Here is a 115,343-nt window from a genome sequence, read left to right on the forward strand (position 1 = left end):
CGGCCCCAGCTGCATCCGACGCAGGGCCTCGCGCAGCAGGCCGTAGCCGTCCCCCCTGAGCCGTTGGACACCCCACCGACCGCTGACGACGGTCTCGGTGTCACCGTCGCCTGGGACGACGACGACGTCCTCGTCCAGCGACCAGAGGTGCACCACCTGATGCTCACTCGTGTCGCTCAAGGAGGCCTTCCCGGCCGAAACTGATGTCGCCAAAAGTATGGCGCGGCCGGTCCACCGCAGACACCTCCGGAGTCACGGCGTCCGCATGAAGATTTCACACCGGGTACGTCCGAAGCGGCAGTTCAGGGGCCGGCGGCCGGCTGCGGCGGCCGTGGGGGAGCCGACGCAGCCGGAGGCCGGCCGCGACGGCCGCGGGGGGGACCGACGCGGCGGGCGGCCGGCCGCTGCGCCCGAGGCCTTCGCCGCCGTCGGGGGGCGGCGGCGAAGGCCTCGGCGATCAGGGGCCCCGGCGGTCAGGGCGCGACGGGGAGCGCCGGCTCCGGCACCGGCATCGGCTGCGGCACGACGCTGGTGATCCGTCGAGTGGTCTTGCGTTGGCCGGGCGCGGCCGGGACGGCCTTGTGCAGCACCGAGGTGTTGTCCCAGACCAGGACGTCCCCGATCGCCCAGCGGTGCCGGTACACGTTCGCCGGCCGGGTCACCGTGCCGTAGAGCTGCCCGAGCAACTGCCGACCGTCGGCCGCCGACCGGCCCGGGACGTCCCGCAGCCAGTGCTCGTTGAGGACGAGGACATCCCGCCCCGTGGCATGGTGAGTCGCCACCAGGGGCCGGACGAAGTCGGTCAGTTCGGCGAGCTTGCGCTGCCGCTCCTCCTCGGACAGCACGACGGTGCGCATGGCCGTCGCCCGCCGCATGTCCTGCTCGGCGATCTGCCGGCAGGGAAAGCCGCCGTTCAGGCCGGCGACCTCCGCCCGGAGCTCCTCGGGCAGGGCCGCGTACCCGGCGCGCAGATCGGCGAAGAGCGTCTCGCCCTCCGCCTGCGGGGCCTCGTCGCAGGTCAGCAGGGTGACGACGGAGCGAGTCGGCGCGAAGGACCCGTCCGCGTGCCAGTACTGCCCGCCCGCGTTGGCACCCAGCCCGCGGACGTTCGTCTGGAGGCGGACCTCCGGGCAGCCGGGCGCCCGGTGCTCGGCGGGGAAGACCGTCTCGGGCTCGCCGAACCAGCGCGCCAGCCCGGTGAACTCCGCGGCGTCGCGCGGGACCCCGGTCAGGTGCAGCACGCCGTACTCCCAAAGCAGGGAGCGCAGCATCCGCGGGCTGTGGGAGCCGGGCTCGAAGCCGTCGATCCGCAGCCCGAGGCCGAAGTCCGTCAGTTCCGCCGTCCTCATGACCGCTCCAGCGGGGGCACCCGGATCAGGGTCGTGTGGTAGCCGCGCGGGTACGGCTCGTCGACCGGCTCGCCGTCGACCTCCACCCAGGCGTGCGCCAGGAAGGGGACCACCCGCACGCCCGAGCACCAGGTGGGCCAGTGGCCGCGCAGCCGGCAGAGCAGGGCGGTGGCCAGCGAGCGCTGGACGCAGCCCTCGCCGGCACAGCTGACGCTCACCGCGACGACCGCGGCGCGGGCGCCGCTCGCCTCCCGGACGGTGGACGGCCGGGCACCCCGGCGCAGGAGCTCCAGGACGGTGCGGATCCGGGCCGGCGGCTGGTGCATCAGGACCCTGGCCACCACCGTCGCCAGCCACGGCAGCACGCGCCGGTGCGCGGCCAGCTGGGGGCGGTCGGTGATGGCGACGGGCGAACTCATGGCGTCACCAGCCCGGCCGCGCGCAGCTTGGCGAGGAGGGCGGCGGCGTCCTGTTCGGCCTGCTCGGGCGCCACCCGGGCACCGGCGGCCGCGTCGACGGCCGCCTCCCGGGCGTCGTGCCCGGCGAGCAGGCCCTGGAGGACGCGCGCGCCCGAACCGTTGAGCCGCCAGTAGCGGCCCGACCGCTCGTCGAGCAGCACCGCGCCGTCGTCGGTCTCGGCGATCGACACACCGTCAGCGAGGTTGAGGGACACGGTCGTCCTTCCCGTGGTTCGACTCGGTCGGTTCGGTTATGGAGGCGTCGGCTGGCGCCAGGTCCCACCGGGCCCGGGCGCGCAGCCAGTTCTCGACGGCCATTGTGGAGTCGAGGGCGCCCCAGGGCAGGCCGGGCGGGTAGGCGGACAGCGCCATGTGGCGCAGCGTCGCGGCGTCGACCAGGCCGAGCCCGGCCAGCAGCGGCTGCTCGAACAGTTCGGCGAGCTGGCCGCGGTGGCGCTGCTGGCCGCGGAAGAAGTCGTCGGAGAACTCGCCCTTGGTCGCCCGGTTCAGCGACCCCTCGGGCATCGTGCCCCGCATCGCCTCGACCATGAGCGGCTTGTACGTCCACGGGGAGCTGCGCTCCTCGGGGCGGACCGCCAGGCAGGCCTCCATCACCCGGTCGGCCAGGTAGGGGGCCTGGAGGACGGCGCCCTCCGCACCGGTGACGGTCTCCGCGAGCCGCACCGCCGCGCCGAGTTGGCGGGCCAGGTCGATGGTGGTGTGCGCGGACCGGGTCGGGGCGTAGGGCCGTGCCCCGTCGGCGCGCCGGCGCATCTCGTCGATCAGGCCGGACGCGGCGTCGGCGGTGACCCACGGCGGCAGGCGCAGCGGGTACTCCCAGCCGAACAGCGGCGCGTTGGCCGGCGGGAAGGGCTTGGTCAGGTCCTCGGCCTCGGCGGCCAGCCAGACGCCGTACGGGCGCCGGTCGGCGAGGGCCCGGACGGTGGCGGACGCGGACCAGCGGCGCATGGCGCGCATGCCGGCGAGGTGTTCGCGGGCCAGTCCGGGGCGGCGGCGGGTCAGGTCGTGCAGGTAGCTGGGCTTGACGGCGAGCACTTCGTCGCCGCCGTGTCCGGTGAGGTGCACGCGGGCGCCGACGGCGGCCAGCCGGCGGGCGGTCTCCTTGAGCCTGGCGACCGGGCGGATCCAGCGGGTGGGCTCGTCCAGGCCGGTGATCGGGCTGGCCACGTCCTCGAACATGTCGGGAAGTTCGCCGGGCCGGAAGACGGTGTGCGTGATGTGGTCGCCGTCGAGCGGGTCCTGCGCCTTGGCGGCCCAGATGTGGTCGTCGTGGGTGGGGTCCGCCACTCCGATGCGCACGGTGACGAGGCCGCCGGCAGCGCGGCCGGTGGCTTCGGCGGCCAGGAAGCTGAGGGGGGGTGGAGTCGAGGCCGCCCGACAGGTCGGAGCCGACCACGGCGCCGTCCCGGACCCGTACCGCGACCGCCTCGGCGAGGGCCTGGCGGAGGGCGGGCGCGCCCTGGGCGCGGTCCAGTTCCTGCGGCGGGGGCTGCCACCAGGGCCGGATCGTCGACCGGCCGTCCGCGGCGACCAGCAGGCAGCTGTCGGCGGGCACGAGGTCGACACCGGACCAGAGCGGCTCGGTGAGGGACGACGGGGTCATGGCCAGCAGCCGCGCGGTGAGGCGGACCGGGTCCAGCGGGGCGTCGGCCAGGGCGGCGAGCAGGTCGGCGCGGTCGGACGCGAGGGCGCAGCCGTCGACGGTGGCGGTGAAGACCCGGCGCACCCCGGTGGCGGTGCCCTGGACGCGGATCTCGCCGTCGATGCTCGCGACCAGGTGGGCGCTGCCGGCGAGGGAGCGGGCGAGGGCGTCGAGGTCGGCCGGGTGCCGTACGCGCCTGGCCCAGCCCTCCAGTTGATCGGCGGTCAGCGCGTGGGTGCCGGTCACCAGCAGCGTGGTGGTGCTGTGCCGGGCGTGGACGGCCGAGGCGACACCGGTGCTCCCGTCCGGGGCCTGTCCGACCACCCAGGGGCGGCCCGAGGCGTGGTTCAGGGTGAATCCGATGTGGCCGCCCAGTCGCCGGGTCACCGGGAGCGCGGACGCGCTGTCGGGCAGAGCGACGAACCAGGGACCAGGGGGATCCGGGTTCTCTTGCATGGTTCCTCCGCGATTCCGGGAGCAGCGGCAGGGCGGAATGCGGGGGGGATTCCCCCGCATTCCGCCGCCGTCTGGCACCGTTCAATTCATCCGATCAGCGACCGGCCGTTGTGAGGCTTAGTCGAAGTGGATGAAGAAGTCGGCCAGCGGGAAGCCGACGCCACGGGTCAGCTCGTCGTAGTCGCCGAGCTCGGAGAGCTCCGGGGCCTCGTAGACGAGACCGGTCTCGATTTCCTTCTCCATTGCTGACCTCCGGTTTGTGAGGGATGGATTCGTTCGAACGAACCGCTCGAACGAGAACCAACGTAGCCCCGGACCGACAACCCGGAAAAGGAAATCCGAGCGGGTTGACAGGAAAGGGTCAGCGGCGTTTGCCGCGCATTCCGGCGGCGGCGGGCCGCCGGTCCCGGCGGGCGCGCGGACCCTCCGGGTTTCCGCAGGACCGGCCCTGCGGAGAACACCACCGGACCGGACGGCAATCCTCATACCGCCACTGAGCAGCGCTTCCTAGGTTGGAGGGGCATCGGGGCGACCGCCCCGGCCGACCGACCCCCGCCGGCCTTGGAGACCACCATGCACCTCACGCTCCTGGCGCTGCCCCAGGAACCCGCGGACGGCATCGCGGGCTGGGCCGCCGACCTCGTCGACACGATGGGCGGCCCCGGGGCCGGCCTGGCGATCGCCCTGGAGAACCTCTTCCCGCCGCTGCCCAGCGAGGTGATCCTGCCGCTGACCGGCTTCGCCGCCGGCCAGGGGGTGATCAGCCTCGTGTCGGCCCTGTTCTGGACCACGCTGGGTTCGGTGGTCGGCGCGGTGGTCCTCTACTGGATCGGCCTGCTCTTCGGCCTTGAGCGGATGCACGCGATCTGGGCGCGGCTGCCGCTGGTGAAGGTCTCGGACCTGGAACGCACCGAACAGTGGTTCGCCAAGCACGGCACCAAGGCGGTCTTCTTCGGCAGGATGGTGCCGATCTTCCGCAGTCTGATCTCGGTGCCGGCCGGCGTCGAGCGCATGGCGTTGCCGCAGTTCATCATGCTCACCACCCTGGGCAGCCTGATCTGGAACAGCGTCCTGGTGCTGGCCGGCTACTGGCTGGGCGACCAGTGGGACACGGTGGAGACCTACGTCGGCGTCCTGTCCAAGGTCGTGCTGGCCGTGGTCGTGGTGGCCCTGGTCGGCTACCTGGCCGCCCGGCTGCGGGGCCGCAACCGGACGCGGCAGCGGCGCAGTTCATGACCGGGACCGTCCTGCCCGAGCGCACCGTCCGGGCCGCCACGGAGCCCTGGCGATCTTGCCTGGGGTGCGCCGCCGCACTAGGCTCGGGCCTCGTGCGAGGAGATTCAGCGGGCGCCGCATCCCACCACCCGACGGAGTTTCCGGACGGTCGGGACGTCGCCGAGGACGAGGCCGTCGCACCGGCCCCCTCCTGGCCGCGCCGCAGTCTGGGCGTGCTGATCGGCTGTCTGACCGCGATGCTCGGCGCGCTGCACTTCCTCGTCGTCGGCACCGCCCTCGGCCCCTTCCTGCTCTGGCCGCGCAGCCGGCCGAGCGCCCTGGAGGTGCTGATGGCCGGGGCGCGCCGACTGACGCTCCTGGAACGGACCCGACGCTCCGTCTTCTTCGGCGACCGCTTCCCCGAGCACTACAAGGCGTCCGACCAGAAGCTCCTGCGCTACCTGGCGGTCCGCTGCTACACCGGGCTGCTCTGCTCCGTCGTCATCGGGCTGCTGGCCTTCGGCGTCATCCTGGCCGGGCTGATGGTCAACGGGGCGACCCGGGGGACGCTCGACTGGGACCAACTCCTCACCCAGGCGCTGCTGGGCGGTGTCCTGCTCTTCCTCGACCTGCAGGGCCTGTACTCGCTGGCGGCCCTGGACACCCGGACCGCCCGCGAGTGCTTCGGCCCCTCGGAGCAGGAGCTGCTCCGGCGGAGGATCGACCAACTTGCCACCAGCCGGGCCGCGGTGGTCCAGGCCGTGGACGCCGAGCGCCGGCGCATCGAACGCGATCTGCACGACGGCGTCCAGCAGCGGCTGGTGGCGCTGGGCATGCTGCTGGGCCGGGCCCGCCGGGGCCGCAACCCCGAGCAGGCCGGCGCGCTGCTGCTGCAGGCCCACGAGGAGTCCCAGGGCGTGTTGACCGAACTCCGCGAGGTGGCCTGGCGGGTGTACCCCTCGGCGCTCGACAGCCTCGGTCTCGAAGAGGCGCTGGGCGGGGTGGCCGAGCGGTGCAGCATCCCGCTGCGGACGCGGTTCGAGGTCGGCGCGACACTGCCCAAGCCCGTGGAGACGGCCGCCTACTTCGTGGTGTCCGAATCCGTGACCAACGCCGCCAAGCACTCCTCGGCCTCGGCCATCTCGGTACGGCTGACGCTCAGCGGCACCCTGCTCACCGTCCGGGTCGAGGACAACGGGACGGGCCGCGCGGACCCGGCCGGCAGCGGCCTGACCGGGCTGCTTAGCCGGGTGGCCGCGCTGGACGGAGTCCTGCATGTCGACAGCCCCCCGGGGGGACCGACCACCATCACTGCGGAGATCCCATGCGCGTAATCCTCGCCGAGGACTCGACCCTGCTCAGGGAGGGCCTGGTACGGCTGCTCGTCGAGGAGGGCCACGAAGTGCTGGCCTCGTTCGGCGACGCCGTGACGCTCCTGCAGGAGGTCGAGGCGCGGAAGCCGGACGTCGTCGTCCTCGACATCCGGATGCCCCCGACCCACACCGACGAGGGGCTGCGGGCCGCCGTGGAGATCCGCGAGCGCTGGCCGGAGGTGAGCGTGCTGGTGCTCTCGCAGCACATCGAGCGCAACTACGCGGCCAAGCTGCTGGCGTCCAACGCGGAGCGGGTCGGCTACCTGCTCAAGGACCGGGTGGCCCAGGTCGAGGAGTTCCTCGACGCGTTGGAACGGATCCACGCGGGCGGGGCGGCGATCGACCCGGAGGTCGTCCGGCAACTGGTCATCCGCACCACGCACGGCGATCCGCTCGCCCGGCTCACCCCGCGCGAGCGCACCGTGCTGGAGGCGCTGGCCCAGGGGCACACCAACACGGCCATCGCGCAGAAGCTGCACATCTCGCTGAGTTCGGTGGAGAAGAACCTCAACACCGTATTCGACAAGCTGGAGTTGAGCCACACCACGGGCTACAGCCGGCGGATCCTGGCGGTCCTGCGGTACCTGGAGTCCTGAGGCCCGGCCGCCGCAGCCGGGGCCCGGGAAGCGGCCGACGGGGCACCGGGACGGGAAGCGGACACCGTAAGCGGGCTGTCCCCGTGCCGGGGTGCGGCACGGGGACAGCCCGCGTTCGGCGCCGTGGGGACCGCCGCTACGCGAAGGCGTAGGGGTTGAGCGCGTCCTCGGGCAGGTGCTCGATCTGGACGTGGTCGCCCAGCCCGGCCTCGGCGGCCAGCTCCAACAGCACGTCGAAGGCCACGTGGTCTTCCAGCGCGAAGCCGGTGGAGTCGAAGACGGTCAGGCCGTCCCGGTGCGCGGCGGCGAGGGCCGGGTCCGCGCACAGCTCCATCAGATCGGGCCCGAGGTCCCTCTCCGCCAGCTGCTGGCACTCGCCCTCGCGCAGTGCCTGACCGCGGTGATCGGCCGTGACGAAGGCCGAGCGGAGGACGTGCAGGGGCACCTCGAACTTGCCGATCAGGTCCGCCCCGATGGCGTTGACGTGCGCGTGCGGGAGCAGGTGCTCGCCGAGCAGCACCGGGCCGCCGCCGACCGCCACCGAGGTGACGGTGCAGATGATGTCGGCGGTGGCCTCGATCTCGGCGACCGGGGCCACCCGGACGTCCAGTCCGAGGAACTCCACGCGTTCGGCGAAGGACCGCGCGTGGGCCGGGTCGATGTCGTGGACGACGATCCGCTCCAGCGGGAAGACCCGGCTGAGGGCGTGGGCCTGGGTGACGGCCTGCGCGCCGGCCCCGACCAGGCCGAGCACCCGGCTGTCCGGGCGGGCCAGCAGCCGGCTAGCGATCGCCGAGGCGGCGCCGGTGCGGATGGCCGTGGGCAGGATCCCGTCGCAGACCGCCAGCAGACGGCCCGTCACGTCGTCGTACCGGGTCATGGACCCGATGATGGTGGGCAGCCGGTGCTCCTCCGGGTTGGACGGCGTGTAGCCCACGGTCTTGATGGTGACGGAGTCGCCGGGCCGATGGTGCGGCATCCATTCGATGATGGCGGTATCCCCCGGACCACGCAGGAATCCCTCCCGGGCCGGGGTCACGCCGCCGCGCCCGCCGGCCCTGAACGCCTCGCCCAGACTGGAGATCATCCGGTCCATGAAATGATCGAAGCCCTTTTCCTTGACGATCTTGGCAATATGCTGCCGGGTGAGGACCACAGTTTCCATTTTTCCCCTTGTCTAATGCCACGGAGTGACATCTTCCTGTCGACGGATTTACCGAGCCGTGCGATCCGAAAGGGCGAACCGGAAACTGAAGCTAGCCGCCGGATTCAGTCCGGTCAAGATTTCCGCCGGGCGCATTACGGGAAACCGCACCGCCCGCGCTACGGGAACCCGCAGGCCACGGACTGCGGAAAACTGGGGCCACCTCGGCGGTTTACCTCGTGTCCCGACCCGGCGCCCGGAACTAGCGTTTTCCCCATCGCCACAACGGCAGCCGCCCGAGCGGTTTCCGCAGCAATGGAAGGAAGCAGAACGTGCGAAAGAAGCCGGCAACGGTACGGGTCGCGCGGTGGAGTGCCACACATCCGTGGTCCGCCATCGGACTCTGGGTGGTCTTCGTCGCGGCCTGCCTCTTCCTGGGCGGGGCCGCCGGGAGCAACAAGATCAGCGACCAGGAGTCCGGGGTCGGCGAGTCCGGCCGCTCGGGCCGGATCGTCGCCTCCGGCCACTTCACCGAGAAGCCCGAGGAGAACGTCCTCATCACGGCGGAAGCCGGCGGGGCACTGGACGTCAAGGCGGCCCAGCAGGCGGCCCAGGAGCTGGCCGGCCGGATGAAGGCGCTGCCGGAGGTGGAGAGCGTCGGCCAGCCGGTCGCCTCGCCCAACGGCAAGGCCCTGCTGCTCCCGGTGACCATGAAGGGAGACACCGAGAACGCCGACCGGCGCATCCAGCCGCTGCTCGACGTCAGCGCGGCGGTCCAGAACGCCCACCAGGGCCTGCGGATTGACCAGGTCGGCACGGGTTCGACCGCGAAGGGGCTCACCGAGACCCTGGGCAAGGACTTCGAGAAGGCCGAGTTCATCAGCCTTCCGCTGACCATGCTGATCCTGCTGGTCGTCTTCGGCGCGATCATCGCCGCCGGCGTGCCCGTGGTCCTCGCCATCTCCTGCGTCGGCGCCGCCACCGGCCTGTCCGCACTGGCCTCGCACGTGCTGCCCGAGACCAGCGTGGTGAGCAGCGTCATCCTGCTCATGGGCATGGCCGTCGGCGTGGACTACTCGCTCTTCTACCTCAAGCGGGAACGCGAGGAACGCCAGAAGGGCGCCTCCCGGCTCGACGCCATCGAGATCGCCGCGGAGACCTCGGGCCACACCGTGCTGGTGTCCGGCGTCACCGTGATCGTGTCGATGGCGGGCCTCTACCTCGCCGAGGAGGCCACCTTCGCCTCGCTGGCCACGGGTTCCATCATCGTCGTGGCCGTCGCCGTCCTGGCGTCCCTGACCGTGCTGCCCGCGCTCCTCGCCAAGCTCGGCCGCTGGGTCGACCGGCCCAAGGTCCCGTTCCTGTGGCGCCTGACCATGCGCTCCGGCGAGTCCAAGCTGTGGCGGGCGCTGCTGAAGCCGGCCTTGGTCCGGCCCGCGCTCACGCTCGTGGTGTCCGTCGGCGCGCTCGTGGCGCTCGCCCTGCCCGCCCTCGACATGAGCCTGAAGCAGCCCGGCTCCGACGACCTGTCCCGCGACATCCCCGTCGTCCAGTCGCTGGACCGGCTCACCGAGGCCTTCCCGAGCAAGGGCACCGTGCACCAGGTGGCCGTCCGCGCCTCGGCCGACCAGGCCGACAAGGTGACGTCCGCCCTCACCACGCTGCTCACCCGCACCTCCGGCGACGCCCTCTTCGCCCACGACCAGACGCCCGAGATCCGCGAGTCGCAGGACCGGCGCGTCCACGTCGTGCAGGTCGGCACGCCGCACTCGCCCAAGAGCGACGGCGCCCGGCAGTCCCTCGAACTCCTGCGGTCCTGGGTGCCCGAGGCCGTCCAGGGCGTGCCCGGCGTCGAGAGCGGCGTGGGCGGCAAGGTGGCGCAGGGCATCGACTTCACGGCCCACCTGAAGGACCGGATGCCGTGGGTGGTCGGCTTCATCCTGCTGCTGACCTTCGTCACGATGACCTTCATCTTCCGCTCGCTCGCCGTGGCGCTCTCCGCGATCCTGCTGAACCTGCTGTCGGCCGCCGCCGCGTTCGGCGTGCTCGTCGCGGTCTTCCAGCACTCCTGGGCGGAGAAGCTGCTGGACTTCCACAGCACCGGAGCGGTGGTCTCCTGGCTGCCCCTGTTCCTCTTCGTGGTGCTGTTCGGCCTCTCGATGGACTACCACGTGTTCGTGGTGAGCCGGATCCGCGAGGCCGCCCTCACCGGCGTGAGCGTCAAGGAGGCCGTCCGCGACGGCATCACCCGCTCCGCCGGGGTCGTCACCAGCGCGGCGGTCGTCATGGTCGGGGTGTTCGCGATCTTCGGCACGCTGAGCATGGTCGAGTTCAAGCAGCTGGGCGTCGGCCTGGCGGCGGCGATCCTGCTGGACGCCGTGATCATCCGCATCTTCGTCCTGCCGGCCCTGATGGCGGCCCTGGGCTCGTGGAACTGGTGGCCGGGCGGCCTGCCCGGCGGCCGTCGCGGACAGCGCGCGGCGCTCGCCGGCCAAGGCCGCCGGGAGCCGGAGCTGGTCGAGGAGCCGCCCTTCGCGGAGCCGTACGTCCCCTACGCGGTACCGGACCGCGGTGCCACCGCCTCGAACGGCTACGGCACCCCGGCCCAGGCCTACCAGCCCGCCGAGCAGTCGTACGGGCCGGGTGGCGACGGCTACGGCCGCCAGCCCCACCTGACGCAGGCGTGGCCCCCGCCGCGGCCCCAGGGCCACGACGGCCGACCTGACTCCTACCAGCAGTAGGCAGGTCCCCAGAGCGAGGAGGGAGAGGCGCCCGGGCCCCCGTCGGGCACCTCTCCCTCCTCTCGTGCGTCGCACGGAAGAGCGTCCGGCCGGCCCCGGTTCTCCCCGGGTCGACCGGACCCCCGTGTGCGTTCGGCGGGCGCCCGCGACCGGGCGGCCGCGGGCGGTCAGCCGGTCCCGGCGTTCAGGAACTCCACCATGAGCTTGTTCACGGTGTCCGGGTCCTCCAGGTAACCGTAGTGGCCGCACCCCTCGACGAGTTCGAACACCGCACCCGGGACGGCGTTCGCGACCTCCCGGCCCAGGTGCGGCGGGGTGATCACGTCGTCCGCGAAGGCGATCACCTGGCAGGGAACGCGGATGTCCCGGTAGGCGTCGAGCCGGTCCTCCAGCCTGCTCACCTCCATCTGGGCCCGCAGGCCCGGGCCGACCGGCGGCGCCAGCTCGAACAGGTCCAGCCAGTCGGCCAGCGCGGCGTCGTCGTCGAGGGTGCGCGGCGACAGCGACTTCAGCGCGCGCAGCACGGCGGCGTAGCGAGGCGGCAGCGCCAGGCCGGAGTCGTGCAGCTCGATCTCGGCCCGGGTGAGGGCCGCCCGCAAGCTGTCGGTGCGGCCGCGGGTGGCCATCAGCACGACCCGGCTCACCAGTTCGGGCCGGGCCAGGGCGAGCTCCTGGGCGACGAAGGCGCCCATCGAGGTGCCGACCACCCGGACCGGGCCGAGCCCGAGCCGCTCCACGAGGCCGGCTACGTCGCCCACCAGGTCCTGGAGGGTGAAGCCCTCGGGGCATTCCGAGGTCGGCGGGATGCCCCGGTTGTCGAAGGTGATCGCGCGGAATCCGGCGGCGGTGAGCGCGGGCACCTGGTGCAGCTTCCACACGGTGGCGCCGCCGCCCGTCCCCTGGATGAGCACGACCGGCTCACCCCCTCCGGTGTCCTGGTAGTGAAGGCGTATTCCGTTGACCGGAACGACCGGCATCTGGCATTCCCCCTTGGTGTCGTCTGGAGCCGTTCGGTGTCGGACAGCCGTGTGGCCCGCCCCCGGGCGCTGAGGAGCGCTCGCGGACGGGCCACACGGGGGGATCAGGAGGCGTCGGCGCCTTCCATCGCCCGCACCAGGCTGGCGGGGCGCATGTCGGTCCAGTGGGTGTTGATGTAGTCGAGGGCCGTGTCGCGAGCGGTCGCCTCAAGGGCGGTGCTCCACCCCTCGGGCACCTCGATGAACGCCGGCCACAGGGAGTGCTGCCGCTCGTCGTTGACAAGGACGAGGTAGGTGCCCTCGGGGTCCTCGAAGGGGTTGCTGCTCATGCGATCGCTCCTTTTTCGAAGAATTCTTTTTCTTCCGATCGTTTCCATTCGCAGGTCACAGCCGCTCCGCGAGGAAACGCCCGATGCGGGCCGTGTGCCGGGCATCCGTCATCAGATTTCCATGAGTGGACTCTACCGGGCACACCTCGACCGAACCACCCACGAAGGGTTGCCACAAGCTGACATCCAACCGGCCCGAACGGTCGGCTTCCGACTTCTCCTCGGCGGAGACGAAAAGCAGGTCGCCGGTAAAGAATCCGGGCCGGAATCGCCGCATGAGCCGGACATTGTTCACATAGACGTCCTTCAGCGCCAGGATGTCCTGGGCCTCAAGGTGCCGGAGATTCTGGTTCCCGGTCTGCAGGAACTCGCGGAAACGCAGCAGGACCGCCTTCTCGTCTGCTATGAGCTCCTCCTGGTCGAAGGTGAAGCCCATCGCCCGGAGGTTGTGCGCGATGACCTCGTGCGGCACCGGGTCCTCGGTGACGGCGTCCGCGGCCTGCGGGTAGGCGTCCAGCAGGGCGAGGAGCGAGACCCGCTCGCCCTCCTCCTGCAGCCGGGTGGCGAGCGCGAAGGCGGTCAGGCCGCCGAAGGACCAGCCCGCCAGCCGGTACGGTCCGGCGGGTTGGACGGAGCGGATCAGGGCGAGGTAGTCCTCGGTCATCTCCTCCATCGTGGCGGGCAGGGCGCCCGAGCCGTCGAGCCCGCTGGCCTGGATGCCGTAGACCGGCACGTCGGGGCCGAGGTGGCGGACCAGGCCGGCGTAGCACCAGCCGAAGCCGCCGCCCGGGTGCAGGAAGAACACCGGCGCCGCCGTGCCACGGGCCCGCAGCGCCAGCAGCCCCCAGGTGGCCCGCCCGACCCCGGCGGCCTCCTCCCCCTGGCCCGCCGCGGCGCCGGCCAGGGCCCGGGCCACGCCCGCCGGGGTCGGGGCGTCGAAGACCGCGCGCACCGGCAGGTCCGCCGCGAGCTCCTCGCGGATCCGGCCGACCAGCCGGGCGGCGAGGAAGGAGTGGCCGCCGAGTTCGAAGAAGTCGTCCTCGGCACCCACCTGCGCCACCCCGAGGACCTCGGCGAACAGGGCGCACAGCGCGTGCTCCTCGGGCGTGGCCGGCGGCCGCGACCGCTCCTCGTTGCCCGGGTCGGGAGCCGGGAGCGCGGCCCGGTCGAGCTTGCCGTTGGGGGTCAGCGGCAGCGCCGCCAGGACGGTGAACGCGGCCGGGACCATGTGGTCGGGCAGCCGGCGCAGCAGGTGCTCCCGCAGCTCGCCCGGGTGCGGCCGGGCGCCGTCCGACCCGACCACGTACCCGGCCAGGCGACGGTCCCCGGGCCGGTCCTCCCGGACCACCACGGCCGCCTGGGCGACACCGGGGGCGGTGACGAGGGCGGCCTCGATCTCGCCGGGTTCGATCCGGAAGCCGCGGATCTTGACCTGGGTGTCGGCGCGTCCCAGGTAGACGAGCTGCCCGTCCGCCGTCCACCGGGCCAGGTCGCCGGTGCGGTACAGCCGGGTGCCGGCCGGGCCCCAGGGGTCGGCGACGAACCGCTCGGCGGTGCGGTCGGGACGGTGCGCGTAGCCGCGGGCCAGCGCGGCGCCCGCGATGTAGAGCTCCCCGGGAACGCCCGTCGGCACTGGGTTGAGCCGGCCGTCGAGCAGCCGGACGGCCGTGTTGTCGACCGGCGCGCCGATCGGCGGCGCGGTGGGCGACCAGTCGGCCGGGTCTTCGGGGAGCCGGACGGCGGTGACCACGTGCGTCTCGGCGGGGCCGTAGTGGTTGTGCAGGCGGCGGCCGGGCCGGGCCGCGCAGAAGGTCCGGATGGCGCCGTGCGGGGTGAGCGCCTCCCCTGCCTGCACGAGGTCGGTGAGCTCGGACAGCGGCAGCCGCAGGGCGGTCGCCGCCTCGCACACCGCGTCGAGGACCAGGTTGGGGGCGTACAGCTCGTGGACCCGCTGCTCCTGGAGCCAGCCGGCCAGCCGAGCCGGGTCGCGCCGGACGTCCTCCGGGCAGACCACCAGGGTCTTGCCGGCGAGGAGCGCGGAGAGCATCTCCTGCACGGACACGTCGAAGCTGACCGCGGTGAACTGGGCCACCCGGGTGCCGGGGCCGCCCGGGAGCTCCCGGTCGTGCCAGTCCAGCAGGTTGAGCAGGGCTCCGGCCGGCATGGTCACCCCCTTGGGGCGGCCGGTCGAGCCCGAGGTGTAGATGACGTAGGCGGGGTGGGCCGGGTGGTACGGGGCGGGGTGCCCGGCCGCGGCGGATTCGCCGTCGCCGTGGGCGGCGAGGGCGGCCAGGACCTCCGGGGAGTCGACCCGCAGCCTGGGCGGGTCGGCCCGGTCCGGGAGGACGCCGTCCAGGTCACCGGTGGTCAGGACACAGACCGGCCGGGCGTCGTCGAGCATGTACGCGATGCGGTCGGCCGGATAGGCCGGGTCCACCGGCAGGTAGCCAGCGCCCGCCTTGAGGACCGCGACCAGCGCGGTGACCAGGTCGACGGACCGGTGCATCGCGACGGCGACGAGTCTCTCGGGGCCCACGCCGCGGTCGCGGAGCAGCCGGGCGAGGCGGTCGGCCCGTTCGTCGAGCTCCCGGTAGCTCACCGCACCGGCGGCGTCCTGAACGGCCGTGGCGAGCGGGCTGCGGGCGGCCGCGGCCTCGAAGCCGGCGGCCGGCCCGGCGTGCCGGGTCCGGGGGTGGTCGGCGCCCGCCCCGCGGGCCAGCATCCGGTCCTGCTCGGGCCCGGTGAGCAGCCGCAGTTCGCCGAGGCGGCGCTGCGGGTCGGCCGTCACCTCGTCGAGCAGCCGCAGCAGCCGGTCGACCAGGGCGCGCGCCGTACCGGGGTCGAACAGGTCGGTGCTGAACTCCAGTCCGGCGCCGAGGCCGTCGGGGGAGCCGTCCGGGCCGTGCCGTTCGGCGAAGGAGAGCAGCAGGTCGAACTTGGCCGAGCCGGTGCCGGACGACAGGGGTTCGGCGGTGAGGCCGGGCAGCCGCAGGCCGCCGTCGGCCGCCGCGCCACGCTGGTCGGTGTTGTTGAAGGTGAGCATGGTCTGGAACAGGGGGTGGCGGGACTGCGCCCGCTTCGGGTTGACCGCCTCCACCAGCCGTTCGAAGGGCAGGTCCTGGTGCGCGTAGGCCGCCAGGTCCGTCTCCCGGACGCGGGCGATCAGCTCCCTGAATGTCGGGTCGCCGGAGGTGTCGGTGCGCAGCACCAGGGTGTTGACGAAGAATCCGACCAAGTCGTCGAGGGCGTCGTCGGTGCGGCCGGCGATCGGGGTGCCGAGGGGGATGTCCTCGCCCGCGCCGAGCCGGGTGAGCAGGGCGGCGACGGCGGCCTGGAGCACCATGAACGGGCTGGACTGGGTGGACCGGGCGAGGCCGCGGATCCGCCCGTACAACGCTTCCGGGACGTCGTAGAGGACGCGGTCCCCGCGGTGGCTCGCGACCGCTGGCCTGGGCCGGTCGACCGGCAGCGCCAGCTCTTCCGGGATGCCGGCCAACACCTGCTTCCAGTAGGCGAGTTGGCGGGAGGCCGGACTGTCCCCGGCGTCCTCGGCGCCGAGGACGGCGCGCTGCCAGAGGCTGTAGTCGGCGTACTGGACGGGCAGCGGACGCCAGGCGGGGGCGGCGCCGCCGTGCCGGGCGGCGTAGGCGGTGACCAGGTCCCTGGCGAGCAGCGGGGCGGACCAGCCGTCGCCGGCGATGTGGTGCACCAGCAGCAGCACGTGCTCCTCCGCGCCGGTGCCGAACAGCCAAGCCCGGAGCGGGAGTTCACGGTCCAGCGCGAAGCCGTGCCCGGCCGCCGCGGCGAGTTCCGCGTCGAGGCTTCCGGCCGGCACGCCGGGGACGTACGTCAGCTCCGGGCGGCCGTCCGCGCCCTCGCAGACGATCTGGTACGGGCCTTCGGCGTCCTCGGCGAAGACGGTGCGCAGCGACTCGTGGCGCTCGGCGACGTCGGCGAGGGCGGTCCGCAGCGCCTCCCGGTCCAGGTCGCCGGTGAGCCGCAGCGCGAAGGGGATGTTGTAGGTCGCACTGGGCCCCTCGAAGGTGTGCAGGAACCAGAGCCGGCGCTGGGCGAACGAGGCCGGGACGCGCTCCGGCCGGGGCGTGGCCCGCTCCAGGGCGGGCCGGGCGTCGCCGGCCGCGTCCAGGGCCCGGGCGAGGGCCGCCGGCGTGGGGTGCTCGAAGAGCTGGCGGACGGCGAGTTCGGCGCCGAGGACCGAGCGGACCCGGCCGACCAGCCGGGTGGCGAGCAGTGAATGGCCGCCCAGGTCGAAGAAGTCGTCGTCGATGCCGACCTGCGGCACGCCGAGGAGTTCGGCGAACAGCCCGCACAGGATGGACTCCTGCGGGGTGCGCGGCGCGCGCCGGTCCGCCGTGGCGGGCTGCGTCGGGTCCACCGTCGGCAGCGCCCGCCGGTCGACCTTGCCGTTGCCGGTGAGCGGCAGCGCGTCGAGCAGGAGGAACGCGCCGGGCACCATGTAGTCGGGCAGTTCGGCGGCGACGTGGGCGCGCAGCACGGCCGGGGACGGGTCGGTGCCCCGTTCGGCGACGAGGCAGGCGACCAGCCGCTTGTCGCCGGGGCGCGGTTCCTGGACGGTGACGACGGCCTGGGCGATGTCGGGGTGGCGGCCCAGGACGGCCTCGATCTCGCCCGGTTCGATCCGGAAGCCGCGCAGCTTGACCTGCTCGTCGGCGCGCCCGAGGTAGTCCAGGGTGCCTTCGGGGGTCCACCGCACGAGGTCTCCGGTGCGGTACATCCGGGAGCCGGCCGGCCCGTACGGGTCGGCGACGAAGCGTTCCGCGTTGAGCCCGGGGCGCCGCCAGTAGCCGCGGGCGAGGCCCGCCCCGGCGATGTGCAGTTCGCCGGCCGTGCCGGGCGGGACAGGCCTCAGCCCCGGATCCAGGACCAGCAGCCGGGTGTTGTCCAGCGGGGTGCCGATCGGGACGGCGTCCGGGACGGGGCCGCCGGCGGGCAGCCGGTGCCGGACCGCGAACGTGGTGGTCTCGGTGGGACCGTAGCCGTCGACGACGGCCGTCCCGGGGCAGGCGGCCATCACCCGGCGGACCGACGCGGCGGGCACCACGTCACCGCCGGTCCAGACCTCCCGCACGCCGGCGAGGGCGTCGGGGGCCTCGTCCGCGACGAGCTGGAAGAGGCCGGAGGTCAGCCAGAGCCCGGTCACGCCGTGCTCGGCGACCAGCTTGCCGAGCACCTCGGTGTCGAGGTCGCCGGGTGGGGCGACCACCGCGGTGCCGCCGGAGAGCAGCGGCACCCACAGCTCGTAGGTCGAGGCGTCGAAGGCGTGCGGTGAGTGGACCAGGACGCGCCGGTGGGCGTCGCCCGCGAACGACCGGTCGTGGGCGAGTTCGAGCACGTCGCGGTGAGTGACGGCGACGCCCTTGGGCGTGCCGGTCGAGCCGGAGGTGTGCATCAGGTAGGCGAGCCGCTCCCCCGGGACCTGCCGGGGCAGCTCCGCCCCGGCGGCGGACGGCCCCGGGCCGTCGTCGTCGACGGTGACCACCGGGCCGGTGCCGAGCTCCGCCGCCCGGCCGGTGTTCTCCTGGTCGGTCAGCACGAGGCCGGTCCCGGCCAGCGAGGCGACCTGCCGCAGCCGGTCCACCGGATCGCCCTGGCGCAGCGGCACGTAGGCCCCGCCGGCCTTGAGGACGGCGAGCACCGCCACCACCAGCTCAGCGGAGCGCTCCATGAGCAGTGCCACCGGCGTCTCGGCCGTCACGCCGAGGCCGACCAACCGCCGCGCCAGCGCGTCCGAGCGGGCGTCCAGCGCGGCGTAGTCGTACGCGGCCGTCCCGCACCGTACGGCGACGACGTCCGGGGTCCGGCGGGCCTGGGCCCGGAACGCCTCGGGCAGGCCGCCCCCGGGCACCGGGGTGTCCGCACCGCGGCCGAGGACCAGGGCGGCCCGGCGTTCGGCGTCGGAGAGCAGGTCCAGCCGGCCCAGCGGCAGGCCGGGGTCGGCGGCGACCGAGCGCAGCACCCGGACCAGCCGGTCCAGCACGGCGCGGGCGGTCCCTGCGGGGACCAGGTCGGGCTGGTGGTCCAGGCGCAGCCGCAGTCCGCCGCGGCCGACCGCCACCAGGGCGAGCGGGTAGTGGGTGGCGTCCCGGTTGCGGCTGCCGGTGACGGTGACCCCGCGGATGCCGCCGGGCCGGTCGTTCTCCGCCCCGATGTCCACCGGGTAGTTCTCGAACACCATGGTGGTGTCGAAGAGTTCACCGGCGCCGGCCAGCCGCTGCACCTCAGCCAGGCCGGTGTGCTGGTAGGGCTGGAGCCGGGTCTGCTCGTCCTGCACCCGGCGGACGGTGTCCACCAGGGACTCGTCGGAGCGCAGGACGACGCGCACCGGCAGGGTGTTGATGAACAGCCCCACCATGGTCTCGATCCCGGGGACCTCCGGCGGGCGGCCGGAGACGGTGCTGCCGAAGACCACGTCGTCCCGGCCGGTCAGCCCGCTCAGGACGACCGCCCAGGCGCCCTGGACCAGCGAGTTGAGGGTGAGGGCCCGCTCGCGGGCGAGGGCGGTGAGCGCCTCGTGGGTGGCCCGGTCCAGCTCCGTCTCCAGCCGGCCCGGTACGACCGGGGCCCGCTCGCCGGCGTGCGGCGCGACCAGCGTGGGACCGTCGAGCCCGGCCAGGGCCTCGCGCCAGGCGCCGAGCGCCGACGCCTTGTCCTGGCCGGCCAGCCACTGCAGGTAGTCGCGGAACGGCCGGACCCGGGGCAGCGCGCTGTCGTCGCCCGCGGTGGCGTACAGCACCAGCAGCTCGCGCACTAGCATCGGCCGCGACCAGCCGTCGAGCAGGATGTGGTGGTTGGTCAGCACGAACCGGTGCCGCCGCTCGCCGAGCCGCATCAGGGTGAACCGCATCAGGGGCGGACGGCCGAGGTCGAACCGGCGGGTCCGGTCCTCCTCCACGGCCCGGTCCGCTGCGGCCGTGCGCTCCCCCTCGGGGAGCCCGGTCAGGTCCAGCTCCTCCCAGGGCAGCCGCACCTCGTACGGGATGAGCTGCACCGGGCGCTGCACACCCGTGTAGCGGAAGGCCGCGCGCAGGTTGCCGTGCCGCCGCAGCAGGGTCCGGCAGGCCGCCCGCAGCGCCTCGGTGTCGAGCGCGCCCTCCAGGTCGATGGCCTGCTGCACGAGGTACACGTCCGGTGCCGCCTCGTCGTACACGCTGTGGAACAGCAGGCCTTCCTGGAGCGGGGCCAACGGCAGGATGTCCTGCAGTCCGGACTGCGTCGCCATTACCAGGTCCTCCACACGTCTTCCAGCGATTCGATCTCGTCCTGGCTCAGCAGGCTCAGGGACACGTCCGAGACGGTCAGCCCGCCCGCGTCGGAGCGTTCGGCGTGCTCGGTCAGCGCCCGGAGCGCCTGGAACCACAGGTCGGCCAGTTCCTCGACGTCGGTCCGGCCGAGGATGTCCCGCGCCCAGGTCCAGGTGGCGGCCAGCTCGGGCCCGGCGGGCCCGTCGTTGGTACGGGCGTTGAGCTCCAGCGGGTGCGCGAGCGGCACCCTCGGGTCGGTGCCGCCAGCGCCGGCCGCGGTGGACAGCACGGTCCAGTCCGGGACGGCGGTGCTCCCCGCGCCCTGCGGACCGGCCGTGGTGAAGCGGCCCAGGTAGTTGAAGGCCACCTGCGGTCGGAGCAGTCCGGCGAAGCCTGGGGCCGTGGCCGGGTTGAGGTGGCGCACCAGGCCGTAGCCCATGCCCTTGTCCGGCACCGCCCGCAGCTGCTCCTTGACCGCCTTGAGCGCGGCCCCGGCGGCGGGGCCGCCGGCGAAGGCGTCGGCCAGGTCGGCGATGACCGGGTCCAGTCGCACCGGGTACAGGCTGGTGAACCAGCCCACCGTCCGGGACAGGTCCGCCCCGCCGACGACGTCCTCCTCACGGCCGTGGCCCTCCAGGTCGATCAGGGCCGTGCCGGCCGGGCTGCCCCGCCAGCGCGCCCAGGCCAGCGCGAACGCGCTCAGCAGCACGTCGTTGACCTCTGCCTTGAACACCGACGCCACCCGGGTCAGCACCCGCTCGGTCACCTCCGTCGGCAGGGTCACCGTCAGGTGCTCCGCCGTCGCGTAGGTGTCCCGGCCCGGGTCCAGCGCCCGCCGGCCGATCCGCGGGTCACCGGGCCGCAGCACCTGCTGCCACCAGCCGGCCTCCGCCGCCCGGGCGGGCTCCGCCGCCTCGTCGGACAGCCGCTGCGCCCAGCGCCGCAGCGAGGTCCCGACCGGCTGCAGCCGCGGCTCGTGCCCGCCGCCCACCGCCCGGTACGCCTCCGCCAGGTCCGGCACCAGGATCCGCCAGGACACCCCGTCGACGACCAGGTGGTGCACGATCAACAGCAGCAGGCCGGGCAGGTCGCGGCCGCGGTCGAACCAGACCGCCTGGAGGACGCTGCCGGAGGCCAGATCGAGTCGCTCGCGGGCGGCCCGCGTCTCGCGGCCGACCAGCTCCCGCTGCGCCTGCTCGTCCAGCCCGGCCGCGTCGACGCGGCGGACCGTCGCGGCCGCGTCCACGGCGCCGGGAGCGCGGACCTCCAGCCGCCGCTCGGGCACCGGGGAGAGCCTGGCCCGCAGGGCGTCGTGGTGGTCGACCAGGGCCCCGACGGCCGCCTCCAGGTGCTCCCGGCTCATCGACGCCGGGACCTGGACCAGCCGGGACTGGTTGTACTGGTCGACGGGGCCGCCGCGTTCGAGGAACCAGTGCATGATCGGTGTCAGCGGCACCTCGCCGACCCCGGCGCCCGGCTCCTCGGCGGTCGCGCCCCCGGTCTCCCGGACGACCTCGGCCAGGGCGGCCACCGTCCGCTGCTCGAAGACGTCGCGGACCGACAGTTCGAGTCCGGCCCGGCGGGCCCGGCTGACCAGCTGGATCGACATGATGCTGTCGCCGCCGAGGTCGAAGAAGCTGTCGTCGATCCCGGCCTCGTCCAGGCCCAGCACGTCGGCGAACAGGGCGCACAGCGCCTTCTCGCGCTCGGTGCGCGGCCCGCGCCCGCCGGCGCCGTCCCGGTCCGCCCCGTACACCGGAGCGGGCAGGGCCCGCCGGTCGAGCTTGCCGTTCAGGGTGAGCGGCAGCCCGTCCAGCAAGACCACGGCGGAGGGCACCATGTAGTCAGGCAGGGCGGCGGCGACCCGGGTGCGCAGGGCGTCGGTGTCGACCCGCGCCCCGGCGACCGGGACGACGTACGCCACCAGGCGCTTGTCGCCGGGCCGGTCCTCGCGCAGGACGACGGCGACCTGGGCAACCTCCTCGGGGGCCGCGAGCACCGCCTCGACCTCGCCGGGCTCGATCCGGAAGCCGCGCAGCTTGACCTGGTCGTCGACGCGGCCGAGGAACTCCAGCCGCCCGTCGCCGAGCCTGCGCACCACGTCGCCGGTGCGGTACATCCGCTCGCCGCCGCCCGCGAAGGGGTCGGCCACGAAGCGCTGGGCGGTCAGCCCGGCCCGGCCCAGGTAGCCGCGGGCGACACCGGCACCGCCGATGTAGAGCTCGCCCGCGACGCCCGGGGGCACTGGCCGCAGCCGCGCGTCCAGCACGTGCACCCGGGTGTTCCACAGCGGCCGGCCGATCGGGACGACTGCCTCGGGCACCTCCTGCGGCGTCCGCAGCCGGTTGACCGTGGAGAACACCGTGGTCTCGGTCGGCCCGTACTCGTTGGCCACCACGGTTCCGGGGCAGGCCTCCAAAACCCGCCGCACGGCGGCCGGGGAGACCACGTCACCACCCGCCCAGATCTCCCGGACGCCCCGGAAGCACTCGGGCCGCTCCTCCGCGAGCACCCGGAACAGGCCGGCGCTGACGAACAGTCCGGTCACCCCGCCGTCGGCGATCGCGGTCGCGAGGTCAGCGGCGTCGATCCGCCCGGAGGGGGCGACGACGACGGTGCCGCCGGTCAGCAGCGGGGTCCAGATCTCGAAGGTGGAGGCGTCGAAGGCGTACGGGGAGTGCATCAGGACGCGCTCGTGGTTGCCGCCGCGCCAGTACCGGTCGGCCGCCAGGTGCACCACGTTGTGGTGGGTGTTGCCGACGCCCTTCGGGGTCCCGGTCGAGCCCGAGGTGTACATCACGTACACCAGCTGCTCGGCGTCCGTGGCCACGCCCGGGTCGGTGGCCGGTTCGGCCGCCAGGTCGAGCGCGCCCCCCGGCCCCACCCGCAGCACCGGCACGTCCACCGCGAACCCGACGGCGTCCGGGGCCCGGTCGGTGAGCAGGGCCACCGCCGCGGTGTCCCGCAGGATGAACTCGGAACGGACGGCGGGCTGGTGCGGGTCGATCGGCACGTACACGCCGCCGGCCTTGAGCACCGCGAGCGTCGAGACGACCAGCTCCGCCGAGCGCTCCTGCAGGACGGCGACCCGGCTCTCGGCTCGCACGCCCCGGCCGATCAGGAGGTGCGCGAGCCGGTTCGCCCGCTCGTTGAGCTCCCGGTAGGTGACCGTCCCGTCGGCGCCCGCGAGGGCCACCGCGTCGGGGCGGGCCGCCGCGTGCTCCTCGAAGAGCACGTGCACCGGGGTCCGGTCGCGGTGCTCGACGGCCGTGTCGTTCCACTCCACGAGGATCCGGCGCCGCTCCTCGGCGTCTAGGACCTCGACCTCGCCGATCCGGCCGTGCGGGTCCTCGGCGAGGGCCGACAGGACGCGGACGAAGCGGTCCGCGATGCTCTGCGCAGTTTCCCGGTCGAACAGTTCGGCGCTGAAGTCCAGCGCGCCGGCCAGGGCCGGGGTGCGGCCGGACGCCGCGCTGTGCTCGACCAGCTCGAAGGAGAGGTCGAACTTCGCGGAGGGCGCGCCGAGCGGGCGGCCGGTGACGGTGAGGCCGGCAAGGCCGGCGGTGCCGGCGTGGGCGGTTCCGCGGGCGCCGCTGTCCCGGGCGCCGCTGTCGAAGCTGAGCGCCGTCTGGAAGAGCGGGTGCCGGGCGAGCGAGCGCTCCGGGTTGACCGCCTCGACCAGGCGCTCGAACGGCAGGTCCTGGTGCCCGTAGGCCTCCAGGTCCTGGGTGCGGACCCGCTCGATCAGCTCCGCGAACGCCGGGTCGCCGGAGGTGTCGGTGCGCAGGACCAGGGTGTTGACGAAGAATCCGACCAGGTCGTCCAGCGCGTCGTCGGTGCGGCCGGCGATCGGGGTGCCGAGCGGGATGTCCTCGCCCGCGCCGAGCCGAGTCAGCAGCGCGGCCAGCGCCGCCTGCAGCACCATGAACACACTCGCGCGCTGCTCGCGGGCCACCGCGGTCAGGCGCTCGTGCAGGCCGTCGGGGAACGCGAAGGTCACCCGGTCGCCCCGGTAGGAGGCGGTGGCCGGCCGCGGCCGGTCGAACGGCAGCGCCAGCTCCTCCGGGAGGCCGGACAACATCCGCTTCCAGTAGGCGAGTTGGCGAGAGACCTCACTGTCCGGATCGGCCTCGGAGCCCAGCAGCTCGCGCTGCCACAAGCCGTAGTCGGCGTACTGCACCGGCAACGCCCGCCAGGCCGGCGCCGACCCGAGGACGCGCGCCGAATAGGCAGCCGTCAGGTCGCGGACCAGGATGCCGCGCGACCAGGCGTCGCCCGCGATGTGGTGGGTCAGCAGCAGCAGGGCGCTGCGCGGCGCGCCCTCGCCGTCCGCCGCAGGGGGGAGCCGGAACAGCGAGGCCCGCAGCGGGATCTCCCGGCCCAGGTCGAAGACGTACCCGGCCGCGCGCCGCATCACCCGGTCCACGGCCGCGTCGTCGCCGTCGACCTGCTCGACGGCCAGCGGCACCCGCGCCTGCTCCGGCTCCAGCACCACCTGGTGGGCGGCGCCGTCGGCGTCCTCGGCGAAGACGGTCCGCAGGCTCTCGTGACGGGCGACCACGTCGGCCAGCGCGCCACGGAGTGCCTGCTCGTCGACCGGTCCGGTCAGGTTCAGCGAGACCGGCATGTTGTAGGTGGCGCTCGGCCCCTCCAGGTGCTGGAGGAACCAGAGCCGCTGCTGGGCGTGCGACAGCGGCACCCTGGCCGGCCTGGCCACGCGGACCACCCGGCTGCGCGAACCGGCTCCCGCATCCAGTGCGGTGGCGAGTTCGGCGACGGTGGAGGCCTCGAAGACCTGCCGGACCGCGAGCTCCACGTCCAGGACGGACCGGATCCGGCTGACCAGCCGGGTCGCGAGCAGGGAGTGCCCGCCGAGCTGGAAGAAGTCGTCGTCGATCGAGACCGACTCCACCCCCAGCGTCTCCGCGAACAGCCCGCACAGGATCTCCTCGCGCGGGGACCGCGGCGAACGCCCCGCGGAGTCCACGCCATACTCCGGCGCCGGCAGCGCACGGCGGTCCAGCTTGCCGTTCGGCGTCAACGGGAACGCGTCGAGGACGACGAACGCCGACGGCACCATGTAGTCCGGCAGTCGGCCGGCCGCGTGCTGCCGCAGGCCCTCGACCGGGCCCGACGCCACCAGGTACGCCACCAGGCGCTTGTCCCCCGGCCGGTCCTCCCGGACCAGCACCGCGGCTTGAGCCACCTCCGGGTGACCACTCAGGACGGCTTCGATCTCGCCCAGCTCGATCCGGAAACCACGCAGCTTCACCTGGTCGTCGACCCGCGACAGGTACTCCAGCTCCCCGTCCCGTGTCCACCGCACCAGGTCACCCGTGCGGTACATCCGCGAACCCGGCGAACCGTGGGGGTCGGCGACGAAACGCTCGGAGGTGAGGGCGGCCCGGTGCCAGTAGCCACGGGCGAGGCCCGTACCGGCGACGTACAGCTCACCCGGCACACCCGCCGGAACGGGACGCAAGCCCCCGTCCAGCACGTACACCCGGGTGTTCGCGATCGGACGACCGATCCGCGGCGCACCCGCCGCCCCGCCGGCCACATCCCAGACCGTCGACCACACCGTGGTCTCCGTCGGCCCGTACATGTTCGCCACCGACACCGCACGATCCGCCAACTCCACCGCCAGATCCGACGGCAGAGCCTCACCACCCACCAACACCCGCAACCGCTCCACCACCGAAGCGTCCTGCGCCAGCACCGCCCGCCACAGACTCGGCGTCGCCTGCATCACCGACGCACCCGACGACCGCACCAACCCACACAACGCCACCGGATCCCGCACCACATCCCAAGCAGCCACCACCACCGCGGCACCACTCACCAACGGCACGAACAACTCCAGCCCCGCGATGTCGAAACCGACCGTCGTCACCGCCAACAGCCGATCCCCCACCCCCAGACCGAACCGACCCGCCATCGACACCACGAAGTTCACCAACGCACCCTGCGGAACCACCACACCCTTCGGCAGCCCCGTCGAACCCGACGTATAGATCACATACGCCGACCCCGACGCCGTTGCCGGTAGCGCCGGCACCGACGCAAGCTCGGCCCCGAAGCTCTCGGGAGCGTCCAGGAGCAGGCACTCCACGGACAACTCCGGCAGTTCACCGAGTAGTTCGCTCGTGGTCAGCACCAGTACCGGATCAGCGTCCGCCAGCATGAACGCCAGCCGGTCCGCCGGATACTCCGTGTCCAGCGGCAGATACGCCGCCCCCGCCTTCCACACCGCCAACAGCGCCACCACCAGATCCACCGACCTCGGCAACGCCACCGCCACGAACCGCTCCGCCACCACACCACGAGCCACCAGCACGCCCGCCAACCGCTCCGCACGCGCATCCAACTCCGCGTACGACAAAGAGACTTCACCGGCCACCACCGCCACCGCATCCGGCGACACCGCCACCCGCTCCGCGAACAACTCCACCACCGAACGACCCGGCACCTCACACGCCGTCTCGTTCCACCCCTCCACCACCAGACCCGCCTCAACCCCATCCAGCAGGTCGATGGAGCCGATGGGTCCCGAGGGCGCGGACACCGCGGTGGCGGCCAGGCGGAGCAGCCGGTCGACGAAGGCCTGGGCCGTCACCCGGTCGAAGAGGTCCGTGGCGAACTCCAGCACGCCGGCGAGGCCGTTCGCCCGGCCCTGCCCGTCGAACTGCTCGGTGAAGCCGAAGGCCAGGTCGAACTTGGCGGCCGAGGTGTCGACCGACTGGCGCTCGACCGTGAGGCCGGGCAGTCCGTCGAGCGAGTCCAGGGCGCCCTGGTAGTCGGTGTTGTTGAAGGTCAGCAGCACCTGGAACAGCGGGTGCCGGGCAAGCGAGCGCTCCGGGTTCACCGCCTCGACCAGCCGCTCGAACGGCAGGTCCTGGTGCGCGTAGGCACGGAGACTGGTCTCCCGGACCCGGCCCACCAGTTCTCTGAACGAGGGGTTGCCCGAGGTGTCGGTGCGCAGGACGAGGGTGTTGATGAACACGCCGATGAGCTGGTCGAGGGCGTCGTCGGTCCGGCCGGCGATCGGCGTGCCCAGCGGCACGTCCTCGCCCGCGCCGAGCCGGGTCAGCAGCGCGGCCAGTGCCGCCTGCAGCACCATGAACGGGCTCGACTGCGTCTCCCGCGCCAGCGCGACGACCCGCCCGTACAGCTCACCCGGCACCTCGAACGGAATCCGCTCACCCCGGTACGAGGCCACCGCCGGCCGCGGCCGGTCGAACGGCAATTCCAACTGGTCCGGCAGGCCGGCCAAGGCCTGCTTCCAGTAAGTGAGTTGACGTGCGATCTCACTGCCCGGCTCGCCCTCCGAACCGAGCGTCTCCCGCTGCCACAAGCTGTAGTCCGCGTACTGGACAGGCAGCGCCTGCCAGTCCGGCGCCTCCCCGGCGACACGCGCCGCGTAGGCCGCCGTCAGGTCCCGCGCCAGCGGGCCACGCGACCACGCGTCGCTCACGATGTGGTGGGTCAGGACGAGCAGGACGTGGTCCGCCTCCGAGAGGGCGAGCAGCGTCGCCCGGAACGGGATCTCGTGGGCGAGGTCGAAGGGGTGGGCCGAGGCCTCGGCGAGGCTCTCCGTCAGCTGCTCCTCGTCCGTCTCCACGACGTCCAGCGGCAGCTCGACCCGGTCGGCGGGAAGGATGACCTGCCCCGCTCCCTCGGCGTCCTCGACGAAGAGGGTGCGCAGACTCTCGTGGCGTGCGACGACGTCGGCCAGGGCCAGCCGCAGCGCCTCCCGGTCCAGCGAGCCCTGCAGCCGGAGGGCGCCGGGCGCGTTGTACGCGGTGCTGTCGCCGTCGAGCAGCTGGAGGAAGCGGAGCCGCTGCTGGGCGTAGGAGAGCGGGATCCGCTCCGGGCGCGGGACGGCGGCCGTGAGGGCGGGACGCACCCTGCTGTCGGCGCGGTCGATGGCCTCCGACAGGCCAGCGACGGTGGGGGTGTCGAACAGCTGCCGGACACCCAACTCGACGTCCAGGAGGGTGCGGATGCGGCTGACCAGCCGGGTCGCGAGCAGGGAATGCCCGCCGAACCGGAAGAAGTCGTCATCGATCGAGACGGACTCCACCCCCAGCGTCTGCGCGAACAGCCCGCACAGCACCTCCTCGCGCGGGGAGCGGGGCGCACGACCCACCGAGTCGACGTCGTACTCCGGCGCCGGCAGCGCCCGACGGTCCAGCTTCCCGTTCACCGTCAACGGCAGCGCGTCCAACACCACGAACGCCGACGGCACCATGTACTCCGGCAACCGCCCCGCCACGAACTCCCGCACACCATCCAGCGATTGACCGCCATCAGAGGCCGCCACGTACGCCACCAGGCGCTTGTCCCCCGGCTCGTCCTCCCGCACCACCACCGCAGCCCGCGCCACACCCCCATGCGCCACGACCGCGGCCTGCACCTCACCCAACTCGATCCGGAAACCCCGAACCTTCACCTGGTCATCAACCCGACCCACATACACCAACTGGCCACCGGCATTCCACCGCGCCACATCACCCGTGCGATACATCCGCGCACCCGAAGGACCGAACGGATCCGCAACAAACCGCTCCGCCGTCAGATCAGCACGCCCCCAATACCCACGCGCCAACACCACACCCGCCACATACAACTCACCCGCCACCCCCGGCGGAACCGGACGCAACCGCGAATCCAACACATACGCCCGCGTATTCCAGAACGGCCGACCAATCGGCACCGGACCCGAACCCACCACCTCACCAGGCTCAATCCGAAAATCCGTGCAATTGACCGTCGCCTCCGTCGGCCCATACGCATTCACCACCACCACACCCGGATGCGACACCCGCCACGAACCCAGCGCCTCACCCACCAACGCCTCACCACCCGTAACCAACATCCCCGACGCCGACACCCCCGCCGGCAACACCTCCAACAACCCCAAATGCGACGGCGTCACCTTCATGAACGACGGACGACCCCAATCCCCCGCCCGCTCATCCAACTCCGCCAACACCACACACCCACCACTCACCAACGGCGCATACAAACCCGTCACCGACAGATCGAACGCCACCGACGAATGCAACAACGACAACCCCGCCGCATCCCCATACACCTCACGAGCACGCACCAAATACGCACCCACCGAACGATGCTCAACCACCACACCCTTCGGCCGACCCGTCGAACCCGACGTGAACACCACATACACCGGATGCGACAACGACAACCCCACCCGACGATCCACATCCGACACCGGACCATCCGAAAAACCGGAAACCTCCAGCATCTCAGGGGCATCGATCACCACCACCGGACGCGCATCCCCCAACACCTGCGCCACCCGCTCAACCGGCGACCCCACATCCACCGGCACATACGCACCACCGGCCTTCACCACACCCAACAACGCCACCACCAACTCCACCGACCGCGGCAGCACCACCCCCACAAACGACTCAGCACCAACCCCCCGGCCGATCAGCCACCGAGCCACCCGGTTCGACCACGCATCCAACTCCCGATACGTCAACGACCGACCACCGGCAACCACCGCCACCGCATCCGGCGTCCGCACCACCTGCTCACCGAACAACACCGGCAACGACACCCCACGGACATCCCGCGACTCGCCGTTCCACCCCACCAACACCCGCTCACGCTCACCCACCACGAACACATCCACCCGGTCCACAAGAACCGACGGGTCGGCCGCGACCTGCTCCAACACCCGTACCAGCCGGTCCTGGTGGGCGGTCAGCTCGTCCTCCCGATAGAGGGCGGGGTCCGCGTCGAGCTCCAGGCGGATCCCGCCGCGCGACGTCGCGCTGCCGTAGAAGTTGACCTTCAGGTCGTTCACCGGACCGGTGGACAGCGGGTGGACCGTGGCGGGGCTGTCCCCGAAGACCGGCTCGCCGGCGAAGGCCATCACGTTGACCGTCGGGCCGAGCCGGGCCTGACGGCCGCCGGACAGGCCCAGCTCCCGGACGAGGTCCTCACCGCGGAACCGCTGGTGGCGGATCACGTCCGCGAGCGAGCGGGCGACCTCGGTGGTCAGTTCGGCGAAGGTGCGGTCCGGGGCGGGCGTCAGCCGGATGGGCAGGACGTTGACCATCGCGCTGGGCGTGGTCAGCCCGGTGCGGCCGGTGCGGCCCGCGAGGGGGAGCGCGAAGGTGAAGTCGGTCCGGTCCGTCATGCGCTGGTAGAGGACCGCGGTGGCGGCGATCGCCAGGGCGGGCCACGGCACGCCCAGCCGCTCGGCGAGTGCGGCGAGTCGGGCCACCAGGTCCGGGTCCAGGGTGCGGACGCGGCGCAGGCTGCTGTGGGTGCTGCCAGCCGAGCGGTCGGCGAGGGTGATCGGGTCCGGCACGTCCGTGAAGTGGTCCAGCCAGTACGCGCGGTCCTGCCGGCGCCGTCGCGAGTCGGGGTAGGAGGCTTCGTCGGCGACCACCCCGTCCAGCGTCGCAAAGGGGGACGCCGGGGGCTCCTGCCCGGCGAGCAGGGCGGTGTAGAGGGCCGCGACGCGGTCCGTGTAGACCGACTGGCCGAAGCCGTCGAGCACCGCGTGGTGGTAGTGGTGCACGTAGAACGAGCGGTCGTCGGCGAGCCTGAGCAGGGTCTGGGCGCTGAGCGGGCCGCGGCCGAGGTCGAAGGGCCGGGCCATCTCCCGCGCCATCCAGCGGTGCGCCTCGGCCTCCGGGTCCGGGGTGTCCCGCAGGTCGACCACCCGCAGCGGCCGGTCCTCGGCGCGCGTGACCAGCTGCCAGAGCCGCGGTTCGCCGTCCGGGCCGGTGCCCTCGACGAAGTGTGAGCGCAGCGCCTCGGTCTCCTCGACGCCCCGGCGCACGGCCTCCGCGAGGACGTCGACGTCCACCGGACCGTCGATCTCGTAGTAGCCGCCGCAGTTGTAGAGGGGGCTGTCCGGCTGCAGTTGCTGGGCGACCCGGATGCCCAGCTGGGCGGCGGTGACGGGTCGACGGAGCGTACGGGCGTCGTCGGACATGGACGAGCGGTCCTCTCGGATCTGCGGGGTGGCGGACTGCGGGCGGGGCGGGGGCGCGTGGGGCGGGGACGCCTGGGGAAGGACTGGGGCCGGCGCGGGCGACGAAGGGTCAGGCCTCCCGGGCCACTTCCTCGATCAGGGCCGCGCTGAGGGCGTCGATGGTGGGGTTGTCCCACATGACGGTCGGGTCGAGGGAGATGTCGAGGTGGTCCTCCAGCTCGGCGGCGACCGAGAGGACGTAGAGCGAGTCGAGGCCGTAGTCGGAGAGCCTCGCGGCGGGGTCGATGGTGTCCGCGGGCCGCTCCAGGTGGGCGGCCACGCAGTCGACCAGCCAGGTGCGCAGGCTCTCGACGGTGTGGGTGTCGGTACCGGTGTCGGTCATGGGGGCTCTCCTCGGTGGCAGTGGTCGGGGGACGGTGACGGCCGGCCGGGTCAGGGCCGGTCGGGCAGGGCTCGCCGGGCCAGGTCGAAGGACCGGCCGCTCTCGTAGCGGTCGACGAGTTCCGCGTACAGCTGCTCGTGCACGGGGCCGCCCGGCTGCGGGGCCCGTCGGGCCCGGCCGGTCAGCGCGCGTCCGGGGGCCGCGGCGAGCAGCCGCGGGTCGCAGAGGGCGGCGGCCCCGGGGTCGGCGAGCAGTTCGGCGAGCGGGACCGGGGCGGCGTCGGTCTCCGGCGTGCGGCGCCCCGCCTCGAACAGGGCGCGCTGGGTCTCGGACAGCAGCCGCTGGAACGCGGCGTGCTCGCCCACGCGGATGTAGAAGCGCGACCCCATCACCACCGAGAGGCGGTCCAGCGCGCCCTGGAGGACGCGCGGTCCGAGCACCGCCAGGGCGCGCGCGGGGGCGCCGCGCTCGGCAGGCCCGGCGTCCGTCCCGCGCACGGCGAGCGTGGCCAGCACGTCGCAGAGCAGGAGGTCGGCGAAAGCGCCGGAGAGCAGCGAGCGCAGGGACGGCAGGTCGATCGCGGCGGCCCCGTAGAGGCGGCGGGCCTGCAGGTGCCGCAGGGTGATCCGGAGCGCGGAGTCGAGGGCGCCGACGCAGGCGCCGACGGCGAGCGCCTCGACGAGGCCGCCGGCCGCCGACGCGGTGGGCGGCAGCACGGCCAGGGCGGGCGAGCGGCGGTGGACGGCCCGCAGGGCGTGCAGCACCGGCTCGGGGTCGCCGGCCGGGACCTCCCAGGCGTCCCCGTCCGGGCGCCGACCGGCCTCCGCTGCGGCGAGCACGGCCTCGAAGCCGTACGGGTTCGCGGGGTCGTAGGGGTCGCCGAGGCGCTGTTCCAGGGTGTCCGCGAGGGCTGCGGTGGTGGTGGTGTTCACGAGGCCTCCGCCTTCCGGGATCCGACGGGCTCACGGTGGTCCGGGGCGACCGGGGCGACCGGCGTGCTCGGTGTGTCCGGTGTGCCCGGCTGGTCCAGCAGGGAGAGGAAGGTGCCGGGTGGGCAGGCCAGCAGCTCGTCGGCGAGGTCGTCCAGCACCTCGGCCTCCGCGTCCTCGACTGGCTCGCCGAGGTCGGTCAGCGCCTTGACGAGGCAGCCGCGCAGCCACGCGTCTGGCACCGCTCCGACACCGGCCCGGGTGCCACGCAGCCAGAGGTGCAGGGCGCCCGACGCCGCGAAGCACAGTTCGTAGCGCTCGGCGAGGTCGAACGCCTCGGTCGGCACGGCCCGGGGGGTGAACCGGACCACCGCCATCGCCTCGTGCAGCCGGTCGGTGGCGTCGAGCAGCCGCTCGGCGAGCGAGAGCACCGGGAGCAGCGAGTGCGGCGGAACCGGCGCGGTCGTCCCCCCGTCCGGCTCCCGGGCGGCCCGTTCGCGCAGGTCGGCGACGGCCCCCGGCAGTCCGGCCACGACGGAGCAGCCGCCGGTGGACAGCAGGCTGAGCGAAGCCGGCCGGAAGGGCCTCGGCGGGGTGTGCGGGGCGGCGGCCTCGGCCAGGCCGTCCGCGTCGACGCGGCCCTTCCGGTAGCCGCGGGCGATGCGCGGGAACTGCTCGATCAGCGCGTTGCGGTTGACGAGGCTGCTGCCGTCGAAGATCCCGATGATGCGGTGGTCCCGCTCCGCCTTGGCGAACTGTCCGTGCGGGTCTCCGGCGCCGAGCAGCCCGTGCGGGCCGAGGAGGTACAGCAGCCGGGCGATCACGGCGTCGGTCTGGGCCGGGACGTAGGCCTTGGCGACGGCGGAGATCACGCTCATCTCGCCGGTGAGGGCGTGCAGGGAGCGCACCACGACCAGGCCGGTGGCCTCGGCGAGGAGCAGGCCGGCGGCGGCCTCGCCCAGTTCGCGCCGGACGTGCGGCTGCCGCGCGAGCGCCGTGTCCCGCTCCCCGGGGGCGAGCGGTGCGCCGCCGGCCCGGTGGGCGGCGGCGAAGTCGAAGGCCAGGCGCAGGGCGTGGTCACCCGCGCCGAGCGACATGGCGGCGCAGCAGGTCCGGGTGATGTGCAGGGCCTTGACGATGATCTCGACGCCCTGGCCGGGCGCGCCGATCAGCGCATCCGCGGGCAGCAGGGCCCGGTGGAAGGCGATCCCGCTGATGTCGGCGCCGCGGATGCCGTAGGTGGGCACCTTGGGCAGGGCGGTGTGCGCGCCGGGTGCCAGCCGGGCCTTGTCGACCAGGAAGAGGCTGAAGCCGCGCGGGCCGCCCGCGTCGTCGGTGCGGGCGAGCACGGTGACCAGGCCGGCCCGGGTGACGTTGTTGATCAGCCACTTCTCGCCGTCCAGCAGCCAGCCGCCGTCGGGCGCGGGGCGCGCGGCGACCTCGCCGGCGAGCAGGTCGCTGCCGTGGTGGCGTTCGGTCAGCGCGCAGGAGACCACCTCGGCGGCGGTGATCCGCCGGCCGAGCCGGCGGGCGGGTTCGGCGACGTCGGCGATCCAGGTGGGCACGGCACCGAGATAGGTCTTGCCGTGGGCGGCGGCGACGGTGAGGTCGATCCGGGAGACGGCGCGCAGCAGCCGCATCACGACGCCGAAGTCGTCGAGGGCGCCGCCGTGTTCGGCGGGCACGTAGTAGCGGGGCAGGCCGGCCTCGTCGAGGGCGCGGCAGGCGTCGGCGGGGAAGGCGTCGGCCTCGTCCAGGGCGGCCAGGGCGGCCGCGTCGAAGGGCCGACCGGGGGCGGTGAGTTCGCGCAGCTGCCGGGTGAGCTGCGCCACCGGGTCGGGGTCGGTGGGGCGCTGGGCGGGGGGCACCGCGGCGGTCATGCGCCGGCCGTCCCGGCGGCGGAGGCGACGGGGGCGGCCACGGCGGCAGCGGCCACCGCGACCGGGCGGAGGAGGTTCTCCTGGTAGTCCGCGTAGGTGGGTTCCAGGGCGCCGGCCCGGAACAGCTCGCGCATCGCCGAACGCTGGATCTTGCCGCTGGTGGTGCGGCGCACCCCGCCGGGGCGCAGCAGGAGGACGGCGCCGACGGGGGCGCCGAACTCGCGGGCGACGGTCAGCCGCATCTCGGCGGCGAGCCGGCGCAGCAGCTCCTCCTCCTTGATGCCGCGCACCTCGTGGGTGACGACGAGGACGTCCTCGCGCTGCGGGCCGTCGCCGGGGACGGCGAAGCAGGCGCCGACCAGGCTGCCCAGTTCTGACTGCTGGAGCCGGAGTTCCTGCTCGATGTCCTGCGGGTAGAGGTTGCGGCCGCGCAGGTTGAGCACGTCCTTGAGCCGACCGGTGACGTACAGCTCGCCGTCGTAGAGGGTGCCGAGGTCGCCGGTGCGCAGGTAGCCGGTGTCGCCGTCCTCGGTGGTCGCGCGGAACTCGGCCTCGTTGGTGGCCTCGCGGTTCCAGTAGCCGTGGCCGATGACGGGGCCGCGGAGCCAGATCTCGCCGACGCCGCCCTCGGGCAGGACGCGGCGGGTGCCGGGGCCGACGATGCGGATCTCGGCGCCGGTGACGGGCCCGCAGCTCGCGACGGCGCGGCCGGACACGCCGTCGGCCACCGGCCGGAACTCGTGGTTCTCCAGCAGGTCCGGGTCGATGTGGCGCACGCCGGGGGCGCCGTGGAGCGCGCCGGAGACGAAGAGGGTGGCCTCGGCCATGCCGTAGCAGGGGCTCAGGGTGGTGGGCCGCAGGCCGTACGGCGCGAAGCGCTGGTGGAAGCTGTCCAGGACGGCGGGGCGGACCGGTTCGGAGCCGTCGACGGCGTACGTCCAGCGGGACAGGTCCAGGCCCTCGGCCTGGGCGTCGGTGATCCGCCGGACGCACAGCTCGTACGCGAAGTCGGGTGCGGCGCTGGTGTGGATGCCGAAGCGGTCGATCATGTGCAGCCAGAGGTGCGGCCGCTTGAGGAAGGTGGCCGGGCTCATCAGGACGGTCCCGGCGCCGCGCAGCAGCGGTGGCAGGATGATGCCCATCAGCCCCATGTCGTGGAAGTGCGGGATCCAGCCGCCGAACGGGGTGTGCTCGTCGAGCCCGAACCGGTCGATGATGGTGGAGCTGTTCTGCAGCAGGTTGCCGTGGGTGATGACGACGCCCTTGGGGTCGCCGGTGGACCCGGAGGTGTACTGCAGCACGGCGACGGTGTCGTGCGTGACGGGCGGCATCGTCCAGCCGTCCGGGCCCGGTCCGGCGCCGTCGTCGGTGACCAGCAGGGCGAGGTCGTCGATCCCCTCCTCGGTGATCCAGTCCTCGACGTCGCCGCAGGTGGCGGTGTCGGTCAGGACCGCCACCGCCCCGGCGTCGGCGGCGATCCGCACCACGCGGTGGCGCTCGTGGCGGTAGCGGCCCGGCAGCGAGGCGGGGACAGCGACGGCGCCGGCGTAGAGGCAGCCGAGGAAGGCGGTCAGGAAGGCCGGCCCGGCGGGGTAGAGCAGCACGGCCCGTTCGCCCGGGACGATCCCGGCGGCGCGCAGCCGTACGGCGATCTCGCGGGCCTGCCGGTCCAGTTCCGCGTACGTCAGCCGGCTCGCCCCGTCCTCCTGGAGCGGATCGCTCACGAATGTCAGCGCGTCCTTCTCCGGAATGTTCTCCGCATGCCTGACGAGCACTGCGGTGACACTGGGGGCGGTGACGATTTCCGCCATGTGGATGCCTGCCCTTCGCCTTCGCTCCTGGGAATTCCTGCCGCGCCGGTCCGGCACCGCAGCTTCTTTCTAGCGACGCCCCGGCGGGCCGGGGAAGGCGACTGACAGCAAACTGCAGAACGGGACGGGCGGGCACCCGGCGGCGGGGGCCTTCCCCGCGCCCCGGGCCCCGCGAGGGGCCTCCAGCCCTCCGGTACCGGCCAGTCGGAGCCCCGTCCGGGGGCGCTGACGGGCGGTAGGGTCGAGGCACCGTCAGCGCGAGGCCGCCTTTCCCGACCGCTGGCATCGGACTCCTCCCATTCCGCCGAGTGATCGGCGTACCGGTCCTGGCGCCGGAATACGCCGGTTCTCCCGAGACCGGAACTCCCATGAATTCGACACCTGGACCCATGAATTCCTCACCCGGTAGGGAATCCCCTTCCGTGCTGCTGACCGACACCTCATCCGACGCCCACACCTGGAATCTCGTCTACCTCCAGCTCGTCCTGGAGGAAATCGGCCACACCGTGGCGAACCTGGGCCCGTGCCCGCCCGACGACCTGGTGGTGCGCTCCTGCCTGGAGCTGCAGCCCGGGCTCGTGGTGGTCAGCAGCGTCAACGGCCACGGCTTCAACGACGGCCTGCGGCTGATCCGGGCGCTGCGGTCGCGGCCCGAACTGGCCGCGACCACCGTCGTCATCGGCGGCAAGCTCGTCACCGACGGCCTGCGCAACGTCGGCATGATCCGCCGGCTCACGGCGGCCGGCTACGACCGGGTCTTCGACGACGGAGAACTGCCCGCGTTCCGCGCCCTGGCCGCCCGGACGCCGTACCGAGCCGTGTCGTGACTCCGCCGTCGTTCGGCGGCTTCGTCGCCCGCGCGCACGCGCGGGGCGAGCTCGTGGTGCAGCCGCGGATGGGCTTCAGCGATCCGCGGCTGATGCGCGAGGGCCTGGAGCGGACCAGGGCGGCGGAGGCCGTCACGGTCGGCACCCTGACCCTGGACAGCTACACCCGGGTCAACGACCTGGCGGCGGCCCGGCTGGCCGTCACCGAGGGCGTCCCGCTCAACGGCTACCCGATCTGCACCCACGCCCCCGCCGTGTCGCGCACGGTGCTGGACGGCATCCACGGCGCCGACTTCCCCGTGCAGGTGCGGCACGGCTCCGCGCGCCCGGAGCACATCGTGGCCGCCCTGCTGTCCCTGGGGCTCGACGCCACCGAGGGCGGCCCGGTCTCGTACTGCCTGCCGTACAGCCGCACCCCGCTGAGCGAGGCGGTGGCCGGCTGGCGGACCGTCTGCGGCATGCTCGCCCGGGCGGGGACCGACGGCCGGGTGCCGCACCTGGAGAGCTTCGGCGGCTGCATGCTCGGGCAGTTGTGCCCGCCCTCGGTGCTGGTGGCGCTGAGCGTCCTGGAGGGCGTGTTCTTCGCCCGGCACGGCCTGCGCAGCGTCTCCCTGAGCTATGCCCAGCAGACCAGTCCGGAGCAGGACCGGGAGGCGGTGGCCGCCCTGGACGCGCTGGCCGACGAACTGCTGCCGGGCATCGACCGGCACCTGGTCGTCTACGCCTACATGGGGGTGTACCCCGCCTCCCGGAGCGGCGCGCTGCGGCTGCTGGAGGCGGCGGCGCGGCTGGCGGTCGAGTCGGGCGCGGCCCGGCTGATCGTCAAGACCGCCGCCGAGGCCCACCGCATCCCCACCATCGCCGACAACGTGGAGGCGCTGGAGACCGCCGCGCGGGCGGCGCGCACCGCCGTCCGCCCGGCGGCCGGCGCCGGGGTGGACTCCGAGGTGTACGCCGAGGCCCGCGCCCTGGTCCACACCGTGCTGGCGCTGCACGACGACATCGGCGAGGCGCTGCTGCTGGCCTTCCGGCGCGGCCTGCTCGACATTCCGTTCTGCCTGCACCCGGACAACGCGGGGCGGACCAGGAGCTTCATCGACACCGATGGGCGGCTGCGCTGGTCGGACACCGGACGGCTGCCGCTGACCGGTACCGCCGTGGCCGGCGCCCGGAAGCTGACCTCCGCCGACCTGCTGACCGCGCTGACCCGGGTCCAGCGGACCTATGACCCAGGAGGCACCCGATGACCGCCACCACCCTGCTGCCGAGCCGCTCCGCCGGGACGCTCTGGCAGGGCAGCAGCGTGCCCGCGCAGCTGCTGATCCTCACCGGCCGCTCGATCCGGGCCCATCTGGCGCACCGTCGGGCGATGGTCCTGAGCATGCTCCAGCCGGTGTTCATGCTGCTGCTCAGCCAGGTCTTCGGCAACATCGTCGACCGCGGACACCTGCCGGCGCGGGTCGGCTACCTCGACTACCTGCTCCCGGCACTCCTGGTGACCACCGGGATCGGCCCCGCGGTGGCCTCGGGCATCGGGCTGGTCCGGGACATGGACAACGGCGCGGTGGCCCGGCTGCGGACGCTGCCGATCCACGTGCCGCTGCTGCTGATCGCCCGCAGCCTCGCCGACCTGCTGCGCACCGCCGTGCAGTTGGTGATCCTGCTGGTGGTGGCCGTCGTGGTGCTGGACGCCGATCCGGCCGGCGGCCCGCTCGGACTGCTGGCCGCCCTGCTGCTGACCTGCGCGGTGGTGTGGGCGATGACCTGGATCTTCCTCGCCCTGGCCGCCTGGCTGCGCAACGCGGAGTCCATGCAGAGCGCCGGCTACCTGGTGACGTTCCCGCTGATGTTCGCGTCCAGCGCGTTCGTCCCGGCGGACCGGCTGCCGGGCTGGCTCCAGCTGCTGGCGAGGCTCAACCCGCTGTCGTACGCGATGGACGCGAACCGGGCGCTCGCCCTCGACCTGCCGCTGGGCACCCGGGTGTGGGCCGCCCTGGGCACCAGCGTGCTCGTCGCGGTGGTCGGATCCGCCGCCGCCGTACGGGCGTTCCGCCGCCCGGTGGCCTGACCCGCCGCGGCCCCTCCCCTCCCCCCTTGTACCGGACGCCCCCCTGGTACCGGACGTCCCCCAAGTGTCCGGACGTCCTCGGACCTCCACGAAACGGAGCACCCCATGACCGAACTGCGAACACGGCCGCTGGTCCGCCTGGACGCGGCGCCCGACCCGGGCACCGCCGCCGAGGCCTGGACGGCGCGCCACCGTGCGGAGATTCGCGAGCTGGTGGCCGGGCACGGCGCCGTCCTGGTCCGCGGGCTGGACCTGGGCAGCCGGGACCGGGCCGCCGCCGTGGTGGCCGAGGTCCTCGGCGAGGGCCTGGCCGAACGCGAGGGGTTCGCCCCGCGCGACCCGTGCCCGGCCCCCGGCGTGTACTCCTCCTCGCACTGGCCGGCCGACCAACCCATGTGCATGCACCACGAGATGAGTTACGCGGCCCGGGCGCCGCGCCTGCTCGCCTTCGCCTGCGTCACGCCGCCGACGAGCGGCGGGGTGACGGCGCTCGCGGATGCCCGGCTGGTCCTGGAGGACCTGCCGGCCGCCCTGGTCGAGCGGTTCGAACGGCACGGCTGGCGGCTGACCCGGCACTACAACCCGTTCGTCGGCATCGGCTGGCAGGACGCGTTCGGCAGCGCCGACCGCGCCGAGGTCGACCGCTACTGCGCGGCCAACGGCATCGAGACGCGCTGGGACTCCGACGGGGCCCTGCGCACCGTGCAGACCCGGCCCGCGGTCCTCGCCCACCCGGACACCGGCGAGCGCTGCTGGTTCAACCAGATCGCCTTCCTCAACGAGTGGACGATGGCCCCCGAGGTGCGGGAGTTCCTGGTCGCCGAATTCGGCCCCGAGGGGCTGCCGTTCAACACCTTCCACGGCGACGGGACGCCGCTGGACGCCGCCACGGTGGACTCGATCAACGAGGTCTACGAGCGCCACACGGTGCGCGAGCCCTGGCAGCGGGGCGACCTGCTGGTGGTCGACAACGTCCGTACGGCGCACAGCCGCGAGCCGTACCGGGGCGAGCGGGAGATCGTCGTCGGGCTGGGCGAGCCGTTCCGTCCCTGAGCCGCCGGCGCCGTCCGCACGTGGCAGCGGGGCCGCACCCGGAACACCCGGGTGCGGCCCCGCTCCACTGTGCGGCCCCGCGGTCAGTCGAAGCTGAGCGTGCGGTAAACGGTGACGTTGCCGACCAGGTCCTGGCAGGCCTGGGCGGCCGCCGCGAGCTGTGCCGGGCAGTCCGGCGAGGCCGTGTCGAGCAGGATGCCGAGCGTGGTACCGCTGTGGCCGACCACCACGCCCAGGCCGCCGACCTCGCGGCAGATGCCGATCATCCCCTCCAGCGACCACTTGTGGCGCAGCACCTGGTTCATCCGGGCGCTGGCCGTCGCGACCCGCCCGGCCTCGGCGAGGTCCCGGCGGGCGACGGCACCGGTGATCCGGTCCAGCAGCCGCACGTACTCCCGTTTGTCGGCTGCGGTGAACGGCTTGGGGATCGCGTTGAAGGAAACCGTGTCCACCGCGCCGCCCTCGTCGCCGCTGACCACCGCCATCGACGGCAGCGACCCCAGCCGGGCCCGCAGCCGCACGGTGCGGTGGTGGAAGGCCACGATCGAGGGATAGAGCACGCCGTCGGTCGGTTCGATCCGGGCGAGGTAGGACTCGATGCGGCGCGGCGGCATGGCCTCGTCCAGGGCGTTGGCCACGGCCCGGGCGGTGGCCACCAGGTCCGCCGAGGAGCTGGCCAGGCCCTTGCCCTCGGGCAGGGTGCTGTGGATCTTCAGCAGGCCGCCGGCCGGCCGCCCGGCGTCCTCCATGATCATCGAGGTGAGCCGGAGGGCCTTCTTCTTGTGCGGCGGCCAGACCCGGAGCTGGTCGGAGTCCGGGTCGGGCTCGAACCTGGCCATCGCCCAGCGGGCGACCGGCAGGGTGACCAGGAAGTCGCCGTCCTCCTCGGGCAGGACGCCCTGGAGCAGCTCGCCGAAGGTGCCGAAGGCGGTGCTGACCCCGGTGCTGACCCCGGTGCTCACCCCGGCGGCGGCCCCGGTGCCCGCCCCGGCGGCGCGCGCCCGGCCGGGCGCCGGGGTGATGATCTCGGCTGTCACCTGGCGTCCTCCTCGTCCCACCGCTCGGGCTGCCGGCCGACGCGCCGCACCACGTCGGCGGTCTCCCCCGGCCGGGTGCTGATGAAGTAGTGGCCGCCCTTGGCGAGCTCGCGCAGCTCGACCCGGTCGGAGACCGCCTTCCAGTCGCCGTGGGCGGCCTCGAAACCGGCGGTGGAGGCGTCGTCCCGGGCGACCACGACGTCCACCGGCGCGTCCAGCCGGTACCGCGCGCCGTCCTCCCGCAGGCGGATCAGCTGCCGGTTGGCGGTCAGCACGTCGTGCCGGTAGGCCCGGCCCACCACGCCGGCCCGCTCCGGCTTGAGCGCGTCCAGCTCCACGTAGGCGTTGTCGGCGCGCAGGTGGGCCAGCAGGGCCTGGTTGTCGGCGGCGGACACCTCGGCCATCTCGGCGCGCAGCGCCTCGGTGTCCTCCAGCAGGAGGGCGCCGACGAAGACCCGCTCGACCGGCCGGCCGGCCTCCTCCAGGAGGCGGGCCGTCTCCAGCGCCGCCGCGGCGCCGGCGCAGTGCCCCCAGATCAGGACCGGGGTGGTGATCCGCTCGATGATCTCGTCCCGGACCCGCCGGGCGAGCTCCGGGACGTCCGGCATCGCCTCGTCCTCGCCGTCGCCGGCCGCGTCGGGGCCGTGGCCGGGGAAGTCGTGCCCGGGGAGCTCCACCGCCTCGACGGCGAAGCCGTCCCGCTCCAACTCGGCGGCCAGCGAACGGAAGTTGACGGCGTTGCCGCCCGCGTAGGGGAAGCAGACCAGGGTGTGGTGCGGGGCGCGGGCGGCCGACAGCGGCTGCAGCAGCCCGGTCGCCGCCGGGGCGGTGTCGCCGCGGCCCCGGGCGTCCAGGGCGGCGGCCAGGTCGGCGAGGACGGGACGCCCGACGAGGTCCTTCAGGGACAGCGCCCGGTCCAGGTGGACCAGCAGCCGCACGGCGGCCAGCGACGTGCCGCCGAGGTCGAAGAAGCTGTCGGCCCGTCCGATCCGCTCCAGCGGTACGCCGAGCACCTCGGCCCACAGCATGGCCAGCCGCTGTTCGGAGGGGGTGCTGGGGGCCGCGTAGGGGGCGCCGCCGTGACCCAGGGTCCCGGCGATCCGGACCAGGCCCTTCTTGTCGATCTTGCCGTTCTCGGTCAGCGGCAGCCGCTCCACCTGGTGGAAGTAGGTGGGCACCATGTAGTCGGGCAGCAGGGTGGCCAGGAAGTCGCGGACGCGCTCGGCCGGCAGGTCCTCGTCGCCCGCGAAGAACGCGACGAGGTTGCGCAGGTCGCCGGCGCCGCCGTCGATGACGACCGCGGCCTCCCGCACACCGGGCATCGCCAGCAGCTTGTTCTCGATCTCGCCGATCTCGATCCGGAAGCCGCGGATCTTGACCTGCTCGTCCCGCCGGCCCAGGTACTCGATCCGGCCCTCGGGCAGCCACCGGCCGAAGTCACCGGTCCGGTACATCCGGGTGTTGGGCCGGAACGGGTCGGGGACGAAGGCCTGCCGGGTGCGCTCCTCGTCGTTGATGTAGCCGCGGCCGACGCACACGCCGGAGAAGGCGATCTCGCCGGGCGAGCCGAGCGGCACCAGGGCCAGGTTCTCGTCGAGCACGTACGTGTTGACGTTGCGCAGCGAGCGGCCGACCGTCACGAAGTCCCGGTCGGGCAGCCCGCGCAGCACCTCGTGCATGGTGTCGTCGGAGACCTCGGTGGCGCCGTAGGCGTTGACCAGGCCGATCCCCGGGTAGGCCGCGAACCAGCGCTGGACGAGCTCGTACTTGAGCGCCTCCCCGGTGACCGAGACCATGCGCAGCTGGCCGAGCGGGCGCGGGTGCTGGGCCAGGTGGGTCAGCAGCACCTCCAGGTAGGACGGGACGATCTGGATCACGGTGACGCGGCCGTCGGAGATCTCGTCGAGGAAGCCGGCGACGTCGAGCTGGGTGTCGGTGTCCACGATCCGCACGGTGCCGCCGACCAGGAGCGGGGCGGCGAACTGCCACAGCGAGATGTCGAAGCACTGCGAGGCGGTCTGGGTGACGACCTCGTCGTCCCCACCGACCAGCTCCATGTCCTCGATCTTCATGAAGAGGTGGTTGAGCATGCCCGCGTGCTCGCACACCGCGCCCTTGGGGGCGCCGGTCGAGCCGGAGGTGAAGTAGATGTAGGCCGCCTGCCCGGGTGTCACCGCCACCCCGGTCGGGGCGGTGGAGAGGTCGGGGCTGGTCCGGATCCCCGGCACTGACAGGGCGACGGGCGGCCGCGCGACGGCGTCGGACGCCTCCCGGGCCAGGGTCTCGCTGCCCGGTCCGGTCAGGACGAACCGGCACTCGCTGCGCTCGAACTGGGTCGCCACCCGGTCCACCGGGAAGTCGGGGCGGACGGGCAGGTAAACGCCGCCGGCCTTGAACACGCCGAGGGCGGCGGCGAGCCAGTCCAGGGTGCGGCCCATAACAACGGCGACCACGTCCTCGGCGGCGGCACCGGCGCCGACCAGGGCGTGCGCGATCCGGTTGGCCCGCTCGTCCAGCTGCCGGTAGGTCCAGCGCTCCCCCGCGTGCTCGGCCGCGACGGCGTCGGGCACGGCCCGCGCCCGCTCCTCGAAGAGGTCCACGAAGGTGCGGTCGGGCAGTTCGGCGCGCGGCCCGGCCAGGCCGTAGAGCTGCCTCTCGACCTCGCGGTCCGACAGCAGGCTCTGCCGGCCGTGCCGCTCCCCGGGGCCGGCCGCCAGGTTGCCCAGCGCCGTCAGGTGGTAGCCGGCCAGGCGCTGGGCGTGGCTCGCGTCGAGCGCGGCGCGGTCGTACCGCAGGCGCAGGGTGAGGCCCGGCCCTTCGCGGTGCCACGCCACAACCAGCACGGCGCCGTCGGCGAGCGCCGCGGCCGGGGTGCCGGGCGCGGCGCCGGGGGGCTCCGGGGCGGCGCCGTCGGCGGCGAGGCCCGACAGGTCCAGGACCACCTCCGGGCGGCCCTCGGCGACAGCCGCCCCCTCGGTCGCCGGACCGGCCAGGGCGTCGGCCGTCCGCGCCACGAGCTCCACCCAGGTGGAGTTCTCGACGGCCAGGCGCAGCGGCCGGACCGGCCCGCCGCCGCCCGGCGGCAGGTATCCGACGAGCAGCGCGCGCTCGGCCGCCACCATCGCGAGCACCCGGGCGTGGGCGGCGGTCAGCAGGGTAGGCAGCCCGGCCCCCAGCTCGGCGGCCCGGCGTTCCAGGCTCCGGGTGAGGTCCTCGGCGATCCGGGTGTCGTGGACCGCGCCGCCCTCCTCCCGGGCGGTTGGCGCGGTCCACCGGGGGACCCTGGTGTACGCCTGGTTGTCCGCGTGCTCCGTCATCGGCCCCCGACTCCTCGCCCCGGCGTCGCCGGCTCCGCCAGCTCGATCCTGATCAGCCGCGCGGCGGTCGCCGCGCGCTGTGCTGCCTCGTGCGCGTTCGTTCCGGTGGCGACCACGCAGGCCAGCCGGTCCTGGAACGAGTGCGTGATCCGTACCGTCCGGCCCTCGGCGGCGGCGGACGTGACCGCCACCACGCCGGGTGCCGCCCCGGCGTCCGGGAGTCCGCCGACACGGGCGACCACGCCCTCGCGGTCGGCTGGCAGGAAGCGGATCGCCGCGTGTCCGGCACCGTCGGCGGACGGACCGGCGGGCAGACCGGCCGCGCGGGCGATCACCGCGTCCACCAGGTCGGTGCCGAGCGCGGCCCGGACGGCGACCGGGATCATCCCGCCGGCCAGCCGCGGGTTGACCTCGATCACCACCGGCCCGGCGTCGGTCAGCCGCAGTTCGGTGTGGGCGGCGCCCCAGCCGAGGCCGAGCGCGGCGAGGGCCCGCAACGCGGTGTCGCCGAGTGCGGCGGCGGTCGCGGCGGGCACCGGCGCGGGCACGTCGTGCCCGGTCTCCACGAAGTACGGTTCGGCGCCGGTGTGTTTGGCGACGACGGTCACCACGGTGTCGTCGAAGGTCTCGACGGAGAACTCCGGCCCGTGCACGGCCGCCTCGACCAGGATCCGGGCCGCGACCGGGGTGCCGCGCTCGTCGGTGGCCCGGGCCAGCAGCTCCGCCGCCCAGGCCCGGACCTCGGCGGCGTCCCGGCAGAGCCGGACCCCGACCGAACCTGAGCCGCTGACCGGCTTGAGGACGACGGGGTGGCCGATCGCGTCGGCCGCCCGTACCGCCTCGGACACCTCGGCCGCGGCGGCGAAGGCGGGCACCGCCACACCGGCGGCCGCGAGCGCGGACCGCTGGTGCTCCTTGTCGCGGCAGCGGACGATGGCGTCCCCGTCGGCGGCGGGCAGCCCGAGCTTGCGGGCGGTGCGCGCGGCGGGCGCGACGAAGTACTCGGAGCTGGACGCGATCCCCGCCAACCCGGCGCCGTCCGCGGCGAGTTCGGCGCAGCAGGTGAGGACGGCGTCCGTGTCGCCGGTGTCCAGCAGCCGAATGGCGATCCGGTCCTCGGCCGCGTAGGGGTAGCGGTCCGGGTCCCGGGTCAGCAGGACCGGGCGCAGTCCCCTGGCGCGGGCCGCCGCGCAGAACTCCCGTCCGGTCCCTGTGGTGTTGCTCTCCAGGAGCGCGAACCACGGCCCGCCGGGCCGCTGTTCGTCCGCGCCGTCGTACTGTCCTGCCGTCGCGCTCACGGCGCACTCTCCGTTCCGTCTCTGTCAGCGTCTGCCTCTGCGTTCGCGTCTGCGTTCGCGGCCGGTGCCGCGGGGGCGGCCGAGCCGGTCAGTGCCGCCACCGCCTCGGCCAGCCGCCGCTGCCCCTGCTCGGTCCGGGCCCGCTGCGCGGCGAGCCGGTCGCAGTGCCCGGCCAACCGCTCCCGCAGCACCCGTACTGTCCGGTCGCACTCGCCCGGCCCGCCGCCGCGGTCGTGGTCGTCCACCACCTCGCGCAGCGTGGGGAGTTCGGCCGAGTCGGCGGCCGTGCCGTCGGGCAGGCGGATCGCGGCCAGCTCGGTGGCCCCGGCCTCGACGGCCTCCCGCACCGCCTCGCCGACGACGTGGTGCGCGGTGCGGAAGGGCACGCCCCGGGCCACCAGCCGGTTGGCGACCACGGTCGCGGTGACGAAGCCCTCCCGGGCCCGCTCCGCCATCCGTGCCGGGACGGGACGGGCGCCGCCCACCAGGGCCTGGCCGAGCAGCACCGAGTCCCGGACGGCGGCCAGCGCGGGCCACCCCGCGGCGACCGCCTCGGTGCCCACCTCGATGGAGTTGGTGAAGGGCGCCGACTTCATCGTGGAGGCCGCCGCCGTCCAGGCGCCGACCGCAAGCCCGGCCTTGGCCTTGACGTGCTCCAGCAGGAAGGCGTTGCGCTTCTGCGGCATCGCGGAGCTGCCGCCGACCAACCGCTCCGGGAACTCGACGAAGCCGAACTCCTGGGTGCTCCACAGCTGGAGGTCGGTGGCCAGCCGGCTGAGCGTCAGGGCGACCGAGGCGGCCGCCGCGACCGCGCGCAGCATCGTGTCGCGGGCGGCCACGGCGTCCGTGGCGTGCAGCGGGCCGTCCGCGAACCCCAGCAGTTCGGCGGTGCGGGCCGGGTCGATGGGCAGGTCGGTGCCGGCCACCGCCCCGGCGCCCAGCGGGCACCGGTCGAGCTGGTCGAGGACCTGCTGCAGGGCCTCGACGTCCCGGTCGAGCGCGGTCGCGATCCCGGCCAGGTAGTAGCCGTAGCTGACCGGCATCGCGGGCTGGAAGTGGGTGTAGACCGGCATGACCACGCCGCGGTGGGCGCGGGCCCGGGCCAGCAGGACCGCCTGGAGCCGCAGCACCTCGCCGAGCAGCGTGGTCAGTTCGGCGCGCAGCCGCAGGGCGGTGATGGTGGCCTTGATGTCGTTGCGGGACCGGCCGGTGTGCAGCTTGCCGCCCACCTCCGGGCCGAGTTCGGCGACCAGGTGGCCCTCGTACATCAGGTAGAGGCCGCGCGGGGCCGGCAGGTCGTACAGCTCGCGGAAGCCGTCGGCGCGCAGGGCGGTGATCCGGCTCAGCAGGGCGGCGGCCGCGTCGCGCGGCAGCAGTCCGCTCTCGGTGAGCATCACCACGTGCGCCAGGTCGACGGTGCTGGTGGCGCCCAGTTCCCGGCGGACGTCCGCCGGCCCGGACTCCCCGTACACCACGCGCCGGGTCCGCGCGCCGAGGGTCCGGGTGAGGCGTCCGGTGCCGCTCACGACAGGGCCCGCTCGGGCAGCGGACGGCCGGTGCGGGCGACGGTCCCGGGCACCTCGTCGTAGGCGCGGCGGGCCCAGTCGAAGCGGCTCCACCCCGGCCCGGCCTCGGCGGGGGAGTCGACGGTGACCGGCTCGACGGGCGGGGCGTCCAGCAGCAGGCCGTTGTCGGCGAGCCAGCTGTCGTCGTACACGGTCGCCTGGTAGCGGTACCCCTCGTCGGGCAGCATCACCACGCACAGCCGGTCCGGGTGGCGGTCGGCCCACCAGCGGGCGACCAGGTGGGCGGCGCCGCTCGTCGGGCCCTGGAAGACGGCGTGCCGGGCGTGCAGGGCCCGGGTCTGGGCGTACGCCTCGGCCGCGTCGCACCAGTGGATCTCGTCGAAGACGCCGTGGTCGAGGTTGGCCGGCCAGAGGCTGTTGCCGAGCCCGCGCAGGCCGCGCGGCCCGTCGGGCTGGCCGAACAGCACGCTGCGGTGGCTGTCGACGCCGATCGCCAGGGTCTGCGGGGTGTGCTCGCGCAGGCCGCGGACGGTGCCGCACATCGAACCGCCGGAGCCGACCGGTCCGACGACGCAGTCGACGTCCCCGAGGGTGCGGTGCAGCATCTCGGCCACCACCCCGTACGAGCGGGGGTTGTCGGGGTTGCTGTACTGCTCGGGGCAGAAGGACTCGGGCAGTTCGGCGCGGATCTCGGCCAGACGGCGCAGCCGGGCCTCCTGGTAGCCGCCGACGGGTGCCGGGTCCCGGCAGATCTCGACCCGGGCGCCGAGGTCGGTCAGCCTGCGGTACAGGTTGGGGTCGATCGCCGGGTCGCTGACCAGGATCAGCTCACGCTCCATCAGGGCGCACTGCATGGCCAGGGCGAGGCCGAAGGTGCCCGAGGTGGTCTCGACGACGGGGCCGTCGCCGAGTTCACCGCGCTGTTCGGCCCGCTGGAGGATGTAGTGGGCCGGCAGCAGCTTCATCAGGGTGAAGACGGCGCCGTACAGGTTGGGGCCGAGCCGGACGAGGCGCGGGATCATCTGTGCTTCGGTGATCGAGTGGTACGTCGCGGTGGGCACCGTCATGGGAGCTCCCAGGGGATTCGGTGGGGACCGGCGTGCCCGGTCCGGCATCCCGGGGCGGGCCGACGAGGACAGGGGTTGGGTGTGCGAGCTGGTAGAGGATCAACAGGTTCACGGGTGCGGCCTCCCGGTCGGCGCGGCCCGCGGCCGGGAGCCGGCCATCAGGAGGGGACCGGGACGCCAGTCCGGGGGCCGGGCCGCTCGGGCAGCGGCGTGGCGCCTTCGGCCAGGGCCAGGTAGACGTCGTCGAGGGTCGGCTCGGTCAGCGTGATCCCAGTGATGCCCAGGTCGGCCTCGTCCAGGGCGCGGACGACCACGGCCAGCGCGGCGGACTCGCCGACGGGGACGACGACCGCGCCGTCCGCCTCGCCCGCGCGGGCCTCCAGCCCGGCCCGGCGCAGCGCGTCGAGGGCGGCGGCCGTCCGGACCGGTTCGGCGAGCTGCGCCCGGACGGTGCTGCCGCCCAGCCGGCCCTTGAGCTCGGCGACGGTGCCGTCGGCGATGGTCCGGCCCTGGCCGAGCACGATGACCCGGTCGGCCAACTGCTCGGCCTCTTCGAGGTACTGGGTGGTCAGCAGCACGGTGGTGCCCTTGGCCACGCTGGAGCGCACCAGGTCCCAGAGGCCGCCGCGGCTGACCGGGTCGAGCCCGGTGGTGGGTTCGTCGAGGAAGAGCACCTGCGGGTGGCCGACGAAGCTGCTGGCGAGGTCGAGGCGGCGGCGCATCCCGCCCGAGTACGTCCCCGCCGTCCGGTCGGCCGCGCCGGTGAGGCTGAAGGTCTCCAGCAGCTCGTCGGCCCGGCCGCGGGCCTCGGCCCGGCTCGCACCGAGCAGCCTGGCGACGAGCACCAGGTTCTCCCGACCGGACAGGCTCTCGTCCACGGCGGCGAACTGACCGGTCAGCCCGATCCGGCGGCGGACCTCGCGGGCCTCCCGCACCACGTCGTACCCGGCGACCCTGGCCGTACCCGACGTGGGGGGCAGCGCGGTGGACAGAATGCTGACGAGGGTGCTCTTGCCCGCTCCGTTGTGCCCGAGCAGGCAGAGCACCTCGCCTTTCGCTATCCCGAAACTGACTCCGCCGAGTGCCTGCGTGCTGCCGAAGGACCGGCTCACGTCTGTCGCTTCAATCATCACGCTGTTCACCGGATGTCATTCCTCGCAGGGAGCGGGCGGGCGCGGATCGGGGGGCACCAGAATTCGTACATTCCTCGACCTTTCCGCGGCAAGGAGCGCTACAGCAAGCTGCCATTCATCCGGCCGCGCGGGTGGGGTGGCTTTCGGCCGTCACCGGCGGCAGCAGGCCGAGTTCCATGGCGCGGGCACCGGCCTGGAATCGCGAGTTCGCGCCGAGTTCGCGGGTGATCTCGGCGACGTTCCGCCGGTAGGTGCGCACGGACATGCCGAGTTCCCGGGCGGCGACCTCGTCGGTGCGCCCCGAGCTGAGTGCCAGCAGGATCCGCCGGGCCAGGGCGCTGCGGGTCCGGTCGCTCAGGCGGCGGTGGTCGGCGAGCGGGGCGCTGCCGTTCCAGGAGGTCATGAACAGGGTGCGCAGATTGCGCAGGACGGCCGGGGCCCGAATCAGGACCGCCTCCCGGGACCGCCCGGCGGCACGCGACCAGACGACGCTCACCAGGCCGTCGGCAAGCACCATGTCCTGCAACGCCGCTCCCACCAGACGGACTTCGACACCCGCGGCGTACTTGTCTAGCCGTTCGAGGAGCAGCCGGTTCTCCAACAGGCCGACCCCGGCGAGAAGCCGGACGTCCACCCCGCGCGCCGCGGCCCGGCCCAGGCAGGAGACGAGTCGGGTGATCTCCTCGTCGTGGTGCCCCGAGAGCACCACGGCGAGGGAGCGGGTGGCCGAAGCCACCAAATGCTCGGCGGTCTCCGCACCCTCCGCCGGCCCCAGGGCGGTCAGCAGTCGTCCTTCGCTGCGGTGCCGGTCGACGGCGAACTCGACGAGCCGGCGGGCCTCCAGCAGCATGCTCTCGATTTCCCCGCTCGACGGTTTTCTCTCCGCCTGCCCGGACGGCGGTTTCGGCCCTGCGGGCACGGTGATAACGGCGGCCGGATCATTGACAGGCGTACTCGTCACATTTCCCCCTGATGCTTGACTCGCAACGTCCGTTCAGGAGGGCATGAGGCCCGACCGGTTGTCACCCGATCGCATCGGCCATCTTCGAGGCGCGGCACCTGCCGAGATCCCCCCGCTCTCTCCACAAAGTCAACCCTAGGAGCCGCTGTTCGAGCCGGTCAAACAGTTGCACGCCAAAGCAAGTGCGCCACCCCACAGACACTTTCGGGAAATTCTGCAGCCCCGCAGGCCACCCGGGTGACGCCTATCGCCGACACCCCCTGCCGCCGCCACGCCTCCGGCGACCACCGCGATCGACAGCCCGTCAGCAGAGAGCCGGAGACTGGAACGGTCGCTGCTGCTCCGATTCCAGTCCCGCCGCTTCAAGTGACCAGGACACCGCCCGCGCCCACCTGTCCGACGCCGTATGGCACACCTACACCCACCCCGCCAGCGCCGGTTGCCGAGACCGCTACGGTCCAGGTCGGCGCAGAGGAGATCGCTTCGCTGAACGCGTCCGCCGCTTGGGTGAGCGAGGCCCTCGCCAACGCCCTCCAGGCGGCCAGGGACGCCGCTGCTGTCGTGCTGCCAGTCCAGCCCGTCAGCGACGACCAGACTTTGTAGGCTGCCGGGACGAGTGGAGAGGTCCGCTCGTCCAGCCAGTCTCTGGCCACGTCGAGGGAGCCGAACGTGGCCAGTTGGATCTCCCTGGTCTTGCCTTCATCGCAGGTGTCGAGCAGGAGAAGTGTGGTGGCGTCGCCCGCCCCTCGCGCGGCTTCCCTGAGCAGGCCCACGTCTCATGCTTGCCGCCGTCCGTGTCTGAGGTGACTCGGTGCCGGGTTTCGGGCGGGCGGACGTCGATGTGGACGCAGCGGGGCAGGTCGCGCACGGTGCAGGTGACGGTCTGCCCGCTCACCGTGCAGTCGGGGTTGGAGACGGGGAACGAAGGTGGTACCGGCCGGGATCGTGTCGCTCACGGTGACGCTGGCGGTGGTGTCGAGGTCAGTGGAGCTGCCGTCCTGGCGGCGGTTGGTGACCGCGAAGGCGTGGGTGATCGTCTCACCGGGGTCGGGGCGGATTGTCAGTCGTGCTCCCTGCCGAGCTGCCCGTCCAGTCGCACATCTGGCTCTATTCCCCACCAACGGACATTGAGAGATGCGCAACATGTCCTAGGTATCACATTTTTGGGCATATACCTTGCTCTTCATCCCCGCTCGGGTCGGCCAGGCGGAGGACAGGTCAAGGGGGGACCGTGACGCTGAAGATCTTTCGCACCGACCACGACCGAGCCGTGGAGATCACCGGGTCCACGGTTGCCCTTGAGCGGCACCTGCAGTCCTATATCGAGCGGAACATGTCGGCCATGCTCGGCGTACGCTTCCTGGACACCGAGGTCTCGACCGGCCCAGTGCACGGTGGGCGTATCGACTCCCTCGCCCTGGACGAGGACGGCTCCCCGACGGTGATCGAGTACAAGAGGTCACGGGACGAGAACGTGATCAACCAGGGTCTGTTCTACCTGTCTTGGCTGCGCGACCACCGGCACAGCTTCGAGTCCCTGGTGGCGTGCGACTACCGGCGATAGATGACACATACCGACGATGACTGTCACCATGATCGCTGGGCTCTTGGGGGAGAAATGACGGGTCTGCGCCTGTTTCGGGTTGGCGATGGGACTGCTGAGGAGATTGTCGGCTCGGAGGTAGAGCTGGAGCGCCATCTTCAGAGCCTGATCGAGCAGAACATGGAGAGCATGCTCGGGGTGCGGTTCCTGGCCTCGGAGCATTCAACCGGGCCGGTCCACGGTGGCCGCATCGACTCGCTGGGGCTGGACGAGGACGGCAGTCCGGTGGTGGTCGAGTACAAGCGCTCGCGGAGCGAGAACGTGATCAACCAGGCGTTGTTCTATTCTGCCTGGTTGCGGGACCACAAGGCCGAGTTCGAGGCCCTGGTGGCTCGCCGGTTCGGGGCGGAAGCTGCCGACGGTGTCGACTGGAGCAGTCCGCGGATCATCTGCGTCGCGTCCGGGTACAGCCGCTACGACGTACACGCGATCGGCGAGATGAGCCGCCGGATCGACCTCGTCCGCTACCAGCGCTTCGACGGCGGCATGCTGGCCCTGGAGCTGTACGCCTCGGTGTCCAGCGCTCCAAGTTCGGCGGCCAGGAGCGACACTGACGGAACCGGCCGTGCCGCCGGCGGCTCGGGGCGCAGGACGGTCCGTGAAGCGATCGAGCGTTCCTCGTCGGCCCTGCAGCAGCTGTATGCCGATCTCGACGCTCGCCTGCTCGCCTTGGGCGACGGCCACAGTGTCGAGCTCCGGCAGTACATCGCCTACCGGCACAGAACCAACTTCGCTTGCGTGAAGGTGTTGCCGGCGGCTGACGCGCTATTGGTGTTCCTGCGGGTCGATCCGAAGTCGATCGCGTTGGAGGCCGGGTTCAGCCGGGACGTCACCGATATCGGCCATCACGGCAGCGGTTCGCTCGAGTTGAGGATCGCCTCGGCTAAGGACCTGGACCGGGCGGCTCCGCTCCTGCAGGCCAGCTACGCTGCGGCGTGACGGTCGAGTGTGCCGGGGAGCGGCAGCTTTCGCGGACAGCCATCTACCGCGGGGCCGGCGTCGAATCCGTGGTGGAGCCTGGGCTGTGGTCACAGCTGGCTGCGACCTGGGCGGCGTACGGCGCGAGCCGCTCGCGCAGCACCCTCTGGCTCCTGACGGTGAGGTAGAGGAGTTGGTTGATCTCGCGGCCGATCTCGGCGTAGTCGGCTACCCGCAGGCCGGTGCCGCCTTCTCGCATCAGCGGGCTCAGTTGGGCCTCGCCTTCGGTGACCTGTGTCCACACGAGAACGGAGGCCGCCGTTCGGACCTGGGCGCAGGCGAGGCTGCCGGCCAGTCCGTGAATCAGATCGGACCAGTGCTCCTGGGGGATGATCCACGCGGAGAGCGTGCGACGGCGGCGGGCGTAGTCGACTCGGTCAGGGTTGGCTTCGAGTTCGGCGGCGATGGCTTCCACCCCTGACCGGAACAGCTGCCAGGTCGCGTCGCCGGGGCAGCGGTCCCGCAGCAGGTCCAGGGAGGTGCTGGCGTATCCGCGGGACATGTCGAGGGTCCTCGCGCAGTCGGCCCAGGTGCCGCCCGCTGTCATCTCGACGAGCTTCAGCGCTGCGGCCCGCCGTACGTGCTTGCCGTTGGCGCGGCTGGGAGCGCGTAGCTGGACGGTGAAGGCTTTGAGGTGGCGCTCGTGCCAGGGCGTCGGGATGATCTGGGGAACCTCGGTCGGGGTGTAGCGGGTGGCTTCGCGGGAGGGCACCAGGAGGCGGACCCGGGCGTGCTTGCGGCGTCCGGCTGCCAGGAATGCCCTGTCCTGGCTGGAGAGTGCTCGGGTGAGGGACTCGGACATCGGCTGGCGGCGGAGGACACCGGCGAATCTCAGCGGTTCGCGCTCGCCGGCTGCGGCGGCCAGGGGATGGACGGCCGCCCGGAGCTGTTGCGGGTTGCGGTCGGCGAGCAGTTGCTCGGCCCGCAGCAGGAGCGCGCTGCAGGCAGCGGCCGTCGGCGGCGGTCCGATCATCGTGAGCCCGTGCTGGCCGGCGGGCCGTCTGGCGGCCTGGTCCTGGAGCGTGGTGATGTGTTCGGCCAGTGCGTTGTCCATCGGTGACGTCCTCGGCCGGCTGAGTGCTGCTGCGGGCCAGGAGATCGTGATCATTTTGGCGACGGCGACCAGGTCGTTGAAGTACGAGGGCCCGTCAGGGTGGGCGGAGTCCGTGGACAGGCGCTCCCGGATGCGTTCCTGCAGGGCCAGGTACGGGGCCAGGTCCGCTGCGGGGACGGAGTTGTGTGCGGTGGTGAAGCGGGCCGCGCAGGGCGGCCTCGGCTTGCGCCTGTCCGTTGGGGCTTCCCCAGGCGGGTGGTTGCGGCACTGCAGCGGGTGCAGGTTGTCCGTACCCAGGTTCGGGATGAGGCCGGCGCGGCCTAGGAAGGGGGCGTTCACCGGCTGGTGGCAGGTGGGGCAGCTGTCCTCCAGCAGTCGCCGGTGGCGGGTGCAGGCGAAACTGACGGGCAGGTGCCACTGGCGCTGCCAGGCGCCTCCGAGCAGGCGCTGCACGGGGCTGCCGTCCCCGTCCAGGCAGGTCGGGCAGAACCTGGTCGAGGCGGAGAATGCCCAGGGGTTCTGCAGGATGCGCCCGTCCTGGAGCCCGGCGTCGGAAAGCGGCGGGTAGACGTCGCTGTACTGCCGAAGTCCCAGTGCCTCGACCTCTGGCAGGGACAGCCTCGTGGCACTGGCGAACGCCTCGGTAGTGTCCGGGCGAAGCGAGACCAGCAGGTGGGCGGGCAGCCGGACGGCCCGGCCGCGTGGCTCCGTGGACAGCCTGGTGAGCTGGGCGAGGCGGGCCGGGGTGCGGCCGAGTCGGTGGGCCAGGCGTAGGAGGTAGCCCGGGAGTGACTCCTCGGCCAGCGGTTCGAGGCTTCGGGCCAGGCTCCGGGAGCCGGTGGTGCTCACCCTGTGGACTCCGTGGCCGGGCCGTCGTCGTCGAAGACAGTGTTGCGCCCTGGGTTCCGCTTCGCGCCTGTCTTCGGGGTGGGTGGGATCGTGGGTTGTTCGCCCGAGGCGGCGTCGAGGTCGGGCAGGTCGGTGGGGCTGAGGGTGCACCGGTTCAGTACGTCGATGCTCAGCCGTTCGCCGCCGCTCTGAATGGCGTGGCGGCAGCCGGTCTGGATGAGCTTCTCCAGCAGGCCGACCACTCCGTTGGTCCGGCGGAACAGGTACTCGGGCATGCCACCGCCGGTGAGCATGCCCTCGGCGTCGTTCAGCAGCCGCAGGCTGCCTTCCAGGCCGCTGAGGTGCGCGGTCCAGGCGGCGATCTGCTCGGGGGTGTCGTAGCTGAACGGGTCGAGGTCGATCAGTTCGAAGCGGCGTTCGTGCTGGCCGGCGGCGTGGGTGTTGGGGCTGCGACCGCGGTCCCTGACGGGTGGGAAGAGCCACTGCTTCGTCGCGGGGTCGCGTCGGCCGTCGCGCAGGAGCCCGGAGGTGGGGATGCCGACGCCGACGAGGATCAGGGTGACCGGCATGCTCATCATCTCGCGGATCAGGTCGAGGACGTCCTGGTCCGCCTCGCGGTGGAGCTTGAGTCTGGTGATGTCGTCGATCGCCAGGACCTTGGTGGCGTGCTCGACGATCGCCGTGCCCACGGTGCGGACCAGGTCCTCCAGTCGCATGCCCTTGTGGTCCTCGCCGTAGAAGTCGAGGATGCGCTGGCAGGTGGAGATCGGGGTGGCCTTGACCGGGCAGCGCACGTAGGCGACGGGCGCGAGGAGGTCGCGTGTGCCGGGCATCGCGTCCGGATTGATCTGCTGGTTGAGCATCAGCCACTCGTCCTCGAAGGCTGCCAGCGCCTCGCACACCGTCTCGGTCTTCCCCTGGGCTCCGCCACCGTTGACCATGACGCCGGTCCGGGTGCCCGACTTGTGGCTGAACGCGCCGTCCTCGATTCGCGCGCGGACCAGCCAGGCCACGGCCTCGCTCATCGGGGTGGCCTGCACGGGCAGACTGCTGTGGGTCGCCAGGCGGTGCAGGTCGTGGATGCGGCGCCGGCGCGGGCTCATGCGCGCGTACTCGGCCGCGGAGAGGACCGGGGCCGGGACAAAGCTGTCGCGGGTCCGGCGGTGGCGCTGCCAGCCCTCCCAGCGAGTGCGGTCCAGCGGCGGGCCGGGCAGGAACGACGCCGGGGCTGCCGAGGGTGTGGGGCTGTCGGGATGGTGGCTCACAGGTCTGCCTCCGCTTCATCGCCGTCCTGTTCGTCCGGCAGGACGAGAAGGCTGCTCTCGCGCAGGCGCCGGCCGAGCGCCGGAGGTGGTGCGGGCCTCTCCCCTACGGCATGTTCGCGGCGACGGCGGCGTTCGTCGTCCACCGCGCCCTGTCCCTGTCGGGCCCGCTCTGGCCAGCGCAGGGCGACCACGTTGTCCGCCCCGCTCGCGTTCACCCGCCCTTCACCGCCGGGCGCCGGGACCGTCGTCGAGCTTGCCGGACGGTCGGCTGCCGCTGCGGCCGACTGGGCCATCTCGCGGGCGTGCTCGATGCGCTGGGCCCGGGTCAGCCGGGTCGGCCACTGGTCGACGGGGACGGTGCCGCCGATCAGCTCCAGCAGCAGCGGCAGCAGTTCTGCGTCCGACTTGGGGGCCAGGCCGCGGCTGCGGACCTCGCGCAGCGCCTCGCGCACCCGGGCGTCGCTGAACGCGGGCACCTCGCCCTCGGGCGGCAGCCCGGTCCAGCGCAGGGTGTGCCAGTCGTGGGTGCGCGGGTCCTGGAAGAACACGAAGCACGGATCGCGCGGATCGCGGTGGAAGACGTACTTGTTCTTGGACACGCCACCGCGCGTGGAGAGCACGCCCCGGTAGGCGTCGAGCGCGGTACCGTCGTACCAGAGGTTCTTGATCTTCACGCCGCGCTTGCCGTGGATCATCACGCGGTGGGTGGGCAGCAGCTGGTAGTACAGCTCGGCCAGCGGGATCTTCAAGGCGAAGCCGCCCTGGACCATCGACGCCGCGAACAGGCTGTTCGGGCTGTGGTCGCCGGCCGGGTCCCAGCTCGGCGCGTACGACCCGAATCGCCGGTTCTGCCACACCCCGACGACCCAGGTGGCGATCAGGTGTTCCATCTGGGCCACCGTCAGCACGGCGTCGCCCTCCGGGTCCACGCCCCGGTCGGCACTGTCCACACCCTGGTAGCCCGGCAGGATCCGAAACAGCAGCGACTGGATCGCGCCGAACGCCCGCTCCACCGCCTGCTTGTCGGTGGGCCGAAGGACACGGGCCGGGCGGATGTTCGCCCCGATCACCCGCTGCACCTCGATCAGGTGGTGGTTCTTGTACACCGAGCCGTGGTCTGTGGTGACCGTCTCGGGGGCGAAGAACGGAAGGCCGGCGACCTGGTGCCCGGCGAAGTCTGCCACCAGGGTGGCCGGGACTCCGGGGTAGGCCCACTCCATCTCCTCGCCCCAGTCCGGGCGCATCGGCAGCGGCATCATCACGTCCCGCAGCACCATCGCCACGTCGACCGAGGTGTCGGAGACGAGGGTGAGGCGGAACGCCACGATCGAATGCGTGTACACATCCAGGGCCAGGGTCAGGTGGACGGACACCGCCTCGCCGAAGACGTCCTCGCGGACCTTCACCGGCAGGACGGTGGTGTCCAGCGCCACCACCTGGCCGGGCCGGTGCACCACGACGTGCCGGCCTGTCGTCACTTCCTGGACCCGGGCGGCGGATCGCTGGTAGCGCTGCCGCGCGCCCGTGGAGCCGAACCACTCCCGCCACACGATCCGCAGGGTCTCGTAGCTCGGGATGGGCTCGTCCGGCCCGAAGGTCTCCCGGACGTACTGGTGGATCAGACGCTCGCGGTCCCTCGCGCTGAGCTTGGAACGGTGGAGCGTCTCGGCACGAACGGCGAACAGGGCCTCCCGTACAGCGGGTGAAATCTTCCGGCCGGTCGCCTCGCGCAGCCACCGGTCGTCCGCGCAACCCACCGCACCGAAGCGGCGCCGATCGGTGTCCCAGCGGATCAGTGTCCGGTAGCCGACCCGCTTCAGACCCAGTGCGGCAGCCTGGTGAGGGTCCTGCTCCGCGGCGGTGCGGAGTTCCTGCGCCTTCGCCAGCCGACGCTGTGTCAGCGTCGTGGTCTCGGGGTCGTAGGCGGGGCGCGGCTCCCCCGGCGCCGCCACGTTCGGGTCGCCGCTTCGAAAACCGGTTTCGACTTCCAGCAGGTGCGCCATCCGCAGCAGGACGAGTGCGCGCTTTCCGGGTGTCAGGTCCGTCATCGCCTTGGGCTGGCGGCCCCGGCTCGCGGACGGCAGGTCCTTGCGCGTGCGAGTGGAGGGACGGCAACCAGGGTGGTGCATGAGGTGCCGGACGGAGGTGGACCACGGGGTTCCTTCCTCCCGGGTCAGGACCACTTTGCCCAGCTGAGGTTCGAACGCCTCCACCGTCCACTCGACGCCGTCGATGATCAGCTCGACCCCGTTCGACAGGGCCCAGGACACCGCGGTGGCTGTTGTCACCACTCACCACCATGGAGGCGCTCGCCCGGTGCCAGTCGGACCATGCTGCCGTTACCCAGAGGAGCCGACATCTCCACGCCCAGGCGCCGGTGCCACAGCAGGTGCAGTACGTGGGCCCGTGCCAGAACCGGATAGCTGCTCCGGTCCGTCAGCTCACCGAACGAGAGCATGCCGGGCTCGACGGCCCGCAGCAGTTGCTCCTGCAGATGGAGCGGGTCAGTCATCTCCCGCCGTGCGGCCGAGAGGCTGTCGACGATGCTCACCACGTGGTCCCGCCAGCCGGTCACCACGCTGTAGTCCCAACCGGCTGCCAGCGCGGCCTCGGCCGAGGCCGCGAAGTTCACCTCGTCGCGCGGCCGGATCCGTCCCGCCGGGCGGACGTCGACCAGCTGCGGACCGGACCTGGTCAGCAGCAGGAAGTCCGGAGTGTGCTCCACCGGTCCGCCCGGGGTCAGGAAGCGCAAGCGAAACGGCTGGGCCAGCGCCTCGACCAGCCCAGCCGCAAAGTCCGCCACGAGGAGGAGCAGTTCCTCCTCGAAACTCTCGAAGCCGTGGTGTCGGCCGGTACTGACCAGGTACTCAAGCCCTGGTCGGTGCCACTGTCCCGTTCGCCAGGTGAAGCGGCGTACCGGACGGCTTCGCGCCAAATCGATCTCGCCCAGGTTCCGCACTGTGCACGCCACCGGCGTACGGCCCAAGCGCCAGGTCGCTGTCCACCGGTCAGTCCAGCCCGCCCCAAGACTCAGGCTCTCCCCACAGCTACTGAAGCCGCGGTAGAGGTCGGCGAGGTCGGCCAGGCCAAGGGAGTCGGACCATCCAGCAACAGATCGGGCGCTGCCGCGCCCCACCGCGCGGTGCCCTCCAGGAACGGCACTGGCCACCTCACACCACACCCTCTACCGGCCGGCCATCACGCGAGCGAACCTACGACCAACGGCGCATCGCGGAGACAGATATCAGCGCCAAACCACCCGAAAGGTCACTGTCCGGCTGGGGCGCCACCGTCCACACGCACCTGATCCTCCTCGCAGAGCGCCTCGCTGACCGCCGCTTGCGAGCCGCGAAGCGGACGCCTGAAGACGGTGAACACCGCTGGGAGCTCGGAACACACGCAGCTGCGGAACTCACCACTGGGGAACCAGCCCCACGAGCGGGGCCATTCGGCCAGATGGGGCAAGATCCGCCGATGTCGACACCGTTCGCCTGACGGTGGCCATGACAGCCTGAAACGCTTCAGTCAGTGCACCCGGCTGCGGGCCGGAGCCGTACCCGGGCCCCCGGGCGGGCTGGCACGCCGTGCGCAGCCGAGAAGGGGAATCGTATGGCTGTTGACGAGACCGCCACGCAGGACGGCGCCGCGGAGCAGGGTGCGCCCGCGCCATCCACCGACCAGATGCCCGCCGACTGGCTGCCGGAAGGCATGGCGGCGCCGTCAGCCGCCGCAGTGGCGAGGGCGGAGGAAGCCCGGGAGCAGCTGAAGGTGCGCGGCCTGGACGCCTGGGTGGAGAAGAGGTGGTGGGGCTTCGAGGTCCACATGAACAAGGAGACCGCCGACGAGGTCGCGGAGATCGAAGGGCTGCTCGCAGACATCGTCAATGCCGCGATCCCTCCGCTGGGCCAGGTCATCGCCTTCTGCATGAAACTTCATGCTGCGGCGATCAAGTGGGCGAACACCGGCCAGTGGGGCGTCAAGTGCAGCTCGCCGTGGATCGCTCCGAGCTGGCTCGTCCCCAGTGCGCGCAACGGCCCCCGTGTGGACTTCAACATGTGGTGGACCGTCCTCGACGGCTCGCACTGGAGCGACGACGAGAAGTTCCCCGGCCACGAGTCGGCCGCGAACCCGGCCCTGGCCGTGCTCAACGGGCGGCTGGTCACCGTCCACCGCGGCGGCGTGGACAACTCCCTCTGGTACGCCACCTACGCCCCCGAGACCGGCTGGTCCGAGGACATCAGGACCAACATGCACAGCGCCGACGGCCCGGCGTTGGCGACCTTCAACGGCAAGATCCACCTCGTCTACCGCGCCGGCAACAGCAACGACTTGATGCACGGCACCTTCGACGGCACCAACTGGACCGTCGGCCCTATGCCCTTTCACCAGAGCTCCCGGGGACCGGCGCTGGCGGTCTACGGCGGCAAGCTTCACCTCGTCCACCGCAGTGGCAACAGCGACAGGATGTGGCACGCCACGTACGACGGCTCCCAGTGGAGTCCTGACACCGAGATGCCCCGCCACGAGACGGCGTCCAACCCGGCCCTGTGCGAGTACAACGGCGCTCTCCACCTCGTCCACCGCGGCGGCGGCAACGACACCTCCCTGTGGCACGCCGCCTACAACGGCAGCAGCTGGTCCCAGGACTTCCGGCTCCCGGGCCACAACAGCCTGGAGGGACCGGCCCTGGCCGCCTACAACGGGAAGATGGCCCTGGTCCACCGTGGCTACGGCAGCGGTGACCAGAACCTGTGGGGCGCCGCCTTCGTCGCGAACAAGGGCTGGGAGCCGGACGTGAGGTTCCCCAACCACCTCAGCAGCGCGGGGCCTGCCCTCATCGTCTACCGCGACAAGAACGGCGAGGCCGACCAACTGCTGTGCGTCCACCGCGGCGCCGGCAAGAAGGCCGCCGGTACCGACACCGCGGAGGTGGAAGCCCGCCTCACGGCCGAACGTCTCGCCACCGACTGGATCGACACGCCGCAAGACACCCCGTAGCCGCCCCGGTGCACCCGCCCGCCGCCACCACGGCGGCGGGCGTCCCGAGGGCGCGATCCTTCGCCGTCACCCTCAAGGGCGGGGCCGCCCCGGCGCCGAAGATCGGGTGCCGATCCACGACGTCCGGCGCGGAGCCCCGGGCCGTCTCAGCCGATCGCCAGTAATGACGTCACACTTCAAATGATCTGCTCTGTTGCCAGTGCCGTGACCTGGTGGGCGAGTGGAGAAGTGGTGGGGTGGATCGTAGGGGAGCCCGGTGGCGGAGATCTTGGCTTTGATCAACTCCAGGTTTCCGCCCGTAGCTGATGATTCGCTTGTTGGTGTCCTGCCAGGACGGATTCGTGCTCGGCGGTTGCCTTCGCGTCGGCGTGCCGTTGAGCAGCGTGCCGGTGGCCGCGATGCGCTCGGGCGATGAGCCGTCCACCGGTCGGACATCCCTATATGAGAGGACCCCGCGCCATGTCGGACGCCGACTTCGGCTACAGCCAGCAGTACCACTACAACTCCTACCCCAGCCATGGGGACGACCCCACGCCGGCACCGAAGCCTGCCGGCCAGCCCGCCATCTACGCCGACCGCAACTTCACGGGCGCCAGCATGACGCTCCGGGCGGGTACCTACGACCTGACCAAGCCGGGCGCTGTCGGCAACGACTCCATCAGCTCGGTCAGGGTGCCCAGCGGCTGGACGGTCACTCTCTATGCCGACACCGGCCTGCAGGGCGCCAGCAAGGCGTTCACCAGCGACGCGGCCTATGTCGGTGACGACTTCAACGACGTCGCTTCCTCTATCAAGGTCGACAACTCCTGACCTGCCGCTCCCGATCGGGGTCACATCAGCGATGGGATCCACGCACCGGCCGTCCGGCACCATCGCCGGGCGGCCGGCCACCCCGGGGTCGCGTCGGACTGCCCGCCGTTCCTGTCTCGCGCTGGTGATCAATTCCGCAGCCACGGAACGAGCGCCGCCTGCCAGTGCGGCAAGTCCGCGCTACCGGCGGACGGGATGCAGGCCGGTCGCAGAGCATTCCACCGCCGATGGCAAGGGGGCCGGGTCGGGGCGGCATCCGTTCTTGGGAATAGCTCCGAGCTGGCGGAGTGTCATGGAAGGATCGCCGAAAGTGGCAACCGTGCCGCTGGTGTGTGAGGAGTGAACGCATGAGTGCCGACCGAGACGAACTCGACATCACGGTCCCGGACCACAAGATCGACGACGTCATCCAGGCGGCCCGCTCGGGGGCCGTCATCGCGCAGGATTCCGGCGCGACCGACCTGGGTGCGCTGTCCGGCGACGGGGGCGGTGACGGCGGTACCGGGATCACCCGGGGCGCCATCCCAGTCACCGACATCACGCCCGTCGAGACCCTGCAGGAGGTGCCTGTCGCCGAGGTCCGGGCGGAGGACGTGGGCACGTTCAGCCTCCGCTACACCGGCCGCGTCCCGCAGCTCGTCGTCACCGGCGGCTCGGTCGTGCCCTCCGTCATCACCGTCGTGGACGCCACGGGGGCCGTCCTCGCGGAGTACGCCGCCAGGCCCGCCACCGAGCAGTTCCCCGCGGTCCGCACCAGCCGGGCCCTGCCCATCGACCAGAACCAGATCGTCGGCTGCGCCGGCCCCGGCTGCGCTCCGATCAGCCTGCGATAGGCGACCGCGGCCCGGGGACTGCCCGCAGTCCCCGGGCGACCCGGCACCACGGCCGGCAGGACCGGGCTCCAGCGTCCACGGGATCACGCCGCGGGCCCCGGAAGCCCGTTCCTGGGCTCACTCGTCGCTGGCGCATTCCTGGCAGGACCTCGATGACGGTCCTCGGAAGATCGTCAGTCGCAAGACCCGATGGGCTGGCGTATTGCTGGTCCTGAGCTGCTCAGACCAGGGGGTGTCGGGGCTGGTCAGGGGCGGGTGGTTTCGATGGCGTGCAGGCCGCGCAGGGTGCCGTCGCCGGCTGCGGTCTGGGTGGGGTAGAGCAGTTGCACGCTCACGGCCAGGGGGGCGCCGGGGTCGATGGTGTGGGTGTCGTCGGGAGAGGATAGGACCACGGTCCCGTCCTGGCCGTTGCTGATCACCTGGTACCACTGGGTCTGGGCGGGGTTGAGACGGGTGCCTGCGGGGACGTCGAAGCTGATCTGCCAGCGCACCACCCGCTGGTCGCGTGCGGCCAGGGTCAGTTCGTAGCTGACCAGCCATCCCTTGGCGTCCTCGGGCCAGGTCTGGTCCCACTGCCCGGTGATCTGGTAGTCGGCGGTGACCGGTGAGGCCTCGACCTGGATATCGACCTGGGCGCGGCGCTGAGTGGAAAGGTTTCCGGGGGCGGTGACCCACGCGGTCGGGGACAGGGTCCCCTCGAAGGTGCGGCTGACGGTGCCGGTGACGGTGATCGTGGCCTTGCTGCCGGCGGGCAGTTTCAGCGGCTGGTGCAGGCCGCCGGTGACCGAGCCGGTGCCGCACTGGGCGCCGTTCTCGCCCCGGCAGTGCACCTGTTCGGCACCGTTTCGCATCGGAGCGGGGATCTCGCCCTCCACCCGCACCTCGGGCGCGTCGCCGGGGCCCAGGTTGGCTACCTGGATGGTGTAGGAGACCTGCTGTCCCGCGTGGGCGGTGCGCGGGCCGTCCATCTCCAGCGGGACGGTCACCGGCGGCGCCACGCTCAGGTCACGGATCCGGTAGGTCCCTGTGGCCTGGTAATGGACCGTCGCGGACAGGCCGAGCTTGAACGTTTCGGGCATCGCCGTCATCGCGGGCCCCTCCAATGCGAAGGTCGCCAGCGTGCCGCCGGGGTCGGATCCGCGGGTGTGACGCACGGTCAGGGCGGTGCCGTTGATGCACATCTGGACATGCGCGCGGTCTTGCCACGAAGCTTCGAACCCGCCGGGCACCTCGGGCCCGACGCCCAGCAGCTCGAATCCGCTCAGCAGGTTCCCCGAGCCGCGCACCGCGATCCGGTTCGGCAGCTCCGGATCGTCCTGACCGCCGCCGTCTCCGACCCTGTAGTACTGGAAAATGGCCATGCTGTCCAAGGCGACGCCGACATACCCCGCAGTGACGCCCGCCCGTTCGGGATCATGGAGGTCGTCCTTGTGCTGGTAGGCGTAGCCCAGGCCGTACCAACTCTCCGCGGCCTGCGTCGTCTGCCGCCCATCGATGAGGAACACACACAGTCCCAGGCCGAAGGAGTCGTTCGCACCGGTGGAGGCTTCGGTGGCGTAGTCGAAGTCGATGACCACCCCCTGGGCGGAAGGAAACGGCTGATCCAGCAACGCCATCCCCACATAACCCGCCGCCCCCGGACGGTTCAGCTCCAAACCCCCCTCCAGCCGCGCCTTGCCCGCCAGCTTCCAGTTCGGATTGGACGGTTCCGACTGGGTGAACGGCTCGGTGATCGGGAACCGTGCAGGGCTCTGTTCGGTCATCAACACTCCTCGACTGGCCTTTGCATCACGACCCTGGGCCCGGCTTGCACCCAGGGTCCCGCTCCGGTGACTCTGCGCAAAAAACCCGGCCGCCAACCCTCGTTGGCCACCTCATCTTTTCAATTTGATCACGCACCACTGGCTCGAGAGGGATCGACATGACGACTGCTAGCAAGCCGTTGCCCGACCGCGATGGAATGGCGCACGGGGGCGGAATCAGACAGCTGTGCCCCCGCCGCCGATCTACTGCCGAGAGACGGATATACCCGGTCATTCCGTGGCGTCGATCCAATCCCAATTGCGCCTCCCCATTCCCGGCCCCCTGTCGTCGTGGTCGGCGCACAGCCCCCCTGGGGCCGTTCGTCTCGTCAACGGCGGCGCCTCGTCTGATCGTTTCCCCGGTCAGCCCCGGACCCCAACCGGGTGACAGCGCGTCAACCTACTGACTCAGCAGCGTGCAGGCCGCCGCATCCGTTCCCGCCGGGTGGCGTATGGCGGGTCATGCGCGAAGCTACAGGCGAAGGGCGGCAACGGGTCCCGCAGCGTGCGGCGCGACTGGGACGGTGCGGTCAGGGCTCGAAGGCATGGTCATCGGTTTCCTTGGGTGGCTGCCGGGTGGATCGGTATGTGTCATCTATCGCCGGTAGTCGCATGGCGCAGAAGCTCGGTCAGGAAGCCGCGAAGTCGGTCGACTGGACGAACCCTCGGATCATCTGCGTGGCCGCCGCCTTCAGCCGGTACGACCTCCACGCCGTCCGCGAGATCGGCCGCCGCATCGACCTCGTCCGGTACGTACGCTTCGGCGACGGACTGCTCGCTCTCGACCTCGTGGCCTCGACCGCCGGTTCGGGCATGCGCGCCGCGCGCACGGGTACCGTCCTCGCGCCGACCGCCCGTTCGACGGTGTCGCAGCGGCTGGGCGGTGCTCCGGCGGCGGTGCAGGAACTGTACGCCGACTTGGACGGCCGTCTGCTGGACTTCGGGGATGTCCACAGCGTGGAGCTGCTGCACTACATCGCCTACCGGCGAGGCGGGAACTTCGTCACGGTCAACGTCTTGTCGGGAGGGCTGCGGCTGTTCCTTCGTGTCGACCCGACATCGGTGGAGCTGGAAGCCGGGTTCACCCGCGACGTCTCGGAGATCGGCCACCACGGCACCGGAGACCTGGAGGTGCGGATCAGCTCCATGGATGATCTCGATCGAGCCCTGCCTCTGCTCCAAGCCTCCTACGAGGCAGCCTCGTAGGCGTTGCCCGACGACCCGGTCTGTCCGGCCTCCGAGTGTCACCGCCTGCTGTCCGGTCTTGGTACCTCAACCGGATTCGGGTCGGCGCCGGCCGATGTCGACCGGGCGCCTCCCCGGAGTCAGTCTGCGCCGGTCCTTTCATCGCGCTTGCGGTTGGCGCCCGTTGCTGCCGAGGCAGGTGGTTTCCGCACGGACGCCCTGCCCCTCGTACGCTGTGCCGACCGTTCGGGTCCGGGCGGCGGCCACCCGCGCCGGCGACGTGGTTCGACGCCGGGTTTCGAGCGGGCGGACATCGAGGTGGACGAGATTCTCAGAAGTGAGGTCCCGTCCGAGGCGAGCCACCGGTGCCGGATCGGCCAAGGCCTCGGTGACGCCGGCCAGTAGTGGTGCAGGCACATTGGCCGGCATTTCCAGGTACCAGCCTCCCCTGGAGCCGGAACCGAAGCTGCCGCCGCTGATCACCCAGTCGGTGCTCTGGTCGGGGCTGTGCATCGTGATCAGGCGGGTGATGGTGGCCATCTCGGCGTTCGGCGCGGTCCACGAGATCCGGTTGGGTCCGCTGTACCTGTCGTGCCACCCCGCGTCGATCACCGAGTCGAGCGCGTCTGTGTTGGGGGCGACCGGGTGGAAGAGATCGTGTGGCCGCCCCTCCAAGGTTGTGGCGAGAGCCTCGTGAAGTGCTGCGGTGATCTCGGTTGGCGTGCAGCCGTCGGCGGAGGACCACCACTGCTCGCCTCCGGACAGGGGACGGCGGTGGGTGGTCGTCCAGGCCGTGCCGGTGCTGTCGGTCCGGGCACGGGCGATCACTCGGGCGCACGGACTGGTGTACACCGTTGCGCCACCCGGTTCCTGCGCTACCGTCCAGCCTCGGTCGCGCAGGGGCGCGGCGGCCAGGTCACGGCCGTGATGGCCGGGTCCTGCGAGGTAGAGCGGGCTGACGAGGGCCAGGGGCTCGGGTCCGCTCGGGCGGTCGAAGAGCAGCGTGGCGCGTTCCGCCGCGTCGCTGATCAGCTTCTCTGCTCGGCGGATCGCCTCCTCGTGCTGTTGGTACGGCAGCGTTCCCCACGTACGGGGTTCGGCGTGACCTGCGGTGCTGAGGATGATCTCGTCCCACATGGCGTCGCTGAGCGCCGAGGGATCCCAGTACATCCTGCGCTCGCCCAGCCACACTGCAGCTGCTCGGAGGTCCTCGTTGGTGAATGACAGGTCCCGGAGCGGGGTGTGCAGCTGCGGAGTCGGAAGCCTGCTTGCCCGGCGGGGGGCCGACCCGGGTTCGGGCTCGCGGCCGAACAGGAGGGGGGCGCGCCGGGCGGCGTCGAGGACCATGTCCGTGAGCAGGGTGTAGGCCAGGTGCTTCTGGTCTTGCGGCAGGTCGTCCCATGTCCGAGCCGCGGTTGCGCGGGTACTGGGGATGACCTGGTCGCCGATCATGTCGGCGTCCCGGAAGTCCTCGATGGATTCCATCGCCTCCGCCGACAGGTCGATGGCGACGGCCAGCAGGTCCTCGTCGGTGTACGGCGGGGCCTCGACCCGTGCAGTGGGCTGGCCGGCCGTCGTGTTCCCGGGGCTGTCGTTCGTGGCCTTCTCGCCGAGGTGCTTCAGCAGCTCCTCGCCCATCCAGTCCCGGTCGCGCCGGAGCGGTGTGGGAGAGGTGAGGGCTTGGGCGAGGGCGTCGACGGCGGCGGTCGGGGCGTTGGTGGTGAACATGGCCTGCCAGTACGGCGGGTAGCCGCCGTTGTCGCGGGGCCCGATCTCGACGTACAGGTGTGGCCGGGACATCAGGTCGAGTGCGTCACCGGGTGGGTCGATGCGGATCTGGACGCGGGCGAGCCGGTCGGGGGCTTCGAGGTCCAGTTCGCCGTTGCGGTAGGTGCTGCGCCAGCCGGCGTCCCGGAGGGTGCGGATCAGGGTCCGGCGGTCGGTGGGGGCCTTGAGCGCGGGGTGGCCTTCGCCGGTCCAGTCGATGCCGGAGCCGGTGCGGGCGAGTTCCTCGGCCACGGCCGTGACGAACTCGGGCGGGGTCTCCTTGGAGAAGCCGGCCTGCCACTGGGGTGGGGCGAGCGGGTCGCGGGCGGCGGCGATGTGCCACCAGGCGCCTGGGTCGAGCTGCCCGTCGGCGATTCGGAAGCGGTGGTCCGGGCTCCAGGCGAAGCTCTGGCTCAGCTCCGTGGTGCCGTGTCCCCATGCCCACTCGCCGGTCAGCCGCTCGAATACCTGGTTGGCGTAGGAGCGGCCGGCCAGGTAGGCGGGGGTGACGTCGATCAGCGTGTCCGGCTCTGCGGGGATGTCGGTTCTCCTGGGTTCTTGGGGACGGCGGTCATGGGGTGGGGCGGTGGTGTGCACCGTGTGCTCTGGGCGCGTGCGGCGGTCTGCCGAGCCTGGCGTTCCAGCCACCGGGTCAGGTCGGGATCGATGCCGAGGTTGGTGTGGCCGGCCGCTGCCAGGAGGTCGGCGGCGTACTCGATCCGCAGGAGGGCGTCCTCGGGGTGGGTGCCGGCGGGGAGTTCGTGGATGCCGAGATCGGGGAGGTAGGCGAAGTCGGCTTGCTCCAGTTGGCAGGCTGCATCGGAGTGCCGGTTCGGGCTGCCGCCGATGGCGACGACGGTGGTGCCGAAGGTGATGTCGGCTATCAGCGTGCCCGGCGCGGGCCCGGCTTCCCGAGTACGGCGGATGCGGGGGGGCTGTGCCGGGGTCGGTGCGGCGGGGCGCGCCTGGGTGGTGGCGGTTGCCGCGTGGCGCCTCGGGCTCGGGGCGCGGTCGTCCTCGTGCAGGGTTCCGAGGACCTTGATGCGCACCGCGGTGTCGGCCAGCTGTCTGTGTATGTCGTCGAGGGCATGGGCGTGTTCGGCGAGGATGTCGGACAGGTCGTCGCCGGGTGTGTGACCCAGCCGGGCTGCCCAGCCAGCGAGGGCACCGGTGAACGTGGCGAGGCGGGCCAGGGTCCCGTCGCTGCCGAAGACGGTGTCGGCGTGGCGGGCCACGGCCTCATGGTCCTGGTCCGCCACGGCGAGGCGGTAGGTCAGTAGGGCGAGGTCGTGTCCGGGATCGGGCGATCGGGTCTCGACGAAGGTGCTTGCCGGTGTGCCGAGCCTGGGGTCGAGTTCGACACCGAACCCGAACATGCGGAGATCGTTCGCCGCGTCGACTGCGGTGGCTACCTGCCGCGCCTCGTCGAAGTGCGCGGGAAGCCGCAGTTCCATACCCAGCCCGTTGCTCTCCAGCTCGGCGAACTCGCGATTCTTCAGAACGGTCAGCGCGAGTTCGTTGAGGCGCCCGTTCACGACGGTGTGCCCGTCCGGCGCGCGCTTGATCGTGTAGGTGGGGGTCGTGTTGGCGATGGTGGTGTCCTTGTGGGTCCTTCGGCGGTCAGCGGGCCTGCCGGGTACGCGGTTGGGCGGTCCCAGCCCCAGTTGTCAACGAGGTGGTCGATGGCGCAGTCGGTGTACTCAGCGGTGGTGAGTCGAGCTACGGTGCGACGTCGCCGGCGTTGGCAGGTGTCCGGGTGTGATGGAGTCCGCGGGTGTCGCCGGCCTGGGAGCGGGTCGGCCTCCACGGTGGCTCAGCGGCACCGGCCTGCGGACGTGGTCGAGGTCCACACGACATTCGACGGTGCGGGCGACGGCGCGCCCGGGGACGGGGCGGCGGCCGAGCGAAGCCGTGCGGCTCTGCGCTGGATGTCCAAGGGGCTGGGCGCGGGTGGGGTGATCGGTGTGATCGTGGCCGTCTGCTTGGTGTAGTGGTCGAGTGCGTCCCGGTAGCGCAGGACGGGTGCGGGGTCGAGCATCGCCGTGGAGGCGGCGTGGAGGATGCGGGCAGGCGTCCCACCGCTGAACCTTCCGTACCAGCCTGCCGACTTGACGGTTCCGATGGTGAATCTTCCGTCCTGGCCTGCTTGTTCGGCATCATCGGTGTGCAGGAGTCCGGCTCGCCGGTAAGTGATGCTGGCCAGGCCGTCCGGGGATCTCAGGGTGAGGTGGCCTCGGTCGACGCCTTGGGGGGTCCATCCGGCTGCGGCGTAGGGGGCGATCCACTCCAGGGGGCCGGTGGCGCGCTCGTCGAGCCAAGTGTCGTCGTCCGCGCTGTACATGGCGGCGAGTTCGGCGGTGACGGACTTGACGATCTCGATCGGGGTGCCGTCGGAGAAGTTCGCGACCCAGCGGGGTGCCGAGAAGACGTCCGGGGCGACGGCGATCTTCCACAGGGTGTTCCAGTCTTGTTCGGGGATGAACCAGATGCGGATGCGCCCGTCCGCCGTGGCGGCATAGAAATTGCCGAGATCGTCGTGGTGCCGTTCGGTGTTCGGCAGGTCGAGGATGGGCTGGAACGCGGGGTCGCCGATGTGCAGGCTTCCGGCCAGGTAGACCGGGTGGACGTGGACGTCGCCGTCGACGTCCGTCCGGTGTCGGGGGTGCGAGGTGGTGTTCAGGTCGTCCTTCCTGCTGATCGGGTGGCGGCGGCCTGTGCCGCTACGGCGGCTGCGGCGTTCCACCGCTCGACGGGGATGTCGGCCAGGGTGGTGCGCCCGGTGGCGGTGGCGGCCGCGGACCGCGGTGAGCCCTTGTAGGACCGGACCTCCACCGCTCCGAGGTGAGCGGTGGGGACCTCCGCGAAACGCCGTAGGCTGGGCTGCGGGTCGGTGAGGTGGTCCAAGGCCGCGGTGATCAATCGGGTGGGCGTGTCCTTGGAGAAGTGCGCCTGCCACGCCGTTCGCATGTGGTCGTCGCCGGTCCTGCGGGCCCAGAGGGTGACCCCGGCCGGGTAGTCACGGCTCCAGGGGGCGTCGTGGAACACCCCTGCGTCCCAGCGGATCAGCCCGGTGGTGGCGTCGGGCGAGCAGAATCGCATTTCCGAGGGGGTGCTGACGTCCAGCCAGTCGGACTCGCGCATCTGGGTCACCAGGGTCGCGCAGGTGTTGTCCCTGCCCCAGAGCGCTTCGTCCTTCGCGGCGAAGCTGCTGTAGGACAGGGCGTGAGAGAGCACTGCCGCGGCGGCGAGAGCGATCTCGTGCGGGGTCTCCAGGTCGAAGTCCGCGTGCCAGGCGCGCTCGCCCACGGCGGACTCGTATCCGGCCACCGTCCAGCGGGAGTTGCGGTCGCCCGGCTCGTGGTCGAGCCTGATCCGGCCGGTGAGGCAGTCGCTGACGGCGACGCTGGTGTCGCCTCCGTCGCAGGAGTACCGGGACCAGCCCTGGTGCTCGGCGAGGAAAGCCTCGAACGCCGCGTTGGCGGTGTCCGGGTGGCCCGGCCCGGCGAGGTAGCCGGGGCTCACCACGACGTGCTGCTCGCCCTGGGCGATGCTGGGGCTGGGCTGGTCATCGGCCAAGGGCGGGCTCCGGGCATCGGGCCACCGGGGGGGTGCGCAGGGCGGCGCGGTGGAGCATCGGGATCCGGGAGGCCCGGCGGGTGTAGCGGCCGGGGTCGGTGACGGTGCGCAGGGCGGCCATGATGACGCTGGTCGGCACGGTGTGGCTGAACTCGGCCGTCCACCAGGTTGCTTCGTGGCCGCGGGCGCCGGCGGTGAGGGTGTAGGCGAGGTCGCGGGCGTCGCCGTCGCCGGTGGCGGCGCGGTGGATCCGCAGGGTGGCGGTGCCGTCCGGCGCGTCGAGGGTGGGGGTGCAGCACCGGGTGCCGGAGCTCCAGCGGGCGAGGGCCGCCTCCATGTGGAGGGCGTCGAAGGAGTCGGCGTGGGAGGTGCGGCTCCACAGGTGCTGCTCGCGTTCGGTATGGGTGGGCTGGCCCGTGCCGTGGGCGAGGCGGCGGGCCGCGGCCATGACCACTTCGGCCGGTGTGGCCGCGTCGAACGTGGCGTGCCAGGCGGGGCTGCTCGACCGGCTGCGGCCGGAGGCGACGGTCCACCGGGGGGAGGTGCTGTCCGTGGTCCGGTCGAGGATCACGATCCCGGTCCCGCTCTCGTGGCAGGCGATCAGGTTGTTGTCCTCCACGGTCAGCAGCCAGTCGTCTCGCCCTCTGGCGAAGGCGAAGAGCGTGTCGAGGTCCTCGCCGGGGCCGGCGAGGTAGCCAGGGAAGACCGCCATCGGCATGTCGTGGGACGGGTTGGTGCGCGTCATCGGGTAGTGGCTCCATCGGGTCGTAGGCGGCCCCGGGGTGGTCCGGGGCCGCTGGGCCGGGGTTCGACTGGGGGCGGTCGAGGCCGGAAGGGTCCTCGGGTGGCTACGCCGGTGCCTGGTCGACTGCCTCGGTGGTGCGCTTGGCCTCCGCGAGGCGTTCCTCGGCGATGTCGGCGTAGTGGTCGGTCAGTTCGATCCCGAGGAAGCTCCGGCCTTCGAGGAGCGCGGCGACGCCGGTCGAGCCGGACCCCGCGGTGAAGTCGAGGACCGTGCCTCCCGGCGGGCAGATCTTGACCAGGTCGCGCATCATGCCGACGGGCTTCTGCGTGATGTGCCGGCGTTTGCTGCCCGAGGGCTGGCTGCCTTCCAGCAGGCCCTTGAGGTAGACCGGGTTGCGGTCTCCGTCCATCGCGCCGCGGCTGCCCCAGACCACGAACTCCGCGTTCTGGGTGAAGCGGCCCTTCTGTGGGCGGGCGGCCGGCTTGTACCAGGGCACGATGCCGCGCCAGGTCCAGCCGCCCGTCAGCGAGCACATGATGGACGAAGCCCTCTCGCCCGAAGACTCCCTCACCTTCCTGGAACAACTCGCTGAGGAATATGCATGACCCTGCACAGCGGCGCGCCCGTCCCCACCGTCCCGCGCACCGACGCCGACCCCGTCTGGCTGGCCCAGCACCTCGCCCGGGCCCAGTGGCGGTCAGCCAGCACCGGCGGTACGAACTGCGCCGAGGTCGCCCTCCTGCCACGCGGGATCACTGCCGTACGCGATTCCCTCAACCCTGACCAGCAGCCCCTGGTTCTCTCCGACGCGGCGTTCGAGCAGTTCGCCGACGCGGTCATCGCCGACCTGTTCCGCAGGCCGCCCGGCCTCGACTCGAACCCCGTCACCGCGACCGGCAAGAACGAACTCGCCGCCGAGTGGCTGGCCACTCACCTCGACTCGGCCACATGGCGGTTCGGAAGTATCGAGAGCATCGGCGTAGCCTTCCTGCCCCGTGCCGTCACCGCCTTCTGCAGCCCCCTCGGCCAGGACAGGCGCCTCCTCATCTTCGCAGCCCGAGATCACCGACTTCTTCGCAGGCATCAGAGCCGGGCTGTTCCGTCGGTGAGGCGGCAGCAGCTGTAGCGGCGAACCTGGGCTCGTGTCACGACGTGCCGTTGTGCAGCCCTGCCGTCCAGGTACGCCCGCACCGGTCCGAGCAACCCGTGCGCACGAACTCGGGGACCGGGTCGTGGGTGACCCACGCGGGCGCGGGCAACTCCTCAGTTCAGTCCCGTTCGACGGCAACGCACGCGAGGTGCGCCAGCAAGGCAGCTGTGTCGGTCAGGTCTGGCAACACCACCTCGGCGCCGGCCACGCGAAGGTCAGAGGCGGAATGGACCCCCGTGGCGACGGCCACGATATGAACCCCGTTGGTGAGCGCGGCTTCGACGTCGCGGGGAGTGTCACCGACCAGCACCACAGGTGCACCCGCCGGGAGAGCATGGGCGACGTGGATGCGGTCTCGGGCCACCTCGACGAGTGCCGCCCGGTCCCGGTGGTCGGCACCATAGGCGCCGACCTCCAGGTCCACCAGGTCGTCGAGCCCGAAGGCTGCCAGCTTCAACTGGGCGTTCGCCGCGATGTTCCCGGTCAGCACCGACGAGACGACCCCGGGCTCCTGCGCGACAGCGGTGAGGGCCTCCCGGACGCCGGGCAGCGCGCGGCCGCGCAGCCGCAGCGCCTCTGACCGTGCCCGGCCGGCCGCTTCGAGAGCGGCCTGGACGGCGTCCCACCCCGGCTGGACCAGACCGTCACGGTCGAACATCTCTCGCATGATCAGTCGATCGGTGCGCCCTTCTGTCACCGCAGGGGCAGAAGGCCGATGTTGCGCCACGGCCTCGAAAGCCGCCGCATAGATCTCCTTGCTCACTCCGGCGTTGTCGATGAGCGTGTGGTCGATGTCCCACAGGACGATGAGCGCCATCGGGCCAGCGTAGGCAACCCGTCTGGTGCGCGTCGGCCGCTACGCGTCCTAGGACGTCCTTGCGAGTCCTGCCGCCGTCCGGTTGGATATCTGCTGTGAACGAGCGATTGCGCTCCGCACTCGCCCAGCGCGGCGTCTCCCCAGTAAAACTCGCGGCGGCCTGCGAGGTGGACCCCAAAACGGTGACCCGCTGGTTAGGCGGTCGCCTGCCGCATGCACGCCACCGGTGGAGTGTTGCACGCCACTTGAAGGTGGACGACGACTTCCTCTGGCCCCAGACCCGGCCCCAGACTGGACAGGCGTCCGGTCCCGGTACCGGCCTCGTGGCTACGTACCCCGACCGTGCCAGCGTCCCGCGGGAGATGTGGCTCTCCCTCCTGCTGGAAGCAGAGCAGGGCATCGACGTGCTGGTGTTCTCGGGGACGTTCTTCGCCCAGTCGAACCCGCGTATCGCCGCCATGCTGGCGCAGCGCGCGGCGGCCGGGGTGAAGGTCCGGCTGTGCTTCGGTGACCCGCAGGGCCGCGCGGTGGCGATCCGCGGACGCGAGGAGGGCATCGGCGACGCGCTCGCGGCGAAGATCGGCGCCTCGCTGACCTACTACCGGCCGCTGCTGGGCACGCCCGGATGCGAGATCCGTCTGCACGACACCACCCTCTACACCTCGTTGTTCCGTTACGACGACGACCTGCTGGTCAACCCGCACGTGTGGGGCCAGCCGGCGTCCGCCAACCCGCTGTTGCACCTCCAGAAGGGTGGCGACCTCGGTTGGTTCGGCGGCTACGCTTCGAGCTTCGACGCGGTCTGGGACTGGGCCCGGCCGTGGACCGACGACGCGCAGGAAGGTCAGCCTCGTGGCCGGCAGGACTGAGTACTACGGCGATCCGGACGCACCGGCCGCGAACTCGCTGGTGCCCGCGAGCAACCTGCTCGTGCAGAACGAGGCCGGCGAGATCCTGTTGCAGCGCCGGCGCGACACCGGGCAGTGGGCACTGCCCGGTGGGAAGCAGGACATCGGTGAGTCCGCCGCCGACTGCGCGGTGCGCGAGTGCGAGGAAGAGACCGGGATCAAGGCGGAGATCACCGGACTCCTCGGCGTCTACTCCAACCCGGAGCACGTCGTCGTGTACAGCAGCAACGGCGAAGCCCGCCAGCAGTTCGAGGTGGCGTACATCGGCCGCCCGATCGGCGGCACCCCGACGGTCAACGACGAGGCCGACGGTGTGCGCTGGGTGAGGCCGGGTGACCTGGACGAGTACGACATCCACCCGAGCATGCGCCAGCAGATCGGCCACTTCCTCAGCGGCAAGTACCCCTACCTCGGCTGAGCCGCGGCGGTGAGCCGGTGTTCGGTGCGGGCCACCGCTGCCTCGATCTCCGGCTGCGCGCGGTGGATGAACCGTCCCACCAGCGTGTCGGCTCCGTAGCGGGCGAGGATCTCCGCGACCCGCTGGCTGGCGCTGGTGGGCATGCCGTCGGGAGTGGTGGTCATGTCGCAGAAGATCAGGGCGTCCACCAGCACCTGGTCGTCGAGCAGCGGGAACTCCCGTTCCAGGGTCTCGCGCAGCCCGCGTTCCTCAGCCTCCAGCAGGGCGAGCGAGTGGTTGGCCACCAGCCGCACGAGCCGCGTGTCCGCGCCCTGCTGGCTCTCCAGGAAGCGTGCGCCGTCCAGGGGGTGGAAGCCGGTCGTGGCAAGCCGAGGTGCGTAGCCGACGTCATGGAGCACGGCGGCGGCTACCAGCAGGCCGCCCTCCGGCCCGGCGACCGGGGCCAGTTGCGCGGCCTGGCGTGCCACCCCCTGGGAGTGCGCCCACCGCCTCGGCAGGGTGGCCGACAGCTCTTCTTCGGCGATCCGCCACGCCCACTCGGGCAAAGTCTCCGTCATGCTGTCGGCCTTCCCGCTCGGCGGCGCTCCATACGCGGTGTCCACGAGCTGTCCGGGCCACGGCTGCGGTGGCCCGGACAGGATCCTCTCCGGTGTCGCCGAACAGGACGTGGCGCGTCGGCGTTCGGTTCGGCTATCCGGCTGTTGCCGGGACCAAGGACTCGCGGCCGAGCCAGCGCCGCAGCACCTCCGGTACCGTGACGGTGCCGTCCGGCTGCTGATGCTGTTCCAGCAGGGCCGGTACCAGACGGCTGGTGGCCAGCCCGGAGCCGTTGAGGGTGTGCACGTAGGCGGCCTTGCCTGCTGCGGGGCGGTAGCGGATGTTGCCGCGCCGGGCCTGGTAGTCCCGGGCGTTGGACACCGAGCTCACTTCGACGTAGCCGTCGATGCTGGGCAGCCAGACCTCGACGTCGAAGGTCTTGGCCATCGAGGCGCTGGTGTCCTCGGCGGCGAGGCGGGTGATGCGGTGGTGCAGGCCGAGCGCCTCGACCAAGTCGGCTGCCTTGGCCAGGAGTTCCTGGTGGGCGGTGTCGGAGTGGTCGGGGTGTGCGAACTGGAACATCTCGACCTTGTTGAACTGGTGGCCGCGAAGGGTCCCGCGGTCGGCGGCGCGGTAGCTGCCGGCCTCGCGCCGGTAGCACGGCGAGTAGGCGACGTACTTGCGGGGCAGATCGGCCTCCGGCAGGATCTCGTCACGGTGCAGGTTGACCAGGGCGGTCTCCGAGGTCGGCAGCAGGAATCGCTGCGGCCCGGCCGGACCCTGTTCGACTGCGAAGACGTCCTCGGCGAACTTGGGGAACTGGCCTGCGGTGTAGCCGGCCTGGTAGGTCAGCAGGTGGGGCGGCAGGATCAGCTCGTAGCCGTCCTGAACGTGGGTCTCGATGAAGAAGTTGAGCAGCGCCCATTCGAGCAGGGCGCCGTTGCCGCGGTAGACCCAGTTGCCGGTGCCGCCGAGCTTGACGCCGCGCTCGTAGTCGATCAGGCCGAGCCGGCGAGCCAGTTCGACGTGGTTGTGCGGCTCGAAGTCGAAGACCGGCCGGGCACCGTGCTCGCGGACGACCTGGTTCTGCTCCTTGCCTCCGGCCGACACGTCCTCGTCGAGCAGGTTGGGCAGTTGGTCGAGGAAGGCCTGGCGCTCGCCGGCCAGGGTGGCGAGCTGCTCCTCCAGGGCGTCAAGACGGGTACCGAGTTCGGTTGCCTCGGTGCGCTTGGCGACGGCGGCCGGGTCCGCCTGGTTGAGCCGCGCGATCTCGCGGGAGATCTGCTTGCGCTCGGCGCGTAGCGTCTCGACCTCTGTCATGCCGTGCCGGTACTTCTCGTCCAGGGCGAGGAAGTCGCCGAGGTCGATGTGAACGGCTCGCTTCGCCAGCGCGCGTTCGACGCGCCGGGGGTGCTCGCGGATGACGGTGATGTCCAGCATTTCGGGTCCCATCGATCAGTCGGAGTCCGACATGATCCCTTGGGAGCGTGGGCGAGAAGGGAACTCGCGGTGCCACCACGCCTTCGCCGCCCCCAGGGGGACGGCCTCGACAGCTCGATAACGGGAGCGAACCGGCGGGGCATTGGGCCGAAGCCGGCCGTTCCTCCCCGCACTCGGGAGGGGATTCGCCACAGGACGCGAGGCTGCCTTCCCAGCTGCCGGCAGCTCTCTCGGCTCGCGTGCCCTGCGGCTACTTGTCTCCGTCAGCGCGTTGCCCAGAGGATAGAACGCCCGGGGGCCGCGAGCAACGCCGAATCGCTGTCCAGATTCGGCTGATCACCCTGAGTGTCGGCCGGGCGATCGGCGCGGGCAGGTGCCGCGCCGGCTCCGCAGCCGCATCGACGGGTCAGGGCGAGGGCGGCGCTGATGTCGGGTGCATGACCTTCCTGGGCGGGGCTCTCGTTTCACCGCTCTGTACAAGGGAGGTCGGAGTGGTTCAACGGGTGCTCTCCTCGACGACGAACGGGCCGACCACGAGTGCGTCCAGGCCGCACCTCAGGAAGGTCGCGACCGCATCGCTCGGGGTGCAGACGATCGGCTCGTCCGCGCCGTTGAACGAGGTGTTCAGCACGACGGGCAGGCCCGAGAGCTGGCGGTAGGCGTCAATGACGTTCCACAGCAGAGGGTTTGTGTCCCGGTTCACCGTCTGAACGCGGGCAGAGCCGTCCACATGGACCACGGCTGGGAGGCGATCTCGCTGGTGCCGGTGTACGGCGGCGGTTGCCAGCATGTACGGGTAGACGAGTGCGCCGTCCGACGGCAGGGCGAAGAAGTCGTCGGCGCGCTCCGCCAGTACGGCCGGTGCGAACGGGCGGAACGCCTCCCGCTGTTTGATCATGGCGTTGATCCGGGCGGCGGTCGTGGCGTGCTGGGGAGAGGCCAGGATGCTGCGGGCTCCCAGTGCCCGCGGTCCGAACTCCATGCGGCCCTGGAACCAGCCGATCACCTTCTCCGCGCTCAGCAGCCGCGCGGCGTCCCGGTGCGGCTCGGCCGTGCGCCGCACCTGGTACCGGCCGACGGGGACGCCGCTCAGCGCTGAACGGATGGTCCCTTCGTCGTAGGACGGGCCGAGGAAGGCATGCCGAAGCGGGTGCCGGACCGGGCTGGCCGCTGCGGCCAGCGCCGCGCCGATGGAGGCGCCGGCGTCGCCTGCTGCGGGCTGGATGAAGATCCGGTCGAACCGGCCCGAGGCGATCACGGTGGCGTTGGCGACGCAGTTGAGTGCGACGCCGCCGGCCAGGCAGAGCGATCGTTTCGGCACGAGGCGCTGGGCGAAGGCGAGGTAGGAGCCGACCAACTGCTCCAGGAGATACTGGAGGGCGCGGGCGATGTCGCGGTGTCGATCGGTGATCTCGTCCTCGGCGCGCCGGGGCGGGCCGAGGAGTTCGACCAGGGCCGGGCTGAACAGGCTGCGGCGGGCGCTGGGCCGACGGTGGTGGTCGAAGTAGCGCAGGTCCAGGTGCAGTCGGCCGGTGCGCTGGTCGAACCGGGCAAGGCGCTGGATCTGGTCGAGGTACCGCGGGCCTCCGTAGGCTGCCAGGCCCATCACCTTGTACTCGTCACTCTGCGGCCGGAAGCCGAGGTACCGGGTCAGGGCGCTGTACAGGTATCCGAACGAGTGCGGGTACAGGATGTGATGGCGCCGTGTCATCCGGCCGTTGCTGCCGTCGTAGATCGCGGCGGTCTCGTACTCGCCGCGGCCGTCGAGGGTGACGACCAGGGCGTCATCGAAGGGCGAGGTCAGGTAGGCGCTGGCGGCGTGCGCACGGTGGTGCGGCACGGGCATGAGCGGCAGACGGTCCGGTAGCAGGCCGCTGCGGCGAACCGTGTCGTGCAGGCGGCGGCGCGTGCGGTACTTGCCCAGGTCCGACAGCAACGAACCGATCGACGCCGGTGTGCCGTAGCGCAGGTTCGACGGCGCCAGGAGAAGGTGGAGCTTCGGGTCGACGAACAACGCTGCCTGGTCGAGGTCCCGCGGGTGGGCGCCGGTCAGGCTCAGGCAGGCCCGGATCGCCTGCTCGGGGAACACCTTCGTGTTCTTGATCCGGTTCAGGCGTTCCTCTTCGACGGCGGCGACCACCGTCCCGTCGTGAACGATGGCCGCCGCCGCGTCGTGGGTCCCGAAGTTCAGCCCCAGGGTCAGAGTCAACAGCGCACGCCGATCCGCTCACGGCCTCCCGCACACGGGCGCAGGCTCTCGGGGACCGTTCGTGGCAGGGCGAGGTCGATCACGGCGCGGTCTCCTTGAGCCCGGTGCCGGCGGTACGGGGACCGGGCAACCTTGATCGTGGCGAGTTCCGGAAGGTGTCGATCACCTCATGGACATGGTCCGGTGAGGACATGGTGATGGCGATGGTCTCCACCCGCGGCTCACGGAGCACCCAGGCAAGCGGGCGGAGTCTGCTGCTGGCGCTGCCGGCACGCGGGTCGATCAGAGCGCCGCGGTTGAGAGGCGACATCCCGACGAAGCCTCGGCCGGCCTGCGAGATCTGGGACAGATAGGAAATCGGCCAGGAGGACGCGACGTGGTACTGGGCCGCGACGGCCGTGATCGGCTCCTCCCGCAGGGCGGCGCGGACGGAGGTGGGGCCGTGGCAGTAGGCGTAGACCGCGCCGACCCGGCCGGAGGCGAACGCCACCTGGGCGCCGTACCGGTAGAACTCCCTCAACGCCCGCTGATCGTTGAGCAGTTCAGTTTGTCCGGTGCGCTTGAGATCTACTTGGAGCACCACGGCATCGATCCGGCCGATGCCCAGCTGCCCTGCGGACATCTCGATGGCCGTGTTGACGCGAGCCTCCAGGTCCCCCCGCAGCGGGCACTCCGCCTTGACCAGGTGACGGAGCCCGACGACCGGGCCGACCTCGTCCAGCACCTCCCGCACCGCCCACTGCGTGCCGAGGTGCGGGTTGGAGTGGATCGTGCGCACCCCGGCGGCCAGCGCGGTGCGCAGAGCGTCCAGGCCGGGCTGCGAGTCCTTGCCAGGCCGCAGACGTCCGGCCACGAACGTCGAGGTGCCGAAGCACAGGCGTTCCAGGCCCGTCACATCTCACCCCGTGCTTCCAGCGCCTCGCGGGTCAAGATGGTGCGGAAGTGCGCGATCGACTTCTGCTCGCCGACGACCTTGTCGAACCGCAGCTCGCCGAGCTGGTCGCGGTAGTGCTTGCGGTTCGGGTTGTCGATGTCGAACTGCTCGCTGTCGCGGTAGCCCGTCAGCCGCTTGAACGTCTCCCGCTTCTCGTCCAGCGACATCCCCCACAGGACCGGAGGGTTCTTCTGGCTGATACAGACCGTCGTCATCCCGTTCGGGCTGATCCGCAGCTTCCAGCAGCCGCCGCACGGGTAGTCCCAGGAGAACATCGCGAGCACCGCGACCTTCACCCCGGTCTCGCCGATCTCGTAGTAGTTGTAGCTCGGGTTGTCTCCCTCGATCGACTCCCGCCGCACCGGCCGCAGTTCACCCGCCCTGGCGAGCGCGTCGAGGATCGCCGACTCCTCCACGAACTGGTTCTTCCAGAACGCCTCGCCCTCGGCACCGAGCTGGGCGGGGTTGGAGGGGAAGAACTGGTTCAGCTTGATCGCCAGCTGGCCCGCCCCTCCGCTGTTGTTCAGCTCACGGGCGTAGTCGATGAAGGCGGGCAGTTCGTGAAGGGTGTCGCGCATCGTCACGCACGAGATCTTCGTCAGGGTCGGCAGCAACTCGACCGAACGCTCGATGCTGCGCAGCGTGTCGCTGTGAAAGCCCCTCCGGGTGATCAGCAGGTTGCGCTGCTCGTCCAGGGTGTCGATGCTGACGATGGCCCGGGTCAGGCCGGCGTCGACCGCCTCCTCGATGAAGTGGTGCAGGCGGTAGCCGTTGGTCGTGACGATCTGCTGCTCGTAGCCGATCGCCTTGCCGGCGCGCAGCAGATCCACGAAGTCCCTGCGTACCGTCGGTTCCCCGCCGGTGTAGTGGACCCTCCGGAGGCCGATGTCGTAGCCGGCCTGGAGGACCTCGATCGCCTCCTCCAGCGAAGGCTGGACGATGACCCCTTGCTTCCCCTCCGGCAGGCAGTACTGGCAGCGGATGTTGCAGCGGGACGTAATGCCGAACCGGAGGTTCCATTTGCGCATGCCGGGCGAGTACCGGCTTCCCATGACCTTCAGGGGATTCTGCCTGATCTCGTTTTCCACGGGCATCTGCCTTTCAAGAGAAAGTGAAGTCCAGGAGGAGTGCTGCGCAGATTGAAATCAGCTCCAGAAGCTGGCGCCGTATCTCAGGTTTCGATTTCCTCGCGCCGTCAAAACCGAGAACCCCCCCGATTCTGGCGGGCCTAATGGGTTTCTTCCAACCACGTTCCGGGACGTTCCAGGGACGTCCCGAGACGTATCCGCTGGGGGCCGCCCTTGGCGTACCCGCCTGTCCTATCCTTCGGAGGTGGCAGCGCAGGGCCAGGGCCCCACTGCTGCGAGCAGCGGGGGACTGGATCAAGGGTCCTGGCGCGGAGATGCGTGCTGCCCAGCCTGACTAGCGGGTTGCGTCAGCAGGGCTCGATGACGCTACGCCTGGAGGTCGAACTTCCGCATTCGCGGGGAAATATGACCCCAGGTAACGACCGCTTGATGATGAGCAACCAGCGCGAGGCCGCCGGTAGGCGACGCCTTGTGCGCCGTCCGCCTCCGCTAGCCCGGGGGCATGAGAGGAGCGAAAAATGGCAGGTCAACCGGATGAGGAACTGTTGATCGCGGTCGATGAGCTGGGGGCGGTGCACGACCGATACGACAGTCTCCGCTCGGACAACGCCGGTTCCGGCGGCGACGACCCGTGGCCCGGAGGCGACGGCAATCTGCACGACAGCGAGTGAGTGAGCCGGCTGGTGGGCGTACCGGTATCCGGACGCCCGCCAGCCGGTACGGCCTGGTGATTGGGTTCAGGGGAGGTTCGTGTGGAGCACAAGTTGATCAGGGCCGTGGAGTCGGCTCTGGGCTGGGCGGGACCGGAACGGGTCGGTGATCGGTTCGCGAGGGGACACACGGGGGTCGAAGACCTGTCGAGGCGGTTGCTCACCCCGCAACGGCTGCTCGACCTGGTGATGCGGCGCAGTCTCGCCCGCCCGCAGTTCCGGGTGTTCCAGGAAGGTGTGGAGGTCCACCCGGCGGTCTATTTCACGGACAGCGTCAGCCCCAGGGGCCAGAGCATCTCCTTGGTCAACATGAACGCCCTGGGGCGGCTGCTCAGCGAGGGCGCGACGCTGATCCTCGACCAGGCGAACGTCGCCGATCCGACGTTGGAGGTAGCCTGCCGCGCGTTGCAGTGGTGGAGCCAGGAGCGGGTCCAGGTGAACGTCTACTGGACTACCGGCGAGGCGGAGGGGTTCCCGCTGCACTGGGATGACCACGATGTGATCGTCGTCCAACTGGCGGGCGAGAAGGGCTGGGAGGTCCGTGGTACTTCGCGAACCGCGCCGATGTACCGGGACGCCGACCCGAACTCCACGCCGAGCGAGGAGGTGATCTGGTCGGGACTGCTTCGCGCCGGCGAGGTGATGCACATCCCGCGGGGCCACTGGCACCGGGCTACTCGTGTCGGCCACGGGGACGCCGGTCACTCGCTGCACGTCACCTTCGGCATCACCAGGCGGACCGGGGCCAGTTGGATGGCCTGGCTCGGCGACTGGTGCCGCGAGCAGGAGGTCTTCCGGCACGATCTCGACCGCGCTCCGGGTGCCGACGCCAGCCAGTTGATCGCCGCGGCGCGGGAGCTGGTGGAGTCGCGGCCTCCGGCCGCGTTCCTCAGCGACTACCAGCGGACCGCCGCGCCGGCTCGGCAGGTGCCGCACCTGGACGTACTCGGCCCACTCACGACGGCGGTCTGCACCACGAACTTCCGCCCGGAAATCCGTCCGGGTGACAGCGTGGTGGAGGTGACCGCGGCCGGTCGGCGTCTCAGCTTCGTCGCGAAGGCGGAGCCCGCGCTGCGACTGCTGCTCAGCGGACACCCCGTGGTCCTGGCGGAGGCCGAGGCCGCTGTTGGCAGCGAAGTACATGCGGTGGCCGGCCTGCTGGTGAAGGAGGGTTTGTGCGCGCCGCTGACCGACGAGTTGTTCTCGGGCTACACCGGTCTCGTCACGAACGCCACCTCCTGACGGCGGCGCTGGATCACGGAGTGACCGCGATCGACACCGCGTTCAACTACCTGGGCTTCACCTCGCACGCCATGCTCGCCAACGTGGGCGGGGACCTGCTGTCCGGTGTCACGGTCTCCACCAAGGTCGGCTACTTCCCGGCCGCCGGCGGCCGGGCGCGGCACAGCCTCGATCCGGTGGAGCTTCGCGCCGCGCTGGAGCAGACGGTTCGGGACCTGGGACGAGCACCGGATGTGGTGCTCCTGCACAACCCGGAAGCCTCGCTCACGGCCGGGGAACGAGGCGAGGAGCAGTTGGCCGCCGCCTGCGCTGTCCTGGCCGAAGCGGTGACGGCCGGGTCTTGTGGGGCGTGGGGGATCGCGACGTGGAATCCGCGCGCCGTCGCCACGCTCGATGCCCGGCTTCCGGTCGCGCCGGACGTCCTGATGGTCCGATCCGGGCTGCTCGTCGGCCACGAGGTCCTGGCCACTGGTGAAGTCCTCGCCCGGGGATGGGGTATTCCGGCTGAACGCCGATGGGGCATGAGCCCGTTCGGCGGGAACCCTGCCAGCCCGCCCTGGCGTCGGAGCGACCCGCGTCTCTTCCTGGCCGGTGACGCGGGTGAGTCGACTCCGGTGCAGGCGGCCTTCCGGGTTGCCTTCGAGCTGCCGCTGGTGGGCGCGGTCGCGGTCGGCACCGACAGGCCGGATCATCTGCGCGAGCTGGTCGATGCCGCCGGGCTGGCGGTCAACGCCGAACTCATCGACGGGTACCGGCGTCTGCTGGCTGAGCGGGCCGCTCGTCAGAGTGGTTGAAGCGCGTGGATCAGCTCCTCGGCCTCGGTCCGGGCCAGGACTACCCGCGGGTCGTCCGGGTGGGCGTGCGGGCCGGCGATCTTCGCCAGCACGAAGAGGCGCATCACCATGCCGTCGCGACTCTCAAGGTCCGCCCGGCGCTCGCGGCGTACGCGGTCCGCGAGCGCCGGGACGGCGAGGGAGGCGGCCAGCAGCGACGCGGAGTCCAGGCCGTGCGGCGCCATCCCCCAGTCCTCCCAGTCGAACAGGCAGAACTCGGGGCCGGTGACGTTCGCCCAGTTCAGGTCGGCGTGCGCCGCAGACCACGAGAGCACCTGGGTGTTCACCGCCAGGGGGAAGGCGGTGCGGATCACCTGATCGACCAGCTGCTGGGTGATCGGCTCGGTGTCCGGCGTCGCCACCCTGGGCGTGGGCTGGGCGGCGAGCGCGTCCAGGGACGCGTTCAGGGCCTTCCACCAGCCGTCCGCAAGCTCGGGATCGGTGGCCAGGACGGCTGTGCCGATCGGACTGCCCGGAATGCGCGACGTCTCGTCCGCTCGCCAGATCGCCCCGTCACCTGTGTCGTGCCACGCCACTGAACTCACCCAGCGGGGCATCGCCACGCCGGTCAGCACGGCAGCGGTTTCGGTGCCGGCCCAGCCCTGCTCTCTGGCCCTCTTCCACTGGCGACGCTCGATGCGGACCCAGGTGTCCCGATCGGTTCTCGCTCCGACCGACCGACGCTTCCTGACGACGCTGGTCCGGTCGAGTGCTGTGCCGAGGCGTTGCTCGACCAGTTCGAGGATGCAGTCGACCGGCTCCTTCCGGAGGTCCAGCGCGCGGCCACCTGCTACGGAGAGCGTCATGGTGGTGACGGTAGCAGGCAGACGGGGGCGGCCGTGCGGTTGGCGCCGCTGCCAACTACTGACGGAAGACCGTGAGTTCTGCGATGGCGCGGAGTACCGCCTGCGGGTCGCGCAGGCTGTCGAGGACACGGTCCGCCCCGGCGTCGGCGAGCTGGTCGGCCGTGGTGGTGCCGGAGGCGACAGCAACCACGCCTGCTCCGCCTTCCGCTCCGGTCCGCACGTCTTCGAGCGAGTCCCCGATGATGACCGTGTTCGATCGGCCGAAGGTCTTCCCATGGCGGGCGGCGGCTCGACGCTGGGCGACGCCGACCAAGGCCGGCCGGTGGGAGTCGTCGGAGGCGAAGCCGCCAACGGTGAGGTCGACGTACTGATCGAGGCCGAAGGCGCGGAGTTTGATCTCCGCGCTCTGCTGCAAGTTGCCGGTGACCACGGTGGGCACGAGGCCCGGGTGGGCGTCGACTGCTGCGAGTGCGGCGGTGGCACCAGGCATGAGCTGGCCTCCTGCGTGCAGCTGCTCGGCTTTCGCGGCGAGGAGCCTGGGCAGGAGCTCGACGATCTGCTCTTCGAACAGCTCCAAGTCCCGGTGGTCGACGTCGTTGGCCGTGAGCAGTTCCCGTACCGCCAGCGGCATCGTGCGGCCGGTGCCGCGTTCGGGAAGCTTCACCGCGTCGCGTCCGACGACCTGGCGGAACGCCTCGCGGTAGACGGCGCGGTCGGTCTCGCCGACGTACACCAGGGTACGGTCGATGTCCCACAGAACGAGCACGGTGCTGGTCACGGTCACGACTCCTTGGCCGCCATCACTTGTCGTGACCGTTCTATCAGCTCATTCGACTGCGGGCCGGGGATGGCCTGGAGGTGCTCCACGGTCTGCTCCAGGTGCTCGGTCAGCCTGGCCGACTGGACCTTCGACGCGAGGGTGAAAGCGGCATCTGCGGCCATGAAGCCTCCGTCCCGATCGTCGGCGAGAAGGTGGGCGGAGGCGGCCCGCGATGCGAACAACGCCCGCGTCCGCAGATCCGCGGGGTTCAGGGTGGAGGCGGCCTGCTCGAAGTGGTCTGCCGCGGTCTTGTGCTCGCCGAGTTGGAGGTAGCAGCTGCCGGCCTGGCCGAGGATCTCGCCCCAGTTCATCCAGTAGAGCCAGCCCGGGTCATGCTCGGCCGGGCCGAGCTGCTCCAGTTCGGCAGCCAGTCCGAGCGCCCGCAAACATGCCTGTCGCTCCCCGAGCTTGGCATGCCCCCGCGCCTGACGGGTCAGGAGCATGGCCTCAAGGTGCGAGGAGCCGAGGGTGCGGACCTTCTCTCTGGCGGCCTGCATCGCGGTCACGGCGTCGCGGGGGTCGCCGATCGAGTAGCTCTGGATGGCCAGGTAGGACAGAGCGCCGGCGCCGTACCGGGGATCCCCGGAGGCATGGGCAGGTCGAAGTGCTGCGAGGAGGGCTCGTTGGGCCAGTACGTGGTGTCCGGCATCGAAGTGGAACCATCCGAGCTGGGTCGCGGTGTCGGCGGCGATGCCGGCCAGGCGCTGCCCGATCTCCTCGGTGTAGCTGGCCGAGTTCAACGTCTCGTACAGGACGCTGAGATGGGCACGGGCAAGGCCCGCGACCAGGCCGCTGCCGGAGCTGGCGTCCATGGTGCGCAGGCTGTCGATCGTCCCCTGGAGGCTATCGACGAGCGCTTGGGTCACCTGCGCTCCACCGAGCGCGCGTTCAAGGGGCTCTACGTCGGCGATTCCCCACTGGTGGATGTAGGCGGAGAGGGCGGTTCCGGCTAAGAGTAGGAAGTGACGGCGACTCGGACGCATGGGCATGGCAGCAGGCTCCCCTCGCATCGCGTCGTGCAATGCCGCCACCATACGGCGGGCCGTCCACGGCCCGGCGGTGTCGTCATGAGCAGGGAGTGAACTGGCGTTTCGTCCTGGGGCAGACGGGTCCGCAGTCGTGCGCAGCGGGAGCCTCACCAGATCGGCCGGGGCACCAACCGTGTCGAGGAACTCGATGATCCGGTCAATGTGGGTCAACTGCACCCGTCGGGCCTCCAGTCGGGACAAGTAGCCCTGGGTCAGTCCGGTGATCCCCGCCAGATCGTCCTGGCGAAGCGGAACGATCTCCCGAATGCGCTTGCTCAGCTTGCCGAAGTCCAGTTCGGCAAGGCTGTCGCGCACCAGGGCGTCTCGCCACACCCACGCGGGAACGGGCTCGGCCGGTGTCTCGGCGACCGTCCGCGCGCACGGGCCGCACACACTGGCGCTGTCGTTGTACCGGCTGAGCGCGCACCCACAACGCTCGCATCGCCGCACCCCCATACCGCCCCTCCCGTCCGCAGGAGCCTTGGCCTCCCACAGGCGGCCCCGTGATCATATTTCAGCGCGAATATGACTACGCGAATGGTCGCCGTCAAACACTCTCAGGCACCTTACTGCGGCGAACAGTTGACCATGGCGGAATTCGATCACTCTGCGTCCCAGGACGTCCCGCACGCGTCCCCCGGTGGGGTCGCGTCGTCCGGCGAACCGCCGCCACCATCTGACGCAGGGGAAACAGAAGGCGCAACCCGTCGCCACCAAGTAGGAACCTCGCCAGCGGGGTTCTACGGCCAAAGCTCGCCAGGCCGACCGCGCCCTGCCCGCAGTGAGCGCGGCCCGGCGTCGGTGCCCACGGCGGCCATGTCCACCGCTCACGACATGTCTGGAAGGACGGTCCCATGAACGCCGTGCCGCCCGCTCGGCCGGTGTACCACCCCGCCGGGTTCGACGATGCGCTACGGACCGCAGTGGACGATCTGCGGGCCGGACGCTGGCTTTCGACGCAACGGCTGCTGGCGGCGACCGGGCAGGACTGGGGGCGTCGCGCCTCCCGGACGCAGGTGCTGGCGCTGGTGGCCGCCAGGTCGACCGTGCTCGCCGACTGGGGACGTGAGGACCCGGTCAACCCGGAGCTGGCCATCCTGCGGACTCGGGTCGCGGTCGAGCACGCCCTGACCGCGGCCGAGGCCGGTTCACCGGAGGCCGGGCGCCTGGAACAGGCAGCGCGCGAGTCGTGCTGGGCCGCCGCCGACGCCGTGCCCTCGGACCCCGTGCCGTGGGTCTGCCTCCTCGCCCTGGCCGTGTTGGACCGGCCCAGGGCACGGCCCGAGCACCAACAACGCTCGTCGGACCCGATGCTGCCGCCCGGCCCGTGGGGGCTGCTCGACGAAGCGCAAAGGCGCGATCCGGGCAACCGGGAGGCCCATCACCGCATGCTCCGCTACTGGCAGCAGGTCTACCGGCCAGCGGCGGCGGACTTCGTGAACGTCGTCGTGCCGAGGGTGCCGGTCGGTTCGGCACTCGCCGCCCTGCCGCTGTACTTGTCGGTCGAGCACCACCGCAACGAGCCCAGGCGGAACGCGGTGGTGCTCCGGCAGTGGCTACGGGAGCCGCACTTCTCCCGTGCTCAGCGCGCCTACGAGAGCTGGTCCGCTTCGGAGCCCGGATCATGGCCGGTCGCCGATCTCAGCTACCTCGCCCACGCTCTGTGGGCGTCGGCCCAGATGGACACCGCCGCTGAGGTCTTCACCGCGCTCGGACAGTTCGCTTCCAGGGCCCCGTGGAGCCTGGTCGCCGACTCGCCGGAGAAGGCGGAGAACCTGCTGCTGACCGCGCGCCAGCAGGCCTTCGCCGGCCGGGCGACCGCCCTGGCCTGACTACCCCGTCCCTGCCCACCTTCTCCCCACGGAGGTCGACTTCGATGTCCCCCGTCCACGCCGCTGAGCTGTCCGACGAGGATCGGCTCCGTCAGCTCGGCTACGAGCCCAAGCTGAGCAGGCGGATGGGCGAGTTCGGCAACTTCGCCAGCTCGTTCTCCGTCATCAGCATCCTGTCCGGGTGCATGACGATGTTCGCGTTCGGCCTGAACACCGGCGGTCCGGCGGTGATGTTCTGGGGCTGGATCGGCGTCGGTGCGACGGTCCTCTTCGTCGGCCTGGCGCTCGCCGAGGTGACCTCGGCCTACCCGACCAGCGGGGGCCTGTACTTCATGGCGCACCAGCTCGGTGGCCCGCGGTGGGGCTGGCTGGTCGGCTGGCTCAACCTGCTCGGTCTGATCGGCGGCATCTGCGGCATCGACTACGGCGCCGCCTCCTTCATCGGAGCCTTCCTCAACCTCCAGTTCGGATACGAGCCCACGCCCGTCGGCCTGTTCGGGATCTTCGCGGCCGTCCTGCTGCTCCACGCGCTGCTGAACCTGCCGAACGTGCGCCGGGTCGCCTTCCTCAACAGCGTCTCGGTGTGGTGGCACATCGGCGGCGTCGTGCTGATCGTCGGCGCGCTCGCGATCGTGCCCAGCCACCACCAGGAGGCCGGCTGGGTCGTCGGGCACTTCGTCAACAACACCGGCTGGAGCAACCCGATCTACGTGAGCGCGATCGGGCTGCTGCTGGCGCAGTACACCTTCTCGGGCTACGACGCCTCCGCGCACATGGCCGAGGAGACCACCAAGGCGGCGGTGTCCGCACCGCGCGGGATCGTCCGTTCGATCTGGGTGAGCTGGATCGCCGGCGCCGTCCTCCTCGCCGGCATGCTCTTCGCCGTCCAGGACTACGACGCCGTCCTCACGACCGCCACCGGTGTGCCGCCCGCCCAGATCTTCATCGACGCGCTCGGGACAACCGGGGGGAAGGTGCTCCTGGTCGTGGTGATCGTGGCGCAGCTGTTCTGCGGGAACGCGGAGACCGCCGCGTCGGCGCGAATGGTCTTCGCCTTCTCCCGGGACGGCGCGCTCCCCGCCTCGGGCCTGTGGAGCCGGGTGTCGGAGCGCACCGGGACGCCGGTGGCCGGGGTGTGGTTGTCGGTGGGGGCAGCCGCGGTGCTGGCGCTGCCGTCGCTGTACAGCACGACCGCGTACGGGGCGGTGACCGCCGTCAACGTGGTGGGGATGACGCCGGCGTACGCGGTGCCGATCTACCTGCGGCTTCGCAGGGGCCGGAAGTTCCGGCCCGGGCCGTGGAACCTGGGCCGCCGTGGGCCGCTGATCGGGTGGATCGCGGTGGGCTGGGTGGCGGTGGTGAGCGTGCTGGTGTGCCTGCCCCAGAGCTATCCGGTGACCGTCGACACGTTCAACTACGCTCCCGTCGCGCTCCTGGCGGTGATGGTGCTGGCGTGGGCGTGGTGGCTCAAGGCGGGGCGCTCGTACGCGCCGCCTGTCCAGCGGTCGGCCGAGCTGGTGGAGCTGACCGAGGAGGTCGTGTGACCAGCCGCCGCTCGGGTCGTCCGAAGGGGGCAATGCGGGCAGCCCGGTACCGCGGGACCGGAAGCTCGCCGGTGGCGGCTTCGCCGGTCGGGCCGTTGCACCGGCTGGTGGCCGGCTTCGGGATCGAGACGGTGCTGCTTGCGGCTGTCGATGTGCAGGGCCGTCTCAAGGGCAAGGAGTACGACGCGGCCGCTCTGGTGGAGCGGCTGCGGTCGGGCCGCCTGGCTCCGGAGATGTGCGGGTACGTGATCGGCACCGACCTCGGGATGACCGCCCCGCGCACCGGGGCGTTCTCGTGGGGGTCCGGCTTCGGCGACGTCGGGCTGCTGCCCGACACCAAGGGTGCCCGCGTGCTGCCGTGGCTGCCGTCCACGGCGGTGGTGCTCGCCGATCCGGTCAGCAAGGGGTGGTCGCACCCGCTGGCCCCGGTCACCGTGCTGGCCGAGCAGCAGGAGCGCCTGGCCGGTGTCGGCCTGACGGCGATGGTGGGGGTCGAGACGGAGTTCGTGCTCCACGAGGGGACCGCCCGGGACGCGGCGGCGGCCGGCTGGCGCGGGCTTCGGCCCGTCACCTGGGACAACCGCGACTATGCCCTCGACCAGCCGTCGGCGGTGCGGGAGTTCGGACGCAGGCTCCGGCAGGTCCTGGCCGCCGCCGCCCTGCCGGTGGAGGCGGTCAAGGGCGAGGGCGCGTGTGGCCAGTTGGAGGTGACCTTCCCGTACGGCCCGGTCCGCGAGGTGTGCGAGCGGCACGTGCTGTTCAAGCACGCCGCGAAGACGGTCGCGGACGAGCAGGGCATGGTGGCGTCGTTCATGGCGGCTCCGGCCACTGGGGTCGGCAGCGGCCTGCACCTGCACGTCTCGCTGCACGATGTCGACGGTCGGCCGGTCCTGGCCGCCGACCCGCAGGACGGGACCGAACTGTCGGAGCTGGGCGAGCAGGCGGTGGCCGGGCTGCTGACGGTGCTGCCGCAGACCGGCCCGCTGTGGGCGCCGTACGTGAACAGCTACAAGCGACTCGGCGACCATTCCTTCGCGCCGGCCCGCTTCGCCTGGGGCCGGGACAACAGGTCGTGTGCGGTGCGGGTGGTCGGGCACGGCCCCAGTCTGCGGCTGGAGGTGCGGCTGCCCGGTGCGGACGCCAACCCGATGCTCGCGCTGGCTGCCGTCCTGGCCGGTGTCCGGCACGGCGTCGAGGCCGGCCTCAAACCCCCGCCCGCCACCTGCGGCGACGCCTACCTGAACCGTGAGGCGTCGCCCGTGCCGCAGTCCCTGGCCGAGGCGCTTGCTGTCTTCGAGGCCAGCGAGCCGGCCGGTGAGCTGCTCGGCGAGCCGGTGGTCGCGCACCTGGCCCGCGTCGCCCACCTGGACCTGGAGTACCACGCCGCCCGCGTCACCGACGCGGAGCTGGAGCGCGGTCTCACCCAGGCATGAGCCCCGGGCCGGTCGCGGCGCCACACCCCCGGACCCGCGACCGGCCCGGTTCCACCCCTCACCCTCACCCTGCTGGAGGACTTCATGGAGAGCATGGACGCCGTTTCCGTCCGACCCCGCGCGAAGGGTAGGACGAAACCCGCCCCCGACCTGCTGGCCAAGGCGCACCTGGTCGACGTCACGGCGCCCGGCATGGAGGTTCTGGCGTTGTGGCTGGCCTCCCGCGGCCTGGACGTCACCGGCAGCATCGGCCCCGCCGATCAGGACAGCGCCGCTGCCCGGCTGCGCGAGGCCGGGGTCAATGTCGAGGTCGGCTTCGACGCCCGCAACGTCCAGGAGGACCGGACCTGTGTGGTGTGGTCGGGGGTGGTGGCCGCTGCGCACCCCGAACTCGACCGCGCCCAGGAGCTGAAGCTGCCGGTGCTCGCCCGCGCGCACGCGCTCGCGGTGCTGGCCGCCGGGTTCGGCGGTCAGCTGGTGGCCGTCGGTGGCAGCCATGGCACCGCTACGGCGGCGGCGGTGCTCGCCGCCGCGCTGGACGACGGACGCACCGGCTGGATCCTCAACGCCCCCGCCCAGGGCGGCCCGCCGGGGCACGGCGGCGACCGGCGGCTGGTGGTGGACCTGTGCCCGGACACCACCACTCACGAGGCCGCTCCCCTCGGTCCCTGGAGCTACCGCCCCGGCACCGCGCACCGGTACCGGCGGCCGCGACCCGCGGTCACGCTGATCACCAGCGCCACCCGGAACGCGCCGCACTTCGAGGACACCATCGAGGCGCTGAACGACGCCACCAACCTGGCCCGTTCGTCGGGCACGGTGGTGCTGCCGCTGTGGGACAAGGGTGCCAAGATCGTGCACGAGAGACTCACGGACCGGCCCGGCCCCATCGTGGTGACCGTCGGCCTCGACGAGAGCGCCGACGTGTGGGTCCTCCCGCCCCGGTGGCTCGGCGGCGAGCACCTCCTCACTCTCCACCACCAGGGCGCTAGGCACCAGTTCACGGTCCAGGTCACCGGTCGCCATCATGCCCTGGCGGTGTGTGCCGCCATCGCCACCGCCCTCGTCGCCGGCGAGAGCCCGGAGGCTGTGGCGGAGCGTCTTGCCTCTTTCCGGGGCGTCGAGCGCTCGCTCTCCGTGCTCGGCACCCGGTCCGGCATCACCGTGGCGGATTCCCGTGCCCGGCACCCGCACGAGATCGCCCAGGACGTCACGGCCGTCCGGATGCTCACTGAAGGGGATGTGGTGGTCGTCCTGGAGCCGGACGGCATCGCCCGAACCAGTGCCCACGCCGACGATCTCGGCGCAGCTCTCGGCGGTGCCGATCGCGTGCTGCTCCTGCCGGTCAGCACCCCGCTGGCCGAGCACGACGGACCGGACCCGCTGGATGCCGTCGAGCGGGCGGCCGTCCGAGTTCTCGGACGCAGCGCGGTCCACCGCGTCCGGTCCGGCCCGGGTGAACCCGACCCCGCACGGCGGCTCGTCGAGACGGCCGCCGAGGGCGACCTCGTGCTGGTCGTCGGCACCGGCCGAGCCGAGGGTCTCGGGCCCCACCTGCTGGACCGCCTCGGCCAGAGCGGCGTTCCGGACGCCAACCACCCGTGAACCGTCCGCCGACCACCGGAGAAAGCATCATGGCCACCGCCGCCCTTCCCGCCCACAGCCTCACCGGGCAACAAGTCCGTCTGCTCCGTCACCTCGGCGCCGAGTCCACCGTCCGCACGATCACGGCCGATCCCGAACTCTCCTGGGAGCGCACTGAGGTCGACGCCGCGGTCAAGGACCTGCTGACGGCCACCGGGACCCGCACCGCGTCCCAGCTCGTCGCCTGGGGCGCCGCCCAGCGCATCATCACCGAGACCTCGGAGCCCTGCACCGCGCTCGCCGTCAGCATCCAGTTCCCCCAGCGGCTCCGCCGTGTCCTGGTGGGCTGGGTCGGCGGGAGTACCGCCCCGGAACTCGCGGCCGACTTCGGCGTCACGGCCGCCACCGTGCGCGGCTACGGCCGGGACCTGCGCGCCTGGCTGGGAGTGCGGACCCAGATCCAGGGGAGCATCGCTGCCGTGCTGGCCGGTCTGGTCCTCCTCAGCGACGTCGACCCGACGTGGCCCGCCGAACCGCTCCTGCGCACCGAGCCCCGCGGACAAGCCGCGTGAACCCCCGCCGCACCGGCGGCCGGGCCGCGATCGGCCTCGTCTGCGGCCTCCTCGGAGCCCAGGTCGGCGCCGCCGACCGCCTGATCGCCGCGCGTTCCGCGCCGAAACGCCGGACCGGTCCCTCTTCGCTGGGCCCGCGTCGGCCAGCCGGCTGAGTACCCGTTCCACCGCACCACCCCATGGCGGCCGTTACGGGCCAGGGCCGCACCCCGACAACCCCAGACGGAAAATGAGCACCTTACGACCTGCCGACGTACACCCCGCCGACGGAATCGCGACCCGCGACCTGGATCGCCATCTGATCGGCCGCTCGGGCGTCATCGTCGACGCCGGCGCCCTCGTCCAGCTGCCTGCCGGTCGCCGCTGCGGCGCCGATCCGTTCCTCCTGGCCAGCGGCGCCCCCGTTTCAGCCACCGTTCCCGCCCCGCTTGTGCGGCTGCTGATGCGCGCCGGCTCGATGGCCGTTCCCTGCGCCCTGGTCACCGAACGGCTCGGCCGCCACGTGAGCGACATGCTCACCGCCCAGCGCGTCCCCCCTGTGTGGTCCGCCTCCGTCGGCGCGGCCGAGCACCGGGACCGGGGAACCAACCCCTACCGGGCGGCGGCCCGCGCTCTCAGGCTCCCGGTTGAGGGCTGCCTGGTCATCGCGGCCGAACTGACCCTGCGCGAGGCCCGGGCCAGCAGCGCACGCCGTGTGCTGCTGGCCGAATTCGGCTCCCTCCGCACAGTCTCCAAGACCGTCAACGGGCTCAGCCAGCGCCAGCACGACGTGGCCCTGCAGCTCGCCCTCGGGAACACCTACGACGGCGTCGCGGCCCTGCTCGGCTGCTCTGCCAGCACCGCCTCCAACCACATGTCGCAGGTGATGCGCCGCCGAGGCCGCACCGACCGTACCCGCGCCATCGTCGACCTCATCACCTCCGGAAGCCTTGACGCCGCGGTGCTGCGCGCGGCCCTGCCCGACCGGCTCCCGGAACTCGACCCGATCGGCCACGAGGTGCTCGCCCTGCTCGCCAGCCACGAGGTGCGCGCCGTCGCGAGGATGACCGGCCTCAACCCGGACACCATCGGCCGCGTCATCCTCCGGGCCACCCACGCCCTCGGCGCCAAGACCCGCACCCATGCCGTCGTCATGGTCCTCCTGCTCGGCCGCCCCGGCCCCGTCGCCGCCGACGGTGCCCGATGAAGCTGGTCGAGTACCCACAGCACTTCACCCCCGACGGCAGCCCCACGCTGTACCTGGACCCTTCGGGCGCCGGGCGCCCGGGCTGGCAGGGCGACGCCGTCGCCCTGCTGGACGCGGCCGGCTTCACCGGCACCGTCCTCAACCCCCAGCCCGCCGTCTGGCCGACAGCGCCGTTCGGCTGGCAGGAGCACAACCTGAGGCGCTTCGGCGCCGTCCTCCTGTGGTGCCCCACCGGCGCGCAGCACGCGCGCGACGTCCAGCAGCACGTTCTCCACCGCTCGCGCACCGCGCTGGTCGTCGGCTGCGACCGGGAGGAGCGCGCGCAGCGGTTCGTCCACGCCGAGTTGCTGGGCACGATGCCCCGGCTGGCCGTTGCCACCAGCCTCGCCGCCACCGTTCGCGCGGCCCTCGACCATCTCAGTGCCCCGGCCGCCACCCGGGTCTGAGCTTCACCGACTCACCCCGTCAGGATCGCCATGCCCACCCCCGTCTTCCCGCCTCGCTCGCGGTCCCTCATCGAGGACCACGGCCTGATCGGCAGCACCGCCACCGGCGCCCTCGTCCGCGACGACGGCACCATTAACTGGCTGTGCCTGCCCCGGTTCGATTCCCCCGCCGTCTTCGCCGCCCTGCTGGGTACCGAGGAGCACGGCCTCTGGCGCCTGGGCCCCACCGCCGACGGCGCTCACCCGGCAGCCGACCGGCGCCGCTACCGCGGCGACACCATGGTCGTGGAACACGAGTGGGACACCCCGGGCGGCACGGTGCGGGTGGTCGACTTCATGCCCATCGGCACCGGGGCGTCCGAGACCATCCGGTCGCCCCAGGTCGTTCGGATCGTCGAAGGCCTGAGCGGCGCCGTCGCGATGACCTCGATGCTCCGGGCCCGCCCCGGCTACGGCGCCGTCACTCCGCTGTTCACCCGCACCTCGCACAACGGTGCAGCGCGCCTGTGCGCCACCGCCCATCCCGGCTCCTACTGGCTCGACGGCCCCTTCCACGCCGTCGCCAAGGCCGGTGCGCACTCCGAATTCACCATCACCGCCGGCGAGGTCGTCACCTTCACCCTCACCTGGTGCACCTCCTACCACCCGGCGCCCGACCTGCGCAGTCCCCGCTCGGCACTCGCCCGCACCACCGCGTTCTGGACCGACTGGGCGTCCCGCTGTGCCTACCAGGGCCCCTACCGTGAGGCGGTCGTGCGCTCCGCGCTCGTCCTCAAGGCCTTGTGCCACCCGGGCGGGGGGATCGTCGCCGCGCCGACCACCTCCCTGCCCGAGCAGATCGGCGGCGAGCGCAACTGGGACTACCGCTACACCTGGCTGCGCGACGCCGCCCTGACCATCACCTCGCTCGCGCGCCTCGGCTACACCTCGGAAGCCGAGACCTGGCTCATCTGGCTGCTCGGAACCCTGGGCCGCAACGCCGCCCGGATGCAGATCATGTACGGCCTGTCCGGCGAACGCGCCCTCGAAGAGCAGGAGTTGGACCACCTTCCCGGCTACGAGAACTCCCGACCGGTCCGCATCGGCAACGGCGCAGCCGGCCAGCTCCAGCTCGACGTCGCCGGTGAGGTCACCGACGCCCTCCTCGTCGCCGAGGATGCCGGCCTCGGCCCCTCCAACGGCGCCGACACCCTGCTGCGCGCCCTCGCCCGCTGGACCGAGAACCGCTGGCAGGAACCGGACGAGGGCATCTGGGAGGTCCGCGGCCCGCGCCGGCACTTCGTCCACTCCAAGGTCATGGCCTGGGTCGCGATCGACCGCACCATCACCCTCCTGCGCCGCCGCGCCTCCACCACCGCCGACGAACTCGCCCACTGGGAACAGCTGCGCGCGAAGATCCACGCGGACGTCTGCGAACGGGGCTACGACCCGGAGCGCAACACCTTCACCCAGTACTACGGCGGCCGGGAGCTGGACGCCTCGCTGCTGCTGATCCCCCAGGTCGGCTTCCTGCCGCCGGACGACAAGCGCGTCATCGGCACCATCGAGGCGATCCAGCGCGAGCTGTCCACCGAGGACGGGTTCGTGCTGCGCTACCCGACCCACGACGAGTCGGGCAACAACGTGGACGGCCTCTCCGGCCACGAGGGTGCCTTCCTGGCCTGCTCGTTCTGGCTCGCCGACGACCTCGCCATGATCGGCCGGGTGCAGGAGGCCCGCGAGCTGTTCGACCGGCTGCTGGCGCTGCGCAGCGACCTGGGCCTGCTCGCCGAGGAGTGGGACCCGCGGCTGGGGCGCCAGGTCGGCAACTTCCCCCAGGCTTTCTCCCACCTCGCCCTGGTCGGCACGGCGTTGCGGCTGGCCGCCTGCGGCGGCGCCCGTCTGCCGGCCCAGCGCGCCGTTCCCGCCGGGGCTCCCTCCGAGCGGGAGCAGGGGACGCTCACGGTGGCGGGTGTGCGACAGAGGGGCTGCTGATGGCCGCCCCTGTGCCGTTCGTGTCCAACCGCATCACCGATGCCCGGACAGGCCCTGTCGTCCAGGCCGGCCAGGTCGGCGATGTCCATTTCCACCCTGGCGCACCGCCCCGGCCGGTGCCGCGGCAACTCGCCTCGATCCCAAGGGTGTTCACCGACCGCGAGCACGATGTGGCCACCCTGGACGGGCTGCTCGATGACCTGCCGGAGGGAACCGCCCCGGTGATCGTGATCACCGGGGGCGGTGGGGTCGGCAAGCGCACTCTTGCCGCCCGTTGGGGCCATCGGCATGCCGAGCGGTACCCGGACGGACAGCTCCTCGTCCATCTGCGCGCCGAAAGCGTCGGCGGCCCGGCGCCAGCCGCCGAGACCGCCCGCTCGTTGCTGCGCGCTCTCGGGGAAGGCGGAGGGCATCTTCCCTGGCAGGAAGCCGACTTGCAGGCACTGTGGCGTTCCATCGCGGCCACCCGGCGGCTGTTCGTGATGATGGAGGACGCCGCCGACGCCGAGCAGGTCCTGCCGCTGGTCCCCGCCAGCGCCGCCTGCCTGGTCGTCGTCACCAGCCGGTCGCCGATGCCCGCACTCGCCGCCCACGGCGCGCACCACCACCGTCTGGCCCCGCTCACGCCCGCCCACGCCGTCCGGCTGCTCGCTCGCATCGTCGGCGAGGACCGGGTGCACGCGGAGCCGGAGGCCGCCGAGGCCCTCGTCCGCGCCTGCGAGGGCAACCCTCTGGCCCTTGGCCTGGCCGCCGGCGAGGCCGTCCTCACCCCCTCGCGCCCTCTCGTCTCCCACCCCGCCCTGACCACCACCACCTTGGAGAGCGTCCCGATGACCACCGCCGTCGCCTTCGCCGCACTGCCCGAGCCAGAAGCCCGCCTTCTCCGGCTCGCCACGCTGATCCCCGCCCCCGACCTCGACCACTTCGCCGTGGCCGCCGCCACCGCCACCCCCGCCGGACAGACCCTTCACCTGATGCACGAACTCGCGGCCCGCCACCTGCTGGAGCACACCGACCGGCAGAGCGCGCGCGGCGACGTCTACCGCATCCGCCCCGAGGTCCGGGAACTGATCCGCAACCCGGCCGACGCGCGCCGGCGCGTCGTGCAGTGCTACCTCGACCACCTGATCGCCACCGCCCAGGACACCGTCCAGCGCCTCACCCCGCACCACCGCGTCCTGCCGCGCCAGCACCGCCACCACCCCGCCGAGCCGGTCCCGATCACCGGCGACCGCGCCGCGCAGGACTGGCTGGAGGCCATCGCCCCCGCGGTCATGCCCGCCCTCGCCGCCGCCCGCGAACTCGGCGAGCACCAGGCGGCCGTGGTCCTGGTCCACGACCTGTGGCCGCTCTTCCACCGCCTGCGGCGCACCGACCTGAGCGTCCCCTGCCACAAGCTCGGGCTCGGCTTCGCCCGGCTCTGGGGCCACCGCCTGGCCATCTACGAGATGACCACCACCCTGGCCATCTCGCACAAGCGCACCGGAGCCCACGAAGAGGCGCTGCGGCTCTACGAGGAGGGCCGCACCCTCGCCACCGAGGACCAGGACACCAGCCGCATCGCCCAGTGCACAGCCGGCATCGGCGCCACCCTCTACGACGCCGAGCAGTACGCCGCAGCCGAACCCGAACTCACCCGTGCGATCACGCTCTACGCCGACCTCGGCGACCGGCGCGGCACCGGCCTCGCCGAGATCCTCCTCGGCTCCGCCGCCGCCCGCCAGGGCAACACGGACCTCGCGCTCCCGCTGCTCCAACAGGCCCTCACCGACCTCGAATCGCTCACCCCGCCCGACCCACTGAACGTGGCCAGGGCGCGGGTGTTCCTGGGAGAAGCCCAGTCCCTCGCCGGTCAGCACGACCCCGCGAACTGGACCATCAGCATCGCCGTGCAGGAGTTCGCGCACCTCGGCCACCGCCACTGGTCGGCCCACGCCATCGAGTACCTCGGACAGGCCGCCGAACGCGCCGGACAGACCAAAGCCGCCGTCAACTGGTACACCGCCAGCCAGGACCAGTACCGGAACCTGGGCGCCACCCGCGACGAGGAACGCCTCCACAACCGGCTCCTCGCCCTGCTGCACCAGTGACCAGCGCTCACCTGCCCCGCGGCCCGCCGGGCTCGGCGCAGCCCCGGCGCAGCGTCCGAGGCGATCAACAACATCCCAATCAGTCCTGCGAGTTGGGGTCGTTCACCGGATCGTGTGTCATCCGACGCGACACGCCGACACGGCCCCGCCCAGCCGCCTACGGTGGAACACCTGTCGACGCACTCACATACGACAAGCGATCACATGCCCGATCGCGGCTTCGCCGCGCCCTGATCCGGCCGCGCGACCCTTCATATCCGCTCTCCGCCGCTTCGAGAGGAAGAAATCCGATGGCTCACAGGCTGGTTGTGAAAGTCCACCCGGGCGGCCGGCCGACATGAACACCCCGAGCCACCCGGCACCTGCTGCCGGCCGCGTGATGGCGGGAAGCAAGGAGACCCGCCTCGTTGTCGTCCGGGGAAACTCCGCCAGCGGCAAGTCGTCGGTGGCCGCCGGGATCCGGCAGCGGTTCGGTCGCGGCCTGGCCCTGGTCGCGCAGGACAACCTCCGCCGGACCGTGCTGCGCGAACGCGACCGGCCCGGCGGCGCGAACATCGGCCTGATCGACACCGTGGCACGCTACGCGCTCGATGCCGGCTACCACGTCATCATCGAAGGCATCCTGTACGCCGACCACTACGGGGACATGCTCACGGGCCTGGTGGGCGACCACCGCGGTGTCTCCCGCTGCTACTACCTCGACGTCCCGTTCCACGAGACCCTCGCGCGGCATGCCTCGAAGACCGATGCCGAGTACCTCACGCGGGTCACCGAGCGGGAGCTGCGGGACTGGTACCGCGAGCACGACCTCCTGCCCGGCGGCATCGAGACCGTCGTCGGCTGTGACAGCCCCCTCCACGACACGGTCGACCGCGTGATGCACGACACCGGTCTCACGGGTCTGCCCACGCTGGACGACTGAGGCCAGCGCCCGGCCGCCGCGTTCGCGCCGCCGGCCTCCCCCTGACAAGGAGCACCCGAGTGCCCGCACCCGATCCGCGTGCCCGCGCCGCCACGCCGCACGACGCCGACGAGCTGCTGCGGCTGCGCGTCGCGGTCCTGACCGGCCAACCGGTCACCGACCAGTGGCGAGCGACCTTCCGCGACGACGTACGCCGACGACTGGGCACCGACCCGGACCTGTTCGCCTACGTCGCCGACGCACCAGGCGGCGGCCTCGCCGCCTGCGCCATCGGCATCGTCTACCGCGGCTACTGCGGCCCCGCCTACCCGACCGGCCGGTGGGCCAGGATCCACACGGTGGTCACCGACCCCGCCCACCGCCGCCAGGGCCTGGCCCGCGCAGTCACCAGCGCCCTGGTCGCCGCGATCACTCAGCACGGCTGCTCCATCGAACTGCGCGCCACCGAAGCCGGCGTCCCCCTCTACCGAAGCCTCGGTTTCAAGCCCGTCGACGGCTTCATGGCCTTGCTCCCCACCTCCCCGGGCGGCCGAGTAGTCCCGGCTCCACCCGCCTTTCCCTCGACGACTACGGAGTCCCGATGCACGAGACGAGCAGGCTGTCGGTCGGCGTCATCGCCCACGATCTGATCACCAACCGGATCGCCACCGTCCACTACGCCCAGCGCAGTTGGACCCCGCACCCCGCATGGACGGTCCCCGGCGGGAAGGTCGATCCCGGGGAGGAGATCCCCGACGCCGCCGCCCGGGAACTGCGTGAGGAGGCCGGCCTCATCGCCCGCCCGTGCGATCTGCGTCTGGTCCACACGATCCAGGCCAAGGAGGGCTGGGACGGGCTCGGCGGGTTCCTGCTGTTCGTCTTCGCCACCAGCGAGTTCACGGGCACGCTGGTCAATGTCGAGCCGGACAAGCACCTGGAGGTGCGCTGGCACCCCACCACCGCCGTCCTGCCCAGCCCGATGTTCCCGACCTCCAAGGCGGCGGTGGAGGCGTACCTGGCCGGCGAACCCGCGTTCTCCACCCACGGGTTCGGCCCCGGCTCCGGACAGCGGCGCCTCGCCGGGACGTGACCCGGCACCATCCGGCACGGGAACCTTCGCTCGCCGACCGCCCGCACCCGCACCGGCCGATCCCAAGTGCTTCCCGGCCCGCCGACACCGAGCAGCACGTCCCACCGCCTCAACGAAAGGGAGTATGTGACCAGCGCACCCACGCCCCCCACGGACTCGGCCCCGAACAGCGAGCAACTGCTGTTCGGCGGGCCGATGCGCTACGACTACGGCTGGGCCAAGCACGAGCTGGCCAGCGGCAAGGTCACGTTCTGGGCGGTGGCGCGGCAGATGCCGCACTTCCTGCGCCTGGCCGGGCGGATGGCATGGCACGCCGACCGCGTCGCCCTGGTGACCCTGGTCGGCGCCGAGGTACTGCGCGGCCTCGCCGCGGCCGTGGCGCTGATCGCCACCAACCACGCGCTGGCCGCGCTGCTCGCCCCCGGCGATGTCGCCGCCGTGCTGCGCGCGGCGCTGCCTGCGATCGTGGCCGTCGGGGTGATCGCGGGCCTGTCCTCCGGCCTGTCCGCCGCCTCCGGGTGGGCCGGCGACCGGCTCAAGCCCGCGGTCTTCCGCCAGGCCACCCTCGACTTCCTGGGCATCGTCAGCCGCTCCGAACTGGAGGCCATCGAGGACCCGGCGTTCCTCGCCGAGGTGGACAGCACCCGCTGGGGCGCCATGTCCCTTCAGAACATCATCGGCCAGGCCACCTCCGTCCTCACCGCCGTCTTCGGCCTCGCCTCCGCCGCCGGGGTCCTGTCCGTCCTCCACCCCGCCCTGCTGCCCATGCTGCTGCTGATCGCCGCCCCGCGGGGCTGGGGCGCCGTACGCACCGCCCGCCGCCACTACGCCTCCACCCGGGCCTGGCTCCAGCACAACCGGGCCAGCACCCTGCTCGCGGACATGCTGGTCCGCCCGTACTCCGCGGCCGAGCTGCGGGTGCACGCCGCCGGGCCGTTCATCCTCCACCACTACGAGCAGATGGCCCGCGCGGCCGAGAAGGAACAGGCCCGCCTCGCCGGGGCCCGGGCACGCACCGACCTGCTCTCCGCAGCGCTGGCCGGCGCCGCCACCGTCGGCGCGTTCGCCCTCCTGGGCTCGCTCGTCATGAACGGTGCGATCCCCCTCGCCACCGCCGGCACCGCCGTGGTGGCCATCCGCACCGGCTCGGCGAGCATCGGCGGCCTCGTCTCCCAGATCAACGGCCTGTACGAGGAGTCGCTGTTCGTCCGCGACCTCGACCGGCTGCGCCGTGAGGGCCACCGCCGCGCGATTCCCACCGGCGGCACCCCGCTGCCCGAACGCCCCGAGACGATCACCGTCGAGGACGTCTCCTTCACCTATGACGGCCGCGACACTCCCGCCCTCGACAAGGTCACCCTCACCATCCCCCGGGGCAAGGTCATCGCCCTGGTGGGTGCGAACGGTTCGGGCAAGTCGACCCTGGCCAACATCCTGTGCGGCGTCTACCAGCCCCACCAGGGCCGCGTCCGGTGGGACGGCATCGACACCGCGACCGCCGACCGCGACCAGCTCTTCAGCAGCGTCGCCCTGCTCGCCCAGAACTTCCAGCGCTGGTCCTTCACCCTGCGCGCCAACCTGCTCCTGGGCCGTCCCGAAGTCGCCTGCGGCCAGCAGCAGCTGGAGGCCGCCGCCGAGTACGCCGACCTCAACCCGGTCATCGAGGAACTGCCCCGCGGCTGGGACACCCTCATCGCCAAGGGGCTCGAAGGCGGAGCGGGCCTGTCGGGCGGCCAGTGGCAGAAGGCCGCCCTCGGCCGAACCTACCTGCGCCTGACCACCCCCGACGCCCACGGCCGGCTTCCCGCCCTCGTGGTCGTCGACGAACCGACCTCCGCCATGGACCCCGAAACCGAAGTCGAGACGTTCGAACAGATCCGCCAGCTCACCGCCCTCGGCGTCACCGTCGTCCTCATCACCCACCGCCTCGGCGCCACCGCCAAAGCCGACCACATCTTCGTCCTCGCCCACGGAATCCTCGTAGAACAGGGCACCCACACAGAGCTGATGGCCCAGGAACCCGCCACCCGCTACCGCGAGTCCTACCTCCTCCAGGCCGCCCAGTACGACGTCGGCGAGCGCCTGCCCCGCCAGCCGAACCATGCCCCCACCACTGCCTGACCACGCACCGCAGAACCAGCCCCCTCCAACCTACCCAGACCAGAACGGAGTTCACCGTGCAGACCGAACCGGCCAGCACCGCGCGCACAGCCATGGTGAGCGGCTCCACCGTCCGGATCGGCGAACTCGCCGGCCACGGCCGCCCCAGCGAGGACCGGGTGTTCACCACGACCGATGCCCTGATCGTCCTGGACGGCGTCTCCACCGTCACCGACGACCGGCCCCGAGGCGCCTGGTACGCCGACACCCTCGGCACGGCCATCGCCGAACTCCTCACCCGCGAGGCGGATACGGACCTGCGCCAGATCCTCGCCTCCGCGATCCGGGTCGTCGCCGACGCCCACGGCCTCGTCGCGGGTTCCTCGCCGGCGTCCACCGCAGCGGTCGTGCGGCGGAGGGCGGATCAGATCGAGGCGGCCGTCCTGGGAGACAGCCCCGTCGTCGCCATCGGCCGCGACGGCACGGTGCACGCGGTGCGCGACGACCGCCTCGCCCGGCTGGTCGACGCCCGACCCGAAGCGCGGGAGTACCGCGATCTCCAGAGTGCCGGGCACGGCTTCGGCGACCGGCACCGCCTGATCCTCCAGGAGCTGCGCGACTTCCAGGGCGGCGTGGTCAACCGCCAGGACGGATACTGGATCGCCGAGGCCGTGCCCGAGGCGGGCCTCCACGCGGTCACGGCCTCGTGGCCGGCCGACGACCTGGCCGAGGTCGTGGTCGCCACCGACGGCATCACCGCCGGCGTCGAGGAGTACGGGCTGTGCTCGTGGCAGGAACTCGCCCGCGCGTGCCGGCAGGACGGGCCGCAGGCAGTCGCCGACGCCATCGCGCGCGCCGAGCACGAAGACCCCACTGGGCAGCTCTGGCCCCGCTACAAGGTCAGCGACGACAAGGCCCTCGTCTTCTGGCCGCTGCGGGAGCCTGCCGGGCCGGGCCTGACGGAGACGGCGGCTTCGAGCGGGGGAGAGGCCGACCGGTGAGGCGGTTCATGACACCGGGGCGCCGTTGGGGCCGCGAGGGCGGCTCCAACGAGGACTGCGTGCGCCCGCACGTACTGTGGCTGCCGCAGGACCAGCCCCAGGTCCTCGGGTACTTCGAACGCCTTCGGCAGATCACCGCCCGCTGCCCGGACGTGATCTCCTCGGTGAACCCCGACGACCTGCACATGACGGTCCAGAAGATCGACCCGCACACCGCCGCCGGGCAGCGGGTGGATGACGACGTACTCAAGGAGGCGGCCGTCGCGGTGCAGCGGGAGCTGGCCGACCTGCAGCCGTTCACCATCGAAATCGGCCCGGCCCGCGCGTCCGGATCCGCGGGAATCGTGGAGATCTGGCCCGAGCAGCAGCCGACCGAGCTGTACCGCCAGGTGCGCGCCGGCCTCACCGCTGCGGGGCTGCAACTCCCGCCGGCAGAAACGCACTTCTGGTGTCACATGAGCTGCGGATACGGCGTCCAGGACACCGACACGCCCGAGCTGGCCGCCCGCTCCGACCGCCTGGCCTCCGATCTGGGCCGGGCGATCCGGCCGGGCATCCGCACCAGCGCCACCGTTTCGACAGTCTGGCTGGCGTGGGAACACCAGCACACCGACCCGGTCCGCTACACCTTCGAACGCGTCCACGACCTGCATCTCGGACAGCCATGACCACGGCGAGGCCCGCGCCGCCGGACCGCCGGGCGAGGTGGCGCCCCTCGCCCGGCCGTCCGGCACCGCCACCGCGAAGCCGGTCGCTGCCCCCCTGTGCCGGTGGGGCGGCGGCTAGCCTCGGGCCCACCGAACTCCGCACCCCACCGAGTAGGGGCTACATATGAGTTGGACCAGTGACACGCTTCGCCAGGCCGCGTGGTCAGCGTGCGCGGAGATGGAGACCCGCCCGCCGATCGCCCCCCGGACGCCGACCGCCGAGGCTCCGGGGCAGATCTCGCAGGACGCGCTGACGCTCACCAGGCAGCTGACCGCGGTGGCCGCCGTCGGGCCGCCCGCGCTGCTGGCCCGCATCATCAACGGTGCCCTCGAACAATTGGCTCCCGCCCTCGCGCTGGCGAAGCAGTTCGAGCAGTGGCAAGCCACGCGGCCAACGACGCACGCGGTCGGCGGAGCGGACTTCGCCTGGCCGCTGCACCCCGACCTGGCGCAGGCGTTCGAGGTGACCTTCCCGGTGCTGTACCGGGCCTACGAGGCGCTGAAGGAGGCCGCCCGTACCGAGCCCAGCGCCGGTTGGCAGACGCTCGGCAGCCAGGTCCTGCACCGAGGGCCGCGTCTGACGCTGCACCGTGACCAGGTCGTCGAGCCCAACGGCGGGCCGGGGATCTACGACTACATCGACGTGCGGGACGCGGTGCGGATCGTCGCGCTCAACGCGCGGAGCGAAGTCGCCCTGGTCGAGGACGACTTCTATCTCCAGGGACGCCGGGTGGTCCACCTGCCCGGTGGCGGGATGGAAGCCGGGGAGGAGATCGAGGCGGCTGCGCGGCGGGAGCTGGAAGAGGAAGCGGGCTGGCGCGCCGGCCGGCTACGCAGGATCGGTTCGATCACTCCGCTGCCCAGCTCCACCCGCGCCACCACCCACCTGCTACTCGGCACCGCCCTGGAGCGCGGCCAGCTGCACCGGGACGGGACCGAAGCCGGAATGACCGTGCACTGGGAGCCGCTTTCGGGCGCGGTGGACCTGGTCGCCGCCAGCGCGATCCACGAGGCCGGCAGCGTGGCGGCGATCCTCCTGGCCGACCGGCTGCTCCGCGTGGAGGCCCGGTGACGGCGCCCACCGCGCAGGGGCTGCCGCCGGTCGGCTGGCAGCATGACGCCTTACCGCTGCTTCGAGCGTGGGCCGCCGCCGAGCCGCGCATTCGCGACCTGCGGGTACACGGCTCGGCGGCCGAGGGCGCCGAGGGGCTGGACCGCTGGTCCGACCTCGACCTCGCCGTGACCAGCAGCAGCGACCCGCAGGCGCTCGCCGACGACTTCGCCGGCCTGGCCGGCGGCTCGCTCGGCCCGATCTACACCAGCAGCCGCAACGGCGATGAGCACAGTGTCGGGATCCGCCTGGTCCTGCGCGACCTACGCCGCATCGATCTGACCGTTCGCTCGGCCACCGTGCGGGAGCCGGCCCCGGCGGTTCCGCCGCGCGAGACCCAGGAAGTACTGGACGAGCTGGTGAACGCCTACCGGTTCGATGCCGTCCTGGCGGCGGTCAAGGCCGCCCGCGGCGACGTGCTGATCGGCTCCCACCTGGCCCTCCAGCTACCCAGGCACCTCCTGGTCGCGGCGATGATCCTGCGTGACCGCGACACCGGCACCAACCACCACCGCCACGGCGGCACCTCCTGGGACTCCTGGGCCACCGGCTGGCCGCCGCACCCCAGCCCTACAGCCCACCGGCCATCACCTCCGCCATCCGCTTCCACACCCACGTCCTGCACTGTCTGCTGTCCGAGCAGGCACCGAAAGCGGTCGGCGACGAGCAGCCGCTGCTGGCCCTGCTCGACACCGTGGACAGCACCGCCGCCTGACCCCGCCGGCCCCGACCCGCGAACATCCGGCTCGACCGCCGCCCGAACGCGCCCGGCCAACAACGAAGGACCAACCACATGCTGCGCTTCGCGACGTACAACCTCTTCAACCTCGGATCGGTGAAGAGCCGCCAAGAACAGGACCGCTACGACCTGCTCGTCCAGGTGATCCGCGACCTGGACCCCGACGTCCTGGCCGTTCAGGAGATCATCGGCCGGACACCCGAAGCCGCCGCAACCGTGCTGCGCCGACTCGCGGACGACACCGGCCTGGACTGCCAGGCGGTCCGGCCCCACGACGACAGCGCCCCCACCCTCGCCCTGGCGTCCCTCGCAGGCCCCAGGACCGGCCGCGTACACACCGGTGTCGAGGACGTTGTCGTCACGGGTGTACGGCGAATCACCGTGATCGCGGTACAGCGACAGACTGACGCTCGGGGGTGCGGAAGGTCCCCGGTCGTCCACCACGGCCCTGGCCCACGCTCCAGCTCTGCCACCGAGCACGGCGCTCCCCCCTCAGCGCTACCCCCAACCCGCGGTCGGGTCGCTCCCGCAGCATCTCCGCCAACGCATGCCGGCGCACACCGACCGCCGACGACGATCCAGATCTCACGGCCTCACGGTGACAGGCAAGCACGCGCCCCACCTGCCGAGCCGCCGCACTCCCGCCCCCGACTGACGCCGCCACTTCTTCCAACGACGCCGTCACCAACGGCGCGCCGAACCCGAGCGGCGTTCCCGGGAAGCGGTACAAGGCGTCCGCGAGCAACCGGACTGCCTCCTCGCGGCCCTGTACGCCACCGATCCGCTGCTCTGCCCAAGCTGTCAGGCACTCCGCCCACTCCTGGCACTGACCGAAACCGTCATCGACGGCCAGTTGGCCGAACAACGCGCCGTCCGCCACGTCTGATCCGCTCCTCTCCAGCTGCCCCGGGCTTACGGCCGGAACACGCTGCTCACCCCAAACGCAGCGCCCAGACCGGCCAAGGATCCGACCCAGGAGCTGTCGCTTCCTCAGACAGGGCACTCAGCCAGCCCTTCAACGCAGGCTACCGCGCGCTCGGGACCGGTGTCCGGCCCAGCTGCCGCGGCATCGGCAGCATCATCGGCCGCCTCGAACGGCGATGCCGAGCTCCAGCGCGAGCAGCGCGCTGGGCACGCGGTACGAGCGCCCGTCGCGCCGGAGCGGTACGGGATAGTCGCCCTGCCGCGCCAGTTCGTACCCGTGGGTGCGGCTGAGGCCGAGAGCACGGTTCGCAGTCGCAAGATCGACCACGGTGGGGAGTTCGAGCAGCTGGGCGATGGTCATGCCGGATCGGGCCTGGACAACGTTGCGCGACATAGGACGCTCCCACTAGAACAAAGATGTTCCCTTTCGGAGAACACCCTGCCATATGATCCGATCTAGATCGAGATACATAAGGTACTGTTCTCATATGGATCAGAAAACATGGTCGGCCGCCGTGGACGCGGCCATCGCTCGCGAGATCAAACGCCGGCGAACGGAGCTCGGGCTGTCCGCCGAGGCCTTGGGGGGCCGATGTGCCGACCTCGGCTATCCGATGACCCGACAGGTGATCGCCAAGCTGGAATCCGGCGCCCGGAACGGGCCCACTCCAGCAGAACTACTCATTCTGGCACGCGCGTTGGAGATGCCGCCCGTCAGCCTGATCCTGCCGCTCGGTCAGGGGCCGACGGCCCGTCCGACGCCTCGCACGGAGTCCACTCCGTGGCAGGCAGTCGCCTGGTTCACCGGCGAAGACCGTGCGGCCCTTCCGGAGCCTCCGGAAGCCGGCTCGCCCCAGGCCGTCCTTGACGCCTTCCGCCGCCATGACCGGCTCGTCCGCACCGCGCTGCTGTCCACCCGGATGGCCGCCGAGCGCCGCCGGGACGCCCAGCTGGCACCGCCGGACGAGTACGAGCGGGCCAGCACCGCTGCCGCCCAACTGGAGCAGGTCGCGCAGACGGACCGGAGTGATCTTCTCACCGCCCGCCGGGCGCTGCGCGATCAGGACTTCTTCCCGCCCCCCCTGCCCGCCGAGCTCTCCCACATCGACCGCGAGGGCACCTGACCGACGACTCCCCGCCGGGCCCACCCCGGCCATCACGGCCTCCGAGACGGCATCCGCCTGCCAGCTTCTGCCCGCCCCGGAGACCCGACCTCCCCAGCCTTCGACCGGAGTAGGCCGACACCATAATGCCGCACGCCCCGACCCTGCCCAACCGCACTGCCAAGAACTCCGTCCGCACCCCGCGCACGCCTTCCGCCGCACCGGTATGCATCTGCACGGACGCAGGCTCACCCAGCCTCCTCTACACCCAGGCGGAGGCTGCGAAGATCCTCAAGGTCAGTCCGGCGACACTTCGCCGCTGGCGCACCCAGCAGCCGTCGCAGGGCCCCGCCTACGTACGCATCGGCGCCCGGATCTCCTACCGGCACCAGGACCTGGCCGACTACCTGACCGACCGCCGCGTCATACCGGGGGTGGCAGCGTGATGAGTGCGCCCGAGCGGATCGACGCACCGGTCGGCGTCAAGCTCTACACCGACATCGAGCACCGACCGGACCGCCTCTCGCCCTACCGCGCCCGTGTACGCTGGGCCGACCCGACCGACCCGACCAGACGCCCCTCGCGCTCCAGCGGCTTCTCCACCGAGCCGGAGGCCCAGGCGTGGCTCGACCGCATCATCAAGGCGAACAACCGCGGCGTCAGCATCGCACTGGCCACCACCGAACTCGGTGACTACGGCGACTCCGTCATGGACCTCGCCATGCGCGGCCTCGAACTCAAAACGCACGACCCCTACCTGGCCGGCTGGCGCCTGCGGGTGAAGCCCACCGTCGGCCACCTACAGATCGCCAGCATCTCGGCCGGCATCGCCGACCGCGCCCTCAACTCATGGATCGCCGACGGCGCCGGCATCTCCACCCTCAAATGCACCATCGCGGTGTGGGTACGGGTCATGGAACAGGCGATCCGCGACGGGATCATCGAGATCAACCCCGCCCGCCTGCACGGCTGGCAGAAGCTGATCAAGAAGGTCGAGGACGAGGAGTTCGAGCCGCGCGGTCTGGCCCTGCGCGACTGGGACATGCTCGACCGCCTGGCCGAGGCCCTGGTCGAGGCCTCCTTCGGCAACTACGAAGGCTGGGGCGACATCGTCCGCTTCGCCGGCGGCACCGGCGCCCGGATCGGAGAGGTCTCCGGTGTCCGCGCGGGCGACATCGACACGCACAACTGGATCTGGAGGGTCTGCCGGCAGACCACCCCGGGCCCCGGCGGCCTCCTCGACAAGGGCACCAAGGGCAAGCGAGCCCGGGACGTCCCCATCATCCCCGAGCTCCGCCCCAACATCGCCTGGCGCATCTCCCGCGTCGGAAACCGGCCCGACGCCCGACTGTTCACCGGCCCGCTCGGCGGCCGGGTCACCACCGCCATCCTGCGCGACGCCACCCACTGGGACGACGTCGTCCTCCAACTCGGCCTGGAGCACCTGCGCCGACACGACCTCCGCCACACCGCCCTGACGTGGTTCGCCGACGCAGGCGTCCCGCCCCACGTCCTCATGCGCATCGCCGGCCACGGCCAGCTCACCACCACCCAGCACTACCTCCACCCCGACCTCCGTTCCATTCAGCGCGCCGGAGCCCAACTCACCGCCTACATCAACGCCACCCGCGGCCTGCCCGGCCCCAAGGTCGAAGTCGAGCAGATCCGCCAACTCGCCCTGACCTCCTGACCTATCCGCAGTGCCTCGCTCCGGACCTCACCGGCCCAGGTAGCGGGATCCTCCGAGACGGTGTGTGGTGGGGGGGCGCGGGGGGGGGGGCCCCCCCCCCCCCCCCCCCCCCCCACCCCCCCCCCCCCCCCCCCCCCCCACCCCGCCCCCCCCCCCCCCCCCCCCCCCCCCCGGGGGGGGGGCCCCCCCCCCCGCCGCCCCCCCCTGCCCTACCCCGTGGGCCTGGACCGCCACCCCCCCGCCCCGGTTCGGGGGCCCCCCCGTGGGGGGGTGGGGGCCCGCCGCGGGGGGGGGCGCCACCACACACCGTCCACGGCCCAGTACCGTCCTCCCGTGGACCACCACGTAGAGCGTCCAGCCTCCTGACCGGAGAGTTCATGTCTTCCTCCCCCGCCAAGTCCGCAATCCGAGACTTCGTCTGCGAGCACCAGGAGCACCTGAGCCGCCTGCTCGTCGTCACTTCCCTGCCGGACACGCCTCCGGCCGCCCAGCACGTCCTGTCCTTCGACGAGGCGGAGCAGGCCGAACACGCAGCCGAGCTCCTGCGCGCCGCCATCCACGGCGCCGGGCCGACAACCGAGTCCCAGCTCGCCACAGCGACTGCCGCGCTGCCCGACGCCGAGGCCGTGCGCCGCGCCTTCCAGCAGGCCCTGCAGGGCTGGTGGCCAGGCCGCTCCCACACGCTCACGAGCAGCTCGCCGCGGCCCCTCACGGAGGAACCTGCCGACGACGACCAGGAGGAGCCCGAGGATGGAGCTCTCGCCAGCGACCGTCGACTGGCCGACCTGCCCGGTCGCGTCGTTCGGGTCATCCACCTCAGGGAGTTCCACATCACCGACCCGGACGCCGTCCTATCCGAAGCCGAGAACGACGGCTGGGAGCCCCTGCCCGTCAACGAGTTGCCCGACGACGATCCCCGAGACCTCACCGGCGCGCTGATGCACCTCGCCACCAGCACCGTCTTCATCCCTGGGACGGACGAACTGGCTGACAATGCCATGGGCAGCATGCTCGACCCGGCCGCCGGCGACGAGGTCGCCGACTGGACCACCACCCCCGTGACCGCAGACTTCGGCACCGGCTACCGCGCGGGAACTCCCGCTCCTCGCCCTGAACCGGCCCCGGCTGCCGAGGAACTGCGCGACTATGCCGCTCTGTTCCCGCTCACCCCTGCCGACGGCGAGGAGGAGGACGACGACTGGCAGCTCACCCCTCGCACCGCAGCAATCCTCCACTCGGCGCTGTCGGTCCTCACCGACCAGGCGTACGACGATGCCGACGAACTCGGCGACGACGCCATCCAGACTGACGAGGACGGAACCTGGGGAGTCTTCGGCCGACTCCCCCGCCTGACCTGGAAGCAGGACCACCAGTGGCGGCGCGCCTTCGCGCGTGCCTGCGACGACCTCGCCACCGACATCGAAACCGGCCAGCAGCCCGAACCAGCCTGCCCCGCCGAGGAGATGGCACTCCACCTCGCCCTTGCCGACGCCCCCTCCACCCGGGAACTCCTCGAAGACCTCCCCAAGCACCAGGCGCTGCCCCGCCACGGCGACGACTACGACTGGGATGCCTGCATCGACCTCCTCTTCCAGGACACCGACATCCTGATGCTCTTCAGCGCGCACCTGGACGGCATCGAAGACCCCGACGACGACGCCAACCAAGCCATGGGCATCGGCGACATGCGCCCCGCCGCCTGGTTCACGCCCTTCGACAACGTCCAAGCCCGCGACCCGAGGCGCGGCTTCCGCCGGTGACCTGCGGCACTGTTGCAGGCTGTCTTCCCGCCAGCCGGAAGGCCTTGAACGATACCCGCTCACGGCGGGGCGAGCCGCGGCCAGGCGGTCCACCGAGTGGACCGCCTCACCAGCCAGCGACGCATGCCAGACCTGGGCGTTTCCGACGCGCGCCGTCCGCTCGGCGGCGCGCGCCGCACAGGCAGCGCCAGCGCCGCGCGATGAGACTCTGCAGCTTCGAGGCCGCCCCGGGCGTCGGCATACGCTCCTATGCTCGAAATATGAACATTGGTGACTTTGTACCCGACTTCACTTCAAAGTGGGCACTAGACGGCGTACTGTGGTCGAAAGAGGACGGACTGCCGGATGGCCTGACCTATCCCCTCTTCGCTCATCTGCTGGACACGGCGGCCGTCTGCCTAGCTCTCTGGGACCTGTACATGTCCGAGGGCCAGCAGCGGATGTTCACCGCCGGACTGGGCCTGGAGCCCGACTCCGATACCGACCGGGAGCGCGCCGGATCACTCCTCGCCTGCTGGGCAGGTTGGCACGATCTCGGGAAGATCGGCGCCTACTTCCAGGTCAAAGTGCCTGCGGAATTTGCCCAGTTGAGAGGCTACCCTCCTCTTTCGTCCGAGGCTCGAGGCCTGTCACATGGTGAGGCCACCCAGCTTTACCTGGCCGTACGGCTCCCCTCGCACGGCTACGACGGCGGCGATGGCCTTCCTGCGGCCTCGCCCGCGCGCCGGCTCGCCCAGCTGCTCGGCGGCCATCACGGCCGCGTCTTCCCGCAGCCGAACCGCAACCGCCTTCGCCATCCGTCCCTCGTCATCAGAATGTTGGGAGAGGGACGGTGGGAAGAGCAGCGGCTTGCCCACCTGACCGCGGTTGCCCAAGCCGTGGGCGATCCGGATCCGCCGGAAGTGCTGTCGGTGGAGGCCGCGGTACTGGCCGGGGAGATGGTGGTGCTCGCGGACTGGCTGGCATCCCAGCTCCCCTTCGTCATCGATCAGTTGGAGCACCTGTCCGAACCGGGAGACCCGGCCCTCGTGGTTCGTCACTGGGAGCAGGCTGTGGCGGCCGGCCCCGGCCTGGTGGAGGACGCAGGCCTTGGTCTGCCGGTGTGGAAGGAGACTCCGGTGTCATGAGGTTCGTCAACTGGTTCGACTTCGAGCCGAACGCCTTGCAGCAGTCGCTGTTGAAGTGGCTGCGCGGGTGCGCGGTTCCGGGCAAGGCGGGGTTGTTGGTGCTGATGTGGCCGACCGGGAGCGGGAAGACCGAGGGGGGCCTGTGGTCGGCGCGGTGGATGGGCGGGCCCCGTATGGGTGTCCACCTGGCCTTGCCGTCGGTGGCCACCACCGACTCGGTGTACTGGCGTGTCTGGCGGTGGGCACGGCGGGCTCTGGCCGCGTCGTCTCCGGTGACGCTGGCGCACAGCCGGGCCGGACGGAGCGGGCAGGGCGCGGTACTCAGTCACGACGACGGCAAGGGGGTGGCCTTGGAGGCCGCGCCGGAGTTCCTCCAGGGGCGCGGGCGGCCGGTGTTGGCGGGGGTGACGGTTTCCACGATCGACCAGGTGCTGCTGGCCGGCCTGAGGATCCGGCACAACGTCCTGCGAATCGGCGGTCTGACCCGCAAGGTGCTGGTGGTGGACGAGTGTCACGCCTACGACCCCTATATGCAGAGCCTGTTGCGGACCGTGCTGGCCTGGTGGGGTGCGCTCGGCGTGCCGGTCGTGCTGATGTCCGCCACGCTGCCGCGCTCGGTGGCCCGCTCGCTAGCCGCGGCCTACCTGTCGGGGTCCGCTCCGGGTGTGCAGCTGCCGGACTTCCGTCCCGCCTACCCGGGGTGGTTCCACCTGGACGGAGCCACTGGCCACCCCACAGTGCAATCGGTGCGCACCAAGCGGAGGAGAGTCCTGGACGTGCGGTTGACCGGCCTGCCCGGATCACACCGGGCGACGCGCCGTGACGCGGTTCCGGTCTGCGACAAGGCCCGCGCCCGGGTCGTGGCGAAGCTGTTCGAGCACAATCAGCAGCTGTGCGTGCTCGCGGTCTGCAACACGGTGGCCTCCGCGCAGCACACCGCGCTGGCGCTGCGGGCCGTTCTGCCGGCGGACGTCGAGGTGCTCCTGGTCCACGCGCACTACCGTGAGATGGACCGCGCGGGCGTCACCACGAGCGTGGAGACGGCCTTCGGCAAGGACCGCACCCACCGTCCCCAGCGCGCGGTGCTCGTGACAACCCAAATTTGCGAGCAGTCGCTGGACCTGGATCTGGATCACGTGGTCACCGATCTGGCACCACTGCCGACGATCATCCAGCGGGCCGGCCGGGGGCGGCGCCACACCGAACTGTCCCGTGTCCGGGTACCGGTCACCGTGCTCGTGCCGCAGACGCACGACGGTCTTCCCGACGACGGCCGGTGGGAAGCGATCTACAGCACCGCCGTGGTCCGGATCAGCCGCGAACTGCTGGAAGGCCACGGGGTGGTCACGGAGCCCGATGACGTCCAGCCCCTGCTGGAGTCGCTCGAAGAGCGCCTGGGCGGCGACAGTCCGGACGAGGACGTGCTGGCCCATCTGGAGGGCGAGCAGGCGATGGCGAACGCGGCCCGCCCGGTGGTCATCCCCCACCCGCGGGAGCTGGTCGACCTGTTCGACCTCACGGACCTGTCCGGGACGGACGAGGAAGCCGCCACACGCTACCGGCTCGACAGCGTCCAGATCCTCCCGCTGTGGCGCCGGCCCGAGGGGCTCTCCATGGAGCCCGACACCTACCTCCCGCTCCCCGCCCGCCTGCCGCACGACCTGGAGCCGATCCGCGAGCGCCTGGTCTCCACCCGGCATGCCACCTGGCAGAAGCACCTCGGCGCCGACGCCCAGCCCCCGGCCGGCTGGGCGAGCGACAAGCGCCTGGGACCGCTCGTCCTGCTCGTGCACCCAGCCCCCGGGAAGCCGGTGCACACCTCCGGGTGGACCGTCTTCTACGACCGCTACCTGGGCCTGGTGGCCCGCCCTCCGACACCGAAGGAGTGAGCGATGAACGCCCCGGCCGACGACTTCGACCTGGCACACGGGGCCTGGATCGACTGCCGATACCGCGACGGCACCACCCGCCGCCTCGGCCTGCACGAGATGATCTCCGACGCGTCCGCGATCGCGGACCTCACCCTGCCCTACCCGATCGCCTACGGCGCCCTCTACCGGATCGCCGCGGCCATCACCTATCGCGTCACCGGTCTGGACCACCTGCGTCCCGGCGAAACCGCCGCCGGCTGGTACCGGCGTCGCAACTCCCGCTTCTCCACTGGCTT

87 protein-coding genes and 3 pseudogenes (2 of these 90 running past the window's edge) are annotated in these 115,343 nt (G+C 72.0%); 44 read left to right on the forward strand and 46 right to left on the reverse strand.

The window, feature by feature from the left end:
- The 7 genes and pseudogenes from ACIQOW_RS20720 to ACIQOW_RS20750 form a co-directional block, all read right to left on the reverse strand.
- A protein-coding gene (locus ACIQOW_RS20720) for an NADH oxidase (RefSeq protein ID WP_401087030.1) crosses the window boundary here: on the reverse strand, nt 1-180 show its start. Its footprint begins 462 nt before the window's first position; the window shows 180 of its 642 coding nt (coding positions 1-180); the start codon lies at nt 178-180; its stop codon lies off the left edge, out of view.
- A gap of 293 nt (nt 181-473) precedes the next feature.
- Complete coding sequence (locus tag ACIQOW_RS20725; RefSeq protein WP_401087032.1) at nt 474-1,349, reverse strand: TauD/TfdA dioxygenase family protein; 876 nt, start codon at nt 1,347-1,349, stop codon at nt 474-476.
- A complete protein-coding gene (locus ACIQOW_RS20730) occupies nt 1,346-1,768 on the reverse strand; it encodes a lasso peptide biosynthesis B2 protein (RefSeq protein WP_401087034.1) in 423 nt (140 codons plus the stop codon). Before ACIQOW_RS20730 ends, ACIQOW_RS20725 begins: the two co-directional genes overlap by 4 nt.
- On the reverse strand, nt 1,765-2,022 hold the full coding sequence (locus ACIQOW_RS20735) for a lasso peptide biosynthesis PqqD family chaperone (protein ID WP_401087036.1): 258 nt from the start codon (nt 2,020-2,022) through the stop codon (nt 1,765-1,767). Before ACIQOW_RS20735 ends, ACIQOW_RS20730 begins: the two co-directional genes overlap by 4 nt.
- On the reverse strand, nt 2,003-3,172 hold the full coding sequence (locus tag ACIQOW_RS20740; protein ID WP_401087257.1) for an asparagine synthase-related protein: 1,170 nt from the start codon (nt 3,170-3,172) through the stop codon (nt 2,003-2,005). Before ACIQOW_RS20740 ends, ACIQOW_RS20735 begins: the two co-directional genes overlap by 20 nt.
- Nucleotides 3,173-3,197: 25 nt before the next feature.
- Nucleotides 3,198-3,986 (reverse strand): annotated as a pseudogene (locus ACIQOW_RS20745) (hypothetical protein); the annotation flags it as partial.
- Between the two features lie 57 nt (nt 3,987-4,043).
- Complete coding sequence (locus ACIQOW_RS20750) at nt 4,044-4,169, reverse strand: lasso RiPP family leader peptide-containing protein (protein WP_350519254.1); 126 nt, start codon at nt 4,167-4,169, stop codon at nt 4,044-4,046.
- Between the two features lie 330 nt (nt 4,170-4,499).
- Between ACIQOW_RS20750 and ACIQOW_RS20755 the strand changes: the two genes are divergently transcribed.
- The 3 genes from ACIQOW_RS20755 to ACIQOW_RS20765 all read left to right on the forward strand — a co-directional run bounded on the left by ACIQOW_RS20755 (nt 4,500) and on the right by ACIQOW_RS20765 (nt 7,110).
- On the forward strand, nt 4,500-5,162 hold the full coding sequence (locus ACIQOW_RS20755) for a DedA family protein (RefSeq protein WP_401087038.1): 663 nt from the start codon (nt 4,500-4,502) through the stop codon (nt 5,160-5,162).
- Between the two features lie 92 nt (nt 5,163-5,254).
- Entirely contained in the window at nt 5,255-6,475 is a 1,221-nt protein-coding gene (locus ACIQOW_RS20760) for a sensor histidine kinase (protein WP_401087040.1), read from the forward strand.
- Nucleotides 6,466-7,110 (forward strand): response regulator, encoded by a 645-nt coding sequence (locus tag ACIQOW_RS20765; protein WP_401087042.1) that lies wholly within the window; start codon nt 6,466-6,468, stop codon nt 7,108-7,110. Before ACIQOW_RS20760 ends, ACIQOW_RS20765 begins: the two co-directional genes overlap by 10 nt.
- Before the next feature lie 136 nt (nt 7,111-7,246).
- Here the strand turns inward: ACIQOW_RS20765 and ACIQOW_RS20770 are convergent, their stop codons facing one another.
- Complete coding sequence (locus ACIQOW_RS20770) at nt 7,247-8,275, reverse strand: ornithine cyclodeaminase family protein (protein WP_401087044.1); 1,029 nt, start codon at nt 8,273-8,275, stop codon at nt 7,247-7,249.
- Between the two features lie 311 nt (nt 8,276-8,586).
- Between ACIQOW_RS20770 and ACIQOW_RS20775 the strand changes: the two genes are divergently transcribed.
- Entirely contained in the window at nt 8,587-10,995 is a 2,409-nt protein-coding gene (locus ACIQOW_RS20775) for an MMPL family transporter (RefSeq protein WP_401087046.1), read from the forward strand.
- Nucleotides 10,996-11,162: 167 nt separating this feature from the next.
- Here the strand turns inward: ACIQOW_RS20775 and ACIQOW_RS20780 are convergent, their stop codons facing one another.
- The 8 genes from ACIQOW_RS20780 to ACIQOW_RS20815 form a co-directional block, all read right to left on the reverse strand.
- Nucleotides 11,163-11,972, reverse strand: a complete 810-nt coding sequence (locus ACIQOW_RS20780) for an alpha/beta fold hydrolase (protein WP_401087048.1) — start codon at nt 11,970-11,972, stop codon at nt 11,163-11,165.
- Between the two features lie 104 nt (nt 11,973-12,076).
- Nucleotides 12,077-12,301: an MbtH family protein gene (locus ACIQOW_RS20785; RefSeq protein WP_401087049.1), complete on the reverse strand. Its 225-nt coding sequence runs from the start codon at nt 12,299-12,301 to the stop codon at nt 12,077-12,079.
- A 55-nt stretch (nt 12,302-12,356) separates the two neighbouring features.
- Nucleotides 12,357-19,562, reverse strand: coding sequence for an amino acid adenylation domain-containing protein (locus tag ACIQOW_RS20790; RefSeq protein ID WP_401087051.1), 7,206 nt, complete (start codon nt 19,560-19,562; stop codon nt 12,357-12,359).
- A complete protein-coding gene (locus ACIQOW_RS20795) occupies nt 19,562-30,568 on the reverse strand; it encodes an amino acid adenylation domain-containing protein (protein ID WP_401087053.1) in 11,007 nt (3,668 codons plus the stop codon). The genes ACIQOW_RS20790 and ACIQOW_RS20795 overlap by 1 nt, the downstream gene beginning before the upstream one ends.
- A 109-nt stretch (nt 30,569-30,677) precedes the next feature.
- Nucleotides 30,678-30,950 carry an acyl carrier protein gene (locus tag ACIQOW_RS20800; protein ID WP_401087055.1) on the reverse strand — a complete coding sequence of 91 codons (273 nt, stop codon included), beginning with the start codon at nt 30,948-30,950 and terminating at the stop codon, nt 30,678-30,680.
- 50 nt (nt 30,951-31,000) lie between these two features.
- Nucleotides 31,001-31,882, reverse strand: a complete 882-nt coding sequence (locus ACIQOW_RS20805; protein ID WP_401087056.1) for a hypothetical protein — start codon at nt 31,880-31,882, stop codon at nt 31,001-31,003.
- The gene (locus ACIQOW_RS20810) at nt 31,879-33,759 is read right to left on the reverse strand and encodes an acyl-CoA dehydrogenase family protein (RefSeq protein ID WP_401087057.1); all 1,881 of its coding nucleotides are present in this window, start codon (nt 33,757-33,759) and stop codon (nt 31,879-31,881) included. The genes ACIQOW_RS20805 and ACIQOW_RS20810 overlap by 4 nt, the downstream gene beginning before the upstream one ends.
- Nucleotides 33,756-35,570 (reverse strand): fatty acyl-AMP ligase, encoded by a 1,815-nt coding sequence (locus ACIQOW_RS20815; RefSeq protein ID WP_401087059.1) that lies wholly within the window; start codon nt 35,568-35,570, stop codon nt 33,756-33,758. The genes ACIQOW_RS20810 and ACIQOW_RS20815 overlap by 4 nt, the downstream gene beginning before the upstream one ends.
- 422 nt (nt 35,571-35,992) lie before the next feature.
- On the opposite strand from ACIQOW_RS20815, the gene ACIQOW_RS20820 reads away from it, so the two are divergent.
- The 4 genes from ACIQOW_RS20820 to ACIQOW_RS20835 all read left to right on the forward strand — a co-directional run bounded on the left by ACIQOW_RS20820 (nt 35,993) and on the right by ACIQOW_RS20835 (nt 39,518).
- Nucleotides 35,993-36,397: a cobalamin B12-binding domain-containing protein gene (locus ACIQOW_RS20820; protein WP_401087060.1), complete on the forward strand. Its 405-nt coding sequence runs from the start codon at nt 35,993-35,995 to the stop codon at nt 36,395-36,397.
- Entirely contained in the window at nt 36,394-37,644 is a 1,251-nt protein-coding gene (locus ACIQOW_RS20825) for a methylaspartate mutase (RefSeq protein ID WP_401087062.1), read from the forward strand. Before ACIQOW_RS20820 ends, ACIQOW_RS20825 begins: the two co-directional genes overlap by 4 nt.
- Complete coding sequence (locus ACIQOW_RS20830) at nt 37,641-38,465, forward strand: ABC transporter permease (RefSeq protein ID WP_401087064.1); 825 nt, start codon at nt 37,641-37,643, stop codon at nt 38,463-38,465. Before ACIQOW_RS20825 ends, ACIQOW_RS20830 begins: the two co-directional genes overlap by 4 nt.
- A 105-nt stretch (nt 38,466-38,570) precedes the next feature.
- Nucleotides 38,571-39,518, forward strand: a complete 948-nt coding sequence (locus tag ACIQOW_RS20835; protein ID WP_401087065.1) for a TauD/TfdA family dioxygenase — start codon at nt 38,571-38,573, stop codon at nt 39,516-39,518.
- Between the two features lie 83 nt (nt 39,519-39,601).
- Here the strand turns inward: ACIQOW_RS20835 and ACIQOW_RS20840 are convergent, their stop codons facing one another.
- From ACIQOW_RS20840 to ACIQOW_RS20880, 9 genes are all read right to left on the reverse strand, one after another.
- Complete coding sequence (locus tag ACIQOW_RS20840; protein WP_401087067.1) at nt 39,602-40,555, reverse strand: kinase; 954 nt, start codon at nt 40,553-40,555, stop codon at nt 39,602-39,604.
- The gene (locus ACIQOW_RS20845) at nt 40,552-43,872 is read right to left on the reverse strand and encodes an amino acid adenylation domain-containing protein (RefSeq protein ID WP_401087069.1); all 3,321 of its coding nucleotides are present in this window, start codon (nt 43,870-43,872) and stop codon (nt 40,552-40,554) included. Before ACIQOW_RS20845 ends, ACIQOW_RS20840 begins: the two co-directional genes overlap by 4 nt.
- Nucleotides 43,869-45,170 carry an ATP-grasp domain-containing protein gene (locus tag ACIQOW_RS20850; protein ID WP_401087071.1) on the reverse strand — a complete coding sequence of 434 codons (1,302 nt, stop codon included), beginning with the start codon at nt 45,168-45,170 and terminating at the stop codon, nt 43,869-43,871. The genes ACIQOW_RS20845 and ACIQOW_RS20850 overlap by 4 nt, the downstream gene beginning before the upstream one ends.
- Entirely contained in the window at nt 45,167-46,696 is a 1,530-nt protein-coding gene (argH, locus tag ACIQOW_RS20855; RefSeq protein WP_401087073.1) for an argininosuccinate lyase, read from the reverse strand. The genes ACIQOW_RS20850 and argH overlap by 4 nt, the downstream gene beginning before the upstream one ends.
- Nucleotides 46,693-47,763, reverse strand: coding sequence for a cysteine synthase family protein (locus ACIQOW_RS20860; RefSeq protein WP_401087075.1), 1,071 nt, complete (start codon nt 47,761-47,763; stop codon nt 46,693-46,695). Before ACIQOW_RS20860 ends, argH begins: the two co-directional genes overlap by 4 nt.
- A 158-nt stretch (nt 47,764-47,921) precedes the next feature.
- A complete protein-coding gene (locus ACIQOW_RS20865) occupies nt 47,922-48,893 on the reverse strand; it encodes an ATP-binding cassette domain-containing protein (protein WP_401087077.1) in 972 nt (323 codons plus the stop codon).
- A gap of 118 nt (nt 48,894-49,011) precedes the next feature.
- The gene (locus ACIQOW_RS20870; protein WP_401087079.1) at nt 49,012-49,746 is read right to left on the reverse strand and encodes a LuxR family transcriptional regulator; all 735 of its coding nucleotides are present in this window, start codon (nt 49,744-49,746) and stop codon (nt 49,012-49,014) included.
- Between the two features lie 473 nt (nt 49,747-50,219).
- Nucleotides 50,220-50,630 carry a hypothetical protein gene (locus ACIQOW_RS20875; RefSeq protein WP_401087081.1) on the reverse strand — a complete coding sequence of 137 codons (411 nt, stop codon included), beginning with the start codon at nt 50,628-50,630 and terminating at the stop codon, nt 50,220-50,222.
- Between the two features lie 3 nt (nt 50,631-50,633).
- Entirely contained in the window at nt 50,634-51,002 is a 369-nt protein-coding gene (locus tag ACIQOW_RS20880) for a DUF11 domain-containing protein (RefSeq protein WP_401087082.1), read from the reverse strand.
- Nucleotides 51,003-51,133: 131 nt separating this feature from the next.
- On the opposite strand from ACIQOW_RS20880, the pseudogene ACIQOW_RS20885 reads away from it, so the two are divergent.
- Both ACIQOW_RS20885 and ACIQOW_RS20890 read left to right on the forward strand, forming a co-directional pair.
- Nucleotides 51,134-51,400 (forward strand): annotated as a pseudogene (locus tag ACIQOW_RS20885) (transporter); the annotation flags it as partial.
- Nucleotides 51,401-51,421: 21 nt separating this feature from the next.
- Entirely contained in the window at nt 51,422-52,399 is a 978-nt protein-coding gene (locus ACIQOW_RS20890; protein ID WP_401087084.1) for a transporter, read from the forward strand.
- Nucleotides 52,400-52,442: 43 nt separating this feature from the next.
- On the opposite strand, the gene ACIQOW_RS20895 is transcribed toward ACIQOW_RS20890, so the two are convergent.
- From ACIQOW_RS20895 to ACIQOW_RS20910, 4 genes are read right to left on the reverse strand one after another with little or no spacing between them, the layout of a single operon-like run.
- Entirely contained in the window at nt 52,443-54,341 is a 1,899-nt protein-coding gene (locus tag ACIQOW_RS20895) for a TniQ family protein (RefSeq protein ID WP_401087085.1), read from the reverse strand.
- Nucleotides 54,338-55,606: an AAA family ATPase gene (locus ACIQOW_RS20900; protein WP_401087087.1), complete on the reverse strand. Its 1,269-nt coding sequence runs from the start codon at nt 55,604-55,606 to the stop codon at nt 54,338-54,340. Before ACIQOW_RS20900 ends, ACIQOW_RS20895 begins: the two co-directional genes overlap by 4 nt.
- Nucleotides 55,603-57,894 carry a transposase gene (locus ACIQOW_RS20905; protein ID WP_401087088.1) on the reverse strand — a complete coding sequence of 764 codons (2,292 nt, stop codon included), beginning with the start codon at nt 57,892-57,894 and terminating at the stop codon, nt 55,603-55,605. Before ACIQOW_RS20905 ends, ACIQOW_RS20900 begins: the two co-directional genes overlap by 4 nt.
- The gene (locus ACIQOW_RS20910) at nt 57,891-58,565 is read right to left on the reverse strand and encodes a TnsA-like heteromeric transposase endonuclease subunit (RefSeq protein WP_401087090.1); all 675 of its coding nucleotides are present in this window, start codon (nt 58,563-58,565) and stop codon (nt 57,891-57,893) included. The genes ACIQOW_RS20905 and ACIQOW_RS20910 overlap by 4 nt, the downstream gene beginning before the upstream one ends.
- A 650-nt stretch (nt 58,566-59,215) precedes the next feature.
- Here ACIQOW_RS20910 and ACIQOW_RS20915 point away from each other — a divergent pair.
- From ACIQOW_RS20915 to ACIQOW_RS20925, 3 genes are all read left to right on the forward strand, one after another.
- Nucleotides 59,216-60,604, forward strand: a complete 1,389-nt coding sequence (locus ACIQOW_RS20915; protein ID WP_401087092.1) for a hypothetical protein — start codon at nt 59,216-59,218, stop codon at nt 60,602-60,604.
- 459 nt (nt 60,605-61,063) lie between these two features.
- The gene (locus ACIQOW_RS20920; protein ID WP_401087094.1) at nt 61,064-61,414 is read left to right on the forward strand and encodes a peptidase inhibitor family I36 protein; all 351 of its coding nucleotides are present in this window, start codon (nt 61,064-61,066) and stop codon (nt 61,412-61,414) included.
- Nucleotides 61,415-61,761: 347 nt separating this feature from the next.
- Entirely contained in the window at nt 61,762-62,247 is a 486-nt protein-coding gene (locus tag ACIQOW_RS20925) for a hypothetical protein (RefSeq protein WP_401087096.1), read from the forward strand.
- A 245-nt stretch (nt 62,248-62,492) separates the two neighbouring features.
- Here ACIQOW_RS20925 and ACIQOW_RS20930 read toward each other — a convergent pair whose 3' ends face one another.
- On the reverse strand, nt 62,493-64,010 hold the full coding sequence (locus ACIQOW_RS20930; protein ID WP_401087098.1) for a hypothetical protein: 1,518 nt from the start codon (nt 64,008-64,010) through the stop codon (nt 62,493-62,495).
- A 651-nt stretch (nt 64,011-64,661) separates the two neighbouring features.
- Here ACIQOW_RS20930 and ACIQOW_RS20935 point away from each other — a divergent pair.
- On the forward strand, nt 64,662-65,255 hold the full coding sequence (locus tag ACIQOW_RS20935; RefSeq protein WP_401087099.1) for a DUF5655 domain-containing protein: 594 nt from the start codon (nt 64,662-64,664) through the stop codon (nt 65,253-65,255).
- Between the two features lie 138 nt (nt 65,256-65,393).
- On the opposite strand, the gene ACIQOW_RS20940 is transcribed toward ACIQOW_RS20935, so the two are convergent.
- The 6 genes and pseudogenes from ACIQOW_RS20940 to ACIQOW_RS20965 all read right to left on the reverse strand — a co-directional run.
- A complete protein-coding gene (locus ACIQOW_RS20940; protein WP_401087101.1) occupies nt 65,394-67,598 on the reverse strand; it encodes a DUF317 domain-containing protein in 2,205 nt (734 codons plus the stop codon).
- Nucleotides 67,517-68,536, reverse strand: a complete 1,020-nt coding sequence (locus tag ACIQOW_RS20945; RefSeq protein ID WP_401087103.1) for a hypothetical protein — start codon at nt 68,534-68,536, stop codon at nt 67,517-67,519. The genes ACIQOW_RS20940 and ACIQOW_RS20945 overlap by 82 nt, the downstream gene beginning before the upstream one ends.
- Nucleotides 68,537-68,814: 278 nt before the next feature.
- A complete protein-coding gene (locus tag ACIQOW_RS20950) occupies nt 68,815-69,744 on the reverse strand; it encodes a DUF317 domain-containing protein (protein ID WP_401087105.1) in 930 nt (309 codons plus the stop codon).
- Complete coding sequence (locus ACIQOW_RS20955; RefSeq protein WP_401087106.1) at nt 69,678-70,577, reverse strand: DUF317 domain-containing protein; 900 nt, start codon at nt 70,575-70,577, stop codon at nt 69,678-69,680. The genes ACIQOW_RS20950 and ACIQOW_RS20955 overlap by 67 nt, the downstream gene beginning before the upstream one ends.
- On the reverse strand, nt 70,567-71,322 hold the full coding sequence (locus tag ACIQOW_RS20960) for a DUF317 domain-containing protein (RefSeq protein ID WP_401087108.1): 756 nt from the start codon (nt 71,320-71,322) through the stop codon (nt 70,567-70,569). Before ACIQOW_RS20960 ends, ACIQOW_RS20955 begins: the two co-directional genes overlap by 11 nt.
- A gap of 103 nt (nt 71,323-71,425) precedes the next feature.
- Nucleotides 71,426-71,839, reverse strand: a pseudogene (locus ACIQOW_RS20965) (DNA-methyltransferase); the annotation flags it as partial.
- Between the two features lie 84 nt (nt 71,840-71,923).
- Between ACIQOW_RS20965 and ACIQOW_RS20970 the strand changes: the two are divergent.
- A complete protein-coding gene (locus ACIQOW_RS20970) occupies nt 71,924-72,448 on the forward strand; it encodes a DUF397 domain-containing protein (protein ID WP_401087109.1) in 525 nt (174 codons plus the stop codon).
- Between the two features lie 142 nt (nt 72,449-72,590).
- Here the strand turns inward: ACIQOW_RS20970 and ACIQOW_RS20975 are convergent, their stop codons facing one another.
- Nucleotides 72,591-73,289, reverse strand: coding sequence for an HAD family hydrolase (locus ACIQOW_RS20975; RefSeq protein ID WP_401087111.1), 699 nt, complete (start codon nt 73,287-73,289; stop codon nt 72,591-72,593).
- 95 nt (nt 73,290-73,384) lie between these two features.
- Here ACIQOW_RS20975 and ACIQOW_RS20980 point away from each other — a divergent pair, with 95 nt between their 5' ends.
- Both ACIQOW_RS20980 and ACIQOW_RS20985 read left to right on the forward strand, forming a co-directional pair.
- Complete coding sequence (locus ACIQOW_RS20980) at nt 73,385-74,158, forward strand: helix-turn-helix domain-containing protein (RefSeq protein ID WP_401087113.1); 774 nt, start codon at nt 73,385-73,387, stop codon at nt 74,156-74,158.
- On the forward strand, nt 74,142-74,615 hold the full coding sequence (locus ACIQOW_RS20985) for an NUDIX hydrolase (protein ID WP_401087114.1): 474 nt from the start codon (nt 74,142-74,144) through the stop codon (nt 74,613-74,615). The genes ACIQOW_RS20980 and ACIQOW_RS20985 overlap by 17 nt, the downstream gene beginning before the upstream one ends.
- On the opposite strand, the gene ACIQOW_RS20990 is transcribed toward ACIQOW_RS20985, so the two are convergent.
- The 5 genes from ACIQOW_RS20990 to ACIQOW_RS21010 all read right to left on the reverse strand — a co-directional run bounded on the left by ACIQOW_RS20990 (nt 74,603) and on the right by ACIQOW_RS21010 (nt 80,763).
- A complete protein-coding gene (locus tag ACIQOW_RS20990) occupies nt 74,603-75,172 on the reverse strand; it encodes an HD domain-containing protein (RefSeq protein WP_401087116.1) in 570 nt (189 codons plus the stop codon). The two genes, ACIQOW_RS20985 and ACIQOW_RS20990, sit on opposite strands and share 13 nt — an antisense overlap.
- A 133-nt stretch (nt 75,173-75,305) precedes the next feature.
- Nucleotides 75,306-76,604: a serine--tRNA ligase gene (gene serS / locus ACIQOW_RS20995; protein WP_401087117.1), complete on the reverse strand. Its 1,299-nt coding sequence runs from the start codon at nt 76,602-76,604 to the stop codon at nt 75,306-75,308.
- Nucleotides 76,605-77,088: 484 nt separating this feature from the next.
- Complete coding sequence (locus ACIQOW_RS21000; RefSeq protein WP_401087119.1) at nt 77,089-78,801, reverse strand: carbamoyltransferase; 1,713 nt, start codon at nt 78,799-78,801, stop codon at nt 77,089-77,091.
- Between the two features lie 79 nt (nt 78,802-78,880).
- Nucleotides 78,881-79,696: a hypothetical protein gene (locus tag ACIQOW_RS21005; protein ID WP_401087121.1), complete on the reverse strand. Its 816-nt coding sequence runs from the start codon at nt 79,694-79,696 to the stop codon at nt 78,881-78,883.
- Nucleotides 79,693-80,763: a radical SAM protein gene (locus ACIQOW_RS21010; RefSeq protein ID WP_401087122.1), complete on the reverse strand. Its 1,071-nt coding sequence runs from the start codon at nt 80,761-80,763 to the stop codon at nt 79,693-79,695. The genes ACIQOW_RS21005 and ACIQOW_RS21010 overlap by 4 nt, the downstream gene beginning before the upstream one ends.
- 578 nt (nt 80,764-81,341) lie before the next feature.
- On the opposite strand from ACIQOW_RS21010, the gene ACIQOW_RS21015 reads away from it, so the two are divergent.
- From ACIQOW_RS21015 to ACIQOW_RS21025, 3 genes are all read left to right on the forward strand, one after another.
- A complete protein-coding gene (locus ACIQOW_RS21015) occupies nt 81,342-81,494 on the forward strand; it encodes a hypothetical protein (RefSeq protein ID WP_401087124.1) in 153 nt (50 codons plus the stop codon).
- Between the two features lie 81 nt (nt 81,495-81,575).
- Nucleotides 81,576-82,775, forward strand: a complete 1,200-nt coding sequence (locus ACIQOW_RS21020) for a JmjC domain-containing protein (protein WP_401087126.1) — start codon at nt 81,576-81,578, stop codon at nt 82,773-82,775.
- Between the two features lie 20 nt (nt 82,776-82,795).
- Complete coding sequence (locus ACIQOW_RS21025; RefSeq protein WP_401087128.1) at nt 82,796-83,569, forward strand: aldo/keto reductase; 774 nt, start codon at nt 82,796-82,798, stop codon at nt 83,567-83,569.
- Here the strand turns inward: ACIQOW_RS21025 and ACIQOW_RS21030 are convergent.
- The 3 genes from ACIQOW_RS21030 to ACIQOW_RS21040 are packed head-to-tail and all read right to left on the reverse strand — an operon-like array spanning nt 83,557 to nt 86,577.
- Nucleotides 83,557-84,414, reverse strand: coding sequence for a hypothetical protein (locus ACIQOW_RS21030; RefSeq protein ID WP_401087130.1), 858 nt, complete (start codon nt 84,412-84,414; stop codon nt 83,557-83,559). The two genes, ACIQOW_RS21025 and ACIQOW_RS21030, sit on opposite strands and share 13 nt — an antisense overlap.
- Before the next feature lie 55 nt (nt 84,415-84,469).
- Nucleotides 84,470-85,192 carry an HAD family hydrolase gene (locus ACIQOW_RS21035; RefSeq protein WP_401087132.1) on the reverse strand — a complete coding sequence of 241 codons (723 nt, stop codon included), beginning with the start codon at nt 85,190-85,192 and terminating at the stop codon, nt 84,470-84,472.
- A 2-nt stretch (nt 85,193-85,194) separates the two neighbouring features.
- Entirely contained in the window at nt 85,195-86,577 is a 1,383-nt protein-coding gene (locus ACIQOW_RS21040) for an XRE family transcriptional regulator (RefSeq protein WP_401087134.1), read from the reverse strand.
- 539 nt (nt 86,578-87,116) lie between these two features.
- Between ACIQOW_RS21040 and ACIQOW_RS21045 the strand changes: the two genes are divergently transcribed.
- The 17 genes from ACIQOW_RS21045 (at nt 87,117) to ACIQOW_RS21125 (ending at nt 106,672) form a co-directional block, all read left to right on the forward strand.
- Entirely contained in the window at nt 87,117-88,094 is a 978-nt protein-coding gene (locus ACIQOW_RS21045; protein WP_401087136.1) for a hypothetical protein, read from the forward strand.
- 44 nt (nt 88,095-88,138) lie between these two features.
- Nucleotides 88,139-89,638 carry an amino acid permease gene (locus tag ACIQOW_RS21050; protein ID WP_401087137.1) on the forward strand — a complete coding sequence of 500 codons (1,500 nt, stop codon included), beginning with the start codon at nt 88,139-88,141 and terminating at the stop codon, nt 89,636-89,638.
- 71 nt (nt 89,639-89,709) lie between these two features.
- Nucleotides 89,710-91,071: a glutamine synthetase family protein gene (locus ACIQOW_RS21055; RefSeq protein WP_401087139.1), complete on the forward strand. Its 1,362-nt coding sequence runs from the start codon at nt 89,710-89,712 to the stop codon at nt 91,069-91,071.
- An 84-nt stretch (nt 91,072-91,155) separates the two neighbouring features.
- Complete coding sequence (locus tag ACIQOW_RS21060; RefSeq protein WP_401087141.1) at nt 91,156-92,676, forward strand: Mur ligase domain-containing protein; 1,521 nt, start codon at nt 91,156-91,158, stop codon at nt 92,674-92,676.
- A 29-nt stretch (nt 92,677-92,705) separates the two neighbouring features.
- Nucleotides 92,706-93,227, forward strand: coding sequence for a hypothetical protein (locus tag ACIQOW_RS21065; RefSeq protein ID WP_401087143.1), 522 nt, complete (start codon nt 92,706-92,708; stop codon nt 93,225-93,227).
- A gap of 229 nt (nt 93,228-93,456) precedes the next feature.
- Nucleotides 93,457-94,413 carry a LuxR C-terminal-related transcriptional regulator gene (locus ACIQOW_RS21070; protein ID WP_401087145.1) on the forward strand — a complete coding sequence of 319 codons (957 nt, stop codon included), beginning with the start codon at nt 93,457-93,459 and terminating at the stop codon, nt 94,411-94,413.
- Nucleotides 94,410-94,859, forward strand: coding sequence for a hypothetical protein (locus ACIQOW_RS21075; RefSeq protein ID WP_401087147.1), 450 nt, complete (start codon nt 94,410-94,412; stop codon nt 94,857-94,859). Before ACIQOW_RS21070 ends, ACIQOW_RS21075 begins: the two co-directional genes overlap by 4 nt.
- A gap of 30 nt (nt 94,860-94,889) precedes the next feature.
- Complete coding sequence (locus ACIQOW_RS21080; RefSeq protein WP_401087148.1) at nt 94,890-96,833, forward strand: glycoside hydrolase family 15 protein; 1,944 nt, start codon at nt 94,890-94,892, stop codon at nt 96,831-96,833.
- 146 nt (nt 96,834-96,979) lie between these two features.
- A complete protein-coding gene (locus ACIQOW_RS21085; protein ID WP_401087149.1) occupies nt 96,980-98,923 on the forward strand; it encodes an NB-ARC domain-containing protein in 1,944 nt (647 codons plus the stop codon).
- A 337-nt stretch (nt 98,924-99,260) separates the two neighbouring features.
- The gene (locus tag ACIQOW_RS21090) at nt 99,261-99,845 is read left to right on the forward strand and encodes an AAA family ATPase (RefSeq protein ID WP_401087150.1); all 585 of its coding nucleotides are present in this window, start codon (nt 99,261-99,263) and stop codon (nt 99,843-99,845) included.
- 59 nt (nt 99,846-99,904) lie between these two features.
- The gene (locus tag ACIQOW_RS21095) at nt 99,905-100,474 is read left to right on the forward strand and encodes a GNAT family N-acetyltransferase (protein ID WP_401087152.1); all 570 of its coding nucleotides are present in this window, start codon (nt 99,905-99,907) and stop codon (nt 100,472-100,474) included.
- The gene (locus ACIQOW_RS21100; protein WP_401087154.1) at nt 100,426-100,914 is read left to right on the forward strand and encodes an NUDIX domain-containing protein; all 489 of its coding nucleotides are present in this window, start codon (nt 100,426-100,428) and stop codon (nt 100,912-100,914) included. The genes ACIQOW_RS21095 and ACIQOW_RS21100 overlap by 49 nt, the downstream gene beginning before the upstream one ends.
- A gap of 126 nt (nt 100,915-101,040) precedes the next feature.
- Nucleotides 101,041-103,035: an ABC transporter ATP-binding protein gene (locus tag ACIQOW_RS21105; protein ID WP_401087156.1), complete on the forward strand. Its 1,995-nt coding sequence runs from the start codon at nt 101,041-101,043 to the stop codon at nt 103,033-103,035.
- A gap of 56 nt (nt 103,036-103,091) precedes the next feature.
- Nucleotides 103,092-104,015, forward strand: a complete 924-nt coding sequence (locus tag ACIQOW_RS21110; RefSeq protein ID WP_401087157.1) for a protein phosphatase 2C domain-containing protein — start codon at nt 103,092-103,094, stop codon at nt 104,013-104,015.
- An 8-nt stretch (nt 104,016-104,023) separates the two neighbouring features.
- Entirely contained in the window at nt 104,024-104,683 is a 660-nt protein-coding gene (locus ACIQOW_RS21115) for a 2'-5' RNA ligase family protein (RefSeq protein WP_401087159.1), read from the forward strand.
- A gap of 217 nt (nt 104,684-104,900) precedes the next feature.
- Nucleotides 104,901-105,794 carry an NUDIX domain-containing protein gene (locus tag ACIQOW_RS21120; protein WP_401087161.1) on the forward strand — a complete coding sequence of 298 codons (894 nt, stop codon included), beginning with the start codon at nt 104,901-104,903 and terminating at the stop codon, nt 105,792-105,794.
- Nucleotides 105,791-106,672 (forward strand): hypothetical protein, encoded by an 882-nt coding sequence (locus ACIQOW_RS21125; RefSeq protein WP_401087164.1) that lies wholly within the window; start codon nt 105,791-105,793, stop codon nt 106,670-106,672. Before ACIQOW_RS21120 ends, ACIQOW_RS21125 begins: the two co-directional genes overlap by 4 nt.
- A 978-nt stretch (nt 106,673-107,650) precedes the next feature.
- Here ACIQOW_RS21125 and ACIQOW_RS21130 read toward each other — a convergent pair.
- Complete coding sequence (locus ACIQOW_RS21130; RefSeq protein ID WP_401087166.1) at nt 107,651-107,890, reverse strand: hypothetical protein; 240 nt, start codon at nt 107,888-107,890, stop codon at nt 107,651-107,653.
- Between the two features lie 121 nt (nt 107,891-108,011).
- Between ACIQOW_RS21130 and ACIQOW_RS21135 the strand changes: the two genes are divergently transcribed.
- The 7 genes from ACIQOW_RS21135 to casA form a co-directional block, all read left to right on the forward strand.
- Complete coding sequence (locus ACIQOW_RS21135; RefSeq protein WP_401087168.1) at nt 108,012-108,620, forward strand: helix-turn-helix transcriptional regulator; 609 nt, start codon at nt 108,012-108,014, stop codon at nt 108,618-108,620.
- Between the two features lie 125 nt (nt 108,621-108,745).
- Entirely contained in the window at nt 108,746-109,045 is a 300-nt protein-coding gene (locus tag ACIQOW_RS21140; protein ID WP_401087169.1) for a helix-turn-helix domain-containing protein, read from the forward strand.
- Nucleotides 109,045-110,289 (forward strand): tyrosine-type recombinase/integrase, encoded by a 1,245-nt coding sequence (locus ACIQOW_RS21145; protein ID WP_401087171.1) that lies wholly within the window; start codon nt 109,045-109,047, stop codon nt 110,287-110,289. Before ACIQOW_RS21140 ends, ACIQOW_RS21145 begins: the two co-directional genes overlap by 1 nt.
- A 377-nt stretch (nt 110,290-110,666) precedes the next feature.
- Nucleotides 110,667-112,049 carry a hypothetical protein gene (locus tag ACIQOW_RS21150; RefSeq protein WP_401087173.1) on the forward strand — a complete coding sequence of 461 codons (1,383 nt, stop codon included), beginning with the start codon at nt 110,667-110,669 and terminating at the stop codon, nt 112,047-112,049.
- 260 nt (nt 112,050-112,309) lie between these two features.
- Nucleotides 112,310-113,176 carry a CRISPR-associated endonuclease Cas3'' gene (locus ACIQOW_RS21155; protein WP_401087175.1) on the forward strand — a complete coding sequence of 289 codons (867 nt, stop codon included), beginning with the start codon at nt 112,310-112,312 and terminating at the stop codon, nt 113,174-113,176.
- A complete protein-coding gene (gene cas3 / locus ACIQOW_RS21160) occupies nt 113,173-115,065 on the forward strand; it encodes a CRISPR-associated helicase Cas3' (protein ID WP_401087176.1) in 1,893 nt (630 codons plus the stop codon). The genes ACIQOW_RS21155 and cas3 overlap by 4 nt, the downstream gene beginning before the upstream one ends.
- A 3-nt stretch (nt 115,066-115,068) precedes the next feature.
- Nucleotides 115,069-115,343, forward strand: partial view of a type I-E CRISPR-associated protein Cse1/CasA gene (gene casA / locus ACIQOW_RS21165; RefSeq protein WP_401087178.1) — the 5' end (the start) only. 1,294 nt of this gene lie beyond the right edge of the window; only the first 275 of its 1,569 coding nucleotides appear in the window; it begins with the start codon at nt 115,069-115,071; its stop codon lies off the right edge, out of view.

It is taken from the genome of Kitasatospora sp. NPDC091335 (assembly GCF_044757205.1).
GTDB lineage: Bacteria > Actinomycetota > Actinomycetes > Streptomycetales > Streptomycetaceae > Kitasatospora.

Excerpts from the sequence above, each read along its gene's own strand:
- ACIQOW_RS20790 (WP_401087051.1), bottom strand. The coding sequence starts at position 19,562 with ATGGCGACGCAGTCCGGACTGCAGGACATCCTGCCGTTGGCCCCGCTC.
- ACIQOW_RS20835 (WP_401087065.1), top strand. The coding sequence starts at position 38,571 with ATGACCGAACTGCGAACACGGCCGCTGGTCCGCCTGGACGCGGCGCCC.
- ACIQOW_RS20960 (WP_401087108.1), bottom strand. The coding sequence starts at position 71,322 with ATGACGCGCACCAACCCGTCCCACGACATGCCGATGGCGGTCTTCCCT.
- ACIQOW_RS21115 (WP_401087159.1), top strand. The coding sequence starts at position 104,024 with ATGACACCGGGGCGCCGTTGGGGCCGCGAGGGCGGCTCCAACGAGGAC.
- ACIQOW_RS21070 (WP_401087145.1), top strand. The coding sequence starts at position 93,457 with ATGAGCACCTTACGACCTGCCGACGTACACCCCGCCGACGGAATCGCG.
- ACIQOW_RS20990 (WP_401087116.1), bottom strand. The coding sequence starts at position 75,172 with ATGACGGAGACTTTGCCCGAGTGGGCGTGGCGGATCGCCGAAGAAGAG.
- ACIQOW_RS21090 (WP_401087150.1), top strand. The coding sequence starts at position 99,261 with ATGAACACCCCGAGCCACCCGGCACCTGCTGCCGGCCGCGTGATGGCG.
- ACIQOW_RS20860 (WP_401087075.1), bottom strand. The coding sequence starts at position 47,763 with ATGACGGTGCCCACCGCGACGTACCACTCGATCACCGAAGCACAGATG.
- ACIQOW_RS20915 (WP_401087092.1), top strand. The coding sequence starts at position 59,216 with ATGGCTGTTGACGAGACCGCCACGCAGGACGGCGCCGCGGAGCAGGGT.
- ACIQOW_RS20770 (WP_401087044.1), bottom strand. The coding sequence starts at position 8,275 with ATGGAAACTGTGGTCCTCACCCGGCAGCATATTGCCAAGATCGTCAAG.
- ACIQOW_RS21145 (WP_401087171.1), top strand. The coding sequence starts at position 109,045 with ATGAGTGCGCCCGAGCGGATCGACGCACCGGTCGGCGTCAAGCTCTAC.
- ACIQOW_RS20755 (WP_401087038.1), top strand. The coding sequence starts at position 4,500 with ATGCACCTCACGCTCCTGGCGCTGCCCCAGGAACCCGCGGACGGCATC.
- ACIQOW_RS20815 (WP_401087059.1), bottom strand. The coding sequence starts at position 35,570 with ATGGCGGAAATCGTCACCGCCCCCAGTGTCACCGCAGTGCTCGTCAGG.
- ACIQOW_RS21060 (WP_401087141.1), top strand. The coding sequence starts at position 91,156 with ATGGAGAGCATGGACGCCGTTTCCGTCCGACCCCGCGCGAAGGGTAGG.
- ACIQOW_RS21150 (WP_401087173.1), top strand. The coding sequence starts at position 110,667 with ATGTCTTCCTCCCCCGCCAAGTCCGCAATCCGAGACTTCGTCTGCGAG.
- ACIQOW_RS21080 (WP_401087148.1), top strand. The coding sequence starts at position 94,890 with ATGCCCACCCCCGTCTTCCCGCCTCGCTCGCGGTCCCTCATCGAGGAC.
- ACIQOW_RS20765 (WP_401087042.1), top strand. The coding sequence starts at position 6,466 with ATGCGCGTAATCCTCGCCGAGGACTCGACCCTGCTCAGGGAGGGCCTG.
- cas3 (WP_401087176.1), top strand. The coding sequence starts at position 113,173 with ATGAGGTTCGTCAACTGGTTCGACTTCGAGCCGAACGCCTTGCAGCAG.
- ACIQOW_RS20970 (WP_401087109.1), top strand. The coding sequence starts at position 71,924 with ATGACCCTGCACAGCGGCGCGCCCGTCCCCACCGTCCCGCGCACCGAC.
- ACIQOW_RS21030 (WP_401087130.1), bottom strand. The coding sequence starts at position 84,414 with ATGACGCTCTCCGTAGCAGGTGGCCGCGCGCTGGACCTCCGGAAGGAG.
- ACIQOW_RS20890 (WP_401087084.1), top strand. The coding sequence starts at position 51,422 with ATGACACATACCGACGATGACTGTCACCATGATCGCTGGGCTCTTGGG.
- ACIQOW_RS21015 (WP_401087124.1), top strand. The coding sequence starts at position 81,342 with ATGGCAGGTCAACCGGATGAGGAACTGTTGATCGCGGTCGATGAGCTG.
- ACIQOW_RS20830 (WP_401087064.1), top strand. The coding sequence starts at position 37,641 with ATGACCGCCACCACCCTGCTGCCGAGCCGCTCCGCCGGGACGCTCTGG.
- ACIQOW_RS20750 (WP_350519254.1), bottom strand. The coding sequence starts at position 4,169 with ATGGAGAAGGAAATCGAGACCGGTCTCGTCTACGAGGCCCCGGAGCTC.
- ACIQOW_RS21120 (WP_401087161.1), top strand. The coding sequence starts at position 104,901 with ATGGAGACCCGCCCGCCGATCGCCCCCCGGACGCCGACCGCCGAGGCT.
- ACIQOW_RS21045 (WP_401087136.1), top strand. The coding sequence starts at position 87,117 with ATGAACGCCGTGCCGCCCGCTCGGCCGGTGTACCACCCCGCCGGGTTC.
- ACIQOW_RS20935 (WP_401087099.1), top strand. The coding sequence starts at position 64,662 with ATGGCGCAGAAGCTCGGTCAGGAAGCCGCGAAGTCGGTCGACTGGACG.
- ACIQOW_RS21050 (WP_401087137.1), top strand. The coding sequence starts at position 88,139 with ATGTCCCCCGTCCACGCCGCTGAGCTGTCCGACGAGGATCGGCTCCGT.
- ACIQOW_RS21155 (WP_401087175.1), top strand. The coding sequence starts at position 112,310 with ATGAACATTGGTGACTTTGTACCCGACTTCACTTCAAAGTGGGCACTA.
- ACIQOW_RS21140 (WP_401087169.1), top strand. The coding sequence starts at position 108,746 with ATGCCGCACGCCCCGACCCTGCCCAACCGCACTGCCAAGAACTCCGTC.
- ACIQOW_RS20925 (WP_401087096.1), top strand. The coding sequence starts at position 61,762 with ATGAGTGCCGACCGAGACGAACTCGACATCACGGTCCCGGACCACAAG.
- ACIQOW_RS20880 (WP_401087082.1), bottom strand. The coding sequence starts at position 51,002 with ATGTTGCGCATCTCTCAATGTCCGTTGGTGGGGAATAGAGCCAGATGT.
- ACIQOW_RS20920 (WP_401087094.1), top strand. The coding sequence starts at position 61,064 with ATGTCGGACGCCGACTTCGGCTACAGCCAGCAGTACCACTACAACTCC.
- ACIQOW_RS20730 (WP_401087034.1), bottom strand. The coding sequence starts at position 1,768 with ATGAGTTCGCCCGTCGCCATCACCGACCGCCCCCAGCTGGCCGCGCAC.
- ACIQOW_RS20780 (WP_401087048.1), bottom strand. The coding sequence starts at position 11,972 with ATGCCGGTCGTTCCGGTCAACGGAATACGCCTTCACTACCAGGACACC.
- ACIQOW_RS21075 (WP_401087147.1), top strand. The coding sequence starts at position 94,410 with ATGAAGCTGGTCGAGTACCCACAGCACTTCACCCCCGACGGCAGCCCC.
- ACIQOW_RS20785 (WP_401087049.1), bottom strand. The coding sequence starts at position 12,301 with ATGAGCAGCAACCCCTTCGAGGACCCCGAGGGCACCTACCTCGTCCTT.
- ACIQOW_RS20795 (WP_401087053.1), bottom strand. The coding sequence starts at position 30,568 with ATGTCCGACGACGCCCGTACGCTCCGTCGACCCGTCACCGCCGCCCAG.
- ACIQOW_RS20800 (WP_401087055.1), bottom strand. The coding sequence starts at position 30,950 with ATGACCGACACCGGTACCGACACCCACACCGTCGAGAGCCTGCGCACC.
- ACIQOW_RS20930 (WP_401087098.1), bottom strand. The coding sequence starts at position 64,010 with ATGACCGAACAGAGCCCTGCACGGTTCCCGATCACCGAGCCGTTCACC.
- ACIQOW_RS20870 (WP_401087079.1), bottom strand. The coding sequence starts at position 49,746 with ATGCTGCTGGAGGCCCGCCGGCTCGTCGAGTTCGCCGTCGACCGGCAC.
- ACIQOW_RS20865 (WP_401087077.1), bottom strand. The coding sequence starts at position 48,893 with ATGATTGAAGCGACAGACGTGAGCCGGTCCTTCGGCAGCACGCAGGCA.
- ACIQOW_RS21010 (WP_401087122.1), bottom strand. The coding sequence starts at position 80,763 with ATGCGCAAATGGAACCTCCGGTTCGGCATTACGTCCCGCTGCAACATC.
- ACIQOW_RS21100 (WP_401087154.1), top strand. The coding sequence starts at position 100,426 with ATGCACGAGACGAGCAGGCTGTCGGTCGGCGTCATCGCCCACGATCTG.
- serS (WP_401087117.1), bottom strand. The coding sequence starts at position 76,604 with ATGGGACCCGAAATGCTGGACATCACCGTCATCCGCGAGCACCCCCGG.
- ACIQOW_RS20975 (WP_401087111.1), bottom strand. The coding sequence starts at position 73,289 with ATGGCGCTCATCGTCCTGTGGGACATCGACCACACGCTCATCGACAAC.
- ACIQOW_RS21130 (WP_401087166.1), bottom strand. The coding sequence starts at position 107,890 with ATGTCGCGCAACGTTGTCCAGGCCCGATCCGGCATGACCATCGCCCAG.
- ACIQOW_RS20845 (WP_401087069.1), bottom strand. The coding sequence starts at position 43,872 with ATGACGGAGCACGCGGACAACCAGGCGTACACCAGGGTCCCCCGGTGG.
- ACIQOW_RS21065 (WP_401087143.1), top strand. The coding sequence starts at position 92,706 with ATGGCCACCGCCGCCCTTCCCGCCCACAGCCTCACCGGGCAACAAGTC.
- ACIQOW_RS20810 (WP_401087057.1), bottom strand. The coding sequence starts at position 33,759 with ATGACCGCCGCGGTGCCCCCCGCCCAGCGCCCCACCGACCCCGACCCG.
- ACIQOW_RS20725 (WP_401087032.1), bottom strand. The coding sequence starts at position 1,349 with ATGAGGACGGCGGAACTGACGGACTTCGGCCTCGGGCTGCGGATCGAC.